The organism is Streptomyces sp. NPDC059582, assembly GCF_042735715.1.
Taxonomy (GTDB): domain Bacteria; phylum Actinomycetota; class Actinomycetes; order Streptomycetales; family Streptomycetaceae; genus Streptomyces.
Window position 1 is genome coordinate 1 of the sequence record NZ_JBHWCC010000009.1, and the last position, 115,343, is coordinate 115,343.

82 protein-coding genes and 5 pseudogenes are annotated in these 115,343 nt (G+C 69.9%); 47 read left to right on the plus strand and 40 right to left on the minus strand.

What is annotated here, in order from left to right; all coding sequences use genetic code 11:
* Positions 1-122 precede the first annotated feature (122 nt).
* The 3 genes and pseudogenes from ACFV0T_RS10680 to ACFV0T_RS10690 all read left to right on the plus strand — a co-directional run bounded on the left by ACFV0T_RS10680 (position 123) and on the right by ACFV0T_RS10690 (position 1,610).
* The gene (locus ACFV0T_RS10680; RefSeq protein WP_385777004.1) at positions 123-593 is read left to right on the plus strand and encodes a helix-turn-helix domain-containing protein; all 471 of its coding nucleotides are present in this window, start codon (positions 123-125) and stop codon (positions 591-593) included.
* Positions 568-822, plus strand: a pseudogene (locus ACFV0T_RS10685) (IclR family transcriptional regulator C-terminal domain-containing protein); the annotation flags it as partial. The gene ACFV0T_RS10680 and the pseudogene ACFV0T_RS10685, both read left to right, overlap by 26 nt.
* 185 nt (positions 823-1,007) lie before the next feature.
* Positions 1,008-1,610, plus strand: a complete 603-nt coding sequence (locus ACFV0T_RS10690) for an amidohydrolase family protein (RefSeq protein ID WP_385777006.1) — start codon at positions 1,008-1,010, stop codon at positions 1,608-1,610.
* Between the two features lie 68 nt (positions 1,611-1,678).
* Here the strand turns inward: ACFV0T_RS10690 and ACFV0T_RS10695 are convergent, their stop codons facing one another.
* The 3 genes from ACFV0T_RS10695 to ACFV0T_RS10705 all read right to left on the minus strand — a co-directional run bounded on the left by ACFV0T_RS10695 (position 1,679) and on the right by ACFV0T_RS10705 (position 4,025).
* On the minus strand, positions 1,679-2,668 hold the full coding sequence (locus ACFV0T_RS10695; RefSeq protein ID WP_385776686.1) for an NAD(P)-dependent alcohol dehydrogenase: 990 nt from the start codon (positions 2,666-2,668) through the stop codon (positions 1,679-1,681).
* A 325-nt stretch (positions 2,669-2,993) separates the two neighbouring features.
* The gene (locus ACFV0T_RS10700) at positions 2,994-3,695 is read right to left on the minus strand and encodes a TetR/AcrR family transcriptional regulator (RefSeq protein ID WP_385776688.1); all 702 of its coding nucleotides are present in this window, start codon (positions 3,693-3,695) and stop codon (positions 2,994-2,996) included.
* Between the two features lie 144 nt (positions 3,696-3,839).
* Positions 3,840-4,025 carry a hypothetical protein gene (locus ACFV0T_RS10705; protein ID WP_385776691.1) on the minus strand — a complete coding sequence of 62 codons (186 nt, stop codon included), beginning with the start codon at positions 4,023-4,025 and terminating at the stop codon, positions 3,840-3,842.
* Positions 4,026-4,075: 50 nt separating this feature from the next.
* Between ACFV0T_RS10705 and ACFV0T_RS10710 the strand changes: the two genes are divergently transcribed.
* Positions 4,076-4,462, plus strand: coding sequence for a hypothetical protein (locus ACFV0T_RS10710; RefSeq protein ID WP_385776693.1), 387 nt, complete (start codon positions 4,076-4,078; stop codon positions 4,460-4,462).
* A gap of 470 nt (positions 4,463-4,932) precedes the next feature.
* Here ACFV0T_RS10710 and ACFV0T_RS10715 read toward each other — a convergent pair whose 3' ends face one another.
* The gene (locus ACFV0T_RS10715; protein ID WP_385776695.1) at positions 4,933-6,492 is read right to left on the minus strand and encodes a CehA/McbA family metallohydrolase; all 1,560 of its coding nucleotides are present in this window, start codon (positions 6,490-6,492) and stop codon (positions 4,933-4,935) included.
* A 747-nt stretch (positions 6,493-7,239) separates the two neighbouring features.
* Between ACFV0T_RS10715 and ACFV0T_RS10720 the strand changes: the two genes are divergently transcribed.
* The 3 genes from ACFV0T_RS10720 to ACFV0T_RS10730 are packed head-to-tail and all read left to right on the plus strand — an operon-like array spanning position 7,240 to position 11,164.
* A complete protein-coding gene (locus tag ACFV0T_RS10720) occupies positions 7,240-7,935 on the plus strand; it encodes a FadR/GntR family transcriptional regulator (RefSeq protein ID WP_385776697.1) in 696 nt (231 codons plus the stop codon).
* 29 nt (positions 7,936-7,964) lie between these two features.
* Positions 7,965-9,317, plus strand: a complete 1,353-nt coding sequence (locus ACFV0T_RS10725) for a hypothetical protein (RefSeq protein WP_385776699.1) — start codon at positions 7,965-7,967, stop codon at positions 9,315-9,317.
* The gene (locus ACFV0T_RS10730) at positions 9,314-11,164 is read left to right on the plus strand and encodes a GMC family oxidoreductase N-terminal domain-containing protein (RefSeq protein WP_385776703.1); all 1,851 of its coding nucleotides are present in this window, start codon (positions 9,314-9,316) and stop codon (positions 11,162-11,164) included. The genes ACFV0T_RS10725 and ACFV0T_RS10730 overlap by 4 nt, the downstream gene beginning before the upstream one ends.
* Before the next feature lie 177 nt (positions 11,165-11,341).
* Here the strand turns inward: ACFV0T_RS10730 and ACFV0T_RS10735 are convergent, their stop codons facing one another.
* Positions 11,342-12,340 (minus strand): Ig-like domain-containing protein, encoded by a 999-nt coding sequence (locus tag ACFV0T_RS10735; protein ID WP_385776705.1) that lies wholly within the window; start codon positions 12,338-12,340, stop codon positions 11,342-11,344.
* Positions 12,341-12,763: 423 nt separating this feature from the next.
* Between ACFV0T_RS10735 and ACFV0T_RS10740 the strand changes: the two genes are divergently transcribed.
* Positions 12,764-13,039: a hypothetical protein gene (locus tag ACFV0T_RS10740; RefSeq protein WP_385776707.1), complete on the plus strand. Its 276-nt coding sequence runs from the start codon at positions 12,764-12,766 to the stop codon at positions 13,037-13,039.
* 125 nt (positions 13,040-13,164) lie between these two features.
* On the opposite strand, the gene ACFV0T_RS10745 is transcribed toward ACFV0T_RS10740, so the two are convergent.
* Positions 13,165-13,755 carry a flavodoxin family protein gene (locus ACFV0T_RS10745; protein WP_385776709.1) on the minus strand — a complete coding sequence of 197 codons (591 nt, stop codon included), beginning with the start codon at positions 13,753-13,755 and terminating at the stop codon, positions 13,165-13,167.
* A gap of 292 nt (positions 13,756-14,047) precedes the next feature.
* On the opposite strand from ACFV0T_RS10745, the gene ACFV0T_RS10750 reads away from it, so the two are divergent.
* Complete coding sequence (locus ACFV0T_RS10750; RefSeq protein ID WP_385776710.1) at positions 14,048-15,454, plus strand: FG-GAP-like repeat-containing protein; 1,407 nt, start codon at positions 14,048-14,050, stop codon at positions 15,452-15,454.
* Positions 15,455-15,540: 86 nt separating this feature from the next.
* Here the strand turns inward: ACFV0T_RS10750 and ACFV0T_RS10755 are convergent, their stop codons facing one another.
* Positions 15,541-16,428 carry an NAD-dependent protein deacetylase gene (locus ACFV0T_RS10755; RefSeq protein WP_385776712.1) on the minus strand — a complete coding sequence of 296 codons (888 nt, stop codon included), beginning with the start codon at positions 16,426-16,428 and terminating at the stop codon, positions 15,541-15,543.
* 386 nt (positions 16,429-16,814) lie between these two features.
* Positions 16,815-17,486, minus strand: coding sequence for a hypothetical protein (locus tag ACFV0T_RS10760; protein WP_385776714.1), 672 nt, complete (start codon positions 17,484-17,486; stop codon positions 16,815-16,817).
* A 238-nt stretch (positions 17,487-17,724) separates the two neighbouring features.
* On the opposite strand from ACFV0T_RS10760, the gene ACFV0T_RS10765 reads away from it, so the two are divergent.
* The 4 genes from ACFV0T_RS10765 (at position 17,725) to ACFV0T_RS10780 (ending at position 23,946) form a co-directional block, all read left to right on the plus strand.
* Positions 17,725-18,936 (plus strand): HupE/UreJ family protein, encoded by a 1,212-nt coding sequence (locus ACFV0T_RS10765; RefSeq protein WP_385776717.1) that lies wholly within the window; start codon positions 17,725-17,727, stop codon positions 18,934-18,936.
* Positions 18,937-19,063: 127 nt separating this feature from the next.
* Positions 19,064-21,037: a fibronectin type III domain-containing protein gene (locus ACFV0T_RS10770; RefSeq protein ID WP_385776719.1), complete on the plus strand. Its 1,974-nt coding sequence runs from the start codon at positions 19,064-19,066 to the stop codon at positions 21,035-21,037.
* A gap of 76 nt (positions 21,038-21,113) precedes the next feature.
* Positions 21,114-22,190 (plus strand): WxL protein peptidoglycan domain-containing protein, encoded by a 1,077-nt coding sequence (locus ACFV0T_RS10775; RefSeq protein WP_385776721.1) that lies wholly within the window; start codon positions 21,114-21,116, stop codon positions 22,188-22,190.
* 487 nt (positions 22,191-22,677) lie between these two features.
* Positions 22,678-23,946 (plus strand): APC family permease, encoded by a 1,269-nt coding sequence (locus tag ACFV0T_RS10780; RefSeq protein WP_385776723.1) that lies wholly within the window; start codon positions 22,678-22,680, stop codon positions 23,944-23,946.
* 369 nt (positions 23,947-24,315) lie between these two features.
* On the opposite strand, the gene ACFV0T_RS10785 is transcribed toward ACFV0T_RS10780, so the two are convergent.
* Positions 24,316-25,551: a BtrH N-terminal domain-containing protein gene (locus ACFV0T_RS10785; RefSeq protein ID WP_385776725.1), complete on the minus strand. Its 1,236-nt coding sequence runs from the start codon at positions 25,549-25,551 to the stop codon at positions 24,316-24,318.
* A 636-nt stretch (positions 25,552-26,187) separates the two neighbouring features.
* Between ACFV0T_RS10785 and ACFV0T_RS10790 the strand changes: the two genes are divergently transcribed.
* Together ACFV0T_RS10790 and ACFV0T_RS10795 are read left to right on the plus strand one after the other, a co-directional pair.
* Positions 26,188-29,001 carry a TIGR03767 family metallophosphoesterase gene (locus ACFV0T_RS10790; protein ID WP_385776727.1) on the plus strand — a complete coding sequence of 938 codons (2,814 nt, stop codon included), beginning with the start codon at positions 26,188-26,190 and terminating at the stop codon, positions 28,999-29,001.
* Positions 29,002-29,212: 211 nt separating this feature from the next.
* Positions 29,213-31,438, plus strand: coding sequence for a TIGR03767 family metallophosphoesterase (locus tag ACFV0T_RS10795; protein WP_385776729.1), 2,226 nt, complete (start codon positions 29,213-29,215; stop codon positions 31,436-31,438).
* 331 nt (positions 31,439-31,769) lie between these two features.
* Here the strand turns inward: ACFV0T_RS10795 and ACFV0T_RS10800 are convergent, their stop codons facing one another.
* Positions 31,770-33,746 carry a hypothetical protein gene (locus ACFV0T_RS10800; protein ID WP_385776731.1) on the minus strand — a complete coding sequence of 659 codons (1,977 nt, stop codon included), beginning with the start codon at positions 33,744-33,746 and terminating at the stop codon, positions 31,770-31,772.
* A 312-nt stretch (positions 33,747-34,058) separates the two neighbouring features.
* On the minus strand, positions 34,059-34,838 hold the full coding sequence (locus ACFV0T_RS10805; RefSeq protein ID WP_385776733.1) for a DUF1963 domain-containing protein: 780 nt from the start codon (positions 34,836-34,838) through the stop codon (positions 34,059-34,061).
* A 474-nt stretch (positions 34,839-35,312) separates the two neighbouring features.
* Here ACFV0T_RS10805 and ACFV0T_RS10810 point away from each other — a divergent pair, with 474 nt between their 5' ends.
* Both ACFV0T_RS10810 and ACFV0T_RS10815 read left to right on the plus strand, forming a co-directional pair.
* A complete protein-coding gene (locus ACFV0T_RS10810; RefSeq protein WP_385776735.1) occupies positions 35,313-36,722 on the plus strand; it encodes a ricin-type beta-trefoil lectin domain protein in 1,410 nt (469 codons plus the stop codon).
* A 147-nt stretch (positions 36,723-36,869) separates the two neighbouring features.
* Positions 36,870-37,050 (plus strand): annotated as a pseudogene (locus ACFV0T_RS10815) (XRE family transcriptional regulator); the annotation flags it as partial.
* 113 nt (positions 37,051-37,163) lie between these two features.
* On the opposite strand, the gene ACFV0T_RS10820 reads toward ACFV0T_RS10815, so the two are convergent.
* Entirely contained in the window at positions 37,164-37,703 is a 540-nt protein-coding gene (locus ACFV0T_RS10820; RefSeq protein WP_385776737.1) for a GNAT family N-acetyltransferase, read from the minus strand.
* 154 nt (positions 37,704-37,857) lie between these two features.
* Here ACFV0T_RS10820 and ACFV0T_RS10825 point away from each other — a divergent pair, with 154 nt between their 5' ends.
* Positions 37,858-38,241, plus strand: coding sequence for a hypothetical protein (locus tag ACFV0T_RS10825; protein ID WP_385776739.1), 384 nt, complete (start codon positions 37,858-37,860; stop codon positions 38,239-38,241).
* Positions 38,242-38,436: 195 nt separating this feature from the next.
* Positions 38,437-40,773, plus strand: a complete 2,337-nt coding sequence (locus tag ACFV0T_RS10830) for a hypothetical protein (protein WP_385776741.1) — start codon at positions 38,437-38,439, stop codon at positions 40,771-40,773.
* Positions 40,774-41,280: 507 nt separating this feature from the next.
* Here ACFV0T_RS10830 and ACFV0T_RS10835 read toward each other — a convergent pair.
* The 3 genes from ACFV0T_RS10835 to ACFV0T_RS10845 form a co-directional block, all read right to left on the minus strand.
* Positions 41,281-42,651, minus strand: coding sequence for a hypothetical protein (locus ACFV0T_RS10835; protein ID WP_385777008.1), 1,371 nt, complete (start codon positions 42,649-42,651; stop codon positions 41,281-41,283).
* Between the two features lie 905 nt (positions 42,652-43,556).
* Positions 43,557-50,474: a glycoside hydrolase domain-containing protein gene (locus ACFV0T_RS10840; RefSeq protein ID WP_385776743.1), complete on the minus strand. Its 6,918-nt coding sequence runs from the start codon at positions 50,472-50,474 to the stop codon at positions 43,557-43,559.
* A 1,083-nt stretch (positions 50,475-51,557) separates the two neighbouring features.
* Positions 51,558-52,022, minus strand: coding sequence for a hypothetical protein (locus tag ACFV0T_RS10845; protein WP_385776746.1), 465 nt, complete (start codon positions 52,020-52,022; stop codon positions 51,558-51,560).
* Positions 52,023-52,771: 749 nt separating this feature from the next.
* Between ACFV0T_RS10845 and ACFV0T_RS10850 the strand changes: the two genes are divergently transcribed.
* Entirely contained in the window at positions 52,772-53,539 is a 768-nt protein-coding gene (locus ACFV0T_RS10850) for an MBL fold metallo-hydrolase (protein ID WP_385776748.1), read from the plus strand.
* 166 nt (positions 53,540-53,705) lie between these two features.
* Here the strand turns inward: ACFV0T_RS10850 and ACFV0T_RS10855 are convergent, their stop codons facing one another.
* Entirely contained in the window at positions 53,706-54,029 is a 324-nt protein-coding gene (locus tag ACFV0T_RS10855; RefSeq protein WP_385776750.1) for a hypothetical protein, read from the minus strand.
* 232 nt (positions 54,030-54,261) lie between these two features.
* On the opposite strand from ACFV0T_RS10855, the gene ACFV0T_RS10860 reads away from it, so the two are divergent.
* The 4 genes and pseudogenes from ACFV0T_RS10860 to ACFV0T_RS10875 all read left to right on the plus strand — a co-directional run bounded on the left by ACFV0T_RS10860 (position 54,262) and on the right by ACFV0T_RS10875 (position 58,048).
* A complete protein-coding gene (locus tag ACFV0T_RS10860) occupies positions 54,262-54,852 on the plus strand; it encodes a hypothetical protein (RefSeq protein WP_385776752.1) in 591 nt (196 codons plus the stop codon).
* Between the two features lie 621 nt (positions 54,853-55,473).
* A complete protein-coding gene (locus tag ACFV0T_RS10865) occupies positions 55,474-55,863 on the plus strand; it encodes a hypothetical protein (RefSeq protein WP_385776754.1) in 390 nt (129 codons plus the stop codon).
* 349 nt (positions 55,864-56,212) lie between these two features.
* Positions 56,213-56,678 (plus strand): annotated as a pseudogene (locus tag ACFV0T_RS10870) (hypothetical protein); the annotation flags it as partial.
* Between the two features lie 368 nt (positions 56,679-57,046).
* A complete protein-coding gene (locus ACFV0T_RS10875) occupies positions 57,047-58,048 on the plus strand; it encodes an acyl-CoA desaturase (protein ID WP_385776756.1) in 1,002 nt (333 codons plus the stop codon).
* A 162-nt stretch (positions 58,049-58,210) separates the two neighbouring features.
* On the opposite strand, the gene ACFV0T_RS10880 is transcribed toward ACFV0T_RS10875, so the two are convergent.
* On the minus strand, positions 58,211-58,984 hold the full coding sequence (locus tag ACFV0T_RS10880; protein ID WP_385776758.1) for a sulfite exporter TauE/SafE family protein: 774 nt from the start codon (positions 58,982-58,984) through the stop codon (positions 58,211-58,213).
* A 238-nt stretch (positions 58,985-59,222) separates the two neighbouring features.
* On the opposite strand from ACFV0T_RS10880, the gene ACFV0T_RS10885 reads away from it, so the two are divergent.
* Positions 59,223-60,131 carry a LysR family transcriptional regulator gene (locus ACFV0T_RS10885; RefSeq protein ID WP_385776760.1) on the plus strand — a complete coding sequence of 303 codons (909 nt, stop codon included), beginning with the start codon at positions 59,223-59,225 and terminating at the stop codon, positions 60,129-60,131.
* Here the strand turns inward: ACFV0T_RS10885 and egtC are convergent.
* The 5 genes and pseudogenes from egtC to ACFV0T_RS10910 all read right to left on the minus strand — a co-directional run.
* A complete protein-coding gene (egtC, locus tag ACFV0T_RS10890; protein ID WP_385776762.1) occupies positions 60,128-61,030 on the minus strand; it encodes an ergothioneine biosynthesis protein EgtC in 903 nt (300 codons plus the stop codon). The two genes, ACFV0T_RS10885 and egtC, sit on opposite strands and share 4 nt — an antisense overlap.
* Positions 61,030-62,319, minus strand: a complete 1,290-nt coding sequence (gene egtB, locus ACFV0T_RS10895; protein ID WP_385777010.1) for an ergothioneine biosynthesis protein EgtB — start codon at positions 62,317-62,319, stop codon at positions 61,030-61,032. The genes egtC and egtB overlap by 1 nt, the downstream gene beginning before the upstream one ends.
* Before the next feature lie 169 nt (positions 62,320-62,488).
* A complete protein-coding gene (gene egtA / locus ACFV0T_RS10900; RefSeq protein ID WP_385776764.1) occupies positions 62,489-63,736 on the minus strand; it encodes an ergothioneine biosynthesis glutamate--cysteine ligase EgtA in 1,248 nt (415 codons plus the stop codon).
* A 323-nt stretch (positions 63,737-64,059) separates the two neighbouring features.
* Positions 64,060-64,623, minus strand: coding sequence for an NADPH-dependent FMN reductase (locus tag ACFV0T_RS10905; RefSeq protein ID WP_385777012.1), 564 nt, complete (start codon positions 64,621-64,623; stop codon positions 64,060-64,062).
* A 120-nt stretch (positions 64,624-64,743) separates the two neighbouring features.
* A pseudogene (locus tag ACFV0T_RS10910) lies at positions 64,744-65,181 on the minus strand (YceI family protein); the annotation flags it as partial.
* Between the two features lie 109 nt (positions 65,182-65,290).
* On the opposite strand from ACFV0T_RS10910, the gene ACFV0T_RS10915 reads away from it, so the two are divergent.
* Positions 65,291-65,836 carry a MarR family winged helix-turn-helix transcriptional regulator gene (locus ACFV0T_RS10915; RefSeq protein WP_385776766.1) on the plus strand — a complete coding sequence of 182 codons (546 nt, stop codon included), beginning with the start codon at positions 65,291-65,293 and terminating at the stop codon, positions 65,834-65,836.
* 160 nt (positions 65,837-65,996) lie between these two features.
* Here the strand turns inward: ACFV0T_RS10915 and ACFV0T_RS10920 are convergent, their stop codons facing one another.
* The gene (locus ACFV0T_RS10920; RefSeq protein WP_385776768.1) at positions 65,997-66,944 is read right to left on the minus strand and encodes an ornithine cyclodeaminase family protein; all 948 of its coding nucleotides are present in this window, start codon (positions 66,942-66,944) and stop codon (positions 65,997-65,999) included.
* A gap of 901 nt (positions 66,945-67,845) precedes the next feature.
* On the opposite strand from ACFV0T_RS10920, the gene ACFV0T_RS10925 reads away from it, so the two are divergent.
* Positions 67,846-68,280 (plus strand): VOC family protein, encoded by a 435-nt coding sequence (locus ACFV0T_RS10925; protein WP_385776770.1) that lies wholly within the window; start codon positions 67,846-67,848, stop codon positions 68,278-68,280.
* 30 nt (positions 68,281-68,310) lie between these two features.
* On the opposite strand, the pseudogene ACFV0T_RS10930 reads toward ACFV0T_RS10925, so the two are convergent.
* Positions 68,311-68,713: pseudogene (locus ACFV0T_RS10930) on the minus strand (IS5/IS1182 family transposase); the annotation flags it as partial.
* 161 nt (positions 68,714-68,874) lie between these two features.
* On the opposite strand from ACFV0T_RS10930, the gene ACFV0T_RS10935 reads away from it, so the two are divergent.
* The 3 genes from ACFV0T_RS10935 to ACFV0T_RS10945 are packed head-to-tail and all read left to right on the plus strand — an operon-like array spanning position 68,875 to position 72,634.
* Positions 68,875-70,668 carry an FAD-dependent oxidoreductase gene (locus ACFV0T_RS10935; RefSeq protein ID WP_385776773.1) on the plus strand — a complete coding sequence of 598 codons (1,794 nt, stop codon included), beginning with the start codon at positions 68,875-68,877 and terminating at the stop codon, positions 70,666-70,668.
* Between the two features lie 2 nt (positions 70,669-70,670).
* Positions 70,671-71,726, plus strand: a complete 1,056-nt coding sequence (locus ACFV0T_RS10940) for a maleylacetate reductase (protein ID WP_385776776.1) — start codon at positions 70,671-70,673, stop codon at positions 71,724-71,726.
* A complete protein-coding gene (locus ACFV0T_RS10945; protein WP_385776778.1) occupies positions 71,723-72,634 on the plus strand; it encodes an intradiol ring-cleavage dioxygenase in 912 nt (303 codons plus the stop codon). Before ACFV0T_RS10940 ends, ACFV0T_RS10945 begins: the two co-directional genes overlap by 4 nt.
* 43 nt (positions 72,635-72,677) lie before the next feature.
* Here ACFV0T_RS10945 and ACFV0T_RS10950 read toward each other — a convergent pair whose 3' ends face one another.
* Both ACFV0T_RS10950 and ACFV0T_RS10955 read right to left on the minus strand, forming a co-directional pair.
* Entirely contained in the window at positions 72,678-73,616 is a 939-nt protein-coding gene (locus ACFV0T_RS10950) for a helix-turn-helix domain-containing protein (RefSeq protein WP_385776780.1), read from the minus strand.
* Positions 73,613-74,536, minus strand: a complete 924-nt coding sequence (locus ACFV0T_RS10955) for a LysR substrate-binding domain-containing protein (protein WP_385776782.1) — start codon at positions 74,534-74,536, stop codon at positions 73,613-73,615. The genes ACFV0T_RS10950 and ACFV0T_RS10955 overlap by 4 nt, the downstream gene beginning before the upstream one ends.
* 82 nt (positions 74,537-74,618) lie before the next feature.
* On the opposite strand from ACFV0T_RS10955, the gene ACFV0T_RS10960 reads away from it, so the two are divergent.
* Genes ACFV0T_RS10960 through ACFV0T_RS10970 form a run of 3 tightly spaced genes read left to right on the plus strand, consistent with a single transcriptional unit; the run spans position 74,619 to position 77,154 of the window.
* Positions 74,619-75,821, plus strand: coding sequence for a thiolase family protein (locus ACFV0T_RS10960; RefSeq protein ID WP_385776784.1), 1,203 nt, complete (start codon positions 74,619-74,621; stop codon positions 75,819-75,821).
* Positions 75,818-76,489: a 3-oxoacid CoA-transferase subunit A gene (locus ACFV0T_RS10965; RefSeq protein ID WP_385776786.1), complete on the plus strand. Its 672-nt coding sequence runs from the start codon at positions 75,818-75,820 to the stop codon at positions 76,487-76,489. Before ACFV0T_RS10960 ends, ACFV0T_RS10965 begins: the two co-directional genes overlap by 4 nt.
* Positions 76,486-77,154: a 3-oxoacid CoA-transferase subunit B gene (locus tag ACFV0T_RS10970; protein WP_385776788.1), complete on the plus strand. Its 669-nt coding sequence runs from the start codon at positions 76,486-76,488 to the stop codon at positions 77,152-77,154. Before ACFV0T_RS10965 ends, ACFV0T_RS10970 begins: the two co-directional genes overlap by 4 nt.
* Before the next feature lie 359 nt (positions 77,155-77,513).
* Here the strand turns inward: ACFV0T_RS10970 and ACFV0T_RS10975 are convergent, their stop codons facing one another.
* The 7 genes from ACFV0T_RS10975 to ACFV0T_RS11005 form a co-directional block, all read right to left on the minus strand.
* Positions 77,514-77,648, minus strand: coding sequence for a hypothetical protein (locus ACFV0T_RS10975; protein WP_385776790.1), 135 nt, complete (start codon positions 77,646-77,648; stop codon positions 77,514-77,516).
* A gap of 1,594 nt (positions 77,649-79,242) precedes the next feature.
* Complete coding sequence (locus ACFV0T_RS10980; protein WP_385776792.1) at positions 79,243-80,484, minus strand: cytochrome P450; 1,242 nt, start codon at positions 80,482-80,484, stop codon at positions 79,243-79,245.
* A complete protein-coding gene (locus ACFV0T_RS10985) occupies positions 80,481-81,692 on the minus strand; it encodes a cytochrome P450 (protein ID WP_385776794.1) in 1,212 nt (403 codons plus the stop codon). The genes ACFV0T_RS10980 and ACFV0T_RS10985 overlap by 4 nt, the downstream gene beginning before the upstream one ends.
* Positions 81,689-82,282, minus strand: a complete 594-nt coding sequence (locus ACFV0T_RS10990; RefSeq protein ID WP_385776796.1) for an ATP/GTP-binding protein — start codon at positions 82,280-82,282, stop codon at positions 81,689-81,691. Before ACFV0T_RS10990 ends, ACFV0T_RS10985 begins: the two co-directional genes overlap by 4 nt.
* Entirely contained in the window at positions 82,260-82,613 is a 354-nt protein-coding gene (locus tag ACFV0T_RS10995; RefSeq protein ID WP_385776798.1) for a DUF742 domain-containing protein, read from the minus strand. The genes ACFV0T_RS10990 and ACFV0T_RS10995 overlap by 23 nt, the downstream gene beginning before the upstream one ends.
* Positions 82,610-83,023, minus strand: coding sequence for a roadblock/LC7 domain-containing protein (locus tag ACFV0T_RS11000; RefSeq protein WP_385776800.1), 414 nt, complete (start codon positions 83,021-83,023; stop codon positions 82,610-82,612). The genes ACFV0T_RS10995 and ACFV0T_RS11000 overlap by 4 nt, the downstream gene beginning before the upstream one ends.
* Positions 83,024-83,039: 16 nt before the next feature.
* The gene (locus ACFV0T_RS11005; RefSeq protein ID WP_385776802.1) at positions 83,040-84,302 is read right to left on the minus strand and encodes an ATP-binding protein; all 1,263 of its coding nucleotides are present in this window, start codon (positions 84,300-84,302) and stop codon (positions 83,040-83,042) included.
* A 705-nt stretch (positions 84,303-85,007) separates the two neighbouring features.
* On the opposite strand from ACFV0T_RS11005, the gene ACFV0T_RS11010 reads away from it, so the two are divergent.
* Together ACFV0T_RS11010 and ACFV0T_RS11015 are read left to right on the plus strand one after the other, a co-directional pair.
* Positions 85,008-85,748 (plus strand): TetR family transcriptional regulator, encoded by a 741-nt coding sequence (locus ACFV0T_RS11010; protein ID WP_385776804.1) that lies wholly within the window; start codon positions 85,008-85,010, stop codon positions 85,746-85,748.
* A gap of 319 nt (positions 85,749-86,067) precedes the next feature.
* Entirely contained in the window at positions 86,068-89,913 is a 3,846-nt protein-coding gene (locus ACFV0T_RS11015; RefSeq protein ID WP_385776806.1) for a S8 family serine peptidase, read from the plus strand.
* Positions 89,914-90,176: 263 nt separating this feature from the next.
* Here the strand turns inward: ACFV0T_RS11015 and ACFV0T_RS11020 are convergent, their stop codons facing one another.
* Positions 90,177-92,615, minus strand: a complete 2,439-nt coding sequence (locus ACFV0T_RS11020) for a SpoIIE family protein phosphatase (protein WP_385776808.1) — start codon at positions 92,613-92,615, stop codon at positions 90,177-90,179.
* Positions 92,616-93,252: 637 nt separating this feature from the next.
* Here ACFV0T_RS11020 and ACFV0T_RS11025 point away from each other — a divergent pair.
* Positions 93,253-93,855, plus strand: coding sequence for a TetR/AcrR family transcriptional regulator (locus ACFV0T_RS11025; protein ID WP_385776810.1), 603 nt, complete (start codon positions 93,253-93,255; stop codon positions 93,853-93,855).
* 262 nt (positions 93,856-94,117) lie between these two features.
* On the opposite strand, the gene ACFV0T_RS11030 is transcribed toward ACFV0T_RS11025, so the two are convergent.
* Positions 94,118-94,771 (minus strand): TetR/AcrR family transcriptional regulator, encoded by a 654-nt coding sequence (locus ACFV0T_RS11030; RefSeq protein ID WP_385776812.1) that lies wholly within the window; start codon positions 94,769-94,771, stop codon positions 94,118-94,120.
* Between the two features lie 108 nt (positions 94,772-94,879).
* On the opposite strand from ACFV0T_RS11030, the gene ACFV0T_RS11035 reads away from it, so the two are divergent.
* The 7 genes from ACFV0T_RS11035 to ACFV0T_RS11065 all read left to right on the plus strand — a co-directional run bounded on the left by ACFV0T_RS11035 (position 94,880) and on the right by ACFV0T_RS11065 (position 102,724).
* Positions 94,880-95,785: a patatin-like phospholipase family protein gene (locus ACFV0T_RS11035; RefSeq protein WP_385776814.1), complete on the plus strand. Its 906-nt coding sequence runs from the start codon at positions 94,880-94,882 to the stop codon at positions 95,783-95,785.
* Between the two features lie 9 nt (positions 95,786-95,794).
* The gene (locus tag ACFV0T_RS11040) at positions 95,795-96,685 is read left to right on the plus strand and encodes a phosphatase PAP2 family protein (protein ID WP_385776816.1); all 891 of its coding nucleotides are present in this window, start codon (positions 95,795-95,797) and stop codon (positions 96,683-96,685) included.
* A 383-nt stretch (positions 96,686-97,068) separates the two neighbouring features.
* On the plus strand, positions 97,069-97,296 hold the full coding sequence (locus tag ACFV0T_RS11045; RefSeq protein WP_385776818.1) for a hypothetical protein: 228 nt from the start codon (positions 97,069-97,071) through the stop codon (positions 97,294-97,296).
* 167 nt (positions 97,297-97,463) lie between these two features.
* On the plus strand, positions 97,464-98,474 hold the full coding sequence (locus ACFV0T_RS11050; RefSeq protein WP_385776820.1) for a YbhN family protein: 1,011 nt from the start codon (positions 97,464-97,466) through the stop codon (positions 98,472-98,474).
* Between the two features lie 211 nt (positions 98,475-98,685).
* On the plus strand, positions 98,686-100,011 hold the full coding sequence (locus tag ACFV0T_RS11055; RefSeq protein WP_385776822.1) for an ABC transporter permease: 1,326 nt from the start codon (positions 98,686-98,688) through the stop codon (positions 100,009-100,011).
* Between the two features lie 641 nt (positions 100,012-100,652).
* Positions 100,653-101,570 (plus strand): hypothetical protein, encoded by a 918-nt coding sequence (locus tag ACFV0T_RS11060; RefSeq protein WP_385776824.1) that lies wholly within the window; start codon positions 100,653-100,655, stop codon positions 101,568-101,570.
* A gap of 668 nt (positions 101,571-102,238) precedes the next feature.
* Positions 102,239-102,724, plus strand: coding sequence for a MarR family winged helix-turn-helix transcriptional regulator (locus tag ACFV0T_RS11065; RefSeq protein ID WP_385776826.1), 486 nt, complete (start codon positions 102,239-102,241; stop codon positions 102,722-102,724).
* A gap of 407 nt (positions 102,725-103,131) precedes the next feature.
* Here ACFV0T_RS11065 and ACFV0T_RS11070 read toward each other — a convergent pair whose 3' ends face one another.
* A complete protein-coding gene (locus ACFV0T_RS11070) occupies positions 103,132-103,782 on the minus strand; it encodes an FMN-dependent NADH-azoreductase (protein WP_385776828.1) in 651 nt (216 codons plus the stop codon).
* 140 nt (positions 103,783-103,922) lie between these two features.
* Here ACFV0T_RS11070 and ACFV0T_RS11075 point away from each other — a divergent pair, with 140 nt between their 5' ends.
* Positions 103,923-104,588, plus strand: a complete 666-nt coding sequence (locus tag ACFV0T_RS11075) for a nitroreductase (protein WP_385776830.1) — start codon at positions 103,923-103,925, stop codon at positions 104,586-104,588.
* A 1,070-nt stretch (positions 104,589-105,658) separates the two neighbouring features.
* On the opposite strand, the gene ACFV0T_RS11080 is transcribed toward ACFV0T_RS11075, so the two are convergent.
* Positions 105,659-106,480, minus strand: a complete 822-nt coding sequence (locus ACFV0T_RS11080) for a GNAT family N-acetyltransferase (protein ID WP_385776832.1) — start codon at positions 106,478-106,480, stop codon at positions 105,659-105,661.
* 497 nt (positions 106,481-106,977) lie between these two features.
* Here ACFV0T_RS11080 and ACFV0T_RS11085 point away from each other — a divergent pair, with 497 nt between their 5' ends.
* Positions 106,978-108,048, plus strand: a complete 1,071-nt coding sequence (locus tag ACFV0T_RS11085; RefSeq protein ID WP_385776834.1) for a biotin/lipoate A/B protein ligase family protein — start codon at positions 106,978-106,980, stop codon at positions 108,046-108,048.
* A 495-nt stretch (positions 108,049-108,543) separates the two neighbouring features.
* Here ACFV0T_RS11085 and ACFV0T_RS11090 read toward each other — a convergent pair whose 3' ends face one another.
* A complete protein-coding gene (locus ACFV0T_RS11090; protein WP_385776836.1) occupies positions 108,544-109,182 on the minus strand; it encodes an HD domain-containing protein in 639 nt (212 codons plus the stop codon).
* A 734-nt stretch (positions 109,183-109,916) separates the two neighbouring features.
* Here ACFV0T_RS11090 and ACFV0T_RS11095 point away from each other — a divergent pair.
* Positions 109,917-111,107 carry a PP2C family protein-serine/threonine phosphatase gene (locus ACFV0T_RS11095; protein ID WP_385776839.1) on the plus strand — a complete coding sequence of 397 codons (1,191 nt, stop codon included), beginning with the start codon at positions 109,917-109,919 and terminating at the stop codon, positions 111,105-111,107.
* Positions 111,108-111,236: 129 nt separating this feature from the next.
* Here ACFV0T_RS11095 and ACFV0T_RS11100 read toward each other — a convergent pair whose 3' ends face one another.
* Positions 111,237-111,725, minus strand: a complete 489-nt coding sequence (locus tag ACFV0T_RS11100) for a cupin domain-containing protein (RefSeq protein WP_385776841.1) — start codon at positions 111,723-111,725, stop codon at positions 111,237-111,239.
* Between the two features lie 522 nt (positions 111,726-112,247).
* Between ACFV0T_RS11100 and ACFV0T_RS11105 the strand changes: the two genes are divergently transcribed.
* Positions 112,248-114,665, plus strand: coding sequence for a SpoIIE family protein phosphatase (locus tag ACFV0T_RS11105; RefSeq protein WP_385776843.1), 2,418 nt, complete (start codon positions 112,248-112,250; stop codon positions 114,663-114,665).
* A 344-nt stretch (positions 114,666-115,009) separates the two neighbouring features.
* On the opposite strand, the gene ACFV0T_RS11110 is transcribed toward ACFV0T_RS11105, so the two are convergent.
* A complete protein-coding gene (locus ACFV0T_RS11110) occupies positions 115,010-115,336 on the minus strand; it encodes a plasmid stabilization protein (protein ID WP_385776845.1) in 327 nt (108 codons plus the stop codon).
* Positions 115,337-115,343: the final 7 nt, after the last annotated feature.

Consider the following 115,343-nt stretch of genomic DNA (forward strand, 5'->3'; position numbering starts at 1 on the left):
ACCCGAACCTGGCAGCTCCGGCCGCACGCCGGCGCTGCCGTACCGGCCGTCCCGCCAGGCCCGTTGGCCAGGTTGGGGGGATCAGCCCACTACGATACGGAGAGCATCCATCGGAGGAAGACATGGCCGGGCGAGGCAAGGGCGCGGACTTCGTCGAATCGCTGGCACGCGGACTGGACGTGCTCGCGTGTTTCGACGCGACGCGCCGTGAGCTGAGCCTCTCCGAGGTCGCGGCTGCCACCGGGCTCGCCCGGCCGACGGCACGCCGACTCCTGCTGACATTGCAGGAGCTGGGCTACGCCCGTACGACGGGGCAGGGCGGTTTCGCCCTGACACCACAGGTACTGAGGCTGGGAATCGCGTACGCCAGCCCCCTCGGCCTGTGGGACATGGCCCGTCCGCACATGGAGACACTCGTGGCACGCACGCACGCACGAGTCGTCCTCGATCACCCAGCTCGACGGTTCGGACATCGTGTACGTCGCGCGGGTGTCGGTCCCGAAGATCATCACTCTGCGGGTCGACATCGGGACCAAGTTCCCGGCCGTGCCGACGTCGCAGGGCAAGGTGCTCCTCGCGCAACTCGGCGATGAAGAGCTCGCCGTGACGCTCGACGCGCCGTCGCGTTCCGGGTTGGTGACGAAGCCGGTCGACGGCAGGGCACTGGCCGAGGAGCTGCGAGCGGTGCGCGCACGGGGTTGGGCGCTTGCGGACGAGGAGCTGGCGCCGGGCATCCGGTCGATCGCCGTGCCACTGAGGGACGGTGCGGGCGTCGTTCGTGCGGCGTTGAACGTCAGCACCCACGCCGCTGAGACGAGCATCGAGGTGCTCACGGAGAACTACCTGCCGCTGCTCATGAGCACGGCGAGCAAGATCTCCGCCGACTGGTCGACCTGGCAGTCGCGGCCTGCCGGGGAGGTTTCCCCCGCACGGCCACCGGAGGCCACGCGTCCGTCTCGGCCGAGAGCGAGGCGTCCTGCGGCCAGGGCTACCCCTCCAGCTGGGCGCTGCGCCGGCACGGGATACCGATCTCCCTCTCGGTCGACACCAGTGTGTGGTGGAGCGCCGACGCGTTCGCCGCGATGCGCGCGACCCTGTCCTCCGATCGCAGTCGCGGGCACCTCGAGGCGCACGCGAAGGGGGACACCGTCACCCATGTCGCGCTGCGAGCCGAGGACGTCGTCGAGTACGCCACGCGCGGCGGTGCCAGAGCGCTCGGGCTGGACGGCATCGTCGGCAGCGTCGAGCGGGGCAAGCGCGCGGACATCGTGCTGATCAAGAACGACGAAGCGCCCGCCATGTTCCCGATCGTCAACCCGTACGGTCATGTCGTGTTCCAGGCTCAACGCGGTGACGTGCACACCGTCCTGGTCAACGGTCGCGTCGTGAAGTACGACGGCCGTCTCGTCGGCACCGACCTGCCCAAGGCCCGTCGGGCGATCGAGATCACCGTGGAACACCTGCGCGGCACGCTGGGTGAGGAAGCGTGGATCGCCGGTATGCACCCGGACATCCCCGAGTCGAAGGTGCTCGACAACCCCTACACCTACACCGAGTACCGCAATGAGCCCGGCGAGCCCGCGCAGGAGAACGCGCGACCGGAAAACTGAGCCGTGGGCGGACGGCCGTACGCCGCAGCACGACAACGTCCGGTCGGCGACGGCGACGGCGGCGACGCTCACGGGACGGTGACTACGGCCTTGCCGCGGGCGTGACCCTCTTCCACATGACGTACGCCCTCGGCCGCGTCGGCCAGGGCGTAGGTCCGGTCCACCACCGGGTGAAGCTCGCCGGCTTCGACGAGCGCGGTGACGGCGAGCAGGTCCGCGTGGATCGGGCCGGCCGGAGTCGCCGGAAGGATCGGGCGCAGCCGCTGCCGGCTGAACGCGTCGACCGCGATCAGCCGCAGCAGGGATCCCATCACCCCGAGCACATGGCCGGGCGAACCGCCGCCGTTGGCCACCAGGGTGCCTGTCGGAGTGAGTGCCCGGCGCAGGCGGCTCAGCGGGTGATTGCCCACGTTGTCCAGGATCACGTCGTAGCGTATGCGCTCGTCGGTGAAGTCCGCTGCCGCGTAGTCGACGACGTGTGTGGCACCCAGCGAGCGCACCAGTTCGACGTTGCGCGCGCTGCACACCCCGGTGACCTCGGCATTGAGGCTCGCGGCGATCTGTACGGCGAACGTGCCCACGCCACCGGCGGCCCCGTTGACCAACACTCGCTGCCCGGACCGTACTTGGCCCACCGTCCGCATGCCCCGCAAGGCGGTCACCGCCCCCATCGGCACGGCCGCCGCCTGCTCGAAGGTCAGGTTCGCGGGCTTCGGCACCAGAAGTCGCGCGGTGGTGTGCGCGTACTCGGCGAAGGAGCCCGCGCAGAACCCCAGCACCTCGTCGCCGGGCCTGAGTCCGCGCACGTCGGCTCCCACTGCCTCGACGTACCCGGCTGCGTCGATCCCGGCGACACGGGACCTCGGACGGATCAGCCCTACGCCTCCCATCAGCCGTGCGATGTACGGGTCGCCGCGCATCATGTGCCAGTCGTAGGGATTGAGGGCGGCGGCGCGTACCCGCACCAGCACCTCGTCCGCGCGGACTTCGGGCCGGTCGACGTCCGCAAGCCGCAGGATGTCGGGCGGCCCGAACCGCTCCTGAACGATCGCCTTCATCGAGTCTCCCCCTTGGTTCGTGAGCGCATCCCGCGCACTGGCTTTTCGCTGGGCACGGCGTCGACCGGCCAGCGGCGAGCGGTGAGCTACAGGTGTACGGCGTACACCTCTCACTGGGCACCGTAGGTGTACGCCGTACACTCGTCAAGGGGGAGAAGGGCGGCATCCGCGGAGTGCCGCGTGAGCGTGGGCCGAAGAGCTCCGGCCGACGGGCAACGGCCCGGCGTCGAAGGCCAACGGGCAAAGGCTCACGGCCGACGAAGGGGTTTCAGCCGACGGGTTCGGTGAAGGCTCCCCGGCGTTCGCGCTCGGGTCTCACCGTGGGTCAGGCCGTATGGCGCAGGCGCTCGAGGCCGTCCAGCGTCAGGTCCAGGGCGAACTCGAACTCGAACTGGTCGTCACACCCCGAGCCGACGACGGACTCCTCGTCATGGGCGACCGCCATGGCCAGTTCGGTGATGTGGGGGTAGCGCGCGGCCATCTCCTCCGGCGGCAGCGCGTCCGGGTCCGGGTCGCGGTCAGGGGTGTCCTCGAACAGCTCCTGGGAGAAGCCCAGCAGGCGGCTGCCCATGACATGCATCGCGTGATGGACCAGGTCGATCGAGAATCCTCCCGTACGGAAGATTCCGATCATCGAGTCCAGATACGCCAGCAACGCCGGGGTCGGGGCGGCCCGTTCCTTCATCCGCGACTCGATGACGCCGGGCGCCCATGGGTGGCGCAGCAGCATGCGGCGGGCCGACAGCACCCGCCGACGGACGACGGTCTTCCAGTCGGCGTCGTCGGCCGGCGCGTCGATCTCGCCGACGAGGACGTCGATCATGCCGTCCAGCAGCTCGTTCTTGTGGGCCACGTGCTTGTACAGGGCCATGGGTACGACGCCGAGCGCTTGAGCGATCTTGCGCATGCTGAGCGCGTCCACGCCGCCTTCGTCGGCCAGGGTGACGGCGGCACTCAGGATCCGCGCTTTGCTCAGGGGTGCGCGGGGCCGCGTGGCGGCATCGGCCTGCGTGGGTATCGCCACCATCCCCTCTCCGCCGGGCAAGGCCCTCAGGCATCTGTACTTCCCCATGGCGGGGCGCGAGTCCGCCCACTCTACTCACGCGCGAGGTTCGCGCTGTGCAGCCCTTCCTTCCAGGTGTTCTTGAGAGCCGGCCCGACCCCGGGCGCCTCAGCCGCCGGCGGCGAGGCGGTCCAGCCAATCCTCGAGGAGATGCTGCTCCGCGACGCTGAGGGGCGTCTCTTCCGGCAGCGTGGCGCGCAGGGCACGGGCGGCGCCGGCCGGACCCGGGTCCCGCACGGCCGGCTCCTGGTTGGTGACCGCGGAGACCACGGACTCCCGAAGCGTGGTCGACAAGGCCGGGTCGCGCCGGTCCTCGGCCAGCGACAGCTGCGTCCGGCCGGATCGTGCTGCCGGCGGACGGTCCGGTCAGCTGGACCGCACACGCCGATCTCGACGACGAGGCCGCCGCGATCCTGGCCGACGAAGGCCGCTTCGATGGCGCCACCCCGCCGCTCACCGCGGCCCTGGCACTGACCTTCGACGACATCGCCGGCGTCGCCACGGAGGTCACGGGCCGCAGCATCACGAGGATCACCGCCTCCGCCGACGGGTTCCGGGAGCAGATGGCGGGCTTCGGCGTTCCCGCTGAGGCGGCTGAACAGTTGCTGGGCATCTTCGCTGCCGGCCGTGCCGGCGAGTTCGCCACCGTCGACCCGACTCTGGCCACCCTGCTCGGCCGCGAGCCCGTCTCCCTGAACACGGTGCTGCGGGAACAGCTGTCCCGCGGCTGATCCATGCGATGGCGAGACCGGCCCGGTAGGCGGTGGCGGTCTCCTCGGGTGGGTGGCCGGCCGCGCCAGTCCTCCGAACGTCGCTCGGGTGATGCTCGGACCGACGACCGCGACCGTGATCTGCCCGTCACCGCCCACCAGGAGCGGACGGACTGCGACGTCGACTCGGCAACAGCGAACGACGCATCGAGTTGCTGCGACGCAACCAGCAGGCGATCGCGACATATCTGCGCGCCTGGGAGGACGTAATGGTCCCGCGTCAGGCGCGAGCCTGCTCGCCCGGCCGGGTACGCCGTCGAGTTCGGGTGGGCCGTCGCGAGCACGGGCACGGACCTGGCGCGGGCGGTGCGCGCGTCCGCCGGGCAGCGGACCTCGGACCGAGGTCGTTCGCTCAGCAGGTCCGCACACCGCCCGCAGCCCCTACGTGCGCCGAGGCCCGTGCCCTTCGCCGGCCGGGTCGGACCGTCCGGTCAGTCCCGGACCTTCAGAACGATGGGGTTGGTCAGCGCCGCCATCGGGCCCCACTGCAGGTCCGGCGCCATGGTGTTGCCCTTGCCCGGCGTGCCGTCCGCCTTCGGATGCCGGACCTCGGCGCGCACGTACGCGGCGAGTGAGGCGGTCGTGCGCCAGACGACGGTGCCCGTGCCGGACGCGCCCAGCGACTCCTGGTGCATCTGGCCCTCGTCGGTGATGAACCGCACCGTGCCACCCGGTACGCCGGTCACGTCCAGGCGCACGTCCACGGGTGCGTCGGCGGCCACCTTCAGCGTCTCGGCGATGCCTGCCTGACGGCCGCCGCCGGTCGCGGTGAAGGCGACGGTGACGGCGGACGACTCGGCGACGTACGTGCGGCCCTCGCGGATGCCTTCCAGGATGGCGGGCCGGCTGAGGTCGTCCGCGTAGACGACGGTCTGCGGCAGTCCGATGACCTGCGGGACGCTGTGCGCGTCACTGTTGGCCATGGCCGGCAGCCAGCCCTTGCCGCTGCGCATCGCGGTACCGAGCATCGCGTCCCAGGTGTCGACGGCCGACTCGTCGTCGTAGGTCCAGGGGCCGTTCCACACCTCGACGGCGTCGGCGTCCTCGTAGCCGAACTTCCACTGACAGGCAACGTACGGGCAGTAGGGGTGCGCCGGGACGACCAGGCCGCCCTGGCGGCGCACCTGGCGGGCGAAGCGCGGGAACTGGTCGTCGCGCGACCGGTAGCGCCAGTCGATCCACGAGCCGGAGTCCAGGCCCAGCGCCAGCCAGTGGCCGTTGCGGGTGGTGATCTCCTCGCCGTTGATGATCAGCAGGTCGTCGCCCGCGTACTCGCCCCAGACGCCGTGGGCGGAGGAGGTGTTGTGGTCGGTGGAGACCATGAAGTCCAGGCCGGCCGCGCGCGCTCCGGCCGCGACCTCGGACGGCAGCCGCTTGCCGTCGGAGTGCACGGTGTGCAGGTGGCAGTCGCCACGGTACCAGGCCCGCCCGCGGCCCTTGGCGCGCTCGCTCGGGTAGTTCGGCTTGTACGGGGCGCCCGCCGGGCCGTACCGGAGGGTGACGGTCACCGTGTAGTTCATGCCCTGCGGGGCCACCTGGTAGGGGCCGAGCGCGACGTGCCAGGTGCCGTGGTTGACCGGGCCGGGCAGATATCCGGGCGTCGTCGCGTCGCTGTTGATCACGAACGACGTGCGCGCGCCGCCGGACCAGCCACGGAAGCCCCGGCCGCCCAGCGCTATGCCCCGCTCGTCGAAGACGCCGATGTCGCACGAGTTGCCCGGCGTGCCGCCCGGCACGGCCGGCTTGTCGTAGGTGTAGGAGACGGCGATCTGGTTGACGCCCCGGGGGACCTCCACCGGCAGGTAGACGAAGTCGGCGGCGCCCGTGTCCAGGTGGCCGGTGACGACACGCGTCACCTCGGTGCCGTCGGCGGGCACACCCGCGGTGCCGTCGCCGGCTTCGTCGGCCTCGGCGAAGCCGACCGGGGCGAGGGTCAGCGCGCCCGCCGCGCCGAGCGCCGCGCTCGCCATGAGCAGGTTGCGGCGCCCCATGCCGGCCGTTTCCTCGGCGGCCGGGAGCGAAGCGTGTTCACAGGATCCGGATTGACACATGGATGTTCCCTGCTGGGTGAGTGTGTGGTGTTCAGGACCCCGGAACACTCGTTCGCCCAGGTGAACGGCCCACTACGCCTCGGCGACGTCTTGCCGATTTCCACAGGTCACGACTGTTTCGACCGCGTGCCCGCGAACACGGGGCCTTCGCATGTGCGCGGTGGCGCCGGCGCAGTCGGCGGTGGTACCGCCGCGGCCCGGGAAGCCGAACGGAGCGTGGTGTCCCGGGCCCGAGAGGCGCATCGTGGACGTGGTCCCGTCCGGGTACCGGAGGGTGGCGTCGGCCCGCTGGTCCCCGTTCACCGCCGCGACGAGCGGATCGAGCGCGGAGTGGCGCCCCGGGGCCAGAGCGGTTCGGCGACCCCCGCAGGCTCACACGCAGAGCTGATGGGACGAAAGCACGCCGCCACGGCGTGCGTGCCCAAGTCCCGCCGCCCGTCGATTCCTTCCCGGCTCACAAGCTGCCTGTTGGAGCGTCAGGCCGGTTGTACAGACCGACAACGCTGTCGACGGACACCCGGCCCCCTCCTGGAACCGGTCCCGCGCGGTGAACTGCCGCGTAAGACTGGGCAGTACGACACGAGCGGCTTCTCGTGATCCGCGGTGGAAGCGGTGCACGGATCTTGACCGCGGCCCAGCCGCGGTGGTGCAGTGGATGAGCCACTGGTCCACTACGCAGGAGTCGCGATGGAGCCGCTCGCCCGCACCACGGTCGTCGACACGCTGGAACGACAGATTCAGCAGGAGATCCTTACCGGCAGCCACCAGATCGGCAGTCTGCTGCCCCCGGAACGCAACCTCGCGGAGCGCTACGGTGTCACCCGCGCCACCCTCAAGCACGCGTTGGGGCGTCTGGTGGGATCCGGCCTGCTGGAGACCCGGCACGGAGTGGGAACACGCGTGCGCGACTATCTACGGACCGGCGGCGCCGACCTGTTGCCGATGCTGGTGCGCTACGCGCCCGACTGGCTGCACGAGGTCTTCGAAGTGCGCCGGACCATGGGCGCCGTCATCGCCCAGCGCGCCGCCGGCCACATCACAGCCCGTCAGTCCGACGAACTGCAGGACCTGCTCGCCGCCGTTGGGGCAGCGGACCAGCCCGCAGCCGTACAGCTCGCCGATGCGGAAGTCCACCGCGCACTGGCCCGCGCCACCGGCAACCGGGTGTATCTCCTGCTCACGAACACTCTCTTCAACGCCTACCTCCCCGCACGGCAGCAGCTCGTGGGCCCGTTTCGAGAGGCCGAAACAGCGCATGCCCGGCTCGCCCCGCTCGTTCGCGCCGTGTGCGCCGGGGACACGGAAGCCGCCGCCCGCGCGGCCGATGCCTATCTCCAGGAGACCGAACGCATCATGCTCGGTGACCTCGGGCTCGCTCGGTGAACGGCCGCGGGACGCGCTTCACGGAAAGCATGTACGGCACCGTGGAACTGGCCGGCACCGAGGGAGCCCGCCCGATACGCGTCGACCTCGTGGTGAGCTCGGACGCTCTGGTCACGCCGCACCGCACCACGCACGCCAAGGCCGCGGGCCGGGTACGCATCCCAGACTGCGCCGACGACTCCGCGGCTACAGGCGAGATGGACATCTCCCCGCTGGCCAGGCGCAGGATCGACTACCGACTTCAGTTCCGCTCGCAGGACCGCACGCTCACACTGCGCGGATGGAAGTCCGTATCCGTCCGCCGTCCCTGGACCTCCATGACGGTTCTCCCCTTCACCCTGTACGACGGTGATGCCGTGGTCGGCCGCGGCACCTTGCGCTTTCCCCTCGCCCAGCTCGCGCCCTTCCTCAAGAGCTGGCGGTTTCCCTTCCCGCAGGGCGGAGAGCGGCACCTCGCACCACGCTGGGACGGCACACCCGGGCGGACCGAGGTCTGGTACACCACCCTCACAGATCCCGCCAGCGGCACAGGAGTCTGGCTCCACCACGAAATCACCGCACCCACCGACGGATCCCCTGCCTCTGCCCACGGCTGGATCGCGCTCTTCCCGCCGCAAGGCCCGGTGACGCACGCCAGGTTCGGACCTCACCCGTGGATACCTCAGGCCACGGGATTCACGGCTGACGGAATCGAGGCCACAGCAGGAACCCTGCGGGGCTCGGCAGGCGCCTTCCGGTGGGACCTCACGGAAACGCCCGAGAGCGGCCCCCTGTACACGTTCCCCCGCTGGGCCTGGCGCCGGCCCGTCCTGCCGGCGGCCCAGATGCTCCCGTCCGCACGCGCCCGGTACACCGGCACGATCCACCACGCCGGAGGCGAGCTCGTTCTCCGTGACGCGCAGGGCGCCGGCGCCCGAATCTACGGCCACGGCAACGCGCGACGCTGGGCCTGGCTCCACGCGGATCTGGGCGGCGGCGACGTCCTCGAAGTGGTGGCCGCCGTCTCCAAGCGTCCGCCACTGGACCGGCTGCCCCCACTGGTCTTCCTCCGGCTCCGCAGAAACGGCCGGGACTGGCCCCGCCGGGCGCTTCGCTCCGCGACGGGATACGCCGGGCTCGGACGATTCCGCGCAGACATCGGGCTGCCGCAGTGGCAGATCACCGGCAGGGCCGGACTCCGTCGCCTGCGCGTACGCGTGACACAGCCCGAAGACCGAACGCTGACGCTCCAGTACACCGACCCGGACGGCAGCCACGCTGTGTGCCGCAACAGCGAGCGCGCCCACGCGCACGTCGAACTCGAGCGCTGGTGGGGCCGATGGCGCACAGAAGCGACCTGGACACTGGACGCCACCGCGCACGCGGAGGTGGGCACACGATGAACCGCAGTCTCGAAGGCTTGGTCGGTGCCCTGCTCGCAGCAGCCCCGGAAGCGGGGAGTGCCGACCGGGCGGCTGGAGTACCGCAGCGGCTCGACCGTCTCCTGGACGCGATGCCGCGGCCGGCCCGCACGGGTTTCCGCGGTGCTGCGGGCCTTTTGGACGCGTACGCGGTGGTGCGCACCGGGCGCCGGCTCGACCGTCTCACAGCAGACGAACGCGAGGCTCTCGTGACCACGCTGCCCGATCGGCTGCTCGACTTGGTGAAGATGCCGGTCATCCTCGCCGCGGGAACGGAGCAGATGCTCCGGCGCCGGACTCCCGGCACACCCGTACGCCGTCCTCCCGACGACCCGCCGCTGGACTGCGTGCCGTCCGCGTCGTGGCCCGACCGGCACACGGCGGACGTCGTCATCATCGGCTCTGGAGCGGGCGGCGCCGTGGCCGCCCGGACCTTCGCGCGTGCGGGGCTGCGTGTGATCGTCATCGAGGAAGGCCGGCACCACACCACCGCCGACTTCCGCGCCGCGCCACCTCTCGACCGCTTCACCGAGCTCTACCGGGACGGCGGGGCCACGATCATGATGGGGGATCCGCCGATCCTGCTGCCCACAGGCCGTGCTGTCGGCGGTACCACCGTCATCAACTCCGGCACGTGCTACCGGACCCCCCACCGTGTCCTGACCCGCTGGCACACCACTTACGGGATAGACCTCGCCGAGCCATCGCTGTTCGCCGCCGACCTCGACGACATCGAGCGCACGCTTCGGGTGGCCCCCGCACCACTGGACATCCTTGGCCACAACGGCACACTCACGCTCGAGGGCGCTCGCCGACTCGGTTGGAAGGCTGCTCCGTTGCGGCGCAACGCCCCAGGATGCCAAGGGTCCTGCGCCTGCGTGGTCGGCTGTCCGACAGGAGCGAAACAGAGTGTGCAACTGTCCGTCCTCCCCGACGCGTGTGCCGCGGGCGCCCGGATCATCACGTCGGCCCACGCTGAGGCGATCATGGTCGACCGCGATCTGCGGAGCCGGCCACGCGCGGCAGGAGTGGTGGCGAGGCGGCCGGACGGCACCCGGTTCGAGATTCTCAGCCCGCTGGTCGCCGTGGCGGCGGGAGCGTTGATGACACCGCTGCTGCTGCGCCGTTCACACCTGGCCGGACACCGAATGATCGGCCGTAACCTGGCAGTTCATCCGGCGGTCAGTGTCGGCGGCCGTTTTGACGGACAGATCACCGGCGGGCCCGCCGTGCTGCAGAGCGCTGCGGTGGAAGAGCTGCACGACGACGGCATTCTGATCGAGGCGACTGCGCCGCCGCCCGGGATGAGTTCTTTCCTGCTTCCGGGAGCAGGCCGCAGGCTCCGTGCGGAGATGGAAGGACAGGACAGCCTGGCGACGGTCGGCGCGATGATCGCCGACCGGCCGGGGGGCAGAGTATGGGGCCGTCGCAGGCCCACGCTGACGTACCGGCTCGCTCAGGAAGACGCCCACCGGCTCATCCGCGCGATCGAGGCCGTGGGCCGCCTCTTGCTGGCCGCAGGCGCGCGGGAGGTGTTGACGGGCGTGCCCGCGACACCCGGCGTACGAACCGCGGCGGAACTGAGCAGCGTCCGGCGGAGCGTCTCCGCCCGACAACTGCACTTGTCCGCCTTCCATCCGACAGGCACCGTCGCCATGGGAGCCGACCCGGACCAGGCTCCCGCGGACAGCAGTGGATGGCTGCGGGGCGTCGACGGTGTCCTGGTGACGGACGCCTCCGCCCTGCCGAGCTGCCCGGAGGTGAATCCGCAGGTGACCGTCATGGCTACCGCGCAGGCGGTGAGCCGCACCGCACTGAACCGCCTCTGAGCCCCCGGACGGATCGGGGCCGTCGGGGGAGTGGCCGAACCTGCGTGTGGGCGCCTGCTCCTGGGCAGCGGCACGGCGCGGGACACCCGCATCACCTGTGCCGCCTCCGGGGAGGGGACAGGCACGGCGCGGGATTCCCGCATCACCTGTGCCGCCTCCGGGGAGGGGACCACAGCGTCACAGCGACGCGGTGGTTCCCTCCCCGGACGCGCTGCCCGCGAGCCACTGGTCCCATCCCAGGTTGAAGGCGGCGTAGCCGTTGTCGGCCGAGGCCTTGGCGCGGGGCGAGCCGGTGATGGTGACGGGGTCGCCCTGCTTGACCTGGCCGTAGAACCACTTGGCGTCCGAGATGGACAGGTGGACGCAGCCGTGTGACCCGCGGGCGCTGCCGCTGCCCGGATTCGGGTCTCCGGTCGAGTAGTGCACGTACGTGCCCGACTGGGTGAGGTGGACGTCCCAGGGCAGGGTCAGGTCGTAGAAGTTCGGGCTGCCCTTGTCGCAGCTGATACCGACACTGCAGGAGGTCATGTGGACCTTCTCCTGCTTGTCGATGACCGCCATGGTGCCGTTCCACGTCGGATACTCGGCGCTGCCCGCGTTGATCGACAAGGTGCGCACCGCCGCGCCGTTGCGGGTCACCTTCATGGTGTGGCCGGTCACCGAGACATCCGCACGCACATCGTCACCGATCTTGAAGGTGTGCGTGTAGCCGTGCACGCCGTAGCGTCCGTTGCCGTTGCTGACGCCCTTCATGTCGGCGTCGATCTTCACCGTCGTACCGGAGGGCCAGTACGTCTTCGGACGCCAGTCGGCGCGCTTGTCGCCGAACCAGTGCCAGGCGCCGGCCACCGGCTGTGAGGCGCTCACCTTCATGTGCTTCTCGACCGTGGCGCGCGCCTCGGCCGCCACCGGGTTCGTGAAGATCACCGAGATCGGCATGGCCACACCGACCGTGGTTCCCGTCTGTGGCGTGATCGTCTCCAGCAGCATCGGCGGACCCGCGGGCTTCGTCGGTGACGGCGAGGCACTCGCGCGCGGCTTACCCGACGCCCTCGCGTCGTCCCCGCCCGCCTTGTCACTGCCGCCCCCGCCGCAGGCACTCACGCTCGCCAGCATCACACACGTGACGAGCGCGATCCCTATGCCGCTCTTGCGCCGTCCCACGACCTGCCCCACTCTCTCGCTCCACGGCCCTGACGGACCCGACTCACTGTCAGACGGTGACAACGCGGGCCGCAGTTGCGCGCGTCGCGTAAAACGTGTCTCAAGACCCGGTTCCCACCGCCGGATCGGGGACGTAGAAGGATCAGCGTCACCGGCTGCCGCATTGCGGTCCAGTACCCCGTCCGGTCCACCCTGACCGTCGTCGAGGCCAAATACCCGTCGCGCCGCGCCCACGGCCGAGGGCGCCGACCACGCCATAGCGGGCCCCGGCTGCTGCTCGCCCGGCCGGAGAAGGATCTCCTGCCTCCGGGCGAGGACGCCCGAGCGCTCGCCATCCTGCGGGACAAGCCGTCTCCTGCGCTCCGGTCACTGTCCCATCGGCCTGACCACGGCGGCCAAGGCCCGTTGTCGGTGGTGGCTGGCAGGCTGAAGTATGTGAACGGTGATGAGCAGCTACTGCGCGGCCGTGTCTATGGCCACGACCACGACGATCCCGACCCGGGCCCACGCCCTGGGCGCACCTACGTCGAACTGGCCGGCGGCCCGCTGGACGGCCTGTTCCTGGACGTGACCGACTGGACGCCCGACGAACTCGCCGCCGGCGCTGCTCTGTCCACCGAACTCGGTCGGTTCGGCGCGGGCGGCCGTGCACTGTATGACCCGTGTCCCGGCGACACAGGCCGTTTCGACTGGTCCGGCGACAGTCCCTGACCACTCCGGAGCGCCCAGCCCGCGCGGTGGCCGCGCATCGAGTTGCGCGGCCACCGCGCATGGCCGCGACCCGTCGTGGTGGGCCTTGGGACCTTGATACGACAGGCCGGCGGAGGGCGGTTGGGTCAGACGGCTACGGCTGCGCGTCCGGCGGCATAGATGCGGGCCTGGTCGGCGACTCGCCGGCCGAGGTGCTGGGCGGTGGCGACATCGGCCTTGTGGACTTCCTCGGGGCCGTGGTCGGTGTCGGTCTGGGCGCCCGCGCCGAGGTAGAAGCCGAGGCGGTTGAGGTCGTTCTCGGAGCCGGTGGAGCTGTTCCACCCGGGCTTCAGACCGAGGTTGACCCAGGTCATGCCGTGCTGGGCCGCGAGGACGGCGAAGTACTGGAGTGTGTGGAGCTTGTCACCGCTCTTGGCGCCGGAGTTGCTGAACCCGGCGGCGAGCTTGTCCTTCCAGGAGTGGACGAACCAGCGCTTGGAGGTGGCCTCGGCGAACTGGTGGAAGGCGCCGGAGGCCGTGCCCATGTAGGTCGGCGAACCGAAGACGATCGCGTCGGAGGCGTCGAGCTGCCCCCACTGCTCGTCGGTGATCTCGTCGACCTTGACCAGGTGGACGACGGCGCCGGCCTCGGAGGCGCCCGCCCGCACGGCTTCGGCGAGGACGGCGGTATGGCCGTAACCGGAGTGGTAGGCGATCGAGACGACAGGCGTGATCATGATTGTTCTCCTTGGCGTGGCCCGGGTGAGTGTCTGCTGCTCCTGGGAGCCGCGAGGCCGACGATCATCTGAGGGAACAGAGTGACGCGACCCGCACTCGGTAAGACCGGACAGCATCCCCGGTTGTGACACGAGCAGCGGGATCGGCAATGTTCCGCTGAGACATGGCCCCACCGAGGGTGAACCAGAGATGACGCGAAGGCGTACAACCATTGAAGTCCTGTGCGGGTCTTGTTGGTCGCCGGGCGCGTGAGGCGCACGGTCATCGACTCGCCTGTCCAGGGGGCTTGCTGTGTCATCCCGGAGACTGCACCTGTCCGTCGCCACCGCGGCGGCCGTCGTCGCCGTGACCGCGGCGGCGGCCCCTGCCGCGTCCCGCGCCGAAGCCGCTCCCGCGGGTGTCCTCGCCGCTGACGTCGGCGGATCGGCGCGGGCCGACTTCGACGGTGACGGATACGCCGACGTGGCCATCGCCGCTCCCGGCGGCAGGGTGAACGGCCGGTCCGGCGCCGGGTACTTCGCGGTCGTCTACGGCATGGCGGACGGCCCCGACGGGGTCAAGCGCCAGGTGATCAGCCAGGACCGATACGGGATACCAGGCACGGCGGAGGCGGGTGACCGCTTCGGCAGCAGCCTGACGGCGGCCGACCTGGATGACGATGGTTTCACCGACCTCGTCGTCGGGGCCCCGGGTGAGGACGTCGGCAGTGCCCGTGACGTCGGGCGGTACACCGTCCTGTGGGGAGGCGTGGGCGGCCTCGTCACCGCCACCACTCTCGGTCAGGGCAGGTCGTCGCTCCGGTCCGGTGACTTCGACGGGGACGGCCACCTGGACCTGGCGACGGCCGACCGGATGCGGTACGGGCCGTTCAGCCGCATCGGTGAAGCGGCCCGTACCGGGCCTCTCGTGGACCCGGCCGTCCAGGTCTTCGCGATGGAAGCGGGCGATGTGGACGGCGACGGCATCACCGACCTGGTCGTCAGCGCCGGTTCGAAGAACGCGGACAGCGCGGGGGTGCTCCCGCCGCCCCGTCTGCAGCTGCTGCGCGGCACCAGGCGTGGTCTTGTCGCAGGGCCCTTCATCGCCCACCCGGACACCGCGTCCGCGGACAGTATCGCCATGGGCGACGTCAACGGCGACGGCCGACAGGACGTCGTCTTCGGCCGCAGTACGGCGGCGGGCGGCGGTCTCGTGGGTGTGGTGCGCGGCACGGCGAACGGGTTGGCGGCGCGGGCGACGCTGATCGGCCAGAACACTCCGGGCGTCCCGGGGACAGGGGAGAGCGGCGACGGATTCGGTACGGCGGTCTCCGTCGGGGACGTCACCGGCGACGGCTGCGCCGACGTCGTCGCAGGGGTTCCCGGCGAGGATCACGCCGGGAAGACCGACGCGGGCACCTTCGTGGTCCTCAAGGGGAGCGGGGCGGGTCTCACCGGCGCGGGGTCCCAGGTCGTCAGCCAGAACACGGCCGGAGTGCCCGGTACCGCTGAGACGGGTGACCGGTTCGGCAGCCGCACCGCCCTGGTCGGCGGGCATGTCGCCGTCTCGGCGCCGCGGGAGAACAGCGGATCGGGCGCCATCTGGGTCTTCCCCGTCAGCGCTTCAGGCGTCTCCACGACCGGTTCGGTGAGCTTCGGACCGGGCACGCTCGCCGCGCCCGTGCCGGGCGCACTCTTCGGTTCCGACTTCCCTCACTGACGACGAGCGCGGCTTGCCGGTAGTGGACCGGTGCCGTGAACGATGCCGACGCCCCACCGCCGTCACCATGTCGCCCGGACCGCCTGTCAGTCCTGGACCGGGATGCCCAGTCGGTCGGCCACAGTGGTGAGTGCTGGTCCCAGCGGGAGCGCGACCCGGGTGAGGGCATGTGGGTCGCCCCGGGTCGGGTCCCGGTTGACGATCAGCACCGGCTTTCCGGACTGGGCCGCCTGGCGGACGAACCGTAGCCCGGACATCACCGTCAGCGAGGAGCCCAGAACCAGCAGTGAAGTCGCCTCGCGGACCAGCGTGCGGCAGTGCTCCACCCGCTGCGGCGGAACGGCTTCGCCGAAGAACACCACGTCCGGTTTGAGGATGCCGCCGCACACCGTGCAGGGCAGCACGCGGAAGTCTCCGACCTGCTCGTCGACCAGATCGGCGTCACCGTCCGGATTGATCCCGGCGGCTACCGGCTCGAAGCCCGGATTGGCCTCCTCCAACCGCCGGGCGAGTTCGCGGCGCGGGCTGAAGGTGCCGCACGAAAGGCAGACCACCCGGTCCAGGCTTCCATGGAGTTCCACGACACTCTCGCTGCCGGCGGCCTGGTGCAGGCTGTCGACGTTCTGGGTGATCACTCCCGAGAGCAGGCCGTACCGCGCGAACGCGGCGACGGCACGGTGTCCCGCATTGGGGCGTGCGCGGCCGAAGGTGCGCCAGCCGAGGTGGCTGCGCGCCCAGTACCGGCGCCGGGCCTGCGCACTGGCGGTGAAGTCCTGGTAGGTCATCGGGGTGTGCCGGCTCAGGCTCCCGCCCTCGCCCCGGTAGTCGGGGATGCCCGACTCCGTCGAGATGCCCGCCCCGCTGAGCACCAGCACGCCGCCGGTGCGCAGCGCCTCGGCGACCGGCTCCGGATTCGTGGTGCCCGGCGGCAGGTCCTCGGTCGGGGTCCAGCTCAGAGTGGGACGCATGCGCATGCCGCCAGGGTACGGAACGGGCCGCGCGGTCGTACTCACCGATCACCAAGGTTCGGGTGCAACGATCAAGGTTCTTGGCGGGGAGCCTCGATCCTGGGGCGTGGGGCGTGGGGCGTGGGGCGTGGGGCGTGGGGCGTGGGGCGTGGGGCGTGGGGCGTGGGGCGTGGGGCGTGGGGCGTGGGGCGTGGGGCCTGGGGCGTGGGGCGTGGGGCCTGGGCCGCCCCCGCCCACACTGCGCAGGTGTCGGGGCCCGGACACCGCGCCTCGCGGGGATCCCTCCCCCCACCGCACCAGGCTCCCCGGCCATCTCGATCACCGACTCGACAAGGCCGTCGACGCACTGTCGGGCCACCGTCCGCCGTATGTCGCCGGCACCCGCGCAGTCCCTAGAAGTCCTCCAGCCACAGCACGATCCCGGTGTGCCGCGCCAACACCGCTGCCGTGCCCGCCCGGACGGCGGCCGCACAGCGCGCGGCGGTGAAGGAGGAGGCGTCATACGTGGAGGACATGCCCAGTCCTTCGCCGCGGAACGACGCCCCCGACCAGTCGACCGCCGTCACGTTCTGGGTGGGTTCGGCGAGTTCCGCGCCCACCACCAGGAACTGCTGGGCGAGATGGTTGGGGGTGACCGCCGCCAAGGGGTCGATGAGGTCGTTGCCCGCGCTGACGACGAGGTCAGGGTGCATGTCCATCGCTCTGGTGATGGCGGGGACGAGGTCGCCGGCGTCGGTCGCGGTCACGGTCCGCAGGTCGACGTCCTCGTCCTGCGCCCATTCCTGTACAGCCGTCACCAGGGTCTTGGTGGGTCGGTCATGGCCCGCCGTGAGCAGGACGACGCGGATGCCGTCCGAGGGGTGGACCCGGGACCAGGAACCGGGGCTCGGAGTGACGGTCGACTCCGGTGCGGGTGAGGTGTCCGGGCCGAGGAAGCCCGCGCTCAGTTCGCCGACGGCGGAGGGGCGGGGGTGCGGTCCCTCCGACCAGTCGTCACCCGAAGCGCATCCGGTCAGGAGCACGGCGGCCACCGCCAGGGCGGCGGTGAAGAGCGGGCGGTGCAAGACGATCGTCCTCCGGGCGTGAGGCCGCCGCGGGGCGCGACGGGGCGCCGGTCCGCGGCCCGACGGTGTGCACGACGGAGCCGGTACGGAGCGGCTGTTTCCTCATCCTGCGCCGCCGTTCCACACGATCTCCATCGGCCGACCATCCATCGAACATTTGTTTTCTCATGATTCGCCGATGGGGCAACTCCGGTTCACCCACGACCAGCACGGTGCACGGGCAACCTCAAGGAGCCCCATGTCACAGCGTGTCCGCCGCCCTCTGCTCGCTCTCGCCGCGGCGGTCTTCTTCCTTCTGAGCCTTGTTCGGCCCGCCGCCGCTCATGGCTTCACTTCGACTGTCTACGCGCATGTCACAGCAGACGACGATGGCCCTCTGCGGACCGAGTTGAAGCTGGAGTACGACCTCCTCGTCGTCTCGGCGGCGGACGCCGTCTCCGACGATCCCCTCTTCCGTGCCGGAACCGACGCGTTCGAGTCCGGGGACACCGCTGCCGAGGCCGCGGCGCTCAACACCCACCGTGCTGCGGCCGTCGGCTACATCACCCGGCGTCTCACGGTCACCGCGGCCGGAAGCGCCTGCGAGGCGTCTCCGGCCGGCGCGTTCCGGATGGGTCGGGAGGAGGGTGTGCCCTACGCGTTGCTGACTCTCGACTGGACGTGTGCCGAACACGGCTCCGGCGACCATGAGCTCCACAGCCGGCTCTTCCCCGACTCCGAGGGCTACGTCAAGGGCGTCAAGACGATCGTGACCTATGCCGTCGGCGGCCACACCGGCAGCGCCGCCCTCGACGCCGGGCACCCGTCCTTCTCGATCGGCCAGCCCTGGACGCAGCGCTTCTGGGAGTTCTTCCGCCTCGGCGCCGAGCACCTGTTGACCGGTACCGACCACATCCTGTTCCTGCTCGCCCTCATCGCCGGATCTCGGCGGCCGCGTGAAGTCGTCCTGGCGGCCACCAGTTTCACGCTGGCCCACTCGGTGACGTTCCTGCTGGCCGCGCTGGGCCTCGTCGACGTTCCCGGGCGCCTGGTGGAACCCGTCATCGCTCTGTCCATCGCCGTGGTCGCCGGCTGGCACCTGTGGCGTATCCGCGGGCGCGGCACCCATGTCACGGACCTGGAACCATCGGCCGGTAACCGCTTCGCCCTGGACCGCGCCGGCTGGACCAGGCTGGGTGTCGTGTTCTGCTTCGGCCTGGTGCACGGCCTGGGCTTCGCGGGCGCGCTCGGCATCGAGGCCGCCTGGTCGTGGACTCTGCTGTGGTCGCTCCTGGTGTTCAACATCGGCATCGAAGCCGTACAGCTCGCTGTCATCGCGGCGGTGTTCCCGCTGCTGTTGCTGCTCAGGCGCCACTCGCCACGTGCCGCGCTGTGGGTCACCGGTGTGCTGTCGGGGGGAGTGGCCGCCATGGGTCTTGTCTGGTTCGTGCAGCGCGCGTTCGGACTGTAGTGGCGCTTGGCCGACAGCGATATTCAGGCCGCACCAAGATCGCATTCAAGCGCCGTTCATCTGATGTCGAAAGCTTGGCGATCTCCACTGAATGTGCACTGCATGCACACAGAAGAATCGAAACCTCATGAGACCGAACCACTCCCAGCAGGTCCGCGGTCCTGTGCGGCACCGCGTGGCGACCGGAGCCTCCGCTGCCTTCCTCGGCCTGACCGTGGCCTTCGCGGGCGGACTGGCCTCGCCCGCTGCCGCGGCCGACTCCACCCTCTCCGGCATCGTCCTGGGTGTCGGCGCCAACGAGACCCAGCGAACGGTCAGTTGGTACTCCTCCACCGACACCGCGCAGCGGGTCCAGCTCGCGCCCACCGCGCGGCTCGTCGCGGGCGAGTTCCCCGCGGACGCGGTGACCTTCGACGCGATGGGCGCAGCCAACATCGCCACCAGTGGCGGCTACAACCGCCACGCCACCATCACCGGCCTCAAGGAGAACACCACTTACTCCTACCGCGTCGGTACCGAGGGCAACTGGTCCACCGCGTACTCCTTCAAGACGCAGGACTTCGAGGGCGACTACGACTTCCTGTTCCTGGGCGACCCGCAGATCGGCTCCTCCGGGGACCTCGCGCAGGACCAGGCGGGCTGGCAGGACACCCTGGGCGTGGCCACGCAGGCCAACCCGAACGCCGAACTCCTCGTCTCCGGCGGCGACCAGGTCGAGACCGCCAACACCGAGTCCCAGTGGAACTCCTTCCTGGCGCCCGACCAACTGCGCCAGTACCCGTGGGCGGCCACCATCGGCAACCACGACGTCGGCGGCAAGGCCTACGAGCAGCACTTCTCGACGCCGAACACGGACCGCTCGGGCTCGCTGTACGCCAACGGCAACCCGGCCTCCAACACTTCCGGCGGCGACTACTGGTACATCTACAAGGATGTGCTGTTCATCGACCTCAACAGCAACAGCTACGCCACCTCCCAGGGCGGCGGGGGCGACGCGGCGCACACCAAGTACGTCACGGACGTCATCAATCAGCACGGCTCCGAGGCCAAGTGGAAGGTACTCGTCTACCACCACTCGATCTACTCGCCGGCCGCCCACGCCAAGGACGGCGACAACAAGACGCGCCGGGTCGACTTCCCCACGACCTTCTCCAAGCTGGGCGTCGACCTGGTCCTCCAGGGCCATGACCACAGCTACTCCCGCAGCTACCTCATCAAGAACGGTGAGAAGGCCGACCCGAAGGAGCAGCCGGGCGCGGCCGACGTCTACCCCGGCCCCGGTGGCGTCCTCTACGTCACGGCCAACTCCGCCTCGGGCTCGAAGTACTACGACATCACGGCGCCCGACTCCAGCGGTACCAGTGGTGCCGGCAACGGCGCCGACCCGCTGAACCCGAAGAGCTACTGGTACAACTCGGTGCAGAACCAGGAGCACGTCCGCACCTACGTCAAGGTCCAGGTGCGCAAGGACAAGCTCGTCGTGGAGAACCTCCGCAGCGGCACCTGCGACACCCCCAACTCCGCGGTCTCGCACGGCGACTGGTGCAACAACACCGCCGCAGGTCAGCCCGTCGGTTCGGTCGTCGACAAGGTGAGCGTCCACCCGTACAACGGTGACGGCCAGTCCCTCCAGGTCAACGTGCCGAACCCGGCTCCGGGCGAGTTCGGCTGGACCATCGACGGCTACAACGGCCTGGTCGACCTCGGCACCGCCAGGGAGATGACCGGCGACCACTTCACCGCCGCCGGCAAGATCAACCCCATCCTGGTGTCGGACACCCGCCGCTCGCTCTCCCCGTGGTCGGTCTCGGCCAACGTGAGCGAGTTCAAGGACGCCGACAAGATGTTCGCCGGTTCCTACCTCGGCTGGACGCCCTACGTCCTCGACGAGGGCGCCGGGGCCAAGGCCGGTTCGTCGGTGGCCTCCGGCTACGACGACAACGGTCAGGGTCTGGCGGTCTCCAGGGGTCTCGGCTCCGCCGACCAGGGCCACCCGCGGGGAACGGCCAAGCTGGGCGCCGACCTGGACCTCAAGATCCCGGACTCCGTCCAGAAGGGCGGCTACCGCGCGACCCTCACGATCACCGCGCTGAGCAGCTGACCGATCCCGCTCCACCGGCGGGGCGGCTCCGGCCTGTCGGACTCCGCCCCGCCACCGTTCCGAGAGAGACCCCGAGATGCACGCAGTGGCACCACTTCGCCGCAGCACCAAAGCCGTTGTCCGCACCGTCGTACTCGCCCTGTCCGCGGCCCTGGCGTTCGTCACCGTATCCACCGGACCGGCCCGGGCGGCCGACGGCGACGTCACGTGGACCGTCCGGACGGCCGCGAACGGCTTCGGAGACGACCGGTCGAGCTTCAACTACGGCGTCAACCCCGGCGGTGAGGTCGAGGACGCCATGGTCGTCGCCAATCACGGCACCGCCCCGCTGCGGCTCGCGGTCTACGCCGCCGACGGCTTCACCACCCAGAAGGGACAACTCGACCTCCTCACCCAGGACAAGAAGTCCCGCGGCATCGGCACCTGGGTCCACGCCACCCACGACAGCGTCCTGATCGCCCCGGGCAAGAGCGTCGCAGTACCGTTCACCGTCACCGTCCCGCGCAACGCCACTCCCGGCGACTACGTGGGGGGCATCCTCACCTCGCTCAAGCAGTCCGACGACGTCGAGGGCATCGCGGTCGACCGCCGCCTCGGCATCCGGATCAAGCTGCGGGTCAGCGGAGCCCTGCGGCCGACGCTCGCCGTGGAGGATCTGAGCGTCGGCTACGACGGCACCGCCAACCCGCTCGCCCAGGGCGACGCCACGGTGACCTACACCCTCCACAACACGGGCAACGCCGTGCTCTCGGGTGCCCAGAAGGTCACCCTCACCGGCCCCTTCGGGACGCTGAGCGTCGACGCCGGCCGGGTCGCAGCGCCGCCGGAACTGCTGCCCGGCGAGCAGTGGAAGGTCACGGTCCCGATCCACGACGTCACCCCGGCGGTCCGCCTCACCGCCACCGCGACCGTCACCCCGCTCATCACCGACGCGGCCGGATCCACCACCGCGCTCGCCCCCGTACGCGCCACGGCGCACGGCTGGGCCGTCCCCTGGTCGCTCCTCGTGCTCGTCGTCCTGGTACTGGCCGCGGCCGCCACGGCGTTCGTTCTCGCCCGACGCGGTCGCGCCCGGCGCAGGCAGCGCGAGGACGAGCGGGTACGCGAAGCCGTCGACCAGGCCCTGCGCGAGAAAGTTGCCGACCGGTCCTGACCCGGCAGTCGACCCCGCCCTGCGAGGGACCCCACGGGGCGGGCGGCCTCGGACGGCGCCGTCGAGGCCCGGACGGCACCACCACGCGCAAGGCCCGGGACGACGGCGGCTGCCGCCGGCACCTCGTCGGGAGCCGGCCGCACCGTGCCGGCTGAGACCGCGGCACTCCGGCGGAGCAGGTCGGGTCCGGCGAGGGTGACGTCCGGTGTCTTCCCGCTGTCCCGGCTGACGCCGGCCGTCCCGCCCGCGGGTGGGCGTGGCCTGCCGGAACTGACGTGCCGCCCGCTGTCGCGTCGCGCGGAGCCGCGACGCGACGGGCGGCCCGGTGCAGACTCCCGGTTCCGCTCCGGTCGGCCATGTGCTCCCGGTCGCGACCGACAGCAGGACGGTCCTGCGTCGACTCGACACCAACCTCCTATATCCTGCGCCTATATCGGAGGCCGTCACTGAGCGGCGCCCACTGGGGGACGCCGTCGAGGGGTGATCATTGAGCACGTCAGCGGCGCCCGCCGGCGAGGGTGAGCTGAAGCGGCATCTGGGGGTGTCCGACGCCGTGGTGATCGGGCTGGGCTCGATGATCGGCGCCGGGATCTTCGCCTCGCTGGCACCGGCCGCCGCTGCGGCCCGATCCGGGCTGCTGCTCGGCCTGGGCCTGGCCGCGGTGGTGGCGTACTGCAACGCGACCTCCTCCGCCCGACTGGCCGCCCGCTACCCGCAGTCGGGCGGCTCCTACGTCTACGGCCGCGAGCGGCTCGGCGAGTTCTGGGGCTACCTGGCGGGCTGGGGGTTCGTGGTCGGCAAGACCGCCTCGTGCGCGGCCATGGCTCTGACGGTGGGTTCCTATGTGTGGCCGGGCCAGGCGCACGCGGTCGCGGTCGCGGCGGTGGTGGTGCTGACCGCGGTGAACTACGCCGGAGTGCAGAAGTCAGCGCTGTTGACCCGGGCGGTCGTCACGGTCGTCCTGGCGGTGCTCGCCGCCGTGGTCACCGCCTGCCTCACCTCGGGATCCGTGGTCGCTGCCCGCCTGGACGTGGGCGCGCACACCTCCTTCGGCGGGGTGCTGCAGGCGGCCGGGCTGCTGTTCTTCGCCTTCGCGGGGTACGCGCGCATCGCCACCCTCGGCGAGGAGGTCCGCGATCCGCGGCGAACCATCCCCCGCGCGATCCCGCTCGCGCTGGGCATCGCCCTCGTGGTGTACGCGGCGGTCGCCGTGGCGGTCCTGCTGGTCCTGGGCCCCGACCGGCTCGCCCACACCACCGCCCCGCTGGTCGAGGCGGTCCGCGCCGCGGGCATCCCGGGTCTGGGCCCCGCCGTACGGGCCGGTGCGGCCGTCGCAGCGCTCGGCTCACTCCTCGCGCTGATCCTCGGCGTCTCGCGTACCACCCTGGCGATGGCCCGCGACCGGCACCTGCCGCACGCCCTGGCCGCCGTCCACCCCCGCTTCCATGTGCCGCACCGCGCCGAACTCGCCGTCGGCGCCGTCGTCGCCCTCGTGGCAGCCACTGTCGACGTGCGCGGCGCGATCGGCTTCTCCTCCTTCGGCGTGCTGGCCTATTACGCCATCGCCAACGCCTCCGCCTGGACCCTCACTCCCGACGAGGGCCGACCGGCCCGGATCGTGCCGATCGTCGGCACGGCCGGCTGCCTCGTTCTGGCCTTCGCCCTGCCGCTCGCGTCCGTGCTCGCGGGTGCCGCGGTGATCGCGGCCGGTGCCGCCGCCTACGGGGTCCGCGGGGCGGTCAGCCGCGGCGGCTGACGGGCCGTTCGACGACGAGCCGCGCCGGCCGGCGGCCGGCGGCACCTCGCGGCCGGCTCCGCCACTGCCCACCGGTCCTCGGGTCGGCGAGGTGCTGGTGGACCTGGCGCAGGGCCTCACCGTCGCGGCGGCATGTCGGCCCCGGCACGGATGGCGGCTGCCGGGCGGCCCTGTCCGCAGCGGCGGGCACGGTGCTCCCGGTCGCCGGCCATCATGTGGGTCTCGACGTGTCGCGGTCGTGGGCTGCCCGCACCGTCCTGGCCGGCCTCCTGTTCGCCGTGGCCTTCCCGCAGGCGACGTTTCTACCTCGCAGACGTGCGATGGCAGCGGGACGACCCCTGCCATCGCCGACCTACGGAACGCCGGGGGTCACAGCAGTTCGACGGCTTGTCGTTCGAGTGCTGCGCTGGCGTCGACGATGCCCGCGAGTTCGTCGAACAGGTGCCTACGCTGTTCGGCGTCCGGGGCCCCGTACTCCTCGGCGAGCGCGTTGGCACGCTCCCCGAGGGCTCGGATCTCTTCCCTGGCTTTCTCGCCGCGGGACATGATCAGCTGCATCCGCTGCTCACAGATCTCGGTGTACGCGCCCAGGCCGGACACGGTTTCCAGCGCGAGGGAGGCTACTCGCTCCCAGCCGCGGGCCGACTCGCGGAACAAGGCTGCCGCATCAGGCCGGCCGGCCAGGTCCAGGAAGTCGGCATAGAGCGGCCGCGTCGCACCCGGTGCCGTGTACTCCACCTCCAGACACTCATAGAGCCTGCGCACCCCGTGGAAGAAGGGCACCGGCTCCCCGAAGCGCCGCTCCCACCCAGTCTTCGTCCTTGTGTCACGCAGCTGGGCTGCGAGCTTCTCCATTCCGGAGAATCCGAAGTTGACGTCGAAGTTGTTGCCGAGGACCGGTCCGGTGAGATGCCCGGCGGTGGCGGCGATCGCGCCATCGATATCGGGATCGCCGGTGGCCTGTCCGGTCGGCACGATCATCTGGTGGCGCCCCTTCTTGTAGGCGGACCAGGCGGCGCCGAACTCCTCGGTGCCGATGGCGTGCGGTGCAGCGGACTCGTCGTCGACGTAGAGGGTGTCCCCGTCGTAGCCGGCGATGACGACGGTGTAGGGATCCGCGCCGAATCCCGGCTCCATCCCGTGCCAGGGCAGCCGTGATCTGTCCACGGCGCAGAACACCGGACGGCCCGCGTCCAGGGCCTTGCACAGCTTGACCCACTGAGGCTTTGCGCTGTGCTGGATGTCGTACGGCACGTGCAGCCGGTCCAAGGCCGTCTGGACCCATGGCTCGGGATGGTGCTGGGCGACAATGGTCAGCATGGGCGGCAGGCCTTGGTACTCGAAGACGAAGTACATGAAGCCGATGCCCCCGGCCAGACCGGCGACCAGCGCCTCGTCGTGGACGCTGCCGAGCGCATGCCGGATCAGGGACGCCTCGTGATGCTGGTCGGTGCCGAACTCCGCGTACACCAGTCCAGCGGGAATCACGGGCGTCTGCGCCCTGGCAGTCTCGGCCAGTACATGACGGCGAGCCGTGGAGTACGACTCCCCGGTGCGCGCCATCCGCTCACGCACCAGCTTCTTGAACCCTCGCTGCGCTGTCATTGTCGGTCCTCTCGGGGTGGCCGGCACGAGCCCTCACGCAGACCGTCACCGTCACCCGGAAAGGAAGACAACGAAGGAAGTCACACCTACGACGACAAGAAGATCACCTTTGCCCCTGCGGCGCCGGGTGGCGTGAGCACCTGGTCTAGGGGTCGGGCGTGCAGGAAACGCCGCTAGCAGGCTATCCCCGCGGCTGCCGAGGGGACAAGCTCCCCGTCTCGCACTCGCCGTCCGCTCCACCGTAGTCACGCCGCCGCGCTCCCCCCGGAACCCGTCCCAGAGCCGACCCAGAGGGCGCCGTAGCCAGCCCCACGACAGTCCCAGCAAGTGGGTAACCGCTACAGAACGTCACTCACCCGGGACTGCGGTTACGCTCCGTCCCCAAGTGGCGGCTTTCGCGCGCATCTCCTCCGTCCCCCGACAACAGCGGGACGCAGGTGCCGGAGCCGACCTCTCCCACGGCGTGGCCCGGGCAGAACGAATCGGACTGCGGGGCGTGCCTGACCAGGCTGATGGCGTACGACCCCGTGGAACGCGGCGGAACGCGATGGAACGCCGGAAGAGGAGACGGGTTCGACCTCTCCTGGGAGACATGGCGTGGGTATCTCGCGAAGAAGGCTACTGACGACGACTGGCGTGGGTGTGGTGGCGGCGGCCATCGACGCCGGCGGTTTCCGCACCGCCGCCGAAGCCGCGACGTCGATGGGCTACGGCAGGACGGCCGCTGTCTCCACATCGGACGTGCCGGTGGTCACCACGTGGGACCAGACGGTGCAGCGGGCGAGCTACGCCCAGGGCGCGGGCTATCAGCGGCTCGTCGCCGGGCCGGGGGAGCCCCACACCATCCGCACCGACCTCTGGTCCCGTTTCGGTCCTCCGACGATGGCCCTGGCGGCCTTCGCCCAGATGACCGACCTGCACATCGTCGACGACCAGTCGCCGGCCCGCCTCGAGTTCATGGACCGTTACGCCGACGCCGGCGCCCCGCACTACGCCTCGTATCCCACCGAGTCGGCCTACCGCGGACACGAGTTCCTCTCGACCCAGGTCGTCGACGCGATGTGCCAGGCCATCGCCGGGATCGGCAAGGGCCCGCGGAGCAAGAAGCCGCTGCAGTTCACCATCGTCACCGGTGACGCGATCGACAACTGCCAGCACAACGAGAACCGCTGGTACATCGACCTGCTCGACGGAGGCCAGACCATCGTCCCGGACTCCGGCCAGATCGGCCTGGACCAGAGCTTCTCCAGCGGCGCCCTGACCAGCGGCGGCAGTGCGGACAACCACTACTACTACCCGTCGGTGCCCCCTCAGCAGGTACCGGGCAACCAGTACACCGGCACCTCCGGCCTCGGATTCCCCTATGTTCCGGGACTGTTGGACGCGAGTGGCGTGGTGGGTGCGGCCCGCCGGCCGTTCGTCTCCCACGGTCTGGGCATGCCCTGGTACGCGGCGTACGGCAACCACGACGGCCTGTGGCAGGGCAACGAGCCCATCGACAACAACCTGGTCGACGTCCAGGGCATGACGGTCGGCACGTCCAAGACCACCGGCACCTCCGCCGACCTGCCGGACAACTACAGCGACCTGGGCACCTTCGGCAAACTGATGGTCGCCTGGGACCTTGATGGGACCCGGGTCGTCCCGGACCCCAACCGACGGCTGCTCTCACGCAAGGCGTTCATCCAGGACCACTTCAACACCGCCGGCCTGCCGGTCGGCCACGGTTTCCAGGGCGTCGGCATCAACAAGGCCTACTACGCGATTCCCTCCGGCTCCAGCGACGTGATCCGCTACATCACCCTCGACTCCACCAACACCAACACCGACGGATTCGGCTCCGGCGCCGCGGGCGGGTCGATCGACACCGACCAGCTCGACTGGCTTGAACAGCAGCTCAGGGTCAACAGCTCCCGCTACATCGACACCAACAACCGCATCGTCACGCGGAGCGGTGTGCAGGACAAGATGTACGTCCTCTTCTGCCACCACACGCTCAACACCATGGACAACCTCGACGACGGCATCTTCGGGGGCATCTTCGGGGACCGGCACACCGGCGACGAACTCAAGGCGCTGCTGCTGCGCTACCCCAACGTGATCGCCATGGTCAACGGACACACCCACGCCAACAAGATCGTCCCCCATCCGACGCCGTCCAACAGCCCGATCCGCGGCGGCTTCTGGGAGATCTCCACGGCCTCGCACATCGACTGGCCGATCCAGAGCCGCATCATCGAGATCATGGCGAGCCCCGACGCGCAGAACGCGGGCGAGTTCGGCTCCGCCGCCGGGCCCGCCACCCTCTCGATCTTCACCACCATGGTGGACCCCGCCGCGCCCCTCTCTTTCGGAGGTGACACCAGCACCCCCGCGCAACTGGCCTCCCTGGCCCGGGAACTGGCCACCAACGACCCGCAGGAGGTGAGCCGCGGCATCAGCAACCGCATGGGCGTCAACGGGGACCGCAACGCGCAGCTGCTCCTGCCCGCGCCCTTCCCGCTGCACGCTCCGCACCCGCTCGGCTCCCCGATCGCCGCGGCCCGCAACAAGGACGGGCGGCTGGAGCTGTTCGGCACCGACGCGCAGGGCAACCTGTGGAACACCAGCCAGCAGACCGTCGGCGGCGGCCTCCAGCCGTGGACGAAGCTCGCAGCCGGGCCGGGGTGGCAGTCCGTCACCGCCAGCAGCCACCAGGACGGCCGGGTCGAGGTGTTCGCCGTGGACCAGAACGGCTTCGTGACCCGCCGCGCGCAGACCAGCGCGGGCAGCGGCACCTACACGGCGCCCCAGCAGTTCGACAGCGGCTTCACCTCCGCGACCGCGGTCCAGGACCAGTGGGGCGGCATGCAGGTCTACGCCACCCGTAGCGACAACGGCATCCGCCACCGCTGGCAGGACTTCCTGAACGACGACACCGCCTCCAACGGCTGGTTCACCCCCTGGACCCAGCTCGGCGGCACCGCGATCCAGCTCGCCGTCGAGACCGGATCCGACGGGCGCGCCGTACTGGTCGCCATCAAGGAGGACGGCCTGCTCATCCAGCGCAAGATGAACGTCGCCAACGCGCAGACGGAGTACGAGTGGGGCGGGGTACTGCCGGTCGACGGCATCCTCGACTCCATCGACATGGCCCGGAACCTCGACGGACGCCTGGCGATCTTCGGCACCAACCCCGATGGGATGCTCTGGCGCCGCTTCGAGACCGCCCCCGCCGCCGGCACGTGGCAGTCCTGGGCCCAGATACCGACGCAGTTCGGCACCACCACGCTGAGGATGCGCCACGTCTCCGCCGAGCGGAACGGGGCCGGAAAGATCGAACTGTTCGCCGTCGACGACACGGGCACGCTCTACCACTGCACGCAGACCGGCCCCAGCAGCACCACCTGGTCTCCCTGGGAGTCGTACCAGATCCAGCTGCGCTCCACGCACACCGGCACCGGGCTGTGACGGGCACGGCAACCCACGATCCGTCCCGCTCCCGCGCCTGAACGCAGGTGCCGGCCCGCCGCTCAGCGGTGGCGCCGGCACCTGCGCGGATTTCCGCCTCCCCTCGACCGTCCTCTCACGTGCCCCACGCGACTCCACCGCGGTCGACGGGGTGCGGAACGGGCGAACGACGACTTCGCAGCATGTCACGCCCCACACCGAAGGAATCGACATGGCAATCTCCCGTCGCCGGATCCTGACCGCTGCCTCAGTGGCCGTGGTGGCCGCCGCCATCGACGTCGGCGGTCTGCGCGCCGTCGCCACTGCCGCGGCGGCGCCGCCGCTGGGCACCGGTGCCGCACTCGGGCCGACCACTCTGGACCAGACCGTGCAGATCGGCCCCGACCTGGGCCTGGGATACCACGGGGTGGTCACCGGCCCCGGCGAACCGCACATCATCCGCAACGACTTCGTCTCCGCCACCGCACCGCAGGTCAACCGATCGCTGATCGCCTTCGCCCAGATGTCCGACCTGCACATCGTCGACGACCAGTCACCGCTGCGCGTCGAGTGCCTCGACCGGCTCGCGGACTACGGACCTCCGCACTACAACTCGTACCCGACCGAATCGGCCTACCGCGCCCACGAATTCCTCTCGACCCAGGCGACCGACGCGATGTGCCGGGCCGTCCGGCAGGTCGTCCGCAGCCCGCGGACCGGAACGCCGCTGGCCTTCACGGTCGTCACGGGCGACGCGGTCGACAACTGCCAGTACAACGAGTCGCGGTGGTACATCGACCTGCTCGACGGCAGCACGGTGCACCCGGACTCCGGTGACCTCGGCAAGGACGAGAGTGTGGGGAGCGGCCAGTTCGGGACGGAGACCCACTACTGGCATCCCGAGGCGCGGCAGACTCCGCCCGACAACCACGGCCTGCACGGCTTTCCCGTGGTGAGCGGTCTGCTGAACGCCGCACGCAGACCGTTCACGGCGACCGGACTGGGCATGCCCTGGTATGCCGCCTACGGCAACCACGACGCCCTCGTCCAGGGCAACGTCCCGATCGACGTCCTCCCCTTCGACCCGCTCAAGAGCATCGCCACCGGCTCCACCAAACTGACGGAGATCGAGGGAGTCCCGGACGTCTTCGACAACTCCGCCGCGTACTACCTGGACCTGCTGAAGGACGTCCTGACAGGCGAGTTCACCCTCCAGACGGCCCACGTGACGGCAGACCCGTCCCGGCGGCTGCTCGGGCGCAGCGATTTCATCGCCGAGCACTTCAACACCACCGGCACTCCCCGCGGGCACGGTTTCACCTCCGGCAGCGACAAGGGCTACTACGCGATTCCCTCGGGGCCGAACGACATGCTCCGGTTCCTGGTGCTGGACACCACCAACACCAGCGGCGGGGCCGACGGCGCCATCGACAAGGACCAGTGGAACTGGCTGAACGCCCAGCTCAAGGCCAGCAGCTCACGCTACGAACTCGACGACTCCGACGGCACCCGGGCCAGGACCGTCGTCAACCAGCCCGGTGTGACCGACAAACTCATCGTCATCTGCAGTCATCACACGCTCGACTCCATGGACAACACCGACAGCGGATCACCGTACGGCGGCACGGAACTCCGCAACCTGCTGCTGCGCTTCCCGAACGTCATCCTGATGGTGGACGGGCACACCCACACCAACAACGTCTCGGCCCACAGGACTTCCTGGCCGTCCACCATCGGCAACGGCTTCTGGGAGGTGAACACGGCGTCGCACATCGACTGGCCCGTCCAGAGCCGGATCTTCGAGATCGCCGAAGGCGGAGGCATCCTGTCCATCTTCACCACCATGGTCGACTCCGACGCGCCGCTGTCGTGCAACGGGGACACCAGCACCCCCGCCGCACTCGCCGCGCTGGGACGCGAGCTGGCCGCCAACGACCTCCAGGCGGTGGCGGCCGGCATCGGCAAGCGCCGTGGAGCCGTCGACGCCCGCAACACACAGCTGCTCCTTCCCGCTCCCTTCGCCCTGCCCGCGGGCAGCGGCACGCCGTTGCCGAGCGCGGCCTGGCCGGTGATCCAGCAGGGGGCGAGCGGTGAGCGGGTCAGGACCACGCAGTACCTGCTCAACGCCCGCGGTGCGGCGCTGAGCGTGGACGGCTCCTTCGGGGCGGCCACGGTCAGCGCGGTGCGGTCCTTCCAGACCGGCCGAGGTCTGACCGCCGACGGGATCGTCGGAGCCGCGACGTGGCGGGCGCTCGCCCTCACCGTGCAGCAGGGGAGCAGCGGGCCCGCGGTGACGGCGTTGCAACGCCAGCTCAACGCCCATGGGGCGGCGCTGAGCGTGGACGGCTCCTTCGGGGCGGCCACGGTCAGCGCGGTGCGGTCCTTCCAGTCCGCCCGCAGTCTGCCGGCCGACGGGGTCGTCGCCTCCACGACCTGGCAGACGCTGACCGCGCTGTGACGCGGACCGTCCACGGGAGTGCCGACCGGCGAGTGCCGACCCGCTGGCGCGGCGGCGTGCGAACACGGCACCGCGCGGACGGCTGAGCAGGAGCGGTGCGGTGCCGCCGACGGGCCCGACGGGTTTTTCACCTGGGACAGGGCCGGTCGGCGGCCCGCACGACATGGCAGAGCCGGCCCCTCCGTACACGTGCGGGAAGGCGTCGGACGTACGTCACGCAGGTCGTCGCAGTGCCTTTCCGGCTGTAGCCGGGCGGGCGGCCCGGCCCGTCGATCCGTCGAAGCGCCGGCCCGGCCCTTCGAGCCGGGGCTGACGCGCGGCCGGGCACAGGTCAGGCGGGCCAGTACGAGCACCGCACACCGGTGTGCACCGCGTGCTGCAGGTGTTCACCGATCACCGGGTCGGCTGCCGTGATCCGGTCCACTGCCCGGCGGATGGCCTTGCTCACCGCGACCCGGGAGCGTTCCTTGCCCTCGGGGAAGCGGCGGACACGCCCGCTCAGGCCAGTGGCACCCGCCAACTGGTTCATCAGCCAGTCGTGTTCGGCCTGCGCGGCGGCGGCGCGCTCATGGTCGTCGGCCGCTTCGAACTCGTCCAGTTCGGTGCGCAGCCGGGCCAGACGGTTGCGGTACTCCTGCGTCGCCACCCGGTCCAGCGCCGGCTGCCGGGACAGGGCCGTGTGCTCGGCGGCCTCGTGGAGCGCGGTCAGCCCGGCCACGAGGTCGACGGCCTGGATCTCCTGGCGCGGGTTGGCGATCAGCACCACCAGGTGGAGCATCCCCACGCTGTGCTCCACCAGGACGCTGCGCCCGCCGAACCCGATCCGCCACTTGCGGCCCAGCCGGGTGCAGAACGCCGCGGGCTGCCCCTGCCCGTCCCCGGCCCGCTCATCCGCTCCGCCCGCCGCGTCGGTCTCCGGTGGGGGCGCCGCGGCCTCCTTGGCCGCCATGGCCATCTCCTGCCGGACGGCGTCGGCCTCGGCCGGCCGGCCGGCGCGTACGAGGGCCACCGCGAGCCGGTCCCAGGAGGCCATGACCGCGGGCCAGTGCGCCAGGGCGAGGTTCTGCCGTACCGCGTCCCGCAGATGGGTCACGGCCCGGTCGACGTCTCCCATGGTCAATGCGGCGACCCCCAGCGCGTGCTGGGCCGAGCCGAAGCAGGCGACGGCGAGACTGCCCACGATCGGCAGATGACCGTACGGGCTGAGCAGTTCGTGGACGCGCGCCGCCGTCGCGGCGTCGTCGAGGAGATAGGCAGCCTCCGCGACACCGTGCATCGTCACCATCCAACTGCTCGACCGAGGCAGGTCGCCGAGGTCGTGGCCGCACAATATGGCCAGTGCGCTGACGGCCTTCCGCCGGTCCCCGGCCGTCACCGCGGCCACCGCCAGCGCCGCCAGGGCGTGGTCGTCCACGGCGCTCAGCGTAGGGGAGTTGACCACTTCGCTCAGCAGCGGAACGAGCTCGACCACTCGGCCTTGGTACCAGCGGATGGTCACCAGTTGCGCGGCCCGCCACACCGTGGCGTTGACGTCACCGGCGGCGATCCCGCGCTCGGTGCAGGCCCTGGCCAGGGTTTCGGCCTCGTCGAGACGGCCGGCGCGGACGGCGAGCATGACGTCCATCGCGCTCACGACGAAACCCACCGCGAGATGGTCCTGCTCGGCCAGCAGGCCGCGCAGCTCCGACAGGCAGCGTTCCGCGTGAGGATCGCCGTCCAGGAACATGTCGACCGTCTGCCACAGCAGGCCCATCAGCAGGTCGCTGCGGCGGGAGGTTCGGAAACTCTCGGCGACCAGATCGGCGGCCAGTTCCCGGCGCAGCGCGCCGTGCTCCGGGCCGATCAGGCAATGATGGGCCAGACTCAAAGCCTCCGCTCGCGCCATCGGGTTCTGCTGCGCCCTGGCCTGCGCGAGCAACGCGAGTACCGCCGTGTTGTCGCTGTTGCGGTAGTCGCTCTCCCCGGCCAGCCGGATGCGCAGCCGCAGCGCCAGGGAGGACTGAGGGTCCAGCAGCTCCAGCGCCCGGCGTATCTGTGACTCCAGGAGAACCGAGCCGGCGACCGTGCGGTGCTCGTGCACGCACAGGCCGCCGAAGCCGAGGGCGGCCACCGCCATCGCCCGTTCCTCGCCCGACGACTCGGCGATCCGGTAGGCGCGTGCGAAACGGTCCCGGCCGGTACGCAGATCCCCGTCCTCGACGACGGCACGGGTGCCCTCGTCGAGCAGGATCTGAAGTTCACCGGAGCGACGGGCACCCGCCCCGGCCGGACCGGGCGCGTCCCGAACGGGCGCATCCACATCGTTCACGGCTGTTCTTCTCTCCTGGGTGCACTCGACAACGCCAGGTGAAGCCGGCCGGACCGCCGCGTCGGTCGTGATCGGTGGCCTTGCCACAGGCGGGGGACGGCCAGTGATCCTATCGCAGAGGCCGCGGCGGGGGAACTGCCGCACGCTGTACGGCAGCTGGACACGGGCCCGGCTGGAACGCCACCGTCCGCCGGGTCCATCAGCACGCCGCCGGGGCGGCGAAGAGGGGGAGCGACAGGGGTCCCGCGGCTGGGGCTCGGCAGGCCGGGCGACGCGCGCACGGCGGCGAGCCGGAGTCGACGAGGGCCTGGCTCAGCACTGTTGCTCGTACCGGAGGCCGACGTACCGTCGGGCGGCGATGTCCTCCCGTGTGCCCACGATCAGGTTCATGGTGAATACGTCGTAGTCGATCGCCTGCCCCGCCATCTGCGCGAAGAGCACGAGATCGCCCCCGTCCGGTGCCATGTCCCACGGGTCGGAGAACCCGCCGATCTGCACGCAGACGCCGGGGCGATGCCCGCCGGCGGCCGCGTCGAGGACGGCTTCCTCGAAGCTGTCCAGTGCCTCCTCGTCCCCGTCGCCGTCCAAGAACGCGCGTGTCTGCGGGGCCTCTTGCCAGTCGCTGTCGAGGGTAAGTCCGGCCACGGGATACAGGGTGCGCGGCTCGTAGACCCTGATCCGCATGGCCTCACCGTCGGAGTCGTACGTCGCGGCACGCTCCGTGGTGCGTGCACCGGCAGGGATGTGGAGCACCACGGACGACTCCGGCGGGTATTCGATCTCGGTGAAGACCAACAGGTGCCCGTCGGCGGGCAGTTCGATACCCAGGTCGTCGTGCGGCAGGGCCGCGCAGTCGACGCTCAGCACGAGCGGCTCTCTGCCTTCCGGCCAGTCCATCCCGTCCGGCAGCGCGGGGAGCCCGCCCGTACGCGCGGCGGCACGGGCGTTTCTCCGCTGGGACGGAGGCACTTGTTCGTACGGCACCAGATAGAGGCATGGCCGGGAGCGGGCCATCAACTCCTGGGCGACGGGGCCGGGAACGCCGTACTTGGCGGCCGTCTCGTGAACGAACCGCTCGTCGATCGCTGTCATGCCCGCGATCGTGCCATGGGCCACTGACATGTCGCGGAGCGAACGCGCCTCAAGCCGGCCGCACCCGACCGGGATCGCCATGAAGCCTGACCGGAGCGGAAGTGTCCAGGTCGTGGGTGGTGGAGAGGCTGGGCGGTGAGGCGCGTATGCGCTACGGGGCATGGCGGCCTCGCAGCCATGCGCTGCGCGACCGCCCGGATTGAACTCCCGTACACAACACGCCGTCAAGCCGGCATGCGAGCGCTCGTCGCGCCAATTTCTGAACAGGGCCTGCATGCGGTGGAAGGCGATCCGAGCGGTGTTCATCAGGGTGAACGGGCAAAACGTGCACGGTGAAGTCGACAGGAACGTTTCCTGTCAGTTCTCTTGCGAGGCGCCGCCTTCACTAGTTCACTGCACTTCTGCTCACTGAACTGCTGCATCACCGCAAGTGCTCGGCCGCCCCCCCGTATCCGGCCAACTGACGGAGCGTTCATGCGCATCAGACACAGCCTCGCCCCCGCAGCCGTCCTCGCGTCCATGGCATTGCTGGGCGCAGCTCCCCAAGCCTTCGCCGCCGCCAACCCCGGCCCCGGCTTCCCCGCCCACTACTCCGCGCCCTACATCGAGATGTGGAACTCCCCGTCCGCGATGGCGAACGCCGTCAGCGCCACGGGCAACAAGTACTACACGCTCGCGTTCGTCATCAGCGACGGGAGCTGTAACGCCACGCTCAACGGTGACACTCCGATCACCGACGCGGGCTGGACGAACGCGATCAACAGCCTGCGTGCCCAGGGCGGCGACGTCATCGCCTCCTTCGGCGGAGCCTCGGGCACCGAACTCGGCCAGGCGTGCACCTCGGTGGCGGCCCTGGAGACGCAGTACAAGCGGGTCATCGACACGCTGAACCTGACACGCCTCGACTTCGACATCGAAGGCGCGCCCATCAGGGACACCGCGTCGATCGACCGGCGCAACCAGGCGCTCGCCCACATCCAGTCGACGTACGCGGCCGCGGGAAAGAAGATCGACGTCAACTACACGCTGGCGACGGATCCCAACGGCCTCGACGGCGACAACCTGGCGCTGATCAACAACGCCAAGTCCCGCGGCGTCACCGTCAATCTCGTCAACATCATGACGATGGACTACTACCAGAACGTGGCGGACATGGGTGCCGCCGCCATCAGCGCGGCCAACGGCCTGCACAACCAACTCGCGCAGATCTACCCGACCAAGACCTCCGCCGAACTGTGGGCCATGGAGGGCAACACCCCCATGATCGGTGTGAACGACTCGATCAACGAGAAGTTCACCACCGCCAACGCCACCGCCCTCGCCAACTTCGCCAAGGCCAACGGCATCCAGGAGCTCGCGTTCTGGGCCCTCGGCCGGGACAAGGCGTGTGCCACCAACGGCGGCCTCTCCGACACCTGCAGCGGTGTCTCGCAGAGCTCGTACCAGTTCACCAACACGTTCAACACCATCACCGGCGGTGGTGGCGGCACCAACCCGACCGGGCCGGTCGTCGGCCCCGGCGGCCTCTGCCTGGACGACCGTGCGGCGTCGACCGCGAACGGCAACCCGGTCCAGGTGTACACGTGCAACGGCTCAAGCGCCCAGCAGTGGACCGTCAACAAGGCGAACAACACGCTCCAGGTCCTCGGCAAGTGCCTCGACATCAAGGCGGCCGGCACCGCCAACGGCACGAAGGTGCAGATCTACGACTGCAACGGCACCGGCGCCCAGGTCTGGGTACCCCAGACCAATGGCAGCCTGCTGAACCCGCAGTCCGGCAAGTGCCTCGACGACACGGACCATTCCACGACCCCGGGTACACAGGCCCAGATCTGGTCCTGCACGGGCAGCGCCAACCAGAAGTGGACCCTGCCCACGGTGTGACCGCGGGCAGGCCCCGGAGCCCGCGGGTCTCAGCCCCCCGGGGCTGACAAGCCGTTGTCTTTCCGATCACCCGGTCGTACTCGATCGAACAGGGTCCTGGACCGGGTGAGTCGGCGGCCGTGCGCACGCAGGAAGGAAGGGCGCGCCTTGGGCAGCTCGCTCGGCATCTTCCGGCAGGGAGCCGTCCATGGCGTGGCACAGGGCCGCACCGTCACTCACCGGGCGCGCGAGCAGGCGCAGGACCCCCTCTTGTGCGCCGACCCCCGCCGCCTACCGGCCGGTGTGGATGCTCGCCTTCGACGACCAGGCCGAGCCGGACTTGTTGGCCCCATGCGAGGAAGTCGGCGGGATCAGAGGTGATGTCCGGCATGCGCGCGGGCGAGTCGCGGTTGCGGGCCGCTCGCGCGTGTGGATGTACTCCCCTACGCTTCCGTCACGAACTCAACTGGAAGGCATGACCGGGGACCACATGCCGAGCCACTGCTCGGCCCCCCATGCCTCGAACCGCTCCACCTCGGTGAACCCCAGCTTCGCCGCGAGGCGCATCGAGCCGACGTTGGCGGTCTGCGTGGTGAGCACCACCGGCTCGCCGGGAAGGGCACCGCCGAACCAGCCGAGGGCCGCCGCGCACGCCTCGGCGGCGTACCCGAATCCCCACGCCCGCGGCAGGAACAGGTAGCCGAGATCGGCCTTCCCCTCGGCGGCCGGGCGACGGTGCCCGGTTGCCCTCCTGAGCAGGATCTGGCCGATCATCGCCCCGTCGAGATCGACGACGAAACTCCCGGGCCACCGCTCGGGCACCTCAGGCGTCTCGCGCTCGAGCTCGTCACGCCGGCGGGGACCGCCGAGGTAGGCGTTCACCTCCGGCGAGGCGAGCAGCTCCATGAACGCCGCACGGTCCCGCGCCTCGGACTCACGGAGCACAAGCCGATCGGTCCTGATCGGCTCAGGGGGCCAAGCCACGAGTCCCAGATCTTCCATCCGCGCACGCTAACAGATGGTCACACCAACCGAACGGGGCACGCAGCTTCCCCGCCCGCGGGGGCGGCCCCGCACTCGACCCATCGCGGGCCTGGCCGACAAGGCGCGTTCCTCACGCACCATTCGCGAACACCTGCGCGAAGGCCGCATCCGGGTGGTCATCCCGATCCCAGCGGACCCACGCGGCCGCCGACCTCGCAAGGGAAGCCGCGACGGCAGGCCACCGTCCTTCGACCGCGACGCCTATGAACAGCGGAACACCGTCGAACGCTGCACCGACAACCTCTTCCTCGAGGGACCCGCCCACCGGCTCCAGGAGGACCTCGCCGAGTGCGGCGGCACCGACCTGGGGTGGGCGCCGACGGTCGGCGGACACCCCGTGGATCTGCTGTTCACCTCGTCCGGGGAGAACGCGGCGGTTCTGATCAACCCCGGGCCGCCGCCCGGTGGCGACCCGGCACGGAAGCTGCGGCTGGTTCACGTGCGGGGTGACCTCCTGAACGGGCTGCCGTCCGGGGGCTACGGGTCGAAGGCATAGCCGGTGGGCTGGACGGTGCGGGTTCCGGCATGGCGGATCCTGGCGGGCGAGCAGGCGTTGGCACCCCTGCCCGAATGAACGGCGCGCGAATATCGAGCAGAGTGACGAGAAATAACCCGAAAGGGCGACCTCCCTTCCGGGACTGGCCAGGCCGATCAGAGCTGGATATCTTCGGTCGTCGGGGAGAGGGGACCGATGGGGGATTCCTACGTCACGGACATCTCCGGACACCCAGCGTGTGAGGAGCTCCTCGCCGCCTGGCAGAGCTCGGACGCCATACAGAGGAAGTCGCTGGTACAAAGCATCGACGTTCCCGCTCCGATCGCCCTGCGCAGCCGGTACCAGGCGCTGCGGGACCCCGAGGGCTCCGCGGGCCCATGGAATCCGGACCTGACACCGGAAGCCTGGGTACGGCAGTTACGCCTGGAAACCGAAGGCGACAACGCAGTGAGAGCGGGTTCGCACAACGAGGCATTCGCCGCCGTCCGGGCCCTCCTCGAAGCGGAGACCGGCAACAGGCCCCGACTGCCCACAGTCCACGCCCACATCGGGCTCGGCAGGATCGCCGTGGCCCAGGAGGACATCGAAGCCGCCACCGAGCACTTCAAGAAGGCCGCGGCGGTCGCCGACGACTCGACGTACCGCTTCGGCCGCGTACAGGCACTGGTCAGCTGGGGGTACATGACCCTTTGGCACCACTCGGCAAAACCCGCCCTGGAGCAGCTCCAGGAGGCGGCGGACATCGCCACCGCCCTCGACGATCCGGCGTTCCAGGGCAACGCCGCGCAGCATCGGGCCGGAACCGCACGAGGGCGGGGGCACTGGGCCGAGGCGGTGGAACTGTTCACCGAGTCCCTCGCCCTGTACCGGGGGATCGGCGATCTGCTGGGCATGTCCCATGCCCTTGCCGAACCGGCGGAGGCACAAGAAGAGTGTGGCTCCGCGGAGGACGCGCTACGGACCTGGCGCGAGGCCGTCGTGGAGGTCGATTCCTACCGCGCCGACCACCAGGAGGAGTACCGGCGACGCTTGCGGGACATGTACAGGGGATCGCTGTCGGCGGCGGAGAAGCACCACTCTCCGGAGACCCTCGCCGTGGTGGCCGACTTCCTGGCCGGTCACCGGCTGGTGGGCCTGCTGGAGGCGAACAACACGGCCATGGCCGGCAACATGATGGATCGGCTCAAGGAACTGCCGATCAGGGCGGACCGTGGGCTGCTCGCGCACCGGCGAAGCACTCGTCCCGACGGAGACCGCTTCGGCGCCGAGCGCCGGCAGAGCCGGATACACCGCCTGGGCGCGTTCGAGGTCCGGCACAAAACCGAACCCCGGTGGGGGGAGTCCCTCGACGATCTGCTGGCGGCCGTCTACCTCCCACCGGCCGACGAGGGGGGCGCGCTCCTCGACGCACTGCCCAACGGATGCCACACACTCCACATCCTCCTCGACCTCGTCGACGAGGACCTGGTGCGCTGGGCATGGAGCGATGCGCAGGGCCGCTCCTCCATGGGCAGCGCTTCATCGCATGGATCTCTTCGAGCGGGAACGCCGATGGAACCTCAACCGGCTGTCCTCGGCGGCCGAAGCCCGCGAAGCCATCTGCGACGGGCGGGAACTGATGGTGCTTGCCGGGCACGGCCGCCCGCTCCCCGAAGCGGGCCACTATCCCGAACTCGACAAAGGGATCGCGCTTCTGGTCTCCCTGCCCGTGATCGTCGCCATGACGATGACGTCCTGGTGGCTGCCCCACGCCACCCCGACCGGGGATCAGGTCTCACGGCCCCGGGTACTCGACATGACGCCCACGGCGGTCGTCTGTGGCGAACCGGCCGGCGTATCGAAGGACTTCACTCTTCTCACGGAGCCGTCCGGCACCCCGCGCCGGATACCGGCCGCCAAGATCGAGGCACTGGCGGTCGTCGACTCCTGCCCCCGGAAAGGAGCACCATGAGCGGACTGAGCAGAACCGCCTACGACCGGACCGAGCTGGACTGGAACCGGCTGCGGCACTATGCGGAGAAGGTAGCCCGGGAAACCCGCGCGCCGCGCGGGACGCGGCAGGTCGTCGAACAGTCGGAGCGCACCCGCCAGGTCAAGAGCGGACTGTTCGGTCTGTCCACGCGGCAGGAAACCTACACCGTCGACATCCCACGGACGGAGACCGACGACTTCTGGGTGCTGCAGTCCCGCTCCTGGCACAAGAAGGAGCGCGGACGCGGGCGTCAGGCGGACGAGGACCAGAGCAACTTTTCCCAGTACTGCCTCACTGTGACGGGCGGCCTGGTGGTCAAGGAGACCTCGAGGACGGACGTGTTCCCCAAGGAAGGTCCGATGTTCTCGGACACGACGACGTCCGAACGACCGATGACCGCCGAAGACGTGATGCTCTTCGACTTCGAGGCCCTCCGGTACTACCGGGAGGACAAAAGGTTCACGATCGAAACCGACCGCGAACCCGACCACAACCGGCTCAAGCACCACGCGAAGGGAGTCGGCCTCTCCCTGGCCCTGAAGCGTCTCCACCAGAGCTGAGCGGAGCCGCTCGGTGGGAGAGGGCCACACTCGCCCGGTACTCTTCGGGCCCGCCCAGCGGCTGCGGTCGATTCCGCTTCCTGGCAGGGACCGTTCGACATGCGTCATGTGCTGAGCGTTGCCCGCCCAGAGCAACTGTGTGTGATTTACGGACCGTTCGCCATCGGCGATGGGCCTGTTGACGCAGTCGCGCGACCATGTCTCCCCGGCACTCGCGGCCGCTCCCCGGCGGTCGGGCAGATCACGGATCCGGCGTGCGGCGACCCGGATGGTCGCCGTACGGTCCGGCTCCGCGTTGAGCGCCTTGCAGAGCACGAACGAGCGGTCGGTGCATCCAACATCGGCGCCGGCGTCGCCGGGGTTGCGTCCGTGTCGCTTGTAGTGGCTGATGCGGGCTTGGTGTTGCCTCTGCGGCGCGAGGTCGATCAGTGCGGGATGTGGTCGATGGGCGGGGGCTGCCGGTGATGAGGCGGGTGATCTGGCGTTAGTGGGACGTAACAGGCCCGCTCAGGGGGCGATTCCGACGCCTTCGATGTGGCTCCAGGCCTTCTCTTTCGCGGCGGTCATCGCCGGCCAGGTGAGCCCGCCCGGTCGCGGCCTGACCCGTGAGGCATAGGAGGAGGGGCGGTAGTCGGGTGCGTGGAAGCATCCGGTGCCATAGGTGCGGTCGAAGTCTTCGCAGGACGCGGCGATCGACCGCGGGGTCGGCTTCTTTCCGGTACGTACCCAGGTATTGAGGGCGGAGACGGAGGCGGCGTACTCGGAGTCGCTGAGTTCGCTGTGCTCGGCTTCGCGGGTGAAGGTCTGGACGAGATTCCCGTCCCGGTGCGCGCCCCGGAGCGTGGCCCGGTAGGCCGCCTCGTGTTCGACGAACGCCGTCGGGTCGTCGATGGCGTGCATCGTCAGCACGGGGATGGAGACCCTGCCCGTGAGGTCGCTGTCGTAGGACAGGTCACGGACGGCGGCCGGGTCGGCGGAGAAGCGCTCGACACCGGCGTTGAGCGCGCCGTCGTCGTGTGAACCGGAGTACCGCACGCCCGCGTTGGAGAAGGGATTGCGGTCGCCGAGCCGGTTGTGCGCGATGTCGCGGAAGGTGAAGACCGAGAAGCGCAGATGTGACTCCAATGTGCGCTCCGGGATGCCCGTGACGGCCAGGATGTCGTCGAGGTTGCGCTGCTGCAGCGCGGTCCGCTCCTGCGGGGCGGAGGCGTAGCCGGTGCATTCCTCCAGACGGGCACGGAGCCCGGCGGTCGTCAGTGTCGATGCCGGTCGCAGGCCCTGCCACAGCGGGTACTGGGGCTCGGTGGGGCGGGGCAGGTTCTGGCAGTAGTACTGGTAGACCACGCGCAGGTCCACCCGGTAGTCGTAGCCGCGCGAGCCGCCGGCGAGGACACCGCTGGTGAGCAGCGCCCCGTCGTACCGGCCGTGCTTGCCGCCGTAGACCTCCACGACCTTGGCGGCGACATCGCCGCCCCAGGACTGGCCGTGCACGTACGTGCGCCTCGGGTCGCCGAACCGGGACACGAACAGGCGACGCAGGTTCTCGGTGTCGGCGGCGGCCATGCGCGTGCCGTAGCCGCCGCGGCGATACGACGAGCCGGCCCAGGCATAGCCCTCCTCCACCATCACCGCCCAGCGGTCCAGGTCGCCGACGCTGCGCTCCGGGTCGGATCCCTCACCCAGGTCGGGGCCACCGTGGGCGTGGACGACGAGTGAACCGTTCCACGCGGTGGGAATGCCGATGGCGTAGTAGGCCCCGTTGGCGTCCTGGCCGGTATAACAGGTGGCCTTGCCCAGGAGAGCGGCGGGACACGTCGCGGGTGCCGGATACCTGTCCCCGGCCTGTGCGAGCGGTGCCTGGGTCAATGTGCCGAGCACCACCGAGGCCAGACAGGTGGTCAGGGCCACGGTGCGGCGTCGGCGGGAGCGGTGTGACCGGTGTGACCGGAACCAGTGCGTGACGCGGGCGAGCGGTCGTGACGTCTTCAAGGTGCGGCTCCTTGCTCCGACAGACAGGTTGCTGCCCTTCGGGCCGTGATGCTAGGCAGGCGGCGCGAGAAGAGCCATGGAACCGATCGTTGTGTTCATACTGTTCAGCGGCGTCCCGTGCCCCCGTCTCTGCCGCACGTTTGGCGCGGCTCTTCCAACGCCGCGACCGTCATGAGGCGTGCCGCTCATGTCCCAGAGAGAGGACGAGCATCCGCGACCGCCTCTACCGTGGGAGGAGGTCAAAGCACAGGAGGCCGCGGCACGGGGGCTGTTCGCGCCGTGCGGCTCCCTGCCCGACGGGCCGTCGGACACCGTCCTGGCGTGGAAGTGGACGATCCGTTGTCGTCCGCACCCGCTGTCCCCGTTCCGGCCGTCCGTCGCTGCGTGCCGGTACACGCTCGCGCGTATGTCCGCCGTCCGGGAACCATGGCTGCGGGCGATCCACGACTGGGGGTGCTGACCCGTCAGAGGGCTTGGCGGACCCCGATGTTGGGTTCATCATCGCCGAAACCACCACGTAGTCGACCGGTCGGCCGGTGCGGGGACTCGGCGGCTGTGCTCCGCCGCCGGGAGCGCGCCGGCACCCGGCAATGGAGCGCCGCACCGCCGCCGTGAGCGGCCGCACCGCCGCCGTGAACGGCCGTATCTCTGCCGTGAACGGCCGTGCCGAGACGCCGACGGCCCCTCCGGATGAACAGCGATGGTTCATCCGGAGGGGCCGCTCGCCACCGGCGTGCCCAACGAGGATCAGCAGGATCCTGGCGCGGCTCCGCGGCGGACGGTTCGTCGGGCGGTCACAGCGTGCCCTTCCCTCCGGCGGTTCCCATGGGTTCAGCCCACTCCGCCGCCGGCGACCAGAGTCCGGCGCTGTCGGCGGAGCCCGGTCCATTGCCCCCGGCGCTCCACAGACCGGATGCACCGGCGTGGCGGTCACCGCCGTTGCCGCCGGCCGCGATCGGTCGGTCATCGCGGTCCGTGGGCTGGAAGCCGACCGTGTAGGTCCGGGTGACCGAACCGTTGGCCGAGGTCACCTTGATGGTGCGGGTGGTGAACCGGTGCCCGGTCGACGAGAGGACCGAACTGCCGTCGGTGACCTTCACCCGTGCGCCGGACTGGGCCGGTACGGCGGAGACGGCCGGGATCCTCGCGCTCTTGGGCCAGTCGACGACGTACGTGGACACGTCCGGATCGAACCCGTCGATCGCGACGCCTCCGACGGTGATCGCCTTGGCGTCGGCGACACTGGCCTTGGTGGCGTCCGAGAAGTTCTTCACCGTGACCGACCCGTCGGCGTTGACGACCACGTGCGCCGCCATCGCGGCCGCCAGGTTGATCCGCTGCCAGCTCGCTCCGCCGTCCGCGGTGAGGTCGAGCGGGTACCCGGAGTCCGTCGCGGTCTGCTCGAGGATCTGCGTGCGCTGCTCGGTGGTGAGGTCCGGGAAGGCCGTGATCAGCAGCGCCGCTGCGTCGGACGGCGTCTTGAGACCCTGCCCGGACTTCCCCACCTGGGAGAACCCATAGGTCAGGCGACGCGTGTACAGGTCGATGTCCTGCGCCCTGCTCAGGCCGGCGTAGGAGTCGCCCTCGCAGGCCGCGAGCGTGTCGCCGTACCCCTCCTTCTCGCACTGCGCGAGCAGCACGTTCTCCATCTCGGTGTGGGCCTGCATCAGCAGATTCGCGAAGTCGGGGTCCGCCCACCGGTGCGCCACGGTGGCCTGTCCGGAGATCCGGCCGCCCATGACGTCCAGCGGGTAGTGGAACCCGAGGACGATGCGGTTGTCCCCGTACTCCGAGGTGCGCGCGAGGATCGACGGTGCCAGTTCCGGCAGGAGCGTGGCGAGGATGGTCCCGGCCTCGTAGCCGCCGTAGGTGTGGCCACTCGGGTACGAGCCGCTGGTGGTGAGGCTGCCGTACGAGCCGTCCTGCGACTCGTAGATGTAGCCGCCGTCGCCGACGAACCCGAGCCGCACGTAGGGGCGCTGGTAGCCGTAGTGGTTCTTCGCCGCGTCGACCTTGTCGAGGTTCTTCGTGACGCGGGAGAACAGCGCGCTGGTCTTCGGCAGGCCGCCGCCGTTCAGGGCGTCGAGGTAGATCCGGCCGAGCCGGGAGCCTAGGCCGTCGGCGATCGTGACGGTGCCGCTGTTGGTCGCGTCGACCTCGGCCCGGTCCACCTCCTTCTGCGTCGCCGCGTTGTTGATGCGCACGGCGATCTGGTCGTTCTCAGCGGTGAGCGGGGTGCCGTGGGGCACCTTGGTGTTGGCGGCGAGGATGTCGGAGCCGAGGCCGTCGATACCGTTGAGCAGACCGTAGAAATAGTCGGTCCCGTCGCCGGTCCCCGGCCACTTGTCCGACGCGTAGGTCGCGTTGAGCGTGTCGTCCGGGAAGGGCGACGGCTCGTACGCCGGGTCGGCGGCGCCGGCCGCGGCGGTCGCCACGGAGTCGCCTGCCGAGGCGGTCGCGGCGGAGTCGTCCGAGGTTCCGGCCAGGGTGACCGCGGTCACGGTGGCCGTGTGGGCCTTCGCCTTGCCCGCGGTCGTGAGCAGCGCCGTGTCCGTCGTGGCGGAGACGTGCGCGGTGGTTCCGTCGCCGAGGGCCACGGTGTAGCCGATGATCGGGAATCCGCCGTCACCGGCCGGCCGCCAGGCCACGCGGACCTGCTCGCCGTCGGTGATCACACTCGTCACGCTCGGCGCCTGCGGCTTGCCGCCGCCGGTCACCACGGGTGCCGTGACGGCGCTCGGGTGCGAGGTGCCGACGGCGTTCACCGCCTGGACGCGCGCCGTGTAAGACCTTCCGGCCCTCAGCCAGGTGAACGTGGTGCACGGGCTGTCCGGATCGTCGATCTTGATCTGGTGGCCGTCGCTGAGGGTGATCCTGTAGCCGGTGACCGGCGAGCCGCCGGTGTCCTCGGGTGCGGACCAGGCGACGGTCACGCTCGTGCCGGACGAGGTCGCCGACACGGCGTCAGGCGCGGCCGGCACCGCCTTGGGCTTCGTGGTGAGCGCGGACATGGCGTGGTGGAGGGCGTCGTACCCAGCGGTGAGGGTCGCGTCCGTGGCCGCGCCGTCGGCGACCGCGGTCTTCGCCGCGGCGAGTGCCTCGGTGAACGCCTTCCACGACGCGTCCGTGTAGCGGGTGTTGTCGAGGGCCGACGCGGTCGCGACCAGGTCCTCCAGCTTCAGCCTCGGCAGGGGGATCAGCTGCTTGGCGGCGAGGGTGAGGCTGCGGGTCTGCGTGTCGACCTCGAGCTGCGTCGCCTCATCGGCGGCGACGAGGGTGCGTGCGGCCGCGAGTTCACGCCCGTACACACCGAAGTCGATCGCGTCGTAGCGCTCCGCGTCGTCGGCGAGTCCCTCGTACTGGTCGATAGCCTTCCGCAGGGCGGACTTGTCCGTGACGGCGGGCGTGTCGACGTGGTTGAAGGTGATCCGGCCCAGGTTCGCGACGTACGGGTGCGAGGAGTCCGGGTTCGTCGTCAGCCGCAGATAGACGGTGTGCGTGCCGGTGATCGCCTTGGGCAGCGTCACGCTCGTCGTCCCTCCGGACGACCACGCGGCTCCCGTGACCGGCAGCGGCACGGTCGCGTACGGCGTGCCGGGGCCGGCCGCGTCGAAGGAGTCCAGGTAGAGCTGCACGGCGGAGCCGGTGCCGCAGCGAGCGGAGTTGTTGACGTAGGTGATCGTGACGGTGCTCTTCGGGGAGCCACCGAAGTCGATGTCCCCGTAGGTGAGCCAGGCGCCGTTGTAGGTGCCGCCGAGGTCGGTGGTGGAACCCGCGCCGGTCCAGCCGACCGGCTCGCTCTTGAGGCCGCCGCCGCTGTGCGAGCGGAAAGCGGTGGCGTCGAAGCCCACGGGGGCGTCGGCGTCCTGCGTCAGGGTCAGCGAGTAGACGTTGCCCACGTACGGCTGGGCGGCCGATTGCGTGCTGGAGAGGAAGTCGGCGCGCACGTCCTGGACGCCGGTGAAGACACTCGGGTCGAGGTGCACGCTGGTGGTGGCGATGGTTCCCCAGCCCGATCCGCTGTACTCGAGGGGGATGCTGATGGTCTTCGGGCCGTCCTTCGAACCGAGGTGCAGTTCGATGTGCGAGTCCGAGGCCGCGCGCGACTGGGGCTTGTCATAGCGGACGGTGACGGTGTCGGCGCCGTCGCGGAGGTCGGTGTCCTTCCATTCGGCCCACGCGCCGTTCGTCACGTTCTCGAAGATGCCGTTCGAGAGATTGAGCGGTGACGAACCGCCGCCGGTAGTGGTGCTGTTGACCGCGGTCAGCGTGGCGAGTGTCGTCGCGGGGGACGTGGCGACCTCGTAGGGCGAGAACTGGTACCAGTCGAAGTTCGACACCCACTGCTGGCCGGCCGGGGCGTGGAACACGAACGTCGCGCTCGACGCGCCCAGCAGGGCGTCCGGGTCGGTGACGGCCGCCTGCACCGTGGTGTAGTACTGCCAGCCGCCAGTTCCGGGGAGCTGGACCGTGGCGACGACGGGACCGTCGGCCGCGCCGGCGTGGATGTCGACGCTGCTCGGCTTCGCGTTCGTCGCCTGCGAGTTCGCGTAGCGGACCGAGATGGTCCGCGGGGCGACCCCGCCGAAGTCCAGCTTGGTGAACCGCTCCCACGATCCCTCGGTGACGCCACCGAGGTTGCCGTCCGAGTTGTTCCGCTCGCTGACGAGGCTGGGGCCCTCCTTCTGGTCGGGGGACTCGGCCTGCAGGACGGCGTAGCCGCCCTCGTCGATGGTGAGCGTGTCGATGGCGGACCGCAGCGCGTCGTCCGCGGCCATGATCGTGCCCGTCGCGGAGGTGGTGTCCGTGAGGACGGTCCGCGCGTGTTCGAGCGCCGACCGGAACAGAGTCCACGAGCCGTCGGAGTAGTTCCCGCCGCGGACCAGGGACGCCTGGTCGACGAGTGCGCCGAGGGCCTCGCGATGTACCGCGGCGGCGGAGATGACGAGCGGGTCGGTCGGGGATATCCCGGTGCCCTTCACCGTCGAGGCGCGCACGCCGTGGGCGAAGGCCGCGTCGTGGAAGGTGATGCCGAAGCGCGCGTCGACCCGCGTGGTGCCGGTGAGCGACAGCGTCGCCGTGCGCGAGCCGCTGACGCGGAGGTCCGCCGTGACACCGCCCGGCAGGCCGGTCACGGTCGCCGCTCCGGTCTTGGTCAGGCTGGTTCCGTTGCGGGCGGCGAACGACGCCGGTCCGGACAAGGTGAGCTTCACGCTGTCGCCGACGCGGCCGTCCGCGGCGGTGTCCACGGTGCCCGGACGGGCGGAGACGACGGTGTCGCCCTTGCCCGTTCCCGCGTCGCCGTCACCCGTGTCGCCCGAGTCGGTGTTCAGTGAGTACGCGGGCTCCGTGTGGGCGCCCCACTGGGAGGGCTTGGAACCCATGGCGAAGTCCAGGGTTCCGCCCGCGATGATCTGGGAGTAGTCGAGCCACGTGTTGTTGAACCGCTTGCCGTTGAGGGTCGCGTTCTGCACGTAGTAGTTGCTCGGCGACACGCCGTCGGCCTTCACCGTGAACCGGCTGCCGTTGGCGTAGGTGATCGTCGTGGAGTCGAAGAACGGGCTGCCGATCTGGAACTGGCTGGAGCCGGCGGTCACCGGGAACAGGCCCAGGGCGGCGCCGACGAACATGGTCGACATGGTGCCGGCGTCGTTGTCCATGGTCGGCAGGAAGCCGTTCGGGGAGAGCTTGTAGACCTGGGTCTTGATCGGCGGGGTGAACTGGCCGCCGGAGCTGGGGGCCTCGTTCGTGGAGCCCGTCGCGATGTAGCGGTTCCAGGTCGTGCCGGTGTAGATGGCGCGCACCCACTTCTGCGTCAGGCTCGGCTCGCCGACGTAGTTGAAGAGGTACGGGGCCTGGAGGTCGATCTCGTTCGCGTTGGAGTGCAGCATGGTCGAGCCGTCGTCGGCGCTGGAGTCCTCGCCGAACATGTGCTTGACCGCGGCCTTGCCGGCCTTCTCGCCGCCCATGGCCTTGATGAGGCCGCCCATGTCGTACGCGTCGTACCAGTGGTACTGCCAAAGGGTGCCCTGGTAGAGGCCCGCCGCCTCGAACTTCTCGTAGTCGGCGCTCTGCCAGTCGCCGTTCGCGGCGCGCGGGGTGAGCAGACCGACCTTGGTGCCGTCGGCCGCGGTCCAGGCGCCCGACCTCACGAGGTTGTCGATCGCCATCGTCGACTGGGTACGCAGCTTCTTCGCGTCGTCCTTCTTGCCGAGCGCGTCGGCGACGACGGACAGCGCCCACTGGTCGTAGCCGCGCTGCACGGTCGTACCGGGGTCACCGGTGACGTACCCCTGCCGCAGCTGCGCGCCCGTGTAGTACCCGGAGTACGACAGCAGCGCCGGGTACGCCTCGTCGAGCCGGTCGAAGTTCTTGAAGCCCTTCGACAGCGCGTCGGCGACCAGCACGGCCGAGCGCTCCCAGCGCACGGTCGGGACGGAGTGGGTGAGGCTGCCGAGGCTCTTGCCCGAGGTACGCGCGTCGGCGAAGAGCACGACGAGGGACTGGATCATGTCCCGGTAGGTGGCCGGGTCGATGTAGGACTCGACGGAGTACTTGCGGAAGTCGTCCCAGGTGGACCAGCCGTCGTAGTACGTGAAGCCGTTCGCCTCGTGCACCGCGCCGTCCGCGCCGCGGTACGTCCCGCTGGTGCTGGTGGCGTTCACCGGCAGCGCGTACATGCGGTACAGGTGCGTGTAGAACTCCTTGGTGAGCGTCGACCCGGGGTCGGACTTCACCGAGGAGCGCACGTCGACGGCGCCGAGCGCCTTGTTCCAGTCCGCCTTCGTCTGCGCGCGCGCCTGGTCGAAGGTGAGGTCGCCCACCTCGTTGTGCTGGTCGGTCGTGGCCTGCTCCGCGCTGATCGGCGACAGCGTGATGCGCAGCTCGATGTCGTCGCCGGCGGCCTTGTCGAACCCGAGGACGGCGCCGGTGTCGGACCCGTCCTGCGCGGTCGCGTCACTCAGCTTGCCGTCGTTGCCCCAGCTCTTCAGGGAGGTCACAGGGACGTTCGTGGTGGCGGCGTAGTACAGCTTGTACGAGGCGCCGTTGAACGAACCCGCGATGAGGCCGGTGATCGACGTGGTCCCGTTCGGGAGCGTCGTCGCCTTCATCGTCGAGCGGGTGCGGCTGGTGAAGTTGTTCGCCAGGTCGAGGACGAGCTCGGGGTTCGCCCCGGCGGGGAAGCTGTACCGCTCCAGCGCCGTGCGCGTCGTCGCGGTCATCTCGGCCTTGATGGTGCCCGAGTCCTGCTTCACCGACGACGCGGTTCCGGAGATGGCCCCGAGGCCCACCTGGTAGGAGCCGGGCGCCGCGCTCTCGTCGTCGTGGCTGTACGCGTGGGCGTAAGTGCCGGCGGCGGGCCGGCTGTCGTACTGCACGGAGGTCGGGACGACGAGCAGGTCGCCACCGCCTCCGGAACCGCCGACGCCGTCGAGGTTCGTCGCGGTGAACCCGGCGATGTGGTCCTCGTTGTAGTCGTACCCGGTGTGGTTGCGGTTCGGCGTGGTCAGCGGGTTGACCTTGGCCAGACTGTGGGGCGCCTGCGCGCCCGGCAGGTCGTTGCCGTCGTCGCCGGCGGTCGACACGAACGGGTCGACGAGCTTCGTGTAGTCCGTCCCGCCGGACCCCGCGGACGTGGTGGCGACGGGCACTGCTGCGGCCGCGCCGCCACCCGCCAACGCGGCGAGGCCGAGCGCCCCGGTGACCAGCATCGCAACGGTCGCGCGCAGGGGCCGGCGACGCCGGCCGGGTCTAGGACGAATCACGCGGGGCAAGGGGGGATGGGATCTGATAGGCACGTAACCTCTCCAGCGTCGCTGTACGCACGCACGGTCCGACCACACCAGAAGACAACGTTGTCAGCCCGGGGCGCCGGGCGTGCAACCCAGAGTGAGATGGACGTGGACACACAGGCTTGCACCCGCACGCCGGTTTGCACCCGCCGCGTTCACGACCGTCCGACATCACACACGGAGAAGGCGTACAGCGGGCGAACAATAGCCGTACAGCACGCGCGAATCGGACGCGCGAATCGGACGCGCGAATCGGACGCGCGAACCGGACGCCGCGAAGACGATGCACGACAACGCGCGGCAGCGCGCGACAGCGCACAGGGAAAGCAGTCAGTAAGGCACGGGGAAGGCGGTCATGGAACTGTGCGGATGAGCGACCGTCAGTCGAGGCTTCTTCGGGGCCTCGTGTACCGGCGCACCTCGGCGTGGGCCAGGCCCAGCGTCGGGGACCGGCCGGCCGGGTAGGGCCGCACGGACACAGCCGCGGGCTCGGCCGGCAACTCGGCCCGCCCTGCGGTCTACTCCGACGACGCTGGTGCCGCCGCGGCACACGGCGTCTCGTTCCGCTCAGCCTTCCCGCCGGGAGGCTCCCGTTCCCCCCTTGGTGCTCGACCGGCAGGACGTAGCCGATGGCGGGGTCGAAAGCGGGGTCGAAGGCGAGGTCGAAGGCGGGGTGGATGACCCGCACTTCGGCCGCCGGCGGCTCCATGTCCGAGGCCGGGCGTGGTTGTCAGGCCCCGCGACGTGTGCCCGGACACCGGCCTGGCCCGAGCTGTCGTACCTTCCGGGCCCGCGATGGACGGGCCCGGAAGGTCGGTACTTCAGCCGTCCCCCGATGCGATCGCTGAGCCCGTCGGCTCGCTCACCCTCTGGTGATGCTCAGGGCTCAGGGCTCAGGGCTCAGAGCTCAGGGCTCAGCGCTCAGGCCATGGCTGGGGCGGCTGCCCGGCTGCCCCGGGGACAACCCTCCCGGGACAGCCGGGCGTCGGTGCGCTGTGGACGTCAGCCGAAGTTGTACACGGTGACCGTGACGGATCCGCCTTCGCCGCTGATGGTGTACTCGCCGGGGCCCGTGTACGGCACACAGCCGTCGGCGAGGATGTCGTCGTCGTTGATACCGGTGTCGTCCTCGCCCACGAAGGCGCACACCTCCGTGACGGGGTGGGGAACGAACCTGTGCTCGGCGCCGCCGAACAGGGGGTAGCGGGGCAGGGTGGGGGTGTTGATGTCACGGTCTGGGTGCTCCCACAGGGCGGTCTGCTGGCCCCACGGCGCCCTCACGACGACTTCGCCGTAGGGCTCGGGCAGGTCGTTGTCGTCGCTCTCCCGGGGGTTGGAGAACACGATCGAGTACGTGATGGGCCCAGCGGCCGCCTGGGCCTCGGCCGCGCCGACACTCGCCCCACCGACCAGCATCAGGGCTGTTGAGGCAAGGACCGCCAACCGGCCCATCGAGTTGGAACGCATTCCTGTCTCCTTCGACTCTTGGTAGTCGTTCGACTACGTTGCGTAGCCTATGGCGGGTGTGAGGCGCCTCTCCCGGACTCATGGGCAAACCCCCCGCAGGGATGGGGTCGAAGCCCGGCGACGTGGTCATTGCGCGGGCGCGCTCGAGTGCGAGGTGGGGGCTCCGACACGGGTGGGCCCGCGGCGCTGGTCGTCGTGCGAGGGCGAGCAGAGGGTCGACGGTCGTCACTCCCAGCCCGTCGATGAACTCCGCGGGGGGTTCAGGCTGTTGGCCGCGGTCCTGAGATCGTCGACGGGCGATGACGTGAGCGTTTCTGCTGCGCCGCATGCGGTCACTGGTGGCACGGGCTGACCGCCGTCCGGGATCCCGCCCAGGCACCTGCACGGCTCGGCTGCTGAACTCGGGTGCGGCGGCCGAAGTCAGGGATCGGTTTGCCTTGACGCCGGCGTCAGTGTCTATGGTCGTCCTCGCGTGCCGCCGCTGAGAGGGCGAAGGGTATACGCGTGGGACGTGGGCGAGTGGGCCCCTCAAGCCGCCGGCTGAACAATCCCTGGTAGTCGCGTACGAAACGCTCAAGGCGCTGGTCCAGCAGCCAGGTTCTTCGGTGACAGCTGCGAACATCGCCAAGTAGTGGGCTTCGCTGAAGTTCGCAAAAGTTGGGAGGACTCAGGTGTCGCCGTCGAAGCCGGTCGTATCCGTAACCGGTGCTCAGCTTCCTGTCTGTTGTACCTGCGGTGTGCAATACGGGGTGCCGCGCACTGACTGCCCGATTTGCCTGGACGAGCGGCAGTATGTCGGCTGGAACGGCCAGCAGTGGACCACACTGGCCGAGTTGCACGCCGGTGGCCGGCGTGGCCGGTTCGATGAGGAAGGCCCCGGCGTGATCGGGGTCGGTGCTGAGCCGTCGGTGGCCGTAGGCCAGCGTGCGCTGTTGATCCGGTCGCCGTCCGGCAACGTGCTGTGGGATTGCGTGGGCTACCTGGATGACGATATCGCCGTGGAGATCGAGAAGCTGGGCGGGATCAGCGCGATCGCCGTCAGCCATCCGCACTTCTACGGCGCGATGACCGAGTGGGGCCGGGCCTTCGACGTTCCGGTGTATGTCCACGCCGCGGACCGTGACTGGGTCGGGCGACCCGATCCGGTGATCGAGTACTGGAACGGTGACACCCAGCAGATCGCGCCGGGCATGACGCTGATCAACGCGGGCACGCACTTCGCCGGCGGCACCGTGCTGTATTGGGACGATGACCCTGAGGGGCGCGGTGCGCTGTTCAGCGGCGACATCTTCATGGTGGTGATGGACAGGCGCTGGGTCAGCTTCATGTACAGCATTCCCAACTTCATTCCGGAGCGGCCGAGTACGATTCGCCGCGCGCTTGCGCTGGTCGAACCGTTCCCCTTCGAGCGTGTCTATGGAGCGTTCTGGGGACGAGTGGTCACCGCCGACGGGGCGGCCGCAGTGCGGCGTTCCGCGGAACGGTATCTGCGGTTCGCACTGGACGACGGCTCATGACGGTGTGAGCTTCGGTCAGGACGTAGGTGCGACGGCTGTTCACACTGGCCCTCTTGGCCCGTTCGCACCCGTCTCATGTCGACGCCGCCGAAGGTCGCGCCGATCACGATGTCTACACCGCGCAGGGCGTCGAGGCACATCGAAGCTGCTGCCCTGGCCGGTCCTGTCAGGGCAGCAACTGCCTGGACCCGGGTGTCTCCGTCGGCTGTGCGCGAGAGGCGGTGAGGATGAGTCGTCCGTCGTCTTCTGCTGCGACGACGTCGACCGGGAGCGAGCTCCCTTCATCGAGGCGCAGCGTGAAGAGCGGATCGAGTTTCATCAGGAAGTCGAAGCTTTCCCGGTCTTCCGCGGACAGGGGAGGTTCGAGGACCGCATCGCACGTCCAGTAGTCGGCCGTGACGCGGACAGTGACTCGCACACCGAGCCTGCCCAAGCACGTCGATCGGTCGGCCCACCACTCAAGCGTCGCGGTGCACTCGTAGCTGTCCATCGCCCGAGTATCGCGGGCAAGTGGGTGGCCAGACATCAGCGGTGCAGCGTCGCAGACCACAAGATCGTGTCGCGAGCTCCAAGCGTGCCGAGGCTGAACGCCATGCCCAGGCGGTGATCACCCTCGTCCGCCGGATCGTGAACGTCCTGTGAGTCCTCATCCCGGACCGGCGTCTCTACGCACTCGCGTCGCCTACCGCAGGATCATTCTGATCGTCCGCACGCGCCGCGGTGTGCACAGGGCCATCCTGATCGTCCGCACGCGCCGCGGCGTGCATGGGGCCATCCTGATCGTCCGCACGTGCCGCGGCGTGCATGGGGAGCCGTGGCATCCTGGGGCCGTGCTTTTGAGTGATGAGGCGAACAGTGTAGAACTCCGCCCGCTGCGTTATGAGTTCGCTGGGACCCGAGGTGACCGCTACGACGACAACTGGCTGGTCATCGGCGGCACAGTGGCAACGTCCGAAGGCGGATGGTCCTTTACCGATCCGGCTCTGCTGACGAGTGAGGCCCGCCAGGTCGCCGTCTGGCTGCGCGCGGTCGCTGAGGGGACGATGGCCGTCACCCTGCCTGATGCCGAGGGGTATGTGTCCCCGGACACGTGGTTCAACGAGCCGGTCCTGGCCTTCAGCCTCGCCGACCGAAGCGAGTCGGGGGTGGTGATTCGCCTGCACCTCTCCCTGGAAGCGGCGCCCCCATGGCAGCAGGGAGATCACAAGGCTGACATCTACCAGTACTTCGTGACGGTGCGCGTGGATGCAGCTGCGCTGCTTCACGCAGCTGACCAGTGGGATCTTGCCCTGGCTTCTTTCCCCACTCGCTGAGCCGCGCCAGTCCCACCCACCGCCCGTTCGTTCCTCACCCCACGTGTCCCGGTGCAGGCATTGCGGCCGCCGTCATCGGTGCACGGGCGGCGCTTCGCGCTCGGCGGCCGCCCAAGTCGCCGGCCGAGCTGGTCTTGACAGCACCGGCCTCGGCACACCTCCGAGCGAGCCCTCAGCAGTCGACCTGCTGGACGAGTTCCTCCGGCTCAGGGGCCCGGACGACGAGGACTCCTTCAACGTCCGTCGGCAGCTGGCCAACCGCCGAGGTCGCCGGGACGCCGCGAGCGCTGCCGCCGCGCTCGGGACATTCCTGGACGATGAGTCACGGGCACTGGGGCCCGAGCATCCTGACACTTGTTCCACGCGCGGGGACCTCTTCCATTTCCTCAGGGAAGCGGGCGACATGGCCGCCGCTGCCGCGATTGCCGCCGATATCGTTCCGACCATAGGCGGACGGCGGGACCGGAACACCGGCGCACCTTCGCCTACTGGCACAACCTCGGATTCTGCCTGGGCGAAGCGGGGGATCACCCGGGGGGCGTCGAGGTGTTCACCGGGCTTTGGACACCCTCGTTCTCGTCTCCGCCGGCACCCCTTGGACCACACCACCAGGAGGAACCAGTGTCATACCCGCAACTGCTCACCCCCGAGGAGAAGCTCGCCGACGCGAAGAAGCTGTTGAGCCTCCCGCGTATCGTCGTGATCTGCGGCTCCACCCGCTTCACGACCGAGATGAACGAGGCCGATCTGCGGGAGACCAAAGCCGGAAAGATTGTCGTCAAACCGGGCTGTGACATGAAGTCGCCGCACGAACTTTGGTCCGATCCTGTCGAGGCCGAGGCGCTGAAGGTCCGACTCGACGAGCTGCACCGGGCGAAGATCCGCCTCGCTGATGAGGTACTCGTAGTCGGCGACTACATCGGAGACAGCACCCGAGCCGAAATCGCCTACGCCCGGTCGCTGGGCAAGCCCGTGCGGTTCACGCACCCCGAAGTCGACCCTGACGCCTGACCGCCCGCTGCCACCTCGACAACCAGGGCCGGCAGCCCGCCGCCTGACCGTCTCGCGGTGGCTTCGGCCGCCGCCCAGCCCACACCCTCCGCAGGCATCCCTCGGAAATGACCATCTAGTTGTATCCCTGGTGGCCGCCCGGATCTGAGGGCGAAGCCCGGACACCGCCCCCGGCTCGGGGACGCTCCTGACTACGTGGCGAGGCGCACCATGGGCGACGCCGAGATGGCAAGCAGATCTACAGCGCGCCGCCTGGATCGGGCGCCACCCCCCTGCGCCTCTTCTCGCCCCTCTCGGCCAGGCCCTCTGCGGCGCTCAGGCGCAGGCGGACCTGCGGGATTTGCGGGGGATGACGATTGTGGAACCTCTCGCGCCGGAGGCTTTGTCGGAGTTGCTCCAGCGGGTGGTGCCGCCCGCTCCGGAGCGGGCGCAGGCTGGGGCCGGCGTCGGTATGGGGATCGTGAGGAGTCGGCCGCGATCGTGTTCGTGGCGGCGTTAGTCGGCGACCCCGAACTGGAGGAAGGTTCCGGCCTTCGCCACCCGGTCCAGCCCGTCCTGGATCGCGGCGGGCTGTGCGTGGAACCAACTACCGCCCCGGCCGCGGCCGTCGGGAGTGACCACGTACCCGGAGGTTCGCCGAGTGGCCGGCGGCCGCGTGTCGGTGAAGTCCACGGCGTGGCCTCGATGAAGTCGGTGCGCGGGGTGAGTTGGATCGGTTCGCGGTGCGTGATCGATTCCGTGAGTGTCCGAGCCCTCAAAGGGCGCAGCTGACGGGACGGAATCCCACCGATCGGGGCCGGAACGGATCACCACTTGCCCGATTAAGTCCTGGACCGTCACGAACGCTGTTGCACTCGCGAGCGGGCCGTCCAACGGCACATACTCTGCGTCAGCCTTGAGCGCGGAGCCGGTCGGACCCGGTGCGCGCCAGGCGAGGAGATCGACGACAGAGCACATACGTTGCTGGGCAAGTCGAGGTGGGTGGAACGTCGAGAGGCGTGCCGAAGGAAATTCGGTCCCGCGACGTTCACACCCTGGACACCGGCGACGACCTGCACGGATGCCGTCCGGTGGGATGGTATGACGTGGGCTGGCGAGTGAGCTCGAAAGCGCGCCCGAGTGCGCACGATCCCGGCCGGTCCGGCACCACATCCGAAATGGCTCGAGCAACGGCGAGGAATCGATGAACCCGAGCGACACTGACCATGCTGAAGGGGCCGTGGCCGAACGCGTCGCCGAGACCGCGGCCGAGGTCAAGCCGCTGCTCGACGCTCCGCAGACGGCCGCGGCGGGGGTGGCGATGTGGATCTTCGTTGTCAGCCCGCCGATCTGCCTGATCGCCCTGGCGCCGTTCGTGTGGGGATGGGGCCTGTCCGCGCTGGACGTCGGCATGGCGGTGGTCGCCTACCTCGTGTCCGGCTTCGGACTCACGGTCGGTTATCACCGCCTCTTCACGCATCGCTCGTTCAAGGCGCGGCGGGGCTTGCGGATCGCCCTGGCCGTCGCGGGTTCGCTGGGGGTCGAGGGTTCGCCGGCCCAGTGGGTGGCGAACCACCGCCGCCATCACGCCTTCGCCGACCGAGAGGGCGACCCGCACTCGCCTTGGCGCTACGGGACCGACACCCGCGCGCTGCTCAAGGGGCTTCTCCACGCGCACATCGGGTGGATGCTGAAGCGCGAGCTGAGTAACCGTGCCAGGTTCGCGCCCGACGTCGTCGCCGATCCCGACCTGCGGCTCGTCGGCCGGCTCTTCGGGCTGCTGACCGCCGTCTCCCTCCTGCTGCCGGCGCTGGTCGGCGGGCTCGTCACCGGCACCTGGACCGGCGCGCTGACCGGGTTCCTCTGGGCCGGCGTGATCCGGATGGCGCTGCTGCACCACGTCACGTGGTCGGTCAACTCGGTCTGCCACGTCGCGGGCAAACGCCCCTTCGTCAGTCGGGACAAGGCCACCAACTTCTGGCCGCTCGCACTGCTGTCCTTCGGCGAGAGCTGGCACAACTCCCATCACGCCGACCCCACGGGCGCGCGCCACGGCGTCCTGCCGGGCCAGCTCGACCCGTCGGCACGCCTCATCTGGGTGTTCGAGAAGCTGCGCTGGGCCCACGACGTGCGTTGGCCGAGCGCGGACCGTGTCAACGCCCGACTGCTCCCCGAAGCGGCCGACCCGCGCCAGCCCGCGGTCTGACATCCCTCGGAGTGCGGCGAGAACAGCACTCCACGACCCGTACGGGCATGCCGAAGGCCGGGAGACCGGCCGTCGGCATGCCCGTACGGGTTTCCAACGACGAACCCGAGCTGATCGAAGTCCGCACGGGACGACTGTTCCCGGACATGGCGGAGGGTTTGCCTACCTCGCGACCATGTGAACCATCGCGCCGGTACCAACGACGACGATCACCCCACGTAGCACGGCGGGCTTCAGCTTGAGCCCGATCCGGGCACCGAGGTGCCCGCCGAAGGTCGAGCCGACAGCGAGGAGGGCTACAACGGCCCAGTCTATCGGCGCGTTGAGAGCGTAGATCGTGCCGGCGACGACGTTCACCAAGGCGGACAGGACGTTTCTCGTGCCGTTGAGGCGCTGCAGTGGCTCGGACAGCATCATGCCCATCACCGCCAACATCAACACGCCCTGGGCGGCCGTGAAATAGCCGCCGTAGATACCGATCAGGAAGGTGAGGAACAGCAGCAGCGGGGTGATCCTTTGGTGGTCCATGTCCTCGACGCCCTTGGCCTCGCGGCGTTTCGCGATCCACCGCGAGACCTTGGGCTGGATTATCACAAGCGCCACGGCGAGGCCGACGAGCACCGGCAGGAACGACTCGAACGCCTTCGTCGGCAGTGACAGCAGCAGGATCGTGCCGCAGATCGCGCCGAAGAACGAGGCGACCGAGAGCCGGGCGACCTGCGGCCAGAACCCCGTCAGCTCCCTGCGATACCCGATCACGCCGCTGATGGAGCCCGGCGCCACGCCGATCGCGTTCGAGGTGGTCGCGGTCAGTGGTGGATAGCCGAGGGCCACCAGTACCGGGAACGTCACGAGTGTGCCTGAACCGACTACCGAATTGATGGCGCCGGACCAGATACCGGCGATCAGGATGATCGCCGCCTGCCACCATGTCATGGCTGCAAGGGGAGTATCGGGGCCGTCACCTCGGCACCGAGCGAGCTCAAGGTCCGTCCCGCGCACACTGCGGCGAGAGGCACCCCATTGAGCAGGGTGCACCCAGATTCTTTCGGCTGTACTGGATGTTCGCGATCGCATCGCACATGAGTGAACACAGCCGCAAGCTTGGCAGCGCCGAACTGATGCGTCCAATGCGATTTTGCAGGCTAACGATGCGCGTGCGCATAATGAGCAGATGACTGGCCCCCATGCCACGAAGCCTGACGTTGCGGACATTTTTGCCGCACCGCTGGTTCAATTCCTCACGATCGCCCGCCACGAAAACCTCACACACGCCGCAGCGGAGCTGGGGGTCGCCCAGTCAAGTCTCAGTCGTGCATTGGTCCGGTGGGAACGTCAACTTGGGCTGCCGCTGATCACGCGCGTCGGCCGGTCATTCCGATTGACCCGCCACGGCCGGTCTCTCCAGAATGCGCTGCAGCGATGCTCGGAGGGTCTCGAGCGGGCCAGTGCGGACCTCGCCGATAACCTGGGCGTGAATGGGGGCACAGTAGCTCTCGGATTCCTCAACACCCTGGGGTCTCGCACGGTGCCTGAAATCCTGCGTGCTTACCGCGGAAGTCACCCTGAGGCGCAGATCAGCCTTCATCAAGGAAGTTCCGAATTCCTGCTCGATGCACTGCGTGAAGGGGATATCGATCTCTGCCTGATCTCGCCCGCGCCGGATTCCGCGGACTTCGCCATTGCGAAGCTTTTCAGTGAGCAGCTCGTGCTTGTCGTTCCGCCCACGCACCCGCTGGCCACGCACAGCGGCGTAGCGCTGACCGATGTCGCTTCGGACGACTTCCTCGCCATGCCCCGCGGATACGGTCTGCGGGCTACAACGGAACGGCTTTGCGCACTTGCCGGGTTCAGCCCGCGCATTGTGTTCGAGAGTACCGACACCGCGACGCTACGCGGCCTTGCCGCCGCCGGTTTCGGCGTCTGCGTCCTGGCCACCGCACCGGACGCAACCGGCTCAATCGAAATTCCGATCAGCAACCCGCCGGCGTCCCGCCCCATTCTGTTGACATGGGCAACTACGCGTGCCGAGAGCAGGGCTACCGCCTCCCTGCGGCACTACATCCTGGACCATCTACGTTAGCTGCACCGAGGAGAGGCTTGCGGGCCCAGGCCGTCGCGCGCGTCGGCCGGGAGCCGCAAGGTGAAGTAGTCGGCGGGTAGTTGGTCGGCGAGGGTGAGATCGCCGTCGGTCATCGGCTGCGATTCCTTGTGGTGTGGTCGTGGGGTGTGCAGGGGGAGGATCCGGACGCCGGCCGTGGTGGCCAGGAGCAGGGAGCGGTCGGGGACTTCCCGCCAGTCACCGGGCGTGTCGTCAGGCTCGGATGCGACGAGCGCGGTGGCGGGGCCCGTGCGGTACCACAGGGTGTCGCCCCAGGCGGTGGCCGCGATGGTACGGCCGTCTGTGAGCAGGAAGTTCAGCCGGGCGGTGGGCCGGGCCGCAGCCACCTGACGGACCACCGCGGCCAGGGCGCCGGCGGGCGGTTCGCCCTGGCGCAGGCGTCGCACGATCATGGCCCACAGCAGGGCGGAGTCGCTGTGTGCGTCCAGCGCCAGCAGCTCGGCCGAGGTGAGGCCGGTGGGCAGTCGTGTCCAGTCGGGGACGGCGCCGTTGTGGCTGAACAGCCAGCGGCCGTCACGGAAGGGCGCGGCTGCCGTCTCGTCGTGGGTGGTGCCCTCGGTGGCGGAGCGGACGGCGGCCAGTACCGCGTGGCTGCGGATGTTCCCGGTCAGCTCGGGGAGGTTCGCGTCTGCCCAGATGGGCACCGCCCGCCGGTAGCGGGCGGGATGAGGGAACCCCGAGTCACCCCCGGAGGTGTCCCGCTCGTCCGGGTACCAGCCGACACCGAATCCGTCGGCGTTGACCGTCCCATGGCGCTGTCCGGCCGGCCGCCAGGACTGTTCGTCCAGGCTGTGCTGAGGCTCGGTGAGCAGCCGCGCGAGTGTGACGGGCGGCCCCACGTAGGCGAGGTGGCGGCACATCAGTCGCGTCCGTCCTCGGAGGCGTCGCGGGCGGTGCGGAAGCCGGCGAAGATCTGCCGGCGGATCGGGTAGTCCCAGTTGCGGAAGGTGCCGCGGCAGGCGACCGGATCGACGGAGAAGGCACCGCCGCGCAACACCTTGTACTCGGGGCCGAAGAAGACCTCGGAGTACTCCTTGTAGGGGAAGGCGGTGAAGTGGGGGTAGGGGGTGAAGTCGGATGCCGTCCACTCCCAGACGTCGCCGATCAGCTGCCGGGCGCCGCTGGGCGCGGCCCCGGCCGGGTGACTGCCGGCGGGGGCCGGCTGGAGGTGTCGCTGCCCGAGGTTGGCGTGCTCGGGGCCCGGCTCCGCGTCGCCCCACGGATAGCGTCGGGAGCGGCCGGTCGCGGGGTCGTGCCGTGCCGCCTTCTCCCACTCCGCCTCGGTCGGCAGCCGCCTCCCCGCCCAGCGGGCGTACGCGTCGGCCTCGTACCAGCACACGTGCAGTACGGGCTCGTCGACGGGGACTTCCTCGATGATGCCGAACCGGCGGCGCAGCCACCGCCCGCGCTCCCGGCGCCAGAACAAGGGAGCCTCGAGCGCGCTCTCCTGGACGTACCGCCACCCCTCGGGCGTCCACCACTGGGCGTCGCGGTAGCCGTCGGCCGCGATGAACTCCTCATAGGAGGCGTTGGTGACGGGCACGGTGTCCAGCCAGAACGCGGGGACGTCCACGGTGTGATGCGGGCGTTCGTTGTCCAGGGCCCACGGCTCGGTGCTGGTGCCCATGCTGAAGGGGCCACCCGGGACCAGCACTTCGCGTGGCAGCAGGGCGGCGTCGGCGGGTGCGCGGGGAGGCGCCGGCGCGTGCAGGACGGGTGCGCCCACGCGAAGCTGGAGAGTGGCGAGCATCGTCTCGTCGTGTTGCTGTTCGTGCTGGGCGAGCATGCCGAACACGAAACCGTCGGCGAGCAGGGGATCCGGATTGTCGGGCGAGGTGTCCACGCCGGCCAGCACGTCCCAGGTCTGGGTGCGGACCGCGTCCACGTAGTCGCGAGCGGCGGCCGGGTCCAGCAGGGGCAGGGCCGGGCGGTCGGCACGGGGGTGCCGGAAGGCGTCGTAGAGCGGGTCGAGGTCGGGGCGCAGTCCGGGGCGACGGCCGGCCGTGCGAACCAGCCACAGGTCTTCCTGGTTGGCGATGTGGGCGAGGTCCCATACCAGGGGGGACATCAGGGGTGAGTGCTGGGCGGTGAGGTCGGTGTCGGTGAGTGGGTCGGTGAGGCTCAGGGTCCGGCGCCGGGCGGTCTCCAGCGCGGTGCGAGCGGCGGCGGACGGGGTCCCGGCCGGCTGTACGGCTGTCTCCTCGGCCGGGGGAGCGGATGAGTCCGGGGCCGGCGCGGCAGCGGGGTCGGGTGCGGCCCCCCTTCGGGCCGTACGGGAGTCGGTGTCGGAGTTCGTCACGGCATGCCTTTTCGGAAGGTCAGGTGCACCGGAGCGCGTCCAGTCGGTCATGGGCGGGGCTTCGACCACGTTCTGCGTAGCGCTCGGCGAAGTCGGCCAGCGCCTGTCGCAGGGCCGCGGAGGCGCCGGGGCGCGCCAGGGCGCCGTCGGCCGCGGCGAAGCAGGCGCGGGCGGCCTTGGCGAGGTCCGGGTCGGCCAGGCCGATGCGAGCCGCCCGCTGCCAGACGTCGTCGGAGGGGACGGGCCGTGTGCCTTGGCAGAGCGGCTCGGTTGCCGCGTAGGCGGCATCGGCGGCAGCGGGGTCGTCGAGCAGGGTGGCGGCCAGCACGGTCGGCACGATCCAGTCGTCGCCGGTCTGTGCGTCGGTCATCCGCAGTTCGAGCCAGCCGCGTGGTCTGACCGGCGGGAACAGGGTGCTGAGGTGGTATTCCAGGTCGGCCTGGGCCGGCCGTCGCAGTCCCGGTGTGCCGCGCAGCCAGTCACGGAAGGTCAGGTCCGGGGGCGCGGACCAGTCGCCGTTGTCGCCGCCCGGTATGCACATCACCTTCGCGTCGAGCGCGTAGCGGGTCCAGGCGACACGGGGGTCGTGGTGGTACTGGGGCTGGCGGGTGCGGCCGGCGTCCATCCGGGACCAGACGGCCTGCCGGGTGGAGAGCCATCCGCTGGGCCGGCCGTCCACGATCGGGGAGTTGGCGAACGCGGCTACGAGGACGGGGCCGATACGGTGGGCGAGTTCCCAACGGTGGCGATAGCCGCGGACAGTGCCGGACTCGTCCCCGCTGTCCAGGTTGATCTGGACGGAGGCGGTACGCCGCATCATGACGCGGCCCGAGGGGCCCTCGCGGTCGAAGTACTTCTCCATGGCCCGGTAGCGGGGATGGCCGAGGATGCGAGGCGGTTCTTCGCGGCACGGGTCGAGCCCCTGGCCGACAAGTATCAGGCCGGCCCCTTCGACGGCCTCGCGCAGTGCGGTCAGATCCGCGGCCATCGCCTCGACGCAGACGGTGGGGGACGGGGCCGGAGGAGAGCTCAGCTCCACCTGCCCACCCGGCTCGCGGGTGATCCGGCTTCCCCCGGGAAGGGCGCCCGCTTCCTCGACCGGCGCGAGGGCCGCGCTCAACCGGTCGAGGGATATGGGCAGTTCGGAGTCGCGGCGGTCCTGGACCAGCCACTCCGTCTCCACACCGATCCGCTCGGGCGGCCCGGTCTTGAAGCACACACCGTGCACATACGCTTCCGCCTCCTCCTCCGCCAGATCACTCGTCACGGTCTCTCGTGTCCTCTCTGACAGGCTGATGCGGTCGGGGTGGCCCGGAGGGCGACATGCGCATGCTGAGGGCGGCGGCTCAGCGGACTCGAACGCGCTGTCCGAGCCGCGCACGGGATGCGCAAGGTGGGAGCGGAGTGAGCACATGCCTGCTGGCCTGCGGCGTCACCTTCTCGGCTGCCGCAGGCCATTTCTCCAGGCTCAGACGTTTCCGCAGGAGCGGGGTCCTCGGGTGCGGTCCCGGAACCTGACCGCAGTCAGTCCGGGGACTCGCCTCATGACCGACGGTCCTCCCGTCCCCGGCCTTCCGAGGGGTGGGGGTGTCAGGCGCGGACGGTCTTGAGGGCGCGGGTCCAGGACTCGAGCTGGTCGAACAGGGTGGTCGCGGCGGTGTCGTGGTGCGCGCCCGGCTTGAAGACGGAGAAGTTCTCGAAGTCGGTGAGCAGTGAGAAGGACAGCTGCTGGCGTACGTGGGCCAGTTGGAGTTCGCTGGCCACGGCCCGCAGGTGTTCGATGGCGCGGGCGCCGCCGAGGGAGCCGTAGGAGACGAAGGCGGCGGCCTTGTTGTTCCACTCGCCGTAGAGGTAGTCGATCGCGTTCTTGAGGACGCCGGAGGTGGAGTGGTTGTACTCGGGCGTCACGAAGATGTACCCGTCGAACTCGGCGATCTTGGCCGCCCAGGTCTTGGTGTGTTCACCCTGGTACTGGCCCATGGCGGGCGGCAGGGCCTCGTCCAGGTGGGGCAGGGGGTAGTCGGCGAGGTCGATGAGTTCGTACTCTGCGCCGGTGCGGGCGCCGGAGCGGTCGACGACCCAGTCCGCGACGGCCTTGCCGTTGCGGCCGGGCCGGGTGCTGCCGAGGATGACGGCGATCTTCAGGTCACTCATGGGGTCTTCTCCTTGATGGGTGGGCCGGTGTGAAGCCGGTCCGGTGGTTGCGTGGCGGGCGCGGATCGTGGCGCTGAGCCACAGGTAGCGGCCTGCCACGCCTTTCATGGCGGTGATGGTGTGTGCGTAGCGGTCCACCGTCGCCGTGGCGGTCAACTCGAGTTCCTCGTCAAGGATCTGAGCCCGCGTCACGGTGAACACGACCGGCGCCCGGACACCACGGGCGGTGAGGAGGCCGTCGAGCCTCCACGTGCCGTCGGTGGCGCGATGGGCACCGGTGGAGGTGAAGGTGATGTCCGGGTGGCTGTCGGTGTCCAGGAACGTCTGCGACAGCACCTTCTGGTCGCGCGCCGTGCTACCGCTGCTGAAGCTGGCCGCATCGGCGACGGCGTGCACGTGCGAGTCGGTGGCGGGCTCGGCGATGGAGACGGCGCCCGATCGCAGCGCGAAGCTGCCGCGGACGCGACCGAGCCCGAACAGGTGCCGGGCGGAGAAATCGATGCTGGAGCGGGACGGGTCGATGACGTACTCGCCCTGGGGGAAACCCTCGGCAGTCACGCAGGACTCTCTTTCACTTGAACCTTCATGTCACACCTTAGGCGGCGACTCATGAAGATTCAAGTGAGAGTTACGACGCATGAACGTTCACGCCGGATAGACTCCGGGCATGCCTGAACAGCCTCCGCACCCCAACGATCAGCCCCGCTGGCTGACCCCGACGGAGCTGGAGACATGGCAGCAACTGGGCATGATGCTGCACAAGCTGCCCACCGCACTGGAGGCGCAGCTGCAGCAGGACGCGGGCCTGCGTTACGTCGAGTACTACGTCCTGGCCGGGCTGTCCGGCCAGCCGGAACACCGCATGCGCATGAGCGACCTGGCCGTGCTCGCCAACTCCGAACTGTCCCGTCTCTCCCACCTGATCAGCAGGCTGGAACGCCGGGGCCTCGTCCGCCGCGAACCCGACCCGACCAACGGCCGCTACACCCACGCGATCCTGACAGACGCCGGCCACGCCCATCTCGTCGAGGCCGCCCCAGGACACGTGGCCCGGGTACGCGACCTCGTCCTCGACGTTCTCGAGCCCGCCGAACTGGACAGCCTGCGCACCGCCGCCGAGAAGATCATCGAACGGATCGACCGCCGGGAACAGCACGACGGCCCCGGCAAGGACACAGCCCCGACGTCGCCGCAGCGGGACGCCACGTCGTGACGGTCCTCGATGCGGGCGACGCCGGACATCCGGCGCCCCGCATCAACCCGGGCGACGGTGAGCGCTCAGCCGGCGCAGGGGCCAGGGAGAAGAGCGGTGAGTCGCCAAGGCTCACCGCCGGACCGTGCGGAGGTCCTGCACCGCAAGGGTCGCGCAGGTGTCAGGAAAGCAGGTCGATCTTCTGCCCGATGTCCTGCTGCTCCGCCTGTTGGTAGGCGATCCAGGCCAGAGCGAGGTCTTGCCAGGGAAGTCCGACCGGTGCGTAGACGGAGCGGGCCGTCGCGCTGGTGCGTCCCGGATGGTCGCCACGCAGAACCTCGCCGAGTGTGGCCTCGGCTGCGGAGGCCGCAAGACCGGTAGCGGCCAGAGCGCCCGTGGTCGCGGCGAGGTGCCGGTCGTCGACGACCAGGAGTGCGGATTCCAGCAGGTCCGCGGCGAGTTCCTGTTTGCCGGGTTCATCGGATCCCAGGCTCGTGATGTGCTGCCCCGGCCGCGTGTCCGCCAGGTGGAGCAGCGGTGAGCGTGACCAGGTGGCGAGCAGGACGATGTCAGCGGCCGAGGCGACCTCCGTGGCGGACGTCAGGAGACGGCCGCCATGGCGTGAGGCGAAGGCGTTGGCACGCTCCGGGTCCACATCGTGGACGACGATCTCGGATTGGCGTCGCAGGGCAGTGAGGCCACGCACCATGAGTTCGGCCTGTGCTCCTGCGCCGATGACTCCGAGTACCGCGCCTTCCTTGGTGTCGGGGCCGGCCAGGAGGTGGGTGCCCAGGGCCGCGGCCAGTCCGGTGCGCCAAGCGGTGACGGTGGCGGAATCGATCAGTGCGAGAAGCTCACCGTCATGTCCGCTGTGAAGGCAGATCACTCCGCGCAGGGCAGGACGGGCGCCAGGGAATTTGGCGTTGACCTTCACCGTGTACGCCTCGATGCCGGGCAGTAGGCCAGGGATCAGGGCCGTGGCCGTTCCGGGAAAGGGCAGGTCGGTACGTACCCGCTGCCCGGCTACCGGGGAGGCGTCGGAGGTGCGGAAGCCGTCGCGCAGCGCAGCAATGCAAGGCGCCGGCTCCAGCACGCTCTGCAGGTCACTTCGAGTCAGGAGGCGAGTCACCCGTTCATGATCCCTCAAGGTACGCGGTCGGCTCACCAGTGCCGGCCGGAACGCCTTCCATGCCCACATCGCGGCCTTGCGGGCAATTCGCCATCGACGCGGCAACTGCGGCGCCTCGTCCGCCGGCGTCGCTCCGCGGACTGCTCCCTCGCGGGGGCAGGGCCGGGGCATCCGCATGGACGGACTCCGGATGGTCTGCCGCCTTGCCGCCGCCATGACCCCGGCGGCCCGGATCAGCGGCCCTGCGACGCAAGAGAGGCATCCCGACCGGGCTTGTGATGTCGGCTTGTTCCCATGTCGCCCCGGGGTCGTGGTGGGGCCGACCTGCCGAAAGGGCCGCCTACGCGGCGCCTGTTCCCTGATTTTGGTAGGAGGCGACCCTGGTGGCTACCAGGGTGCCGTTGGCGGTCGGGTCCTGCGGCACGGGAGGCGTCGAACGGTGCGTCGAACTTGATCACTTGGTTCGGTAACCGGCATACACGGAGGCGGCCCTCGGCTGAACCTGTGCTCCGACCAAGGAACACACACGTTCAGCACGATGGCCGTGAGGATGCGTCTGCTGCTGCATCGCGACGCCTGCTCGGAGGCATGGGCGCAACTGTCCCGCTTCCGGGGCGAGTCCTACTCCTGCCCGGCCTCCTCTTCGGACGCGTGGTTCGAGCCGGTCGACGCCGTCCTGTGCAGCGACGGGTCGGTGAGTTCGCCGGCCGAGCTGTCGCCGGCCGGCGAACACCGCCGAGGCCGGCGGTCTGGTCCGGAACGGTGGCCGACGCCTTGGAGGCGTCCGGTTCACCCCCTGCGACCACATGACACGGCAGCGGTCGGCAGGGGCCGTCCTCCCGGCAACATGCGGATCCGCACCGGGAATTGAGTGACACAGTCCCCCTGCTATGGTGCGCCGATGTCATCGATCAAGAAGTTCCAAGTCACCTTCGACTGCGCAGAACCTGAGCGCGTCGCGCGCTTCTGGTGCGAGGTATTGGGGTACGTCGTACCGCCGCCACCGGAGGGGTTCGCCACTTGGGGCGATTTCGATCGCTCTCTGGCACCTGAGCGGCAGGGTTCATCGTTCGCCTGCGGTGATCCCTCAGGCGTGGGCCCGCGACTGTATTTCCAGCGCGTTCCCGAAGGCAAGGTCGTCAAGAATCGGGTTCATCTTGACGTGCGGGTCGGTACCGGGCTCGTGGGTGAAGAGCGCCTCGCCACACTCGAAGCCGAGTGCGCGCGACTGGTCGCGCTCGGCGCTGTACGCGTGCGACTGCTGCTTGCCGATGACGACAACGAGTCGTGCATCGTGATGCAGGACATCGAGGGCAACGAGTTCTGTCTCGACTGAGCATCCTCCGAGACGGCGAGGTGGGGAGCCGGAGGCGTCGTGCTCCTCCTTCCCGGCAGGAGGTTCGGTCTTGCCACGTTCGCGGCGGTGCGGGATGACCAGGCCGGTGCCCCGGCAGACGCCGTCCGGGATGACCGTGGTCCGGCCGACGGCGGACTTCGTACGGGGCAGTTCCCACGCCGCGCAGTCGTTGCCGGTAACCGGTCGGCGGCGACGGCGGCGACGACGCGTCGGATGTCGGCGTCGATGACGACCTGGTGGTCGGCCGAGTACGGGTAGTTCTTCGGCTGCGCGGCAACCGTGTGATCCCGGTCGGGACCAGAGTGCCGCCGACGATCGGCACGGCGTCCGTTCCGAACCGCTTGCGGGGCTGGAGCGCAAGCGACAGCCCGAGGTGGCCGACGATGCGGTCGGCGGCCGACGAGAAGCGACCAGCGACGGCCGTGCAGCCCAGCGTGCGCCCCCTCGTCTTCGTGGATCCGCCATCTCTTGGTGTTCCCGCCGACCTCGCAGCCTTGCCGTTCCGTGTTCGCCGGGGCGGTCTCACACTGGCGTCGTCGGCAACGATGCCGGATCGAGGAAAGGCCCCACACGATGCCCATATTCAGCGACGGGATCCCGCAGACCGAACTGCCGGCCGACTCGATCGTCACGACCGATGTCGTCGTCGTCGGTTCCGGTCCCGCCGGAGCCTCAGCCGCGCTGCTGCTGTCGACGCTCGGTGTAGGCACCATCATGATCACGAAGTACCGGTGGACGGCCAACACCCCCCGCGCGCACATCACCAACCAGCGGTCCATGGAGGTCTTTCGCGATCTCGGCATCGAGGACCAGGTGCTGGCGGACGCCACCGAACACGGCCTGGTCGGCGACACCGTCTTCTGCACCAGCATCGCCGGTGAGGAGATCGGCCGGATCCACACCTGGGGCACCCGCGCCGACCGGGAGGCCGACTACCGTCTCGCGTCCCCCTGCCTGACCGTGGACATCCCGCAGACCTACCTCGAGCCGATCCTGGTGCGCAACGCGGCCGCACGCGGCGCCCAGACCCGGTTCTCCTCCGAGTACCTCTCCCACACCCAGGACGCGGACGGCGTCACCGTCCAGGTACTGGACCGGCTCACCGGGCAGCAGTACAGCATTCGCGCCAAGTACCTGATCGGCGCGGACGGCGCCCGTTCGAAGGTGGCCGCGGACATCGGACTGCCCTTCGAAGGCGCCATGGACATCGCGGGGTCGATGAACATCACGTTCAAGGCCGACATCACCCGTTTCGTCTCGCACCGGCCGTCGGTCCTGTACTGGGTCATCCAGCCGGGCTCGAACGTGGGCGGCATCGGCGCCGGGCTGGTGCGCATGGTGCGCCCCTGGAACGAGTGGCTGGTCGTGTGGGGCTACGACATCGCCGAGCAGCCCCCGGTCGTCGACGAGCAGGCCGCCGTGCAGATCGTGCGCAGCCTGCTGGGCATGCCGGAGCTCGAGGTGGAGATCACCGGTACCAGCCTGTGGGGCAACAACGAGATGTACGCGACCCGGCTGCACGAGGGGCGGGTGTTCTGCGCGGGCGACGCCGTTCACCGGCACCCGCCGAGCAACGGCCTGGGATCCAACACCTCGGTCCAGGACGCCTACAACCTCGCCTGGAAGATCGCAGCCGTGCTCAAGGGACACGCGGGCCCCGACCTGCTGGAGACCTACACCACGGAGCGGGCGCCCGTCGCGGAGCGCATCGTCAAGCGGGCCAACAAGTCCAGCCGCGAGTTCGTCGACATCTTCAAGGCGCTGGGTGTCCTCGACGCCAAGAGCGAGGCCGAGATGGCGGCCGCCATCGAGGAGCGCAAGGACAACACCCCCGCCGGCGCCGCCAAGCGGGACGCCCTGGTGCGCGCGATGGACCTGAAGAACTACGAGTTCAACGCCCACGGTGTCGAACTCGGCCAGCACTACACCTCGAGTGCTGTCGTCTCCGACGGCACCGAACGGCCCGCCCCGGCGCGTGACGCCGATCTCTACTACGAGATGTCCACCGTTCCCGGCGCACGCCTGCCGCACGCCTGGGTCGGCGACAGCGCGCATCGGCACGCCCTCATGGACCTGGCCCCCTACGACGGCTGGACCCTGCTCACGGGTATCGCGGGCGAGGCGTGGGAGGACGCGGCCGCGAAGGTCGGCAAGGCCCTCGGTATCCCTCTCACGGCCGTCGTCATCGGCCCCGGCCGCGAAGTGACCGACCTCTACTATGACTGGGCCAAGCTGCGCGAGATCGATGAGAGCGGTGTGCTGCTGGTGCGGCCCGACAAGCACATCGCCTGGCGGGCTATGAGCCTGCCGGAGAACCCCGAAGACGAGCTGCGACGGGCCCTGCTCGCGATCCTGGGAAGGGACTAGCCATGCGGTTCGTTCACGACACGCTGCCGCAGCGGGTGCGGTTCGCTTCGGACGGGGCCGCGGAGGGGCTCGCCGCCGAAGTCGCCGCGCTCGGTGCGCGGCGGGTGATGGTGATCGCGGGAACGTCCGAGCAGGAGCCGGCCGCCCGGGTCACCGCCGGGCTGCCCGTGGTCCACCGCCACGACGACGTCGTCATGCACGTGCCCCTCGAGGTCGCGCAGCGGGCGCGAGCCGCTGCCGCCGAGCGCGACGTCGACGCCCTGGTCAGTGTCGGTGGCGGTTCGACCACCGGCCTCGCCAAGGCGGTCGCGCTCACCACGGGGCTGCCGATCATCGCGGTACCCACCACCTACGCCGGCTCCGAGGCCACCGCCGTGTGGGGGCTGACCGACAACTCGGTCAAGACCACCGGTACGGACCCGAAGGTCCTGCCGCGCGCGATCGTCTACGACGCCGCACTGACGCTCTCGCTGCCCGTCGAGCTGAGTGTCGCTTCGGGCCTGAACGCGCTGGCGCACTGCGTGGACTCGCTGTGGGCCCCGCGGGCCGACCCCATCAACCAGGCTCTGGCCGTCGAGGGCGCCCGGGCACTGCGCGCGGGCCTGCCGCTGGTCGCCGCGGCGCCGGCCGGTATGGACGGCCGGGAACAGGCGCTGTACGGCGCGTATCTGTCCGCGTCGGCGTTCGCGTCCGCGGGTTCCGGTCTGCACCACAAGATCTGTCATGTGCTGGGCGGCATGTTCAACCTGCCGCACGCCCAGACGCACGCCGTCGTTCTCCCGCATGTCCTCGCCTTCAACGCGCCCGGCGTGCCGGAGGTCGAGCGGCGCCTGGCCGTGGCCCTCGACGCTCCCACCGCCGACGAAGGGCTGGCACGGCTGCGCGAGCGGCTGAACGCCCCGCACTCGCTGCGGGAGCTCGGAATGCCGTCCGACGGCATCGCCGAAGCCGCCAAGGCCGTCGTCGCCGCTGCCCCGGCCGGTAATCCGCGGCCAGTCACTCTCGACGCGATCACCGAGCTCCTCCGCACGGCTTGGGAAGGGACCGACCCCCGATGACCGACAGCCTCGACACCCCCGGTGTCCCCGTTCCGGCCGACCAGCAGGAGCGGGAAGCCGAGATCACCCGCCGGGTGCTCGAATCCTTCGGTGACTGCACCGACCCCCGGCTACGGCAGGTGATGCAGGCACTGGTCCGGCACCTGCACTCCTTCGTGAGGGAGGTCCGCCTCACCGAGCAGGAGTGGGACGCGGGGATCGAGTTCCTCACCCGCGCCGGTCACATCACCGACGAGCGCCGTCAGGAATTCATCCTGCTGTCGGACGTGCTGGGCCTCTCCATGCAGACCGTCGCCGTCAACAACGAGGCATACGGTGATGCCACCGAAGCCACCGTCTTCGGCCCGTTCTTCGTAGAGAACAGTCCCGAGATCGAACTCGGCGGAGACATCGCCTTCGGCGCGGCGGGAGACCCCTGCTGGGTGGAAGGAACTGTCACGGACACCGCGGGGAAGCCGGTCCCCGGAGCGCGGATCGAGGTGTGGGAGGCGGACGAGGACGGCTTCTACGACACCCAGTACGGCGACGACCGGATGGCGGCGCGGGCCCACCTGTTCACCGATTCCGAGGGCCGCTACCGCTTCTGGGGTCTGACGCCGACTCCGTATCCCATCCCTCACGACGGGCCGGTGGGACAGCTGCTGGCGGCGACCGGCCGCTCTCCGATGCGGGCCTCGCACCTGCATTTCATGGTCGGCGGCCCCGCCCTGCGCACGCTGGTCACGCACATCTTCGTCCGGGGTGACGAGTTCCTCGACAGTGACTCGGTGTTCGGGGTGAAGGAGTCACTCGTCAAGGACTTCCGGACGCAGCCGGCGGGTACGCCGACGCCGGACGGACGCGACCTCGGCGACAGGTCGTGGTCCCGGGTGCGCTTCGACATCGTGCTGGCACCCGACGGCACCTGAGCTGACCGCCTGTCCGGGCCGTGGAGGACGTCTGCGGCCCGGCTCAGGCCCTTGCCCGCGCCTCGCGCAGCACATCGGTGGCCCGTAGCCCGAAACGCTCCTTGAACCGGTGCGAGAAGTGGGCGGCCGACGCGAACCCGCAACGCGCGGCCACCTCGGCGACGGTCGTCGCTCCGCCCTCCCGCAGCAACGACCGGGCACGCTCGAGGCGACGCAGGAGCAGATACCGCGGAACGCTCGAGCCGCCCGAGGCGAACACGCGGGACAGATGGCGTTCGCTGATCCCGATGCCCTGGGCGATGCGGGTCGCGGAGAGACCCGCGTCGGCCAGGTGTTCGTCGATGTACGCCTTGGCGACAGCCAGGTGGACCGTGGACAGGGAGGGCGCGCGGCCGGTCACCACACAACCGAGCAGGTCCAGCAGGGTGTCCTCGTCCAGGCCCACGGAGGAATCCCGGCGCAGTGCCCGGGCGACCAGCGTGGCCAGGGTCCTGGTCTGGACGAGTCCGTCGTCGACGACCAGTGGCTGTCGCAACGACATCGGCCCCCCCAGATCACGCCACACCGTGTGGGGGACCTTGACCGCGAGTTCCTCCAGGCCGTGCGAGAAACCACGCATGAAGGGCAGGTCCGCGTCGCAGACCAGCAGCTGTCCCGGATGCAGCAGCCGGACACCGTCGTCGTGGTAGAAGAACGCGTCGCCGGCCAGGTTGAGGTAGCACGCGACGGCGTCCGAGGGCACTCGGCGGATCTCCGCCTGGGGCCGTTCCACGACGTGGGGGCTGCCGAGGACCCGGGCCACGTGCACCCTGGGAAGCTGCAGGTTGATCTCTGTCGCGTCCAGGGCGCCGTCCTGGAGGGAACGGCAGCGCAGCCCGATCAGGGTTTCGGCATTGTGCTCTTCCCACAGGGCGATGCGTTCGGCCTCGGGAAGGCCGACGGTGCTGAAGCGCACCGCAGCGCCTGTCGTCCCGCTCTTCATCCCTCCAGGGTAGAGGTCCGGCTCTCGCGGTGCTCCAGGTCGTCGACGCATTTTTTGATCACCGAGGCGACCTGCTCGGTCGCGGGGGTGCCGCGACCGGCTCGGCCGGCGAGGACCAGTTCGACGGACTCGCTCTCGGTGATCGGGACGTAGGCCACGCTGCTGAGGCGGAGGCTCTGTACGGACTCGGGAACGAGGGCGACGCCGTGTCCGGCCGCCACGAAGACGACCAGGGTGGCGGTCTCGCCGACCTCCATCAGCGACGCGGGCTGGAATCCGGCCCTTCGGCACGCGGCCAGGACCCAGTCGTACATGGAGGAGCGGGACCGGGACGGGTGGATGACGAAGGGTTCGCCGGCCAGGGCCTTGAGCGAGATGCGCTGCCGGCCCGCCAGGGGATGGTGCGACGGCAGCACGGCCACCAGGGATTCGGAGCGCAGTGGTGTGGTGCGGATGTCCTCCCGCTCCACCGGGCCACGCAGGAGCGCGAGGTCGTAGGTGCCGGCCAGCAGGCCGTCGACCAGGTCGGGGGTGAGGAGCTCGCCCCGCAGGTCCATGGTGATCTTGGGCAGCTGTGCCCGCACGGTACGTGCGACCTGCGGCAGTACGTCGTAGGTGGCCGTACCGATGAAGCCGATGGAGACTCGGCCGGCGTGACCGGTGGCCAGTTCCCTCATGTGCAGCCGGGCCCGTTCCTCCTCCGTGACCAGGGCGCGTGCGTGCTCGACGAGCTGATGACCGGCTTCGGTCAGCGCCACGTGCCTGGTGGAACGGGTGAACAGCGCCGTCCCCAGGTCCTTCTCCAGCTGTTTGATCTGCTGGGAGAGGGCCGGCTGCGCCACGTGCAGGCGGGCGGCCGCACGTCCGAAATGGCATTCCTCGGCCAGTGCCAGGAAGTACCGGATCTGCCGTAGTTCCATGGCACCATCCTATAAGGCTCCCTTATCAATCCATCGCGATTAGGTCTTGGACGTACTGAAGTGCGGCTCCTACGGTGGCGGTATGACCGACAGCTATCTCTACACGGCAGCGCGAACACCTTTCGGCCGGTTCGCGGGCGCTCTCGCCCACGTCCGGCCCGACGACCTCGCGGCCCAGGCCATCACCGGGACACTGGCCAGGACGCCCGAGCTGGATCCGGCGGAGATCGGCGACGTCGTCTGGGGAAACGCCAACGGCGCCGGTGAGGACAACCGCAACGTCGGCAGGATGGCCGTTCTGCTCGCGGGACTCCCGACCTCGGTACCCGCCACGACCGTCAATCGTCTGTGCGGATCATCCCTGGACGCCGCCCTCATCGCCTCGCGCGCCATCGAGACCGGCGACGCGGACATCGTCCTCACCGGCGGGGTCGAGTCGATGACCCGGGCACCCTGGGTCCTGCCCAAGCCTGAGCGCGGTTTCGCCCCGGGGGACATGACCGCGGTGTCCACCACGCTCGGCTGGCGCCTGGTCAACGAGCGCATGCCCAAGGAGTGGACGGTCTCCCTGGGGGAGGCGAACGAGCAGCTGGTCGACCGCTTCGCCATCTCCCGGGAGCGCCAGGACGAATTCGCCGTCCGTTCCCACCGTCTCGCCGACGACGCCTGGAACGCCGGCTTCTACGACGATCTGATCATTCCCGTCGAGGGCCGTGACGGCGTCGCTGTGCGGCGGGACGAGGGCATCCGCCCCGGATCCACCACCGAGAAGCTCGCCACACTCAAGGCGGCCTTCCGTACCGGCGGTGTGATCACGGCAGGCAACTCCTCACCACTGAACGACGGCGCCTCGGCGGTGCTGTTCGGTTCGGGCTCCGCCGCGGCACGCATCGGCATCGATCCCGTCGCCCGCGTCGCGGGCCGCGGCGTGGCCGCGGTGGACCCGCAGATGTTCGGTTACGCCCCCGTCGAGGCCGTGAACAGGGCGCTGAAGCGCGCGGGCATCTCCTGGTCGGATGTCGCCGCCGTCGAGCTCAACGAGGCTTTCGCCGTGCAGGCGCTGGCGTGCGTCGACGCCTGGGACATCGACCCGCGGATCGTCAACGCCAAGGGCGGTGCCATAGCGCTCGGCCACCCGCTGGGCGCCTCCGGTGGCAGGCTTCTCGGTACTCTGGCCCGCCGGCTGCAGGAGTCGCAGCAGCGATGGGGCGTCGCGGCCATCTGCATCGGGGTCGGCCAGGCACTCGCCGTGGTCCTGGAGAACGTGTCCGGGAGCGGTCGATGACCGCGCGGATGTGCACCAGCCCGGACGAGGCGGTCGCCGGCGTCCAGGACGGCTCGACGGTACTCGTCGGTGGATTCGGCATGGCCGGTATGCCGGTGGCCCTGATCGACGCCCTGATCCGGCAGGGGGCCACGGACCTCACCGTCGTCTCCAACAACGCCGGAAACGGCGACACGGGCCTCGCCGCACTGCTGGCCAAGGGCCGGGTCCGCAAGGTGATCTGCTCCTTCCCCCGCCAGGCCGACTCATGGGTGTTCGACAACCTCTACAGGGCGGGCAGGATCGAGCTCGAAGTGGTCCCCCAGGGCAATCTGGCGGAGCGGCTGAGGGCGGCCGGAGCGGGCATCGGCGCCTTCTTCTGCCCCACCGGCGCCGGCACTCTGCTCGCCGAGGGCAAGGAGGTACGCGTGATCAACGGCCGTAGTCATGTACTGGAATACCCCATCAGCGGAGACGTCGCACTGATCGGTGCCCACCGGGCCGACGGCATGGGCAATCTCGTCTACCGCAAGACCGCCAGGAACTTCGGCCCCGTCATGGCCACCGCGGCCACCACGGTGGTCGCCCAGGTCCGCGAGATCGTCGAGACCGGCGCGATCGACCCGGAGACGGTCGTGACACCCGGCATCTTCGTCGACCGTGTGGTGCAGGTGGCTGATCACTCATGAACCAGACCTCTCCCACGAACGCACAAGGCCCGCTGAGCAAGCACGACATCGCCGCCCTGGTGGCTCGTGACATCCCACACGGTGCCTTCGTCAACCTGGGCATCGGCCAGCCGACCCTTGTCGCCGACCATTTGTCCCCCGGCTCCGGCGTCGTCCTGCACACCGAGAACGGCATGCTCAACATGGGCCCCGCGGCGAAGGAGGGCCAGGTCGACCCGGACCTGACCAACGCCGGCAAGGTTCCCGTCACCGAACTGCCCGGAGCCGCCTACTTCCACCACGCCGACTCCTTCGCCATGATGCGCGGCGGACACCTGGACATCTGTGTCCTCGGCGCGTTCCAGGTCTCCGCGCACGGAGACCTGGCCAACTGGCACACGGGCGCGCCCGACGCCATCCCGGCGGTGGGCGGGGCCATGGACCTGGCGATCGGAGCGAAGCAGGTCTTCGTCATGATGGACCTCTTCACCAAGGACGGAACGCCCAAGCTGGTACGCGAGTGCACCTACCCGCTCACCGGACTCGCCTGCGTGAACCGCGTCTACACGGACCTGGCGGTGTTCGACATCACCCCGCGCGGCGTCAGCGTGCGGCAGACCTTCGGCATCGACGTGCCCGAACTCGAGGATCGTCTGGACCTCCGCTTCCTCGCCGAGGACGCCTGAACCCGGCGGTCGTGCGCGGCGGATGGCCGCCTTCCCGCAGTTACGGGTGGAAGCCACGGAGGCCGGGTTCACACTCGACGAACCGGAAGCCGGTACCTCTCGATCACCACGAAGGTGCCGGCTTCCGGTCTGCCCTGCGTCATGAGACGGATCTCGTGTGGTGCGTCTGAGCTCTTGAACGGTGCCGTCGGCCGGTCGGCTCAGGAGCCGAGAAAGAACATCCCGCACGTGCCCGACCGTTCGAAGACCGCTCCGGCGGCCTTGTCGACCTGAGCTCGCGTCCCAGGCCTGCGCGGAGGGCTCGCTCCGACAGGCGTACGTGGCTCGCGGCCGGCCCCGCTGTGCCAGTCCGGCCCTGCCTACCAGATCAGGCACCAGTAGTCGCCGTAGTGACCGATGCCGATCTGACCACCCTGGGGGACCAGGCTCGGGTCAGGCTGTCGCACGGCCGCCATCGAGCACACCGGGTCGCCGACGACTCCGGCAGCCGCCATCCGTCGAGCGGCGGCGACCGCCGCAGAGGACGTGACCCAGGTCGTCGTCTCCGCTCCGTCGCCGGTGATCGGCGGCGTCGGAGTGACCGGCTTCGTCGGAGTGACCGGCTTCGTCGGCGCGGTGGGTGGCTTCGGCGTGGTCGATCGGGCGGGAGGCGGTGCGCTCGAACGGGTGGGAGAGGGTTCGGCTGTTCTGGTGGAAGTTGGTGCGGCCGTTCGGGTGGGGGAGGGAGCGGCTGTTCGGGTGGGGGTTGGTGCGGCTGTTCGGATGGGGGTTGGCGGGGCCGTTCGGGTGGGGGAGGGCGCCGCTGTTCGGGCGGGGGTGGGTGCGCCTGTTCGGGTGGGTGTTGGCGGGGCCGTTGGAGTGGGGGTGGGCTTGGTGGTTCGGGTGGGGGATGGTGGGGCCGTTTGGGTGCGGGGTGGTGCCGCTGTGCGGGTGGGCGTGGGTGCGGCTGTTCGGGTGGGGGTTGGCGGGGTCGTGCGGGTGGGGTGCGGTGCGGCTGTTCCGGTGGGGGTTGGTTCGGCCGTGCGGGTGGGTGCGGCTGTTCGGGTGGGGGTTGGCGCGGCCGTTCGGGTGGGGCGCGGTGCGGCTGTTCCGGTGGGGGTTGGTTCGGCCGTGCGGGTGGGGTGCGGTGCGGCTGTGCGGGTGGGGGTCGGTTCGGCCGTCCGGGAAGGGTGCGGCGCGGCTGTGGACGGGCTCGGTCGTGTGGTCGTCGACGACGCCGACGGCCGGGGCGAAGTCGTCGGCGGCCGCGGCGCAGTCGACGACGGTATGGGCTCCGCGGTCTGGGGCCGCGTCGCACTCGGCGTGTGCCCGGCCGACGGAGCGGCCGTTGTCCGGGGCGAAGCCGGCGGAACGACCGGTGGGACGGGTCGGACGCCGGGCGGGGTGGGCGGAACGTGGGGTGACGCCGGTTGCCGGTTCGTCGGCGTCGACCGGGGCGTCCCCGTGCCTGTGGGTGTACGTGCCGACGAGCCCGACGGCTTCGGCTCAGGCTTTCGGGAAGGCAGCGGACTGATCGACGGCAGGGACAGGATTCCCGAGCGCGACGGTGTCGGGCGGGGTGTGCCGCCTTCGTCGGACGACACCAGTGCCCAGATCCCGAAGCCGCCCCCCAGGACGAGCGCTGCCGCGCCGCCCGTGATCCATGGGGCCTTTCGCGATGGGCGCCGGTGCCGATTCATGATTCTCACTGTCCAACCGATCGCCGACGGCCTCAACCGGGATCCCGCCTCGGCTTCCCGCGCCGAACCCGGTCACCGTTCCGCGCTGTCGACAGCGCGGAACAGGTGTGGGCCGGCGCGGCGGACTGTGCCGGAGCGGTCGGGCCGGGGAGGGGTTCGCGGTGACCGGCCTGGTCGACGTGGCACAGGTGAGTGGCGAGGCGGTGGCCAGGGCCCGGGAGGCCGGGGCGTGCGGCGCGGGCCAGGTGGGAGCGGCCTCCACTCGCGTCGGCCTGGCCGCCGAGCGGCCCGGCACGCATGACGGCGCCGGACGGGTCGGACTCGGCAAGCGGCGGGGACCGCCTGGAGGCCAGGGTCGGGGCGAGAGCGGTGGTGGTGACCGGAGGACTTCGCGGAGACGCCCTCGGTGTCAGGTGGCTGCCGGGCGGAGTCGTACGGGCAGGGCCTGGTGGCCGTTGCTGATGAGGGAGCTCAGCGGGATCAGCGCGCCGGGGTCGTCGGCGAGGGCGATCTCGGGGAAGCGCTCGAACAGGCCGCGCAGGACGGTGATGACTTCCAGTCGGGCCAGCGGGGCTCCGAGGCAGAAGTGGACGCCGTGGCCGAAGGCGAGATGCTCGCGGTCGGCGCGGTGGATGTCGAAGGTACCGGCGGTCGGGCCGTGCCAGGCGGGGTGGACGTTGGCGGCGCCGATGGAGACGAGGAGGGCGTCGCCCTGGGCGATGACCTGACCGTCGTCCAGGGGGATGTCGGTGACCGCGTACCGCAGGGGCACGTGGGTGACGGGCGGTTCCAGGCGGAGTGTCTCCTCGACGGCGTCGCTCCAGTTCGCGCGGCCCGCGCGGATGTCGTCCAGCTGCTCGGGGTGGGTGAGCAGGAGGCTGATGGCTTGGTCGATGACGCCGACGGTGGTCTCGTATCCGGCGCTGATCATCAGCACGAGCGTGCCGTGCAGTTCGGCTTCGGTCAGCCCCTTGCCGTCGCCGTCGTTGTCGCGGACGGTGATGAGGTGTGAGGTGAGGTCCTCGCCTGGCGCGGCCCGCTTGGCGGTCACCAGGTGGCCGATGACTTCGTACAGGGCGGCTGCGTTCTTGGCTGCGGCGTCCGCGGTGAGGGTGGTGTCGAAGACGCCGTCGACCACGGCGCGGAAGGAGTCCATCTGGTCGGCGGAGATGCCGAGGAGGTGGCCGATGACGGCGATCGGGACCGGGTAGGCGAGGCGTTCGCGCAGGTCGACTGTCTCGCCGGCCGGGTAGGTGTCGAGGTGGTCGAGGACGCGGGTGACGACGTTCTCCACGACGTCGTCGAGGGCCGCGATCCGGCGGGCGGAGAAAGCGGGCGCGATCATCCGCCGTAGCCGGCGGTGGTCGGGGCCGTAGGCGGTGAACATGTTCTCGACCGCGATCCACAGCGCGGCCGGCCAGGTCTTGATGACGTCGGCGAAGGGCGGCCAGTGCGCGCGGCCGTCCTTGGACACGTCGGGGCTGGTCAGCAGCCTCTTGATCAGGTCAGGGCTGGACAGCGCGTGGGCCTGCACGCCCAGGACGTCGACCAGGGCGGCGGGGCCGCGAGCGTGCAGTTGCCGGTGCTCGGAGCGCCGGTCGGCGCCGGTGGGGTCGAGGACGAAGGGCTTCTCGCTGCTGGAGTGAGTCATCGGGGTCCTGAGTCTCGAATGACGGCAGGGAAGGTCACGGGGAGGCGGGTGAGGGCCCGGTGGAAGGGCCCGGGGCGCCAGGTCAGCTGGTGTGCCGGGCACGCGAGCGTCATCGTGGGCAGCGCGTCCAGGATGTGGGTGATGGTGGTTTCGGCGATGAGGTAGGCGATCGGTCGGGCGGGGCAGGCGTGCGGACCGGTGCTCCAGGCCAGGTGCGCGCGGTCGCCGGAGGCGCTTCCCGCCCCGCCCAGGGCGGGGTCGTTGTTGCAGCCGGCCATGGAGATGACGACCGGCTCGCGGGCAGGCAGGAGGTAGCCGTCGATCTCCACCGGGTACGGCGGATAGCTGAAGCAGTAGTTGGCCAGGGGCGGGTCCCGGTAGAGGACGATGTCCAGGGCCTCGCGTACGGACGCGCCGCCGGCGTGGACGTCGCCGGAGACCACGGGGTCGGTCAGCAGCTTGAGGAGCGCGTTGGTGATCAGGTTGACCACGGGCTCGATGCCCGCCCCGTACAGGGTGACGACCTGGTGGCTCATCTCCGTGTCGCTGAGCCGTGCGGGGTGTTCGAGGAGCCGCGAGGTGATGTCGTATCCGGGCCGCTGCCGCTTGAGCGTGACGAGATCGGCGACTGCCCGGCCCAGGGTGATGTTGCCGCGTACGGCGTTCACGCCGTCGAACAGTTCGAGCATGCCCTCGGCGATGCGCTGCCCGATGTCGTCGGGGCAGCCCAGGAGGTCGGACAAGGCCTGGAAGGTGACCTGCTGGGCGTATTGGTTCAGCAGATCGGCCCGACCGTCGGCGAGGAACTGCTCGATGGCGCGGTCGCAGACCCGCTCGACGAGTGTCCGCAGCCAGTGCTGGTTGACCGTCTGCAGGGCGCTGACGTTCGCGCCCCGGTACCGGGCGTGTTCCTGTCCTTGGGAGCGGATCGCGTTGGGCCGCCACTCCAGCATCGGCTTGACCGGGCAGGTGTCGGGCACCGAGTCCTGCCACTGCCGCGGATCGGCCGGGAAACGGTCCGGGTCATTGAGGATGCGCACGGCCTGGGCGTAGCCGATGACGAGCGTCGCGGGCACGCCCGGGGTCAGCTCGACGGGGACCAGGGGGCCGTAGAGGGAGCGCATCTGAGCGTAGGCACGGTGCGGGTCGGCGGCGAAGTCCTCACTCCACAGGGGGACATGGGAGGAGGAGAGCAGTGGGTGCGTCACGGCTGGAGCTCCAGGTGGGATGAGGACAGGTGCTCGATGAGGTCGATGAGAGCGGTCAGCGAGGAGACCCGGTCGCGGGCGTCGCACTCGGTGAGCGGCACGTCGTCGGCCAGTGCGAGGGCCCGGCGGATCTCTTCCACCGCATACCTGGGCGCGGCGTCGAAGAGGTTGACCGCGACGCCGTAGGGCACGCCGAGTTCCTCCACCAGGTCCAGGACCGCGTGGGAGTCGTCCAGGCTGCGGGTGTCGACCAGGACGAGCACGCACAGCGCGCCCTCGGTCAGGCTCTTCCACAGCCAGCGCCAGCGGGCCTGCCCCGGGGTGCCGAACACGTACAGCACGAGGTCGTCGTTGATGTGGACGCGCCCGAAGTCCATCGCGACGGTCGTGGTGGACTTCGCCGGAGTGCGGCGCAGGTCGTCCACGCCGGTGCTGGCCTCGGTGATCTGCTCGTCCATGCGCAGCGGCTCGACCTCGGAGACGGACTCCACCAAGGTGGTCTTGCCCACCCCGAACCCACCTGCGATGACGATCTTCGCTGACCGTGTGGCGGTCGTCGGGGCCGGGTCAGAGCTTTGCGCGGAGACCACGCAGCACCTCCTGCAGGATGTTGATGGCGGGCTGGTCGGAGCGGGCACTGATCGGGGTGTCCAGGTGGCGGCTGTCGATCAGGTCGGCCACGAGGATGCGGGCCGTGGACAAGGGCAGGTCCAAAGCCGCGGCGATGTCGGCGACCGCGAGCGCGCCCCGCACGCCGCCGACCAGGTCCAGCACCCGGCGTGCGTCCTGGGACAGCGCGCCGGACGGGACGGTCGCGGCGCGCACCAGGGTCTCCAGCCGGACGGTCGCCGGCGCGCGGTCCCGCCCACCGGTACGGACGAACGGCCGCACCAGGTCGGGGTCGCGCTGCGGACCGATCATGGCCGCCGGTCGGCGATGCTCATGTGCTCACCCAGGCGCCTGGCGAGCATCTCCATCTGCCCGGCGATGGTGGCGACATCGGCGTCCGGTCCGGCCGTCTCCACCAGCAGCAGCATGTTGACCCCGGCCTGACCGAGCAGGCAGAGATGGTTCTCCAGTTCCATCAGTACCTGCCGGCACCCGCCGCCCTCGGAGACGGCGCCGTACTCCCGGGCGATCGCGAGCAGTCCCGAGCCCATGGCCGCGCGCTTCTCCGCCGACTCCTGCGCCAGCGACCGGGTGCGGGAGTGCAGCAGGCCGTCGGCACTGATCAGCACCGCGTGCCGCACGTCACGGAGGCTGCCCAGCTGCTCGTCGAGGAGCCATCCGAGAGCATTGGCGTGGCTGGTGGTGTTCGTGAAACGGTCCATGATCACGGTTCCCTCGTCAGTTGTCGTCGCCGGCGTCGCGGCGTCCCTGGCCGATCCCCTGCGCCCAGGCCGCAGCCACGCTCGCCCGGCCCGGCCGGACCGATTCGTGCTCGTCCCACCCGGCTTCGGCGGGCGCGCCCTGCGCGGCCGGGTGACGTGGCCTGCGCACCGTCAGGCCGTTCTCGGTGGTGGCCGCCGGTCCGGACGCCTGCGCCACCGGCCCAGCGGAGACGTCCTCCAGCGTTGTCAGGATCGGCTTCGGCAGAAACAGCAAAGCCCGGGTCCCGTGCTGGCTGTTGGGCGCCTGTACGTCGGCCTGGAATCCGTAGGCCTTGCCCAGTGCCGCCACCACCCGGAAGCCGACGCGCGGCTGCGCCTCCAGCGCGATGTCGGCCTCCTGCGCGGCCGCCAGCACGTCACGGCCTTCCTTCAACTGCTCCGGGCTCATGCAGATCCCGGCGTCGTCGATCGTCACCGTCACCCCGTGGTAGCCCTCGTTGAGGCGGACCTCCACTCGCGCGGTCGGCGGTGAGTAGCGCAAGGAGTTGTCGAGGAGCAACGCGAGCGCATGGATGACCGGGCCCACGGCCCTCGCGGTCACCGCGACACGGCACTCCTCGTGCACGATCCGCTCGAAACCGTCGAGGTAGCCCATCGCCGCCCGCACCACGTCGGTCAGCGACGAGTCCGGCCACCGCCGCGACAACTTCCCCCCGCTGAGGATCAGGTAGGACTGGGCCGCGAGCAGCAGCTGCTGAGACTGCCGGTCGATCGCCATCAGCGACGCGTACACCTCGTCGGCGGCGTGCTCGCGAACCGCGGTACTGACCTGCCGGTTCAGCCGGGACGCGACGGCGACCATAGAGGAGGCGACGCCACGTACCACTGCCCGGGTCGCTTCCTGGGCTGCCGCATGCGCCTCGGCGACCCGCGCGCCGGCGCTCTCGGCTTCCTCGGCGCGGACCTGCTCGACGGCGTAACCCAGCCCCTGCGCCACCGCCGTGAGCCGCTCGGCCAGGGCGGTGCCCTCCAGCGGGTCCGGTACCAGCCCCGGAAATCGCATGCGGGTCGCGGGGACCGTCCGAGCCGCGACGCCCGGCACGATCTCGTCGGCCAGGCGGCCGAGGGCGACCGCCACCGCTTCCAGCTCCGCGGCGCCGGCGTCCCGCTCCCGGGCTGCCTCTGTCCCCGCTCGCTCGTGCTGTTTCGCGCTGCGCCGGTAGTACACCGCCGCCGCCACGGACGCCGCGAGCGGCACTCCCGTGGCACCTGCCTGCATCCAAAGGCTCATCCGCGTCCTCTCGTCGGTCTCAGGCCGCCGTGACGTCGACCGCCCAGGCCCTGTCTGCGAACCCCGATAACAGACCAGTAGGTCTCCCAAGATCGAGTGTCACCGGGCAGCGAGGTGTGCAGCCAGGTCTCACGAACACGGGGCTCAACAGGCGCACAGGCCAGTAATTCCGGGGGAGATCACATGTGCGCCGACTGCAGCCCAGCGCACTGCTCGGCCGGTGCCGAGTCCCGCGAACTTCGCCGGAGAGACCATCTGGTCTGTCCTCGTGAGGCATATAGTTTGTGACTCAAGTCACTTTGAGGTCAAGCTCAGTGCAACCACAACAGCACCGAGAGCCACTGTTGTTACCGGATCCGGACATCCGAGGCTGCGGGGAGGTGACGCCAGTCCATGAACGCGGCCGGACAGAGGCCGCAGAGTGCGCCAAGGCGCCCATCGGCCGGCCACTGCTCGCCTGCAGCACCTGCGCCGACCGCGGAAGCCGCGACTTTTCGGGCTGGTGGAGCGAGGCCCAACTCCCCACTCCGGCCCCAGGCCTGGAAGGATGCCAGGGCGATCTTGAGCAGGTCGTGCTGCGCGACGCCCTGCTCTGATCCCGGGACACCCTCGGCCCTGCCGCGACGAGGGCACCGGCAAGTGCCGTACGCACGGCGGGCATTGCCGCGGCAGACGACGAAAGGGTGGGTGGCGGTGGCAGATCGCGAGCAGCCGGAACCGTCGGCCGCGGAACGGGCCAGGACGACGCGGCAGAGAATCCTCGACGCGGCCGGCCGCGAGTTCGAGACGACGGGATACGGAGGAGCGTCCGTCAACCGCATCATCGCCGCCGCGGGCGCCACTAAAGGCGCCTTCTACCACCACTTCGCATCCAAGCAGCACTTGGCGACGACGCTCCTGAGGGAAACACTCGAGGTCGCCCTGCCGCCCCATGACCTCGCTCTCCAGGTGATCGTCGACACCGGCATGGTCCTGGCCTACCGCATCACCCGCGAGCCGGCCCTGCGAGCAGCCCTGCGCCTGTCCGTCGCCTACAGCGCGCCCACCACCTACGGCACCCCGTGGCCCGACTGGATTCGCCTGAACCAGCAACAGTTGAACGACGCCAAAGAGGCGGGAGAGCTGGAGCCCTACGCGGACACCACCATGGCGGCGCACCAGATCGCCGGCGCGTGGGCCGGGCTCGCACTCATCACACACGCAGTCGACCAGAGCCTCGAGCACTTCGAGACCCGCGTCGGCGCGATGTACAAAAACCTGCTGACGGTCGTCGCCAAGCCCCGCTACGTCCTGCAGGTCGACTTCTCGAGAGACCGCGGCCAGCAGTTGTACGAGGCGGATACGGCTGCACCGCCCGCCGTCGAGGAGGGGATGACGTTCGAGGGCCTCGAGCCCATGGGACGCGAAGCGACGCGGTCGCCTCAGGCCGGTTGACGAAGGCGGCCCCGCGGGAGGCCGGCGTCCGGAACCTCGCTGCTCGTGGCGGAAGTTCGCGTCCTCGCGCGGTATCGCACACGTCGCCGCGCACGCGCTCGGCAGGGCTGCCTCGGGGCTGTCGCGCCGTCGGCAGTTCGACGGACTTCAGAACGCGAAGAACGCCCACGGCTGGGGTGAGACGTGAACGAGGGCGGCGTCGTGGCGCCGTTGGGACATGTCGCAGCTGTGACAGCTGAGAGGCGTGGCCTGAGCTATGTCATCGGCGGACTCTGTCAGACAACGTGTGACCGCACGCTGAACGAGAGGTGCTCGGCCGATGGCATGGATCCGCCTGACAGCGGCTATATCAACAGGAGTTCTGCTGACCACCGGGAGCGTCCAGGCCGCTTCCGCCCGGCCGTCCCAGGAGAGCGTGGCGGGGTCCGTCGTCGCACCGGGGGCCCACTCCGAGACCGTACGACTCATGACCGGAGACCGTGTGACGGTCACGCCCGCCGCGGACGGCCGCTCCATGGCGTCGGTGGAGCCGGGACCGGGCCGCGAGGGCATCGTCTTCCGCACGTACCAGGAGGACGGCGGCGACCTGACAGTGCTGCCGTCGGACGCCGCGGACCTGGTCGCCGCCGGGACGCTCGACCGGCGTCTGTTCGACGTCTCCACCCTGATCGCCCAGGGCTACGACGAGGCCGGCACGTCGGCGCTGCCCCTGATCGTCTCCGCCGATCCGCGTACTGGCGTGACCCGGACGACGGCGAGGAGCGAGAAGACGGCGGCCGCCGTCGCGGACCGGGTCGCCGCGTTCAATGAGGCGTCGGCCCCCGTACGCACGCTGGACAGCATGCACGCACGGTCGCTGCGCGTCGCGGACGACGACCTGGGCGCCTTCTGGAAGACGCTGACCCCGGGAGGCGCCGAGGGTGCCGCCCGAGCCGCCGCGACCCCGCGGGTGTGGCTGGACGGCCGGGTCTCGCCGGTGCTGGACCGCAGCACGGCGCAGATCAACGCGCCGACGGCGTGGAAGGCCGGGTACGAGGGCCAAGGCGTGAAGGTGGCCGTGCTGGACACGGGTGTGGACGCGACGCACCCGGATCTGGCGGGCCGGATCGCGCAGGCCAAGGACTTCTCGGACAGCGCGAACACCGTGGACCACTTCGGTCACGGTACGCATGTGGCGTCGATCGTCGGCGGTACGGGTGCGGCGTCCTCCGGCTCCCGCCGAGGTGTGGCGCCGAAGGCGGAGCTGCTGATCGGCAAGGTGCTGGGTGACGACGGCTTCGGTTGGGAGTCGCAGGTCATCGCCGGCATGGAGTGGGCGGCCGCGGAGCACGCCAAGGTCGTCAACATGAGCCTGGGCTCGGACCAGCCGACCGACGGCACCGACCCGATGAGCCAGGCGCTCAACACGCTGTCCGCCTCGACCGACACCCTCTTCGTGGTCGCCGCGGGCAACGCCGGCGAGAACGGCGACTCCACCATCGGTTCGCCCGGTGCGGCCGACGCCGCGCTGACCGTGGGCGCCGTGGACCGCGACGACTCCCTCGCTTCCTTCTCCAGCCGTGGCCCGCGCCTCGGTGACCAGGCCGTCAAGCCGGACGTGACCGCTCCGGGCGTCGGCATCGTCGCCGCGCGTGCCGCGGGCACGACGATGGGCGACCCGGTCGACTCCGACTACACGGCCGCGTCCGGTACGTCGATGGCGACACCGCACGTCGCCGGTGCCGTGGCGCTCCTGGCCCAGCAGCACCCCGGCTGGACCGGGCAGCAGTTGAAGGACGCGCTGATCAGCACCGCGCACACCGTGTCAGGTGAGAAGGAGACCGAGCAGGGCGGCGGCCGGATCGACATCGCCTCGGCGATGGGCCCGGTCACGGCCACCGGCAGCGTCACGCTGCCCGCTCTCCAGGTGGGCGGTGGCCGGCAGCAGTCGGCGACCCTGCACTACACCAACACCGGTGACCACGCCGTCGACCTGAAGCTGACCGTCGCCCTGGCCACCTCCGACGGTGTCGCCCTGACGGCCGGTGTCGTCACGCCCGGCGCCGGCACCGTGCACCTCGCCCCCGGCGCCTCCGCCGACGTGCCACTAAGCACCGACGCGAGGAACGCCAAGCGAGGCGCGTACTACGGCTACGCCACCGCGACCGGCGCCGACGGCACCGTGGTCGCCCACACCACGCTCTCCCTGGTCGTGCACGCGCCGCTGCACCGACTCACCGTGATCGCCCGTGACCGCGCCGGCCAGGTGCTGCCGGGCTGGCTGCCGACCATCTGGGGCCAGGACGGCTTCGTGTCGTACACCAGCGCCGAACCCGCGGTCGCCGTCGTCGAGGAGGGCACCTACCAGGTCGACTACAGCACCGTGGACAACGCGGCGGACGGCCAGGAACTGGTCGCGGTGATCAACCCGCAGGTGATGGTGGCCAAGGACACCACGGTGACGCTGGACGCCTCCAAGGTCACCGAGGTGCAGATCCGCACGCCCAAGCCCGCCGAGCAGCGCGGCATCCTCAGCTACCAGACGTACCGCAAGATCGCCGGACACGGCCTGATCCAGGGCGTGATGTTCTTCGACGTCGCCAAGCGGATCTACGTCAGCCCCACGGCCCAGGTCACCGACGGCACCTTCGAGTTCGCCTCGCGCTGGCAGATGACGGCTCCCCAGCTGCGGGCGAAGGTGTCCGGCAGCTCCACGGGCTTCACCCCGTACTACCTGGCGACCTCACCTGCCTTCGACGACCGGGGAACCCGGCTGACCGCGGTGGACGCCGGCGCGGGCACCGCCGCCGACCTCAAGGCCGCCCACGTGCGCGGGAAGCTCGCCGTCATCCGGTACGAGTTCGGCAACGACACCGAACTGGCGCAGGCCGCGGCGGCCGCCGGAGCCAAGGCGCTGATGCTGGTGATGCCGCAGGGCTTCTACCCCTGGACACGCTGGCAGCCGGACGGCGACCGCCTCCCCCTGCCCGTCATGCGGGCCGGCGCGGCGGAGGGCACCGACCTGCTCAAGCGCGCCGGACAGCGCACCACCACGGTCGACTTCTCCGGCACGGTCAAGAGCCCGTACCTGTACGACGTGATGCAGGTGTCCCAGCAGCGCGTCCCCGAGCACCTCGTGTACACGGTCACCGACCGCAACAGCGCGGTCGTTCGCGCTGCTTACGCCCGCACCGGGGCCTCGGCCTGGGGCAGCGAGCAGCGCTTCGGATGGCGGCCGTACCAGGACACCGCCTGGAACCAGTACACCCGCGACGTGCCGATGGGCCAGGAACGCGTGGAATACGTGACGGCCGGCGACACGCTGTGGCGGCACACCGTCCACCACAACACCGTCAGGGAGCGGGACCTCGAACTGGGCGTCGGTATGCGGGACGCCGCCCACACCTACAAGCCCGGACAGCACGCCACGGAGCGGTGGTTCGCGGCTCCGGTGCGCCCGTCGATCCCGCACGGGGTGCAGGGCTGGCCCGCCTCGGTGCGCAACGGCGACACCCTGTCGCTTTACGTCCCGGAGTTCGCCGACTCCGAGGCAGGCCACTGGTCGTTCGCCGAGGCCGGCGGGTTCGGCGGTGTCGGTACTCGGTCCGCTGCGGGCGACACGAGCGACGTGACCCGGGCGGAGCTGTACCGTGACGGCAAGCTCGTGGCGAAGTCCGACGACGGAGCGTGGGGCGCCTTCGAGGTCCCCGCGGGCAGGGCCGGCTACCGGCTCGACCTGACCACCGCCCGTACCTCCGCCGACTGGCAGTTCGCCACCGGCACCAAGACGTCCTGGACGTTCGCCTCGGACAGCGCGGCGACCGCCACGCTGCTGCCGCTGCTCCAGGTCGACTACGACGCGCCGGTGGACGCCCGGAACGCCGTCGGGCCGCACCGGTCGCACGCGCTGGGGCTGAGCGTGCGCCTGCCGGACGGTCTGCCGGCTCCGCGCGGAGTCACCCTCAAGGCCGAGGTGTCGTACGACGACGGCTCGACCTGGACCACGGCCCGCACGAAGCGGCTCGGCAAGGGGACGGACTTCAACGCCACAGTGGAGCGGCCGGCCTCGGTCCACCGGGACGCGTACGTGACGCTGCGGATCACCGCGACGGACAGCGCGGGCGACAGCGTCCGTCAGACGGTGGACCGCGCGTTCCTGCACCGCGGCCCCTCCGCCGGGAGGTGACGGCGGACCGAAGCGGCGACTGAACACACGGCGGGTGCCCAGGTAGTCGGATCTGGGCACCCGCCTGGCCACAGGTGAATGGACACCCTGGAGTCGATCCTGGTGTCCTGCGTCGCGAAGTGCTCGTCACCCCACCGGCCGCGACCCGATTCGCTTCCCCGCGCAGCGGCAGACGTCCTGGACCTCCCGCCCGGTCCAGCGGGCGCCGGCTTGTGGAACCTGACCTGTGTGTCCGCCTCGCGGACATCAGCGCCGATGACGAGTCACAGGTCTTGTTCGGCCCAGACCACTTTCCCTTCCGGTATCGGGCGATAGCCCCATCTGCGGGACAGTTGGGCGACCAGGAAGAGGCCGCGGCCGTTCTCATCGGTGGTGCGTGCGCGACGTAGATGTGGGGAGAAGGCGTCGTTGTCGGCCACTTCGCAGGTCAGGACTTCGTGCTGGATCAGTCGCAGCATGATGGGACCGGTGCTGTGACGGACAGCGTTGGTGACCAGTTCGCTGACGATCAGCTTCGTGGGGTCCTGAAGGCCTTCCAAGCCCCATCGGGTCAGTTGCCGGGCTGTCAGGTCCCGGGCGCTGTGGACGGCGGTCTGATCGTTGGGCAGTGTCCACGAGGTGACCTGGGTGGACCCGAGCGATCGGGTGCGAACGAGGAGCAGGGTGACGTCGTCGCAGGGCGCCTGTCTCGGGCAGGACTCGGTGGTGAGCCGGCAGAGGTCTTCCAGGGAGTGCCCCGGTTGTGCCAGGACGGTGCCGAGGTGGCGCATGCCTTCCTCGAGGTCCTGGTCGCGGGTCTCGATCAGACCGTCGGTGTACATGGCGAGCAGACTCCCTTCGGGCAGTTCCATCTCGACGGACTCGAAGCAATTCCCCAGGCCGACGCCCAAGGGCGTCCCGGGCGGAAGGTCGGGGAAGGTGACCCTGCCGTGCGGGTCGACGATCGCGGGCGGGGGGTGGCCGGCCCGCGCCATGGTGCACCGGCGGGTGAGGGGGTCGTAGACGGCGTACAGGCAGGTGGCGCCCGCGATCGCAGGTGTCTGATCCGCGGCCTCGGTGTCTTCCTCGATCAGTCGCTGGACCGTGTCGTCGAGGTGGGTCAGCAGTTCGTCGGGGGGCAGTTCCAGGTCGGCGAGCGTGCGTACGGCGGTGCGCAGCCGTCCCATGCCTGCCGCGGCGTTGATGCCGTGTCCGACCACATCGCCGACGACGAGGGCGACGCGGGCACCGGACAGCGGGATCACATCGAACCAGTCGCCTCCCACTCCGTGCTCCATGTCGGCGGGCAGGTAGCGCGAGGCCGCCTCGACGGCTGCGCCGCCCCGCAGACCGCGGGGGAGCAGGGTGCGCTGGAGCGCGAGAGCCGCAGCGTGCTGGCGCGCGTACTGGCGCGCGTTGTCCAGCGACAACGCGGCACGGCTGACGAGTTCTTCGGCCAGGAGCAGATCGCTCTCGTGGAACGGCACCGGGTTCTCCGTACGGATGAAGAGTGCCACTCCCAGCAGGGTGCGTCGAGCACGAATGGGAACGATCATCAGGGAGTGCATGCCGTATTCGTGGATCTTCTGCGCCCGAGCCGGGTCGTGGTCGGTCCATGTGCCCGGAGCGGGGTCGAGGACCGACTCGAGATGGGCTCTGCCCGTACGCAGGACGTGGGCGAACGGTGAGGCCGGCGGCACGGAGACCGGTTCGCCGTGCGCCCAGGGGGATTCCGGGGCTCCTTGGCGGACCGAGGCCAAGCCGGCACGACGCAGCTGGGGCAGGCGCTCGCCCGTCGAGCCGATGCTGACCGAAGGCCCCTCGCCGAACGGAACCGAGTGCTCCAGGTCCACGGCGACATAGTCCGCGAGCAAGGGCACGGCGAGGTCGGCCAGTTCCTGACTGGTCTGCATGACGTCCAGGGTGCCGCCGAGGCGCGTACCCGCCTCGCTCAAGATGGCGAGGCGCTCGCGCGCCTGCCGGTTGTCGGAGACGTCGACGCTGATGGTGCACACCCCCAGCGCTTGGTCGTCGGCGTCCTTGAGACAGAAGAACGAGACCGCGAGGACGCGCTCCCTGCGCGGGCTTGTCGGCAGCCACGCCCGGTACTCCTGGACCCTGGTGGTGCCGCTCTGGAGCACCTGGCGCATCACTTCTTCGATTGTTTCGGCATCGAAACCAGGCTGCGCATCGAGGGGGCCACGTCCGAGGCGTCGCTCACGGGAAATGCCGTCGTGGTGTTGCATCGTGTCGTTCACCCAAGTGCAGCGCAGCTGCCGGTCACGCACGACGATGCCGATCGGCGCACGGGTGAGGAGCGACTCCCGCATCGGTCCGCTCGCCGCGTCCCTGCCGACCGTGCCGACATCGGTCACGGACACGAGCCATCGGACCGCGCCGTCCGGACCCCGCAACATCGAGACCCGTCGACTGATATGGAGAATACGGCCGTCTCGGTCGCGCACCGCGGACGTGCCGGACCATCCCCCCTGCGAGCGGCAGCGTTCGACGTACGCCGATATCGTCGGCGCCTCCTCGGAAGGTGGTACGACGAGTGCGGCGGAGCGGCCGACCACGTCCCGCGGGGAGTATCCGACAAGGTTCTCCGCGGCCTGCGTCCACCCGACCACGGTTCCGTGGTCGTCGAGCATCGCGATCGCAGAGTCCGTCACCTCACACGTGTTCGCGTGCGCACTGAAAGCCGTCTTGCCGGTACTGGTCATCAGGGTCTGCTCCTCCGACGGGAGTGGCGATACGGGCGCGCCCGGCAGCTGCGGGAATGACTGCGACAAGGGCTGAAGGAGCGGCCCCGCGCCGCCCGTCCGCATCTCTGCAGGCGGGCGGGTGAACGCCCATATTGTGCTTTTGGAAACTTTTTATCGTTTGACCGAACGGGGCATCGGTTTGTGACGCAGGAGCGACTGATGCGCGCGGTGTCTCGAGCCGGTCCCAGGCCCGCCCCGGCCGACCGGTCGGCGGTGCGCGACGGAGGTCCGCGCAGAGCACCGGTTGGTCGGGCCGCGACATGTGCCGCCGTGATCCGGGGCGCGGTGGAGTCGGCTGCCTCGGGCGGAGCGGGGTAGTCCGTCGTGTACGGCGACGGCCCGGTAGGTGTCGTGCTCGGCGTACGGGCAAGCCGTGCTCCTGGCCGGGATCACGGCTTGCCGTCGCGTTGCACGTGCCCGGTGCCGCCGATCTCACGGGCGCCGGGTGCCCCGGGATGTCGAGGCGCATCGGGTGGTCCCGGGCATCCTGCAGGGGATCTCGGCACAGTACGGACTGCGCGCCGGAATGTGGGCGCGGGAATCCGCAGCGTGCTAACGTAACACGAAGGTTCATTTTTCCATACAGGATGGATGCATGCCGAAGGTCACGCAGGAATACATGGAGGCCCGCCGTGCGCAGATTCTGGACGCGGCTCGCCGCTGCTTCGTGCGGGACGGATTCCATTCGACATCCATGCAGGACCTTTTCGCGGAGTCCGGCCTCTCGGCGGGGGCGGTGTACCGGCATTTCGCGAGTAAGGACGAGATGATCACGGCGATCGTCGAGGAGAACATGCGTGAGGTCCTGAACATGGTCCACACCGTCGCCACACAGCGCCCGACCAGCTCCGTCGGGGCCATGATGGCCGGTGTCCTCGATATCGTGAGGGTCAAGACCGCCGAGGAGAACATCGCCGGACTGTCTGTCCTGGCCTGGTCCGAGTCTCTGCGGAACCCCGCGCTGGCCGACAAGTTCAAACACTTGCTCGCCCAGATGCGCTCCGACCTCACCGAGGTGATCCGCGAGCACCAGCAGAGCGGCACCCTGCCGCGCGAGGTGTCTCCCGAGGGGATCGCTGCCACGCTCTCGTGTACGTTGCCCGGCTACATTCTCCAGCTGGCGATGGGGGACTCCCAGGCCATGGAAGATGTCCCCGACGCTCTGCGGGCGCTCTGGCCCGAGTCGGCCGCGTCCTGAAGCCGGATCCACCGGTTCACGTGCCTCGCCGTTCGCCGGGAGGGCCGCACCGAGCTCCACGACGCATGCGTCAAGGCGGAACGGGCCTGGAGGGACTACGCCGTGGCGGGGGCGGTCGGCCCTGACGCACCGGAAGAGGTCGAGGAGGCGCCGTCCTGCGCGTACCTCATGAAGCCCGCCTGCCGCAGGGCCGCCGCTGGTCACCGTGCGACGGCACCACGCGTTCACGTTCACGAGCCGGGTTCGGCAACCGTATGGGGCATCAGCGGTCAGCGATGTGATCGTCCATGACGGGGTCTCCGCCGGAGGTCTCGTCGCTGCCGGGGTACGGCCACAGGGCGCGCAGGGCTTCGGCGATGCCATGCATGGTATTCGGCCCGAGCAGCGCGAGTTGGAGAATGTAGCCGGGCAGGATGCTGACCAGGACGTCCGCCAGAGCGGTCGCCGGAACGGACGGGGGCAGGCGCCTGGTGTCCTGATGGTCGCGCACGATGTTGGCGATCTCGGCTCGGGTCTGCGTCAGCATATGTCTGTACTGGGAGCCCAGACGGGGGTTCCGCAACGCTTCGGCCCAGACCTGGACGCTGAGTTCGGCCAGGCCTTCGTTCTCGGTCTTGGCGTCCACGAGATCGGCTGCCGCCGCCAGCGCGGCGCCCACGGCCCCTCCGCTCCGCTCGTCGGCCACCCTCCTGATCATGTCGATGACATCGCGGACGTTGTCCTCCGCGATGGCGAGGATCATGTCGTCCTTGCTCGAGAAGTAGCGGTAGACGGCCCCCGAGGACAGGCCCGACTCGGCGAATATGTCCTGCATCGAGGTGGCCTGGAAGCCGCCATTGCGCAGGAAGCAGCGGCGCGCCGCCTCCAGGATCTGCCGGCGCCGGTCGACGAGGTACTGCTCCGTGACTTTTGGCATGAGGTCATCCTACAAGGAAAACGAATGTTCGTCTTGACTTGCGTGGATCAGAGGCACAGGATGAGCGCGCAAAACAGAACGGTCGTTCGTGGAAAGGGAGGCGACGGCATGGATACCGCGCTGACGGGGGAGTCGGAGATGGCTCCGTGCCAGGTGCCACGGGATGCGGCGGCCGGGCCTGCGACGACTGGGCGGGCGCCGTCCGGCACTGTGGCGTTCGTGCTGCAGGGCGGTGGCAGTCTGTGCGCGTCGCAGGTCGGCATGTTGCGGGCCCTCACACAGGCGGGGATCACGCCCGATCTCGTCGTGGGGTCCTCAGCCGGCGCGCTCAATGGCGCTGTCTTTGCCGCCGACCCCAGCATCGAGGGAATCGACCGGCTGGAAGCGCTGTGGCTGCACCTCAAGCGCCGGCACATCGCGCCGATATCGCCCCGGACCCTGATCAAGGCCGCAGTGGGCCGGGGGGAGGCTGCGGTCTCCAGCGCGGCGCTACGGCGATTGCTGCGATCGGGGGTCGGCGTCGAACGACTCGAGGAGACCGTCGTGCCGGTGCACGTCGTGGCGACCGACTTCGAGACCGGCGCCGCGGTGGTTCTCTCCCGAGGCGACGCCGTCACGGCGCTTCTCGCGTCGGCGGCCTTCCCGGGCCTGTACCCCCCGGTGCGTGTCGGAGAGCGCAGCCTCGTCGATGGCGGCGTATCGGCGGACACGCCCGTGCTGCAGGCGGAAGCACTCGGCGCGACCACCATGTACGTACTGCCCGCCGCGGCGACGCATGAGACGGGCTGTCAGGCGCACACCGTGCTGCTCGCCGCCTGCCGGGCGGTGGGTCAGATCCTGATGGAACGTGAGCGGCAGGACCTGGCGGCGGTTCGCGGGTCCGTGCTTCGGCTGCCCGCGGCCGCCACCCCCGTGGGCAGCCTCATCGACTTCCGCGACACCGCGCGGCTGGTCCAGGCCGGCTACCGGCTCACCGAGGACTGGCTTTCCCGGCAGCCCACGGCCGTGGGGTGAGGACGCCTCATGGTCAACCTCGCCTCCTCCGTGCGCCGTCTGCCACCACGCCCCTCACGTTCACCGAGCGGACGCGCGCTGCCGCATTGGTGGGCGGAACTGCTTTTGGTGGGACTGCTGTACGCGGTCTACGAGATCACCCGGGGAATGCAGCGCGGCTGGAGTGTCACCGCGGATCGCAACGGCCAGAACATCCAGCGCTGGGAAGACGCTGTGAACCTGGCCCCGGAGCAGCCGCTCAACCAGGTACTGCACCACCTTCCGGTGCTGGCCGTGCTCGCCGCGTACTTCTACGCCGCCCTCCACTACGTCGTCACACCCGCAGTTCTGATCTGGCTCTACCGGGTGCATCCCGGGCACTACCGCGCGGCTCGCACCTGGCTCGCTGCCGTGACGTTGAGCGCGCTCGTCGGGTTCTGGCGCTTCCCGGCCACGCCGCCCCGGCTGCTTCCCCACACGGAGATCCACGACACCGTGGCCGATGTGGAGCAGTGGGGGTGGTGGAGCGGGCACACGAGCGCGCCGCAAGGCCTCGGCGGCCTGATCAACGAGTACGCGGCCATGCCATCACTCCACGTCGGCTGGGCCGTGTGGTCGGGTTGGCTCATCTTCCGGCACGCCCGACGGAAGACGCTGAGGGCCTCCGGCCTCGCCTACCCCGTGCTCACGACCTTGGTCGTCGTCGCAACCGGCAACCACTATCTCGCGGACGCCATCGCGGGCACGGTTCTCATCCTGCTCTTCGGCGCGCTCACAGGCCGTATCCGCAACGTCGGCAGACACGTCATCGGGCGGCGGGCTCAGCCCGGCTCGGCCACGAGCGTCGCCCGCAACACCGTCGCCCTGTCCCGGGCAGACCGACCAAGTCCCCAGAACCGTCCGCCAGGTGACTCATCATGATCCACTCTGTTCCGCCCCCGCCGCCGTCCCCGCCCCCGGGTGATGGTGAGCCCCCCGGCGGCGGACCCCAGCCATCAGACATGGAACATGCCAACGGCAGCCGTGGAGTGAGCAGTTGGCTGAACAGCCGACGTCGCGGGCGGGTCCCCTCCCGTCTGTCCTTGCACCTTGTGGACGCTTTCCTCGTCCGAAGTGACGCCGAGGACTCAGCGGCAGGACTGGTGCGTTTCCGGATATCCGACGGTGACGGTGTCAGCGGCTCGCGGCGCTCTCGGCGGAGCCCGGCAGGCCTGACGCGTCAACTCGCGCGATCCGGCGGGGAACTGCGGCTGATCCGCAACCGCCCCGCTGACACGTCCGGTGTCTGCCCACCCTCTGTCGCCGTGCTCACGCTCAACGGCATCACCGACATCGCCACGCTGATCCGGCTGAACGTCGGCGCCCCGTTCCCGCTGATCGCAGGGAAGAAGATGGGCCATGTCGCAGCCGTGGGCGTCGATGTGCGATTTCTCGCGGGCTTGTGGGACCTGGCCGTCCCCGGGCGCACGCGGTGCCAGCTGCACCTGGAGGGCCTGGTCCGACTGATGCCCGACTGGCCGGTGCCGCGATGAGCATTTTGCGTGAGGCCGGGACGGACAGTGAACATGATCCGGGCCCGGGGGCACGTGACCGGGCGAAGTCGGCCAGCCGAACCGGAGAGTCCACGCCTTTGCCGCGCCGCTCGCGCCGGCTCACGGTGCTGACCGGGGGTGCCGTGGTGGTCGTGTTGGCTACCGAAATGGCGTTGATCGCGCCCTACGCCCGCCGGGCGGCAGGACAGCTGGCCCAGGTCCGACCTGTGTGGCTTCTGCTGGCCCTTGCCGCCGAGATGGCTTCCATGATGGCGTTCGCCCGCCTGCAGCGACTCGCCCTGGGTAGTGGTGGTGGACTGCGCGTCAAGCTGGGTTCTGCCCTCGCCACAGTGTTCTCCGCGAACGCGCTCGGCGCGACTCTCCCCGGCGGTAGCCTGGTCGCGATCACCTACCGCACGCGCCGTATGCGCTCCTGGGGTGCCAGCGTCCCGCAGATCGGTTTCACGCATGCCGCCACCGGCGTGCTGAGCACGATCGCCCTCGTCGTGCTCGCCGGCGCCGGGCAGACCCTCGCGGGGGATGGCTCGCAGCTTGTCCGGGTCACCGTCCACGTCGCAGCGATCGGCGCCCTCACCGGCGCCGCACTCGCGCTCGTCCACCACGCCGCTGTGCTGCGCCGGCCCGTGGGCGCCTCCCTGCGCGTGTGGGGCAGGCTGCGGCACAACGACGTGGGGCAGACATCGGCCGACCGGCTGCTCGAGGAACTGGCCGCCATCCACCCGCCGGCCCGTTTCTGGGCGCAGGGGTTCGGGTTCGCCTTGTTCAACTGGACCGCGGACTGTCTGTGTCTGCTCGCCGTGTGCCATGCGGTGGGAGCGCGGCCGTCGTTGAGCACTGTGCTGCTTGCCTACGTCGCCGGGACGACAGCCGCGTCGGCCATGCCGTTTCTGCCCGCGGGGGTCGGCGTCCTCGACGCGGCTCTCGTCCTCACCCTGCACCACGGCGGGGTGCCCAGTGGTGCCGCCACGGCCGCCGATCTTCTCTACCGGACGATCACTCCCGGGCTTGTCGCTGTCGCGGGATGGATCCTGCTGGTCCAGCAGCGGCGCCGGTCGGCCCGCGGGCAGGGCGGCCGAGGTGCCGGCCGTAAGCCCAGTATCTGGCCGACGTCCCCGTCCGCGACCGTTGCGACGAGTGCGGCCGGCCGGAAGACGTAGCCGGGCAGCCGGGCAAGGGGCAGGTCGCCGCGGAGGCGATGTCGCGAGTGCGCCGTCACGCCTCTGGTGCTTCCGGGCGACCAGGGCGAGGCGGACCGCACAGCCGTCGACCGGTAGAGTAAGAAAACGAACATTCGTGTTGACACGGCCCGACTGCCATAGCAGGCTGAGGGTGTAAATGGAATGATCATTCGCCTTGGAGGGCGTGACCGTGAAGAAACTGTTGGTGGGACTCCTGTCATGGCGTCGGCTCATCATCATGACCGTGGGGTTGCCGCTGGTGGTCTCCGCGGCTGTGATGGCATTCGCCTGGCCCGCATCGCGCATCGCCCCGCGCGATCTGCCCGTAGGGATCGTGGGCACGAGCACCGCCAGCCAGAACGCCGTCGCAGGTCTGGCGCGCAGTGCGCCCGGTGGTTTCGACTTCCACCTGTATGCCGATGAAGCGTCTGCGCGCTCCGCCATCAAGAACCGGGAGGTGTACGGCGCCTTCGTCATCACCCCTGGCAACCTCACCGTGCTGGAGGCCACTGCCGCCAGCACCACTGTGGCCCAGCTGCTCAACACGGCCGGCCAGGAACTTGCCGCCCACGCGCCTCAGCCGGCTCCGAAGAGCACCCCTCTCTCGTCCCACGGCGCGTCCGCGCCCCACGGCGCGTCCGCCGAGGCAGGGGCCAAGAAGGGCGCTCCCAAGAAGGACACCGTCAATAAGGGCGCTGCCAAGAAGGACGCTGCCAAGAACGACGCTGCCAAGAAGGACGCCGTCCAGACTCCCGCCAAGGTGCGGGTGACGACGGTGGATGTCGTCCCGAGTTCCGCGGACGACCCCCGAGGGGTGGTGTTCAGCTCGGCGATTCTCCCGCTCACGATCTGCGGCGTGATCATCGCGCTCGGTGCGATGTCGGTCGTCCATACGTCGGCGTGGCGTCGGCCCATCACTCTGGTCACCGTGTCCGCCGCAGCCGGCTTCGGTGTCTTCCTGGTCGCCCAGGGCGTTCTCGGCGCACTGCCGCACGAGCACGTGGCCACTTGGGCAGCCCTGTCCCTCACCCTGTTCGCCGTGAGCGCGACAAGTGCCGGCCTGATGACGCTCACCGGTCCTGCCGGGCTCGGTCTCAGCGCCACGCTGATGGTCTTCATCGGGAATCCGTTCTCCGGCAGCACGTCCGCTCCGGAGCTGCTGCCCAAGGCGGTGGACGACATCGGTCAATGGCTGCCTCCGGGCGCCGGCGCGAATCTCGTCCGCGGCGTCGCCTACTTCGACGGCAACGACTCCGGCGGTCACATCACCGTTCTCGTCCTGTGGAGCGTACTCGGGCTCGCAGCCGTCATCTTCGGCCACCGAGGCGCGGTCGTCACGGACGACTCACTCGTGGAAGCGCCCCACCGCGTCGACGGTGAGGAGCAGGAACGCGCGACCTCGAGCGAAACAGCGCCCGCTGTGCGGCCGACCCCCGAGGGATACTTCCAGCCGCAATCGGCGGCGCCGGCAGAGAACCGGCCGCACGCACACGCCCGGCACGCGGCCGGCCACTGAGATCCTTCCACGGCCGTCCCTGACGCAGATCGAACCGGCGTCGACCTGGCCTTGGGGGAGAGGGTGGCGAGGTAGGCGGCGAGTCTGCCGGCCTGTGGCCGCCGGGCACCCATCCGGGAAGCGGGCTTCGGCCGGGGGTAAGCGCCGACGACGGCCGCGATTGTGGCGGTGCGAGAGCGGTCGGTGAGGCGCGTGACGCCCTCTGTCAACGGCCGGCCGTCGATCGCCGCCCGTGACTCGGTTTCTCCGGGGAGGACGAGCGTGTCCGACGGTGAAAACGCTGTAGCCGATGGCCATGCCCGTACGGTCCGGGGTCCGGCGATGGAGCACATCGCCTGCTGGTCCGCTTTCAATGGCGCCGTCAGCCCCGGACCGTCACCACGGCGGCCGGTCCGGACGTGGTCGCCGCGCCCCGGGTGCACGACCGCGGCGTGGACGCGCGCAGGAGCAGTTCCCCGGCTCGGCAGCCGGACTGTCGCCTGCGACAGTGACCGGCCTGCCGAAGCAGCGGCAGGACGACCACGCTGCCTTCCAGGACCACGACCTGTCGGACCGCGACTTCGCCTACGTCGGGGGCCGACGGCGGCCCACGTCTGGGCCGAAGGCGTGCGCCCCAAGGTCCGGCTCGGTCAGGCGCACGCGTGCTCGTCCTGCTCGCTGCGCGCAGGGACGGCACCAGGGCGCTGATCGCGATGGCGGAGGGACTGCGCGAATCGACCGAGTCGTGGGCCGACCTGCTGCGCGGCTGCCGCCGCCGCGGCAGGCGCGACCCACGGACCAGTCGTCGGCGACGGTGCGACGAGCCTGTGGAAGGCCCTGGCCGAGGTCCGCCCCGCTGCCCGCCAAGCGGGGCAGACGGCCCGGCCGCCGCGCTCGCGATGATGATGTTCAAGCTCGTCGAATCCGCCAGCGCCCGCTGTTGGGCGATCACCGAAGTCCACATCGGTGGCCCGGTCCGCGCAGGCGCAAGGTTCGAGAACGGCAGACTCGTCGAACGAGACGCGGGCGATGCGGCATGCCTCCGGCACGCGCCGGTGAATGACCGGTGGAGCCCTTCTGGCAGCATGGCGGCCATGGAGCGTGTCGTGATCCTCGGCCGTGGCGGCTCAGGGAAGTCGACACTGGCAGCCACCCTGGGCAAGGTCACCGGTCTTCCGGTCATCGAGCTCGACAAACACTTCTGGGGACCGGGGCTTGAGGCGACTCCTCCCGAGCAGTGGGCCACCGTCCAAGGCGAGCTCGCCGAAGCGGACCAGTGGATCATGGACGGCGACCTCGGCCCCTACGACGCGCTCGACGTCCGCCTCCGGCGAGCAGACACCGTGGTCCTGCTCGACTTCTCCTTCTGGCGCTGCGCCTGGCGAGCGATGCGCCGCTCCCGGGAGCGGTTCGACTTCTGGGTCTGGGTGTGGTCATGGCGGCGTCGGAGCCGGCCACTCCTCCTGAAATCGGTCACCGATCAGGCCGGTGGCGCGACACTGCACGTGCTCCGGAACCCGCGCGCGACGGCCTCCTTCGTAGCGCAGGTCAAAGCCGACCGTGAGCCGGGCCGGCCATGACGATCCACAAGTTTTGACGACCGCTGGGGGATACCGCGGTCAGTCGGTGGGGTTGCCGCCGCAGTCGTCGGCCGCCGCGCGGACATCCAGCGGTCCGCTGATGTCGGGCGAATGCGCACCATCGGCATCAGTACCGGGACGCGATGGGGCGCTCGGCGAGGGCGGCCTCGGTGGACCGCTGACGCGACGGCCTGCGGAGACTCGTCCGGCCGTTCACCGCGCGCTTCCGTGTTCCCGCAGGTGGGACACGGCCCGCAGCGGGCGCGGAGCAGTGTCGGCGCAGCGGTTTCGCACGCTCGAAGGTGGCTGGTCCGGCCCCGCTCCAGGTCCACGCGTCTGGGATGTCGTAAAGCCTGGCGTTCGTCGAACGGCGATGACGGCGGCGTCGCCGCCCAAGCGGTCACCGACTTCCCAAGCGGTCACCGACTTATCGGGAGACGGCTTTCTGAACGTGCCGGAAGAGGTCCTCGGGGTCGGTGCCGGCCCCAGAAGGCGACTCGTTCGTCGGGGGTGTGGAAGGTGCCCGCCCCGGGCGCGGCGCGAGGCGGCGAACCGTGGGTGGCTCCGGCACGGTCGCGGACATGTCGGGTATGAACAAGTGGATGCACCATTTATATTAGTTTCAATTGAGAACGTATTGAACGAGCAGATGGCTGTAATGTGGGCCCATGACCGCCGACGTTCCTCACAGAACCATCGCATCGCGTGCGACTGACCGCCCCGGAGATGCCTCGCCCTTCGCCCTCGGCTTACTGCTACGCCAGGCCCACTGGCGCGCAGCCGCGGTGATGGAGGAGGCGCTTCGGCCGCTCGGCATCGGACTGCGGCATTTCGCCGCGCTGATCGTGCTGGTCGACCGCGGACCCACGGTGCAGCGGGACTTGGCCGCCGCGACGGGTACCGACAAGGCGGGAATCATGAGGGTCGTGGACGACCTGGAGCGTAAGGGGCTCGCAGTTCGCAAGGCCGTTCCCGGGGACCGGCGGGTACGGGCAGTGGAGATCACGTCTCAGGGCATCGAGCTTTTCGATGCAGCTCATGTGGCCGCGGAGCCCAAGGCTGAGCTTCTGGTCGCCGGCTTGAAGCCCGGTGAGCCTGAGCAGCTGACCGATCTGCTGACCCGGTTCGCCCATCAGGCGGACGGGGAGGCGTAGGCACGGCGACGCACCGATTGCGTACCGCGCGGGCACGCTTCGCCTCGCGCGGCCTGCGCGTCGGCCTCGACCCGGAAAGGTGCGGTCGCCGCTGCTCGCGGCGGCCCTGGCCGCGAGTGGCGGCCGAAGCTGTCGTCGCCGACGGTGAGGGTGGACCGGACGGTCACGGCGCGACATGACGGGCTTGGGCGGTGAAGTTCGCCCTCGCGGGTGTCGGCGTCGGCGCGATGCGCGGCCCGTGGGCAGGCTCGACGCGGCCGATGACCCTCCGCGCCGGGCCGTCGGACGTCTGTGGGGCCAAAGGTCCGCCGCGACCGCGTCCGAGGGCCCCGGTGGCGTGATGACAGCGTAAGGACACTGTGTGACATCCCGAAGGGGACGTCACACAGCGTCCGGGCGCTCGGGTACTACGCGGCGAAGCGCTCCGCGAGCTGCTTGGCCTTGGTGACCGCTTCCTGGACGGCGCGTTCGCGCGAGGCCTCATGGAGGGGGATCAGCGCGGACATGGCCGGGTTGCGCCGGGCCATGGTGAGTTCCGGGACGATGAAGTCGACGTCCAGGCCGAGGGTGCCCCTGAGGACGGCCTCCAGGTAGTTCTGTACGAACTCGAAACCCTCGCGCGGGGTGCCCGGCGCGTAGGAGCCGCCGCGACTGGCGACAACGACGGCCGGGGTGCCCTGGGCGGAGGGTGCCTCGCCCGCCGTACGGCCGAGCAGCAGCACGTTGTCCAGCCACGCCTTGAGGGTCGAGGGAATCGAGAAGTTGTACATCGGGGCGCCGATCAGGACGGCGTCCGCCTGCTCCAGCTCCTCGATGAGCTCCAGGCGCTTGGCGAACGCCGCGGACTGTTCCGGGGTGCGTTCGGACGGGGCGGCGTAACCGGCGGACCAGGCGTCCGCGGTGATGTGCGGGACAGGGCTGGCGGCGAGATCGCGGTAGATGATCGTGCCCTCCGGGTGCTGCTCCTCCCAGGCCCTGCGGAAGGTGCCCGCGACTGACCGGGACGAGGACGCCTCGCCCGGAAACACGGACGAGTCGATGTGCAACAGGGTGGCCATGGGCCTTCTCCAGACAGTGGTGTTTCAAGGTGGGAACCGAGGGCTCAGGTTCAGCGCTCGGAGATAGTAAAACACGAGAAGGTATTGAGTGATACGGTTGCAAGCGTAACGGCAGTTGAGCAGCTGGGAGTCTGGACGCCATGGATGTCTACGAGGCGGTTACGAGTCGACGGGCGGTGCGCTCGTTCACCGATCAGTCCGTACCGAGGGAGGTGCTGGAGCGCGTCCTGTCCACCGCGGCGTGGGCACCCTCGGGATCGAATCTGCAGTCATGGAACGCCTACGTGCTCACCGGCGGCCCACTGGCCGAACTCAAGAAGCGCGCCGGTGCACGGCTGGCCGCCGGCGATGCCTGGGACGAACCGGAGTATGAGCAGTACCCGCCCACGCTGAAGTCCCCCTACCGCGAACGCAGGTCCGCTTTTGGCGAGCAGCGCTACGGCGGACTCGGGATCTCGCGCGAGGACCTGGAAGCGCGGCAGAGGGCCGCCTCGGCGAACTGGGACTGCTTCGGCGCGCCCGCCGCCCTGTTCTGCTATATCGACCCCGACCTGGATCGCCCTCAGTGGTCCGACGTCGGCATGTTCCTGCAGACCGTCATGCTTCTGCTCCGCGCCGAAGGGCTACACAGTTGCACACAGATGGCTTGGGCAAAGTTTCACAGAACCGTCGCGGAGATCCTCTCGCCCCCGGATGAGCTGATCCTCTTCTGCGGCATGTCGATCGGATACGAGGACACCACAGTGAGTCACACCCGTACGGGGCGGGCACCGCTCGAGGAAACGGTCACGTTCATCGACGCGTAGCCGACCGAACCATCCCCTGCTGCGTGACAAGCGCGCAGCCGCGACGGCTTCCGCACTGCCTGCACCCGGGCCGGCTGCGAGTCGCCGAGCGGCGCCGTCGGTGTGCACGCGAGGGCACGGTGTCGGCGGCCCTGAGGCCGACGTGCCCAGCGTTTGATCCCGGCGCCGTCAGGTTCGGCCGGGTGGGGTACTTCTCCGCTCCAGAGGTACCCCACCCGGCCGGTGTTGCGCGCCGCCCCCGTCCCCACGGTGCGGCGCGAGCAGGCCGGTCGTCCCGTCATCCGTGGGACGGCTCGGCCTGGGTCTTCGGTCTTCAGTCGTGGCCGGTGTCGGCGGCACGGTGGCCGTCGCGAACTGCAACAGGTGGTCAGGGTTGCCGTCCTGACGCTCCAGCACGGGTCCGCCCTGACGGCACGCCGAGCATCAGCGCGGGTGCGTGATTCAGTGCGGGATGGCGCCGCGATCTTCTGGCGTTCCGCCTGAGCGCCGTAGAGGGCCTTGACTGTTGTCGTACATGGTCAGGCCGGGTGCGCCTGGCGCGCCCGGATTGTCGTGATGCCCCCCGTCCGCGGCGTGCCGCAGACTGCGCGCGGGGTCGATCGTGGCCAAGGCCCGATCTGATTCCCCGGTGGCGAGGAATGTGTGCGTTCTCCTTGGCACGCTTGCCGACGGTGAGGACGTCGATGTCGGCACCGAGCACCCCGTGAGGGACTCGGCATGGAGTCATCGCCGCGCCTCACTGTGCACGGTTCCCGTGTCGTCTCCCTTGGCTTCTGAGAACAACCATTCTGTTTTACGGGGCTTATTCTGCACCACGGATCGACCTCGGTCAAGACGAACATTCGTTTTCTGTCTCCTCGGGCGAACCGCGCGCGTAGGCCGGCTTGTGTCAGGCTTCAGGGCTCCCGCGCTGCGCGACCTGGACTCTCCCTTACGCTCCCTCAAAGACAACGACATCCCAGGTAGGACCGGACTGCCGCGGAGTATGCGGAGGCGGCACATGCAAGTCGCCGAGGCTGCAGAAGTGATGGGTCCGACCGCAGTCGCGCCCGACGTTCACCCGGTGGACCTCAGGCCGGAAAGGTGAAGAGGCGGTACTCGGACACCGTCGTGAAGCCGAACCGTCGGTACAGAGGCTCACCCGCGGGGCTCGCCACGAGCGCGGCGGACCGCATCCCATGCTCCCGTCCCACCCGCAGCGCGGCGGCCGTCAACGCTCCGCCGACGCCAAGTCGGCGGCACGCGTCGGCCACGTGCACGAGGAAGATCCCGGCAATTCCGTGTGCGGCGATCACGACCGTCGATCCGACCACCCTGCCGTCGAGCACCGCGGCCAGACGGACGATGTCCGCGTTGTCCCTGCGCGTCGACTCGATGCGCACCATCTCTGTCTCCAGGCCGCGCGCGATGCCCATCGACGTCCTGTACGTCGCGACCACCTCCGCCAGTCGGACTCCGTCCTGGACCGTCTCGATACGCAGGCCGGCGGGTGCCTCGGTCGGGTCGTCCGTGTGGTCGAGCGACCTCACCATGACCGGAAGGGCGGCGAACTCATGCCCTCCGTAGCGCGGCAGCGCGTCGGCCGTGCCCTCGGGGCTGTCGGGTCCGACCCACCACCACCATGGCAGGCCTGCCATGTTCCTCCGAACCGTGGCCACGGCCTGTCCGACTGCGGACAAGGACCGCACCCGCACCACGCCGTTGAACTGTGGGGTGCCGACACCGCTGCGGAAGTGATCGACGCCAGACGTCACCTCCCGACCTTCGTCGTCCCATCCCAAGAGGTACTGACGGAAATTGGCGAACACCGCCTCCACCGCGCCGGTGTCCCGGGCGGCCGTCAGGGCCTGCGCCTTGTCGGGCGTACCGACCGCCGCTGCTGCATCTGACACGAATACGGCCTTCTTCGCTCCGCTGGTCTGCCTGCCGACACGGGCTTCGACGAGTGTAGTTGCCGTACGTGGCGTAGCTTCCGGGCGAGAGGCCCTGTCCCTCCGCACGCCGCTGAACAGCAGGAACTGCTGACCCAGGTGAGCCTGGACGCAGCGATCACGGTCTGGCCCCTCGCGCGAAGCCGAGGGTCCCGGGCGGTCTCCAGATGTGCACGAGGGAGTGGGGGCTGCGAGGCAGAGGCACAGCCGGGTCAGGCATTCGTTGCCTGCCTGCCTGCCTGCCTGCCTGCCTGCCTGCCTGCCTGCCTGCCCTGCGCGACGAGACCCGGCGGCGTCCCGAGGGAGAGGGGACGCCGGTCGCTCTACGGGCGCCGACGACCGCGCGCTGGCGATGCCCGCTCGCCCTCCCGACATGTGTGTGCGTCGTTGCTGCGCAGGCGGGAACATCAGCGCCTCCCACGTTGCTCATTTCAGCAGCAGCAGAGGAAGGCAGAATCGTGCACGGTGAGTACAAGGTTCCCGGCGGCAAGCTCGTCGTCGTGGATGTAGACGTCGACGTGGCTGCCGGTGTCCTGCAGCGCACGCGCGTGGCGGGGGACTTCTTCCTCGAGCCGGACGAGGCGCTCGACGCCGTGAACCACGCCTTGGACGGGGCGCCGCTCGACACCGACGCGGCCGGTCTGGCGGCGCGGATCGACGCGGCCCTTCCCGAGGGGACCGTGATGTACGGGCTCACTTCGGAGGGCGTCGGCATCGCGGTGCGACGCGCGCTTGCGCACGCCACCGACTGGACCGACTACGAATGGCAGTTGATCCACGAGGGCCCGCAGGCTCCTGCACTGCACATGGCGCTGGACGAGGTACTCACGGCCGAGGTCGCCGCGGGACGCCGATCCCCGACGCTCAGGGTATGGGAGTGGGGCGCGCCGGCGGTGATCATCGGCAGTTTCCAGTCCCTTCGTAACGAGGTCGACCCGGAGGGCGCGGAGCGGCACGGCATCGAGGTGGTTCGCCGCATCTCCGGCGGCGGGGCGATGTTCGTGGAGCCGGGCAACACGATCACCTACTCCCTGTCGGTGCCGGAGGCGCTCGTTCAAGGATTGTCCTTCCAGGACAGCTACGCCTATCTCGACGACTGGGTGCTCGGTGCGCTCGGTGACATGGGGATCACGGCCTGGTCCCAGCCGCTGAACGACATCGCCACCGACCAGGGCAAGATCGCCGGTGCGGCCCAGAAGCGGATCGTGGGACCGGACGGCGGCCCGGGCGCCGTCCTGCACCACGTGACCATGGCCTACGACATCGACGCCGACAAGATGCTCGACGTGCTGCGCATCGGACGGGAGAAGCTGTCCGACAAGGGCACGAAGAGCGCGAAGAAGCGCGTCGATCCGCTGCGTCGACAGACCGGTCTGGCGCGGGAGGCCGTCATCGGGCGGATGATCGGCTCGTTCCGCCTCCGGTACGGACTTGCCGACGGAAAGGTGACGGACGAGGAACTGGCTCGCGCGCAGGAGTTGGCGCGGACGAAGTTCACCTCGCCGGAGTGGACCGCCCGTGTGCCCTGACGAGTGCGGGGGGAGGGACAACGCCTGCGCCTGACCAGACCCTCGTCTCCGAAATGGCTCGGCGTAAGACCTGGTGTCGGTGAGCGTCAGGCGACAGCTCGCCGTCTCGGGCCAGGCCCGGCTTGTCGGTGGCGCCTGGGAGGTCGTACGCGGCGCCTGCACCGCCGCCGAGCCGTCGCCCTCTGGGCACCGGGGGTATCGGCTTCTTGGGCTTCTGCCCGCCGCCCTCGCGAGCACGGCAAGGTTGTGGGCGGCGGCGGGATCGGCGGCGTCGGCGTACAGGACGCGGCGCAGTGCCGGGTTCGAGGTGCCGCCGGTGTCGGGCGCGTACTGGACGGTGCGGCCGGCGCGGGCCATGAAGACGATCGCCTTCCGCGCCACGTGGCGAGTCAGGTCGGCGCCGTGGTCGCCCTCGACCAGTGCCAGTGCCAGTGCCAGTGCCAGTGCCAGTGCCCTTGGCGGGGCCAGGGCACTACTCGATGTGCCTGCCGGATGTCACTCAGGCCACGAGGACTCCAGGATGGTGCTCACGAAGTCTCCGCGTTCGAAGCCCGGGACGAAGTGCGCCAGCACATCGGCCTTGACGTTGCCGAACGTGGTTTCCGGCTTGGACCGGATTCCTTCGGTGAACGCCTCCAGGATGCGCCGTTTGAAGTCGGGGCGAGGGTGCAGGGCGACGACGGCGGCCCGCTCCTCGGCCGAGATGGTGTCGTAGCCGATGCCCAACACGTCGTACTCGACGCCCGCGGTCACCAGAGCGACCTCCGGTTCCATGAACTCGGGAATGCCCGGGGTCGTGTGCAGGGCGATGGCCGTCCACACCCGCCGGACGCTGTCCTCGGGAACGCCATGCCCCTGCAGGAACCGCCTGGCCTCGTCGGCGCTGTCCACTTCGAAGCGCCGGCCGCTGGAGCGGAAGCGCTCGTCGAGGCCGAGGTCGTGGAACATCGCCCCGACATACAGCAGCTCGGGATCGAAGCTCAGGTCCCGGTTGCGACCCTGGAGGGCGCCCCAGAAGTACACCCGCCGCGAGTGGTGGTAGACGAGTTCGCTCGTGGTGTCCCGAACCAGGTCGGAGACCTCCGCGGCCAGCTTGGTGTCCGGGACTCGTAGGTCCGCCGCCGTATTCGTCATCGCGCCCGCCTTGTGATGAGGATCAGGATCATGGTGCCCCACGCGAGGCCCTCTCCTCAGCCTCCCCCGCCCGGTCGCGACGGGCCACGTCTATCGTGCCAGGCACCCCACACATCCGGACATCACGGAGATCCGGCGCCACGTTCCGCCGCGGCGATGCCCGAGATCGGCAGGCTTTCCCCGGACGGGAACGACACCTCCGGCCCGCCCGCCCGCCCGGCCCGTGCCGCAGGGGTGACACCCCGGTGTGACTCCCGCGGCGCCCCTCGGCCGGCACGGCCACTACCGCTGAGGACTCCTGGGGGAGGGGCGTTCGAGACCTGCCGTCTCCTGCCGGGAGTTGGGGTGCGCACGCCGGTAGGCGTCATGTGGCGCTCGTGGCCGGGGTGATGAGCGTTGCTCGAGACCTCACTTCCGCCCCGGTTGAAGGAGCGGGGCCGCCGCGGCGACGGGGACCAGGCGGCGCGGCGAGGTCGGCGAGGGTCCGGCATCGGCCGTGCGTCGCGGCGGCGTTGGCCCGATCCCGGACCCGTCGCCGTGCCGGCGTGTGCGGTTTCCTCTGTGTCCCAGGGCCGCCGCCACGCCGGCTGCCCAGCCGCCCGCAGGTGCCACCTGATGGACTCGAACCCTCTTCGCATCAACCCGGCCGGCTGCCCTGACCAGGCAAGATGGGTGCATGGGGTGATGTTGCGCAACCTCGGGGAAGAAGATGCGGCAGCCGATGGGAGGTTGCTGTGGAAGGTGGAGATCTTGAACTGGGCGAGTTGCTGGGCGCTGCGGAGGCGGCGCCTCCCGGTGGGTCCGTCGAGGTGATGGCACACGACTTGCACAAGCGGTTCGGTGCGGAGCGTGTGTCGTTCCTGTTCGTCGATCTCATCGGTCAGCGACTGGTACGGCTCGCCGCGCCCGACGGCGAGGGCGCGGGCCGCGGAAAGCCCATCGACTTGCAGGGCAGCGTCTACGACAGCGTCCTGCAGAGCCAGCGCCAGCATGTGGAACCGGACGGCCAGGGCGGACGGCGCGTCATCACGCCCGTCACCAACCGCGGCGACTGCATCGGCGTCCTGGAGGTGAGCCTGCAGTGCGCCGACGACACCGTGCTGCGACAGGTCCGTGACGCGGCACATGCGCTGGCCTACATCATCGTCACGGACCGCCGCTTCACCGATCTGTACCACCTGGGCAGGCGGACCACGGAGACCAGCCTGGCCGCGGAGATCCAGCACCAGCTGCTTCCCTCGGCCCCCTGCTGTGAGGCGCCCCAGTTCACGCTCGCCGCCGGGTTGGTCCCGGCCGACGACATCGGCGGCGACACCTACGACTACACCCTCGACCGCGACACTCTGCATCTGTCCATCACCGATGCCATGGGCCACGACACGAACTCCGCTCTGCTGGCCACCCTGCTGGTCGGCGCGCTCAGGCGGGCACGGCGCAGCGGCTGCGACGCCCTCAGGCAGGCTCACCACGCCCATCAGGCACTGCTGAGCCACAGCCGCGGCCTTGCCACCGGCCAGTTGCTTTGTGTCGACCTCGAAACAGGCCTCTGTGAACTGGTCAACGCCGGTCATCCCTGGCCACTACGGCTGCGCCACAACGCCGTCGAAGAGGTCAAGCTCTCCGTCAACCTGCCGTTCGGTGTGGCGGCACCCACCTCCTTTCGGCTCCAGGAACTGCAACTGCGTCCCGGGGACCGCCTGGTCCTGCTCACCGACGGAATGCAGGATCGCGGCGCCGCGGCCGTAGATCTGGCCACGCTCGTTCACGACAGCCGCCGGATGCATCCGAGGGAAGCTGTCCGGAGCCTGACCGCTGCGGTGCTCGACGCCTGCCATGGCAACCTCAAGGACGACGCCACGGTGCTGATACTGGACTGGCACGGCGACCGTCGCCGGTCCACGTCCAGACCGGGCGCGCAGCGATGACCGGGAGCGGCGTCCTTCTGAGCCCTCGCCGAGAGTGATGTCCGGTGACGTCTGTGCCGGGCCATCGGTCCGGGCGATGCGGGGCCGCCTTCGGGCTGTCCCGGGCGTGTGACGCAGGGACCGCGGCACTCAGTACGGCTTGTTGTCGAGCATGTCGGTGTTGTACTGGTCGTGTGTGATCTGGAAGGCCTTCAGATCTTCGCGGCTGAGCTGTGCGTACTCAGCCACCTTCTCGAAGTACTCCTCCCTGGGGGCTCCCGGGGTGAAGAGCAGCAGCAGCGATACCGGGTCGTCGCTGTCGTTCTGGAAGGCGTGGAGCCCGCCGGCCGGTACGTAGAGGAAGTCTCCCTGGCGTCCCGTGACCCAGCGGTCGCCGTTGTAGAGCCGGACCTCGCCGGACAGGACGTAGAAGGACTCGGAGATCGTACGGTGAAAGTGTTCCGTGGCGCCCATGGCCTTCGGCCCCATGTCGATCTTGTACAGGCCGAACTCGCCGCTGGTGTCCTCCTGGTTGGCCACGTAGCTGATGAAACCGGTGTCGGGCTCCGGGGCCGCAGGTCGGAACAGTGCGCTGACCTGGCCCCTGTCGCCGAAGTAGCGAGGCTCTGGATAGGACATGGCGGCTTCCTTTCGGGTGCGCGCCCGGCACCGCAAAGGAGGGGCCTGGGCACGTGCCATGCAGCACCCCGCCGAGCCGACCCCGATCGAATCGACCACGCACCGGCGACCGCGGAGCCGCTCCGCCGGAGGCTGCGCGCTACTCAAGCAAACCGTCTTTTCCTGAGGATCGCGCTGTGGAGCCGCTCGAACCCCGCATGGCTTTGAAGAGCGGCTTGGTCCGGAGTCTTCCCGCAGCCTCTTCCACGGCCGCGACACCGCCATCACGCGAACCCGAAGGCGGAAGCACCCACATCGACGCGGGTGACCTTCCGGTCTCCGGCCGCGACCTTTCAGAAGGCGTGAAGCCACAGGTTTCGCTCGGCGGCACGCGCCCGCTCCCCGCGAGCGCGGAGAAGGAGGTCAGGGTGTCGCGGGCCGACTACTGGTTGTCGTTGAGGAGGGCAGCAGGACCCGCGGTGCGGCCCGCGGCGCCCTGGGCGCCGCTTTGCAGGCGCAGGACAGCAGACCTAGCGTAGGAAAATGCCCGATTTCGACGCCGCGTCCGGTGCCGGTTCGGCGTACGGTAACGCCGGCGCGGCGCTGGCGGTCGTCGGTCGGAGCGGGGTGGTGACCCGGTGGACGGACGCCGCCCAGGAACTCCTCGGCCATCGGGCCGAGGAGATTCTGGGTCGACCGGCCGAGCGGCTGGCGGCTTCCCCGAGCGAGGCCGCGGGCTGGTTCGGCCGGGAGTGGTCGGGACGTACGCTCCTGCGCCGTCGTGACGGACGGACCGTGCGGGTGAGTCTGCGGGTGTCGGTGCTTCCGGGACCGGACGGGAGGGTCGACTGGCTGCTCTCGGCGCTCGGAGCGGCGGAATCGACGCCAGCGGTCTCGGTCGCGGAGAACAGTCCCTTTCCGACGGCGGTGTGGGACTCCGACCTGTGCATGGTGTGGCTGAACGCGGCCCTGGCGCGCGCCTACGGGCCCTCCTGGCCGGAACGGCTGGGCCGGCCGTTGGAGGAGTCGCCGCTGTACGCGGACACCGACCAGGTATCGGCGCTGTTCCGGCAGGTCCTGGAGAGCGGCGTACCGGTGATCGACCGCGAACTCGACCAGCGGGACCGTCGCTGGCCCCGCACCTACGCGCTGTCGGTGTTCCCGGTGGAGAACGCACGGGACGGCGAGCCCGGGGTGTGCTCCACGAACGTCGACGTCACCACCTCACGGCAGGCGCGTGAGCGGGTCACGCTGCTGAGCTGGGCGGGCACCCGCATCGGCACCACCCTGGACATCATGCAGACCGCCCAGGACCTGGCCGACGTGCTGGTGCCCGCGATGGCGGACTATGCGACCGTCGACCTCGCGGGCGCGGTCGAACTCGGTGACGAGCCCCTCGCCAGGCTCGGCACGACCTGCTCCGGGGCCGTCCCGGCCTTTCACCGCGGGGGTGTGGCGTCGATCCGCGACGGCATCCCGGAATCCCTCTGGGCGCGTGGCGAACCGGTCTTCGTCCCCCCGCACTCGCCCTTCATGGAGGTCCTGTCCACCGGGCGCTCCCATCTGGAGGCCGTCCTGGACACGTCGCCCGGAACCTGGGTGGACCACGACGCGGGCCGGCGCGAGAAGATCATCTCGCTCGGTATGCACAGCCTCCTGGTCATCCCCATCCACGCCCGCGGCGAGATTCTCGGCGTCGCGGTGCTGGTTCGTACGGAGACCCCGGTGCCGTTCGACGAGAACGACCGCATGGTCGCCGAGGAACTGGTCGGCCGGGCGGCACTGAGCCTGGACAACGCGCGCCGATACACCCGCGAGCACACGGCGGCCCTGGCGCTGCAACGCGACCTGCTGCCGCGCAATCCGAGCGGCGGGAATGCCTTGGACGTGGAGTGGCGCTATCTGCCGTCCGACCGGCGCGTCGGCGTCGGCGGCGACTGGTTCGACGTGATCGAGCTGTCCAGCACCCGAATCGCTCTGGTGGTCGGCGACGTCGTCGGCCACGGCATCAGCGCCGCGGCGAGCATGGGACGTATCCGCGCCGCGGTGCTCACACTCGCCGCTCTGGACCTGCCCCCCGCCGAGGTGCTGGCCCATCTCGACGACCTCCTCGCCCGCCTGGCGGCCGAGGACTTCGAATCGAAGGCCATGCCTCCCCCCATCAGCGGGGCCACCTGCCTCTACATCGTCTACGACCCGGTCACCCGACGGTGCTGCGCCGCACGGGCGGGCCACCCGCCGCCCGCACTCGTCGACCCCTCCGGCGCCGTCACGCTGCTCGACATCCCTGCTGGAGCACCGCTCGGTGTGGGCGGGCAGACCTACGAGGACGTGGAGCTGGAGCTGACCGAAGGCAGCACGCTCGTCCTGTACACCGACGGTCTCGTCGAAACCCGTGACCGTGACATCGACTTCGGACTGGATCGACTGCGCGACGCTCTGACCCAGCGGCCGGGAGCCTCGCTGGAGGACCTGTGCTCGGCGGTCGTCGGCACCGTTCCGGCCGGCGAGCAGGCCGACGATGTCATGGTGCTTCTGGCGCGGACCCGAGTCCTCGCTCCGGACCAGGTCATGGAATGGGAACTGGACGCCGACCCGTCCACCGTCGGGGGTGTCCGCGCGACGGCAGTGCGGACGCTGGTGGAGTGGGGTCTGGATCGACTGGCGTCCGTCGCCGAGCAGATCATCGGCGAGCTGCTGGCCAACGCGGTGCTCCATGCGGTGGGGCCGTTGCGGTTGCGACTGATCCGCGACCAGGTGCTGGTGTGCGAGGTCTTCGACAGCAGTCTCAACGTGCTGCGGACGGCCAGCGCCGGACCTGGCGACGAGGGCGGACGCGGCCTGGTGATCGTCGCCGCGCTGGCGTCGCGTCACGGCTTCCGGGGGACACCGACCGGCAAATGTGTCTGGGCTGAACTCCCGCTGCCACCAGGATCGGAGGCATCCAGTAACGGCATCTGAGCGGCGGGAACGCCGCGTTGGGACGGTCGAGCATTCGCGGTGACCGCCGCGACGGTCAATTTCTTCCTGGCACGTGCGTGTCGGCCCAGACGTCGCCCCGTGCGTCCCTCACGGCACCGCACTGCCGATCTCCTGTCACGCGGACATGCCGGTGGACGCCGTGTGCTGTCCGGGGAGGTTGGACCAGGCCGGGCCGGATGGTCTGCGCAACGCTGTGACCTGCGATGGTCGGGTCGTGGTCGGCGACCTGGCAGCTGTGGTCGGGTGTCGCGCAGACCTGTGTAGCGACGCACCGGCGGCGGTGCTTGTGACGAGCGTCGGCTGCCGAGCGACGAGACGAGTGATCAGCGGCCGAGGGCCGAGCGCAGCTCGTCCTTGTTCATGGCCGACCGGCCGGTGATGTTCTTCTGCTTGGCCTCCTCGTAGAGCTGGTCCTTGGTGGGACCCTGCGCACCGCTGCGGGAGTGTCCGCCGCCGTGTCGTGAGGAGGATTTCGAGTCTTGTGCCGACGTCTTGCCGGCCTGCTGCACCTCGCTGCGACGGGCGGGCTTCTTGCTGACCGCGCGCGCCGCGACCTCCTTCGCGAGCTGATCGGAGACGCCGTGTTCCATGGCGTTCTCCTTGATCTGTTCGTACTGCTGCTCGCGCCTCTTACTCGAACCCGTAGGCACGACGCCT

What these genes read in the sequence shown, in the direction of transcription:
- ACFV0T_RS11035 (WP_385776814.1), top strand. Translation starts at nt 94,880, where the DNA reads ATGGATACCGCGCTGACGGGGGAGTCGGAGATGGCTCCGTGCCAGGTG.
- ACFV0T_RS11065 (WP_385776826.1), top strand. Translation starts at nt 102,239, where the DNA reads ATGACCGCCGACGTTCCTCACAGAACCATCGCATCGCGTGCGACTGAC.
- ACFV0T_RS11105 (WP_385776843.1), top strand. Translation starts at nt 112,248, where the DNA reads ATGCCCGATTTCGACGCCGCGTCCGGTGCCGGTTCGGCGTACGGTAAC.
- ACFV0T_RS10915 (WP_385776766.1), top strand. Translation starts at nt 65,291, where the DNA reads ATGCCTGAACAGCCTCCGCACCCCAACGATCAGCCCCGCTGGCTGACC.
- ACFV0T_RS11030 (WP_385776812.1), bottom strand. Translation starts at nt 94,771, where the DNA reads ATGCCAAAAGTCACGGAGCAGTACCTCGTCGACCGGCGCCGGCAGATC.
- ACFV0T_RS10795 (WP_385776729.1), top strand. Translation starts at nt 29,213, where the DNA reads ATGGCAATCTCCCGTCGCCGGATCCTGACCGCTGCCTCAGTGGCCGTG.
- ACFV0T_RS10885 (WP_385776760.1), top strand. Translation starts at nt 59,223, where the DNA reads ATGACTGGCCCCCATGCCACGAAGCCTGACGTTGCGGACATTTTTGCC.
- ACFV0T_RS10845 (WP_385776746.1), bottom strand. Translation starts at nt 52,022, where the DNA reads ATGCGTTCCAACTCGATGGGCCGGTTGGCGGTCCTTGCCTCAACAGCC.
- ACFV0T_RS10840 (WP_385776743.1), bottom strand. Translation starts at nt 50,474, where the DNA reads ATGCTGGTCACCGGGGCGCTCGGCCTCGCCGCGTTGGCGGGTGGCGGC.
- ACFV0T_RS10785 (WP_385776725.1), bottom strand. Translation starts at nt 25,551, where the DNA reads ATGACAGCGCAGCGAGGGTTCAAGAAGCTGGTGCGTGAGCGGATGGCG.
- ACFV0T_RS11020 (WP_385776808.1), bottom strand. Translation starts at nt 92,615, where the DNA reads ATGACCAGTACCGGCAAGACGGCTTTCAGTGCGCACGCGAACACGTGT.
- ACFV0T_RS11025 (WP_385776810.1), top strand. Translation starts at nt 93,253, where the DNA reads ATGCCGAAGGTCACGCAGGAATACATGGAGGCCCGCCGTGCGCAGATT.
- ACFV0T_RS10745 (WP_385776709.1), bottom strand. Translation starts at nt 13,755, where the DNA reads ATGATCACGCCTGTCGTCTCGATCGCCTACCACTCCGGTTACGGCCAT.
- ACFV0T_RS10765 (WP_385776717.1), top strand. Translation starts at nt 17,725, where the DNA reads ATGTCACAGCGTGTCCGCCGCCCTCTGCTCGCTCTCGCCGCGGCGGTC.
- ACFV0T_RS10855 (WP_385776750.1), bottom strand. Translation starts at nt 54,029, where the DNA reads ATGGACAGCTACGAGTGCACCGCGACGCTTGAGTGGTGGGCCGACCGA.
- ACFV0T_RS11000 (WP_385776800.1), bottom strand. Translation starts at nt 83,023, where the DNA reads ATGGACCGTTTCACGAACACCACCAGCCACGCCAATGCTCTCGGATGG.
- ACFV0T_RS10925 (WP_385776770.1), top strand. Translation starts at nt 67,846, where the DNA reads ATGTCATCGATCAAGAAGTTCCAAGTCACCTTCGACTGCGCAGAACCT.
- ACFV0T_RS10980 (WP_385776792.1), bottom strand. Translation starts at nt 80,484, where the DNA reads ATGACTCACTCCAGCAGCGAGAAGCCCTTCGTCCTCGACCCCACCGGC.
- ACFV0T_RS10905 (WP_385777012.1), bottom strand. Translation starts at nt 64,623, where the DNA reads ATGAGTGACCTGAAGATCGCCGTCATCCTCGGCAGCACCCGGCCCGGC.
- ACFV0T_RS10720 (WP_385776697.1), top strand. Translation starts at nt 7,240, where the DNA reads ATGGAGCCGCTCGCCCGCACCACGGTCGTCGACACGCTGGAACGACAG.
- ACFV0T_RS10965 (WP_385776786.1), top strand. Translation starts at nt 75,818, where the DNA reads ATGACCGCGCGGATGTGCACCAGCCCGGACGAGGCGGTCGCCGGCGTC.
- ACFV0T_RS10775 (WP_385776721.1), top strand. Translation starts at nt 21,114, where the DNA reads ATGCACGCAGTGGCACCACTTCGCCGCAGCACCAAAGCCGTTGTCCGC.
- ACFV0T_RS10715 (WP_385776695.1), bottom strand. Translation starts at nt 6,492, where the DNA reads ATGGGGCGCCGCAACCTGCTCATGGCGAGCGCGGCGCTCGGCGCGGCG.
- ACFV0T_RS10700 (WP_385776688.1), bottom strand. Translation starts at nt 3,695, where the DNA reads ATGGTGGCGATACCCACGCAGGCCGATGCCGCCACGCGGCCCCGCGCA.
- ACFV0T_RS10950 (WP_385776780.1), bottom strand. Translation starts at nt 73,616, where the DNA reads ATGAAGAGCGGGACGACAGGCGCTGCGGTGCGCTTCAGCACCGTCGGC.
- ACFV0T_RS10945 (WP_385776778.1), top strand. Translation starts at nt 71,723, where the DNA reads ATGACCGACAGCCTCGACACCCCCGGTGTCCCCGTTCCGGCCGACCAG.
- ACFV0T_RS10730 (WP_385776703.1), top strand. Translation starts at nt 9,314, where the DNA reads ATGAACCGCAGTCTCGAAGGCTTGGTCGGTGCCCTGCTCGCAGCAGCC.
- ACFV0T_RS11005 (WP_385776802.1), bottom strand. Translation starts at nt 84,302, where the DNA reads ATGCAGGCAGGTGCCACGGGAGTGCCGCTCGCGGCGTCCGTGGCGGCG.
- ACFV0T_RS11075 (WP_385776830.1), top strand. Translation starts at nt 103,923, where the DNA reads ATGGATGTCTACGAGGCGGTTACGAGTCGACGGGCGGTGCGCTCGTTC.
- ACFV0T_RS10975 (WP_385776790.1), bottom strand. Translation starts at nt 77,648, where the DNA reads ATGGCGGCTGCCGGAGTCGTCGGCGACCCGGTGTGCTCGATGGCGGCC.
- ACFV0T_RS10935 (WP_385776773.1), top strand. Translation starts at nt 68,875, where the DNA reads ATGCCCATATTCAGCGACGGGATCCCGCAGACCGAACTGCCGGCCGAC.
- ACFV0T_RS10770 (WP_385776719.1), top strand. Translation starts at nt 19,064, where the DNA reads ATGAGACCGAACCACTCCCAGCAGGTCCGCGGTCCTGTGCGGCACCGC.
- ACFV0T_RS11070 (WP_385776828.1), bottom strand. Translation starts at nt 103,782, where the DNA reads ATGGCCACCCTGTTGCACATCGACTCGTCCGTGTTTCCGGGCGAGGCG.
- ACFV0T_RS11050 (WP_385776820.1), top strand. Translation starts at nt 97,464, where the DNA reads ATGGCGTTGATCGCGCCCTACGCCCGCCGGGCGGCAGGACAGCTGGCC.
- ACFV0T_RS10875 (WP_385776756.1), top strand. Translation starts at nt 57,047, where the DNA reads ATGAACCCGAGCGACACTGACCATGCTGAAGGGGCCGTGGCCGAACGC.
- ACFV0T_RS11100 (WP_385776841.1), bottom strand. Translation starts at nt 111,725, where the DNA reads ATGTCCTATCCAGAGCCTCGCTACTTCGGCGACAGGGGCCAGGTCAGC.
- ACFV0T_RS10725 (WP_385776699.1), top strand. Translation starts at nt 7,965, where the DNA reads ATGTACGGCACCGTGGAACTGGCCGGCACCGAGGGAGCCCGCCCGATA.
- ACFV0T_RS10995 (WP_385776798.1), bottom strand. Translation starts at nt 82,613, where the DNA reads ATGATCGGTCCGCAGCGCGACCCCGACCTGGTGCGGCCGTTCGTCCGT.
- ACFV0T_RS10970 (WP_385776788.1), top strand. Translation starts at nt 76,486, where the DNA reads ATGAACCAGACCTCTCCCACGAACGCACAAGGCCCGCTGAGCAAGCAC.
- ACFV0T_RS10830 (WP_385776741.1), top strand. Translation starts at nt 38,437, where the DNA reads ATGGGGGATTCCTACGTCACGGACATCTCCGGACACCCAGCGTGTGAG.
- ACFV0T_RS10940 (WP_385776776.1), top strand. Translation starts at nt 70,671, where the DNA reads ATGCGGTTCGTTCACGACACGCTGCCGCAGCGGGTGCGGTTCGCTTCG.
- ACFV0T_RS11015 (WP_385776806.1), top strand. Translation starts at nt 86,068, where the DNA reads ATGGCATGGATCCGCCTGACAGCGGCTATATCAACAGGAGTTCTGCTG.
- ACFV0T_RS11090 (WP_385776836.1), bottom strand. Translation starts at nt 109,182, where the DNA reads ATGACGAATACGGCGGCGGACCTACGAGTCCCGGACACCAAGCTGGCC.
- ACFV0T_RS10680 (WP_385777004.1), top strand. Translation starts at nt 123, where the DNA reads ATGGCCGGGCGAGGCAAGGGCGCGGACTTCGTCGAATCGCTGGCACGC.
- ACFV0T_RS11040 (WP_385776816.1), top strand. Translation starts at nt 95,795, where the DNA reads ATGGTCAACCTCGCCTCCTCCGTGCGCCGTCTGCCACCACGCCCCTCA.
- egtC (WP_385776762.1), bottom strand. Translation starts at nt 61,030, where the DNA reads ATGTGCCGCCACCTCGCCTACGTGGGGCCGCCCGTCACACTCGCGCGG.
- ACFV0T_RS10755 (WP_385776712.1), bottom strand. Translation starts at nt 16,428, where the DNA reads ATGCGCATGCGTCCCACTCTGAGCTGGACCCCGACCGAGGACCTGCCG.
- ACFV0T_RS10880 (WP_385776758.1), bottom strand. Translation starts at nt 58,984, where the DNA reads ATGACATGGTGGCAGGCGGCGATCATCCTGATCGCCGGTATCTGGTCC.
- ACFV0T_RS10960 (WP_385776784.1), top strand. Translation starts at nt 74,619, where the DNA reads ATGACCGACAGCTATCTCTACACGGCAGCGCGAACACCTTTCGGCCGG.
- ACFV0T_RS10820 (WP_385776737.1), bottom strand. Translation starts at nt 37,703, where the DNA reads ATGGAAGATCTGGGACTCGTGGCTTGGCCCCCTGAGCCGATCAGGACC.
- ACFV0T_RS10955 (WP_385776782.1), bottom strand. Translation starts at nt 74,536, where the DNA reads ATGGAACTACGGCAGATCCGGTACTTCCTGGCACTGGCCGAGGAATGC.
- ACFV0T_RS10695 (WP_385776686.1), bottom strand. Translation starts at nt 2,668, where the DNA reads ATGAAGGCGATCGTTCAGGAGCGGTTCGGGCCGCCCGACATCCTGCGG.
- ACFV0T_RS10810 (WP_385776735.1), top strand. Translation starts at nt 35,313, where the DNA reads ATGCGCATCAGACACAGCCTCGCCCCCGCAGCCGTCCTCGCGTCCATG.
- ACFV0T_RS10805 (WP_385776733.1), bottom strand. Translation starts at nt 34,838, where the DNA reads ATGACAGCGATCGACGAGCGGTTCGTTCACGAGACGGCCGCCAAGTAC.